General features: G+C 70.3%; 98 protein-coding genes and 2 pseudogenes (3 of these 100 cut by a window edge). 35 read left to right on the top strand and 65 right to left on the bottom strand.

Annotation, left to right across the window (positions count from 1 at the left end):
- From AB0I10_RS08210 to AB0I10_RS08190, 5 genes are all read left to right on the top strand, one after another.
- On the top strand, window positions 1–3,081 hold the 3' portion of the coding sequence (locus tag AB0I10_RS08210) for a toxin glutamine deamidase domain-containing protein (RefSeq protein ID WP_363151519.1). The gene continues 3,024 nt to the left of window position 1, outside the view; the window shows 3,081 of its 6,105 coding nt (coding positions 3,025–6,105); the start codon falls outside the window, past its left edge; its stop codon occupies window positions 3,079–3,081.
- Window positions 3,078–3,350 (top strand): DUF6406 domain-containing protein, encoded by a 273-nt coding sequence (locus tag AB0I10_RS08205; protein WP_363151518.1) that lies wholly within the window; start codon window positions 3,078–3,080, stop codon window positions 3,348–3,350. The genes AB0I10_RS08210 and AB0I10_RS08205 overlap by 4 nt, the downstream gene beginning before the upstream one ends.
- Window positions 3,351–3,473: 123 nt before the next feature.
- Window positions 3,474–5,666 (top strand): SUKH-4 family immunity protein, encoded by a 2,193-nt coding sequence (locus tag AB0I10_RS08200; protein WP_363151517.1) that lies wholly within the window; start codon window positions 3,474–3,476, stop codon window positions 5,664–5,666.
- 459 nt (window positions 5,667–6,125) lie between these two features.
- Window positions 6,126–6,380, top strand: a complete 255-nt coding sequence (locus AB0I10_RS08195) for a hypothetical protein (RefSeq protein ID WP_363151516.1) — start codon at window positions 6,126–6,128, stop codon at window positions 6,378–6,380.
- A gap of 230 nt (window positions 6,381–6,610) precedes the next feature.
- Window positions 6,611–7,207, top strand: coding sequence for a hypothetical protein (locus AB0I10_RS08190; protein ID WP_363151515.1), 597 nt, complete (start codon window positions 6,611–6,613; stop codon window positions 7,205–7,207).
- 45 nt (window positions 7,208–7,252) lie between these two features.
- Here the strand turns inward: AB0I10_RS08190 and AB0I10_RS08185 are convergent, their stop codons facing one another.
- Window positions 7,253–8,053: a hypothetical protein gene (locus tag AB0I10_RS08185; protein ID WP_363151514.1), complete on the bottom strand. Its 801-nt coding sequence runs from the start codon at window positions 8,051–8,053 to the stop codon at window positions 7,253–7,255.
- The gene (locus AB0I10_RS08180) at window positions 8,037–9,278 is read right to left on the bottom strand and encodes a hypothetical protein (protein ID WP_363151513.1); all 1,242 of its coding nucleotides are present in this window, start codon (window positions 9,276–9,278) and stop codon (window positions 8,037–8,039) included. Before AB0I10_RS08180 ends, AB0I10_RS08185 begins: the two co-directional genes overlap by 17 nt.
- 323 nt (window positions 9,279–9,601) lie before the next feature.
- On the opposite strand from AB0I10_RS08180, the gene AB0I10_RS08175 reads away from it, so the two are divergent.
- A complete protein-coding gene (locus AB0I10_RS08175) occupies window positions 9,602–9,874 on the top strand; it encodes a hypothetical protein (RefSeq protein ID WP_363151512.1) in 273 nt (90 codons plus the stop codon).
- A gap of 85 nt (window positions 9,875–9,959) precedes the next feature.
- On the opposite strand, the gene AB0I10_RS08170 is transcribed toward AB0I10_RS08175, so the two are convergent.
- The 3 genes from AB0I10_RS08170 to AB0I10_RS08160 form a co-directional block, all read right to left on the bottom strand.
- Window positions 9,960–12,116 (bottom strand): hypothetical protein, encoded by a 2,157-nt coding sequence (locus tag AB0I10_RS08170; protein ID WP_363151511.1) that lies wholly within the window; start codon window positions 12,114–12,116, stop codon window positions 9,960–9,962.
- 248 nt (window positions 12,117–12,364) lie between these two features.
- Window positions 12,365–13,684, bottom strand: a complete 1,320-nt coding sequence (locus tag AB0I10_RS08165; protein WP_363151510.1) for an SUKH-4 family immunity protein — start codon at window positions 13,682–13,684, stop codon at window positions 12,365–12,367.
- Between the two features lie 181 nt (window positions 13,685–13,865).
- On the bottom strand, window positions 13,866–15,995 hold the full coding sequence (locus tag AB0I10_RS08160) for an ATP-binding protein (protein ID WP_363151509.1): 2,130 nt from the start codon (window positions 15,993–15,995) through the stop codon (window positions 13,866–13,868).
- Between the two features lie 377 nt (window positions 15,996–16,372).
- Here AB0I10_RS08160 and AB0I10_RS08155 point away from each other — a divergent pair.
- A pseudogene (locus tag AB0I10_RS08155) lies at window positions 16,373–16,483 on the top strand (3-hydroxyacyl-CoA dehydrogenase family protein); the annotation flags it as partial.
- A gap of 368 nt (window positions 16,484–16,851) precedes the next feature.
- Window positions 16,852–17,109, top strand: coding sequence for a hypothetical protein (locus AB0I10_RS08150; protein WP_363151508.1), 258 nt, complete (start codon window positions 16,852–16,854; stop codon window positions 17,107–17,109).
- 30 nt (window positions 17,110–17,139) lie between these two features.
- Here the strand turns inward: AB0I10_RS08150 and AB0I10_RS08145 are convergent, their stop codons facing one another.
- From AB0I10_RS08145 to infC, 10 genes are all read right to left on the bottom strand, one after another.
- The gene (locus tag AB0I10_RS08145) at window positions 17,140–17,670 is read right to left on the bottom strand and encodes an NUDIX domain-containing protein (RefSeq protein WP_363151507.1); all 531 of its coding nucleotides are present in this window, start codon (window positions 17,668–17,670) and stop codon (window positions 17,140–17,142) included.
- A 67-nt stretch (window positions 17,671–17,737) separates the two neighbouring features.
- Window positions 17,738–19,075, bottom strand: coding sequence for a transcriptional regulator (locus tag AB0I10_RS08140; protein WP_363151506.1), 1,338 nt, complete (start codon window positions 19,073–19,075; stop codon window positions 17,738–17,740).
- Between the two features lie 201 nt (window positions 19,076–19,276).
- On the bottom strand, window positions 19,277–20,539 hold the full coding sequence (locus AB0I10_RS08135; RefSeq protein WP_363151505.1) for a PP2C family protein-serine/threonine phosphatase: 1,263 nt from the start codon (window positions 20,537–20,539) through the stop codon (window positions 19,277–19,279).
- Window positions 20,540–20,845: 306 nt separating this feature from the next.
- Window positions 20,846–23,371: a phenylalanine--tRNA ligase subunit beta gene (pheT, locus tag AB0I10_RS08130; RefSeq protein ID WP_363151504.1), complete on the bottom strand. Its 2,526-nt coding sequence runs from the start codon at window positions 23,369–23,371 to the stop codon at window positions 20,846–20,848.
- Window positions 23,371–24,495, bottom strand: a complete 1,125-nt coding sequence (gene pheS / locus AB0I10_RS08125; protein ID WP_363151503.1) for a phenylalanine--tRNA ligase subunit alpha — start codon at window positions 24,493–24,495, stop codon at window positions 23,371–23,373. Before pheS ends, pheT begins: the two co-directional genes overlap by 1 nt.
- A gap of 191 nt (window positions 24,496–24,686) precedes the next feature.
- Window positions 24,687–25,856, bottom strand: coding sequence for a PAS domain-containing sensor histidine kinase (locus AB0I10_RS08120; RefSeq protein ID WP_363151502.1), 1,170 nt, complete (start codon window positions 25,854–25,856; stop codon window positions 24,687–24,689).
- An 83-nt stretch (window positions 25,857–25,939) separates the two neighbouring features.
- Window positions 25,940–26,794 carry an RNA methyltransferase gene (locus tag AB0I10_RS08115; RefSeq protein ID WP_363151584.1) on the bottom strand — a complete coding sequence of 285 codons (855 nt, stop codon included), beginning with the start codon at window positions 26,792–26,794 and terminating at the stop codon, window positions 25,940–25,942.
- A 102-nt stretch (window positions 26,795–26,896) separates the two neighbouring features.
- Complete coding sequence (gene rplT / locus AB0I10_RS08110) at window positions 26,897–27,280, bottom strand: 50S ribosomal protein L20 (protein WP_363151501.1); 384 nt, start codon at window positions 27,278–27,280, stop codon at window positions 26,897–26,899.
- Window positions 27,281–27,383: 103 nt separating this feature from the next.
- Window positions 27,384–27,578: a 50S ribosomal protein L35 gene (gene rpmI / locus AB0I10_RS08105; protein ID WP_055574739.1), complete on the bottom strand. Its 195-nt coding sequence runs from the start codon at window positions 27,576–27,578 to the stop codon at window positions 27,384–27,386.
- 124 nt (window positions 27,579–27,702) lie between these two features.
- A complete protein-coding gene (gene infC, locus AB0I10_RS08100; protein ID WP_363151500.1) occupies window positions 27,703–28,416 on the bottom strand; it encodes a translation initiation factor IF-3 in 714 nt (237 codons plus the stop codon).
- A 321-nt stretch (window positions 28,417–28,737) separates the two neighbouring features.
- Here infC and AB0I10_RS08095 point away from each other — a divergent pair, with 321 nt between their 5' ends.
- Window positions 28,738–29,136: a DUF1844 domain-containing protein gene (locus AB0I10_RS08095; protein WP_363151499.1), complete on the top strand. Its 399-nt coding sequence runs from the start codon at window positions 28,738–28,740 to the stop codon at window positions 29,134–29,136.
- An 87-nt stretch (window positions 29,137–29,223) separates the two neighbouring features.
- On the opposite strand, the gene AB0I10_RS08090 is transcribed toward AB0I10_RS08095, so the two are convergent.
- The 4 genes from AB0I10_RS08090 to AB0I10_RS08075 form a co-directional block, all read right to left on the bottom strand.
- A complete protein-coding gene (locus AB0I10_RS08090; RefSeq protein WP_363151498.1) occupies window positions 29,224–29,982 on the bottom strand; it encodes an MIP family channel protein in 759 nt (252 codons plus the stop codon).
- 113 nt (window positions 29,983–30,095) lie between these two features.
- The gene (locus AB0I10_RS08085) at window positions 30,096–30,830 is read right to left on the bottom strand and encodes an SseB family protein (protein WP_363151497.1); all 735 of its coding nucleotides are present in this window, start codon (window positions 30,828–30,830) and stop codon (window positions 30,096–30,098) included.
- 34 nt (window positions 30,831–30,864) lie between these two features.
- Window positions 30,865–32,040 carry a type VII secretion-associated serine protease mycosin gene (mycP, locus tag AB0I10_RS08080; RefSeq protein ID WP_363151496.1) on the bottom strand — a complete coding sequence of 392 codons (1,176 nt, stop codon included), beginning with the start codon at window positions 32,038–32,040 and terminating at the stop codon, window positions 30,865–30,867.
- Window positions 32,037–33,263 (bottom strand): hypothetical protein, encoded by a 1,227-nt coding sequence (locus tag AB0I10_RS08075; protein WP_363151495.1) that lies wholly within the window; start codon window positions 33,261–33,263, stop codon window positions 32,037–32,039. The genes mycP and AB0I10_RS08075 overlap by 4 nt, the downstream gene beginning before the upstream one ends.
- Window positions 33,264–33,688: 425 nt before the next feature.
- Between AB0I10_RS08075 and AB0I10_RS08070 the strand changes: the two genes are divergently transcribed.
- A complete protein-coding gene (locus AB0I10_RS08070) occupies window positions 33,689–34,945 on the top strand; it encodes an amino acid deaminase/aldolase (protein WP_363151494.1) in 1,257 nt (418 codons plus the stop codon).
- A gap of 18 nt (window positions 34,946–34,963) precedes the next feature.
- Here AB0I10_RS08070 and AB0I10_RS08065 read toward each other — a convergent pair whose 3' ends face one another.
- The 4 genes from AB0I10_RS08065 to AB0I10_RS08050 all read right to left on the bottom strand — a co-directional run bounded on the left by AB0I10_RS08065 (window position 34,964) and on the right by AB0I10_RS08050 (window position 39,893).
- Entirely contained in the window at window positions 34,964–36,238 is a 1,275-nt protein-coding gene (locus AB0I10_RS08065) for a haloacid dehalogenase-like hydrolase (RefSeq protein WP_363151493.1), read from the bottom strand.
- Window positions 36,239–36,340: 102 nt separating this feature from the next.
- Entirely contained in the window at window positions 36,341–37,126 is a 786-nt protein-coding gene (locus tag AB0I10_RS08060) for a 3-oxoacyl-ACP reductase (protein WP_363151492.1), read from the bottom strand.
- Window positions 37,123–38,514 carry an aldehyde dehydrogenase family protein gene (locus tag AB0I10_RS08055; RefSeq protein ID WP_363151491.1) on the bottom strand — a complete coding sequence of 464 codons (1,392 nt, stop codon included), beginning with the start codon at window positions 38,512–38,514 and terminating at the stop codon, window positions 37,123–37,125. The genes AB0I10_RS08060 and AB0I10_RS08055 overlap by 4 nt, the downstream gene beginning before the upstream one ends.
- A gap of 11 nt (window positions 38,515–38,525) precedes the next feature.
- On the bottom strand, window positions 38,526–39,893 hold the full coding sequence (locus AB0I10_RS08050) for a glutamine synthetase family protein (protein ID WP_363151490.1): 1,368 nt from the start codon (window positions 39,891–39,893) through the stop codon (window positions 38,526–38,528).
- Window positions 39,894–39,966: 73 nt separating this feature from the next.
- Between AB0I10_RS08050 and AB0I10_RS08045 the strand changes: the two genes are divergently transcribed.
- From AB0I10_RS08045 to AB0I10_RS08035, 3 genes are all read left to right on the top strand, one after another.
- Window positions 39,967–40,698: an FCD domain-containing protein gene (locus tag AB0I10_RS08045; RefSeq protein WP_363151489.1), complete on the top strand. Its 732-nt coding sequence runs from the start codon at window positions 39,967–39,969 to the stop codon at window positions 40,696–40,698.
- A 139-nt stretch (window positions 40,699–40,837) separates the two neighbouring features.
- Window positions 40,838–42,325 (top strand): ethanolamine permease, encoded by a 1,488-nt coding sequence (gene eat / locus AB0I10_RS08040; protein WP_363151488.1) that lies wholly within the window; start codon window positions 40,838–40,840, stop codon window positions 42,323–42,325.
- 83 nt (window positions 42,326–42,408) lie between these two features.
- Entirely contained in the window at window positions 42,409–43,110 is a 702-nt protein-coding gene (locus tag AB0I10_RS08035) for a gamma-glutamyl-gamma-aminobutyrate hydrolase family protein (RefSeq protein WP_363151487.1), read from the top strand.
- Window positions 43,111–43,119: 9 nt separating this feature from the next.
- Here the strand turns inward: AB0I10_RS08035 and AB0I10_RS08030 are convergent, their stop codons facing one another.
- Window positions 43,120–43,479, bottom strand: a complete 360-nt coding sequence (locus tag AB0I10_RS08030) for an SH3 domain-containing protein (RefSeq protein ID WP_363151486.1) — start codon at window positions 43,477–43,479, stop codon at window positions 43,120–43,122.
- A gap of 197 nt (window positions 43,480–43,676) precedes the next feature.
- Here AB0I10_RS08030 and AB0I10_RS08025 point away from each other — a divergent pair, with 197 nt between their 5' ends.
- From AB0I10_RS08025 to AB0I10_RS08010, 4 genes are all read left to right on the top strand, one after another.
- Window positions 43,677–44,696: a methyltransferase gene (locus AB0I10_RS08025; protein ID WP_363151485.1), complete on the top strand. Its 1,020-nt coding sequence runs from the start codon at window positions 43,677–43,679 to the stop codon at window positions 44,694–44,696.
- Window positions 44,697–44,900: 204 nt separating this feature from the next.
- Entirely contained in the window at window positions 44,901–45,788 is an 888-nt protein-coding gene (locus tag AB0I10_RS08020; RefSeq protein ID WP_363151484.1) for a hypothetical protein, read from the top strand.
- 17 nt (window positions 45,789–45,805) lie between these two features.
- Entirely contained in the window at window positions 45,806–48,043 is a 2,238-nt protein-coding gene (locus AB0I10_RS08015; protein ID WP_363151483.1) for a PQQ-binding-like beta-propeller repeat protein, read from the top strand.
- Window positions 48,040–50,214 carry a PQQ-binding-like beta-propeller repeat protein gene (locus AB0I10_RS08010; protein ID WP_363151482.1) on the top strand — a complete coding sequence of 725 codons (2,175 nt, stop codon included), beginning with the start codon at window positions 48,040–48,042 and terminating at the stop codon, window positions 50,212–50,214. Before AB0I10_RS08015 ends, AB0I10_RS08010 begins: the two co-directional genes overlap by 4 nt.
- Before the next feature lie 29 nt (window positions 50,215–50,243).
- Here the strand turns inward: AB0I10_RS08010 and AB0I10_RS08005 are convergent, their stop codons facing one another.
- Window positions 50,244–51,188: a LysR family transcriptional regulator gene (locus AB0I10_RS08005; protein ID WP_363151481.1), complete on the bottom strand. Its 945-nt coding sequence runs from the start codon at window positions 51,186–51,188 to the stop codon at window positions 50,244–50,246.
- 161 nt (window positions 51,189–51,349) lie between these two features.
- On the opposite strand from AB0I10_RS08005, the gene AB0I10_RS08000 reads away from it, so the two are divergent.
- Window positions 51,350–52,501: a TDT family transporter gene (locus AB0I10_RS08000; protein ID WP_363151480.1), complete on the top strand. Its 1,152-nt coding sequence runs from the start codon at window positions 51,350–51,352 to the stop codon at window positions 52,499–52,501.
- 18 nt (window positions 52,502–52,519) lie between these two features.
- On the opposite strand, the gene AB0I10_RS07995 is transcribed toward AB0I10_RS08000, so the two are convergent.
- From AB0I10_RS07995 to AB0I10_RS07985, 3 genes and pseudogenes are all read right to left on the bottom strand, one after another.
- Window positions 52,520–53,245: a helical backbone metal receptor gene (locus AB0I10_RS07995; protein ID WP_363151479.1), complete on the bottom strand. Its 726-nt coding sequence runs from the start codon at window positions 53,243–53,245 to the stop codon at window positions 52,520–52,522.
- 63 nt (window positions 53,246–53,308) lie between these two features.
- Window positions 53,309–53,743, bottom strand: a complete 435-nt coding sequence (locus AB0I10_RS07990) for a hypothetical protein (RefSeq protein ID WP_363151478.1) — start codon at window positions 53,741–53,743, stop codon at window positions 53,309–53,311.
- Window positions 53,744–53,875: 132 nt separating this feature from the next.
- Window positions 53,876–54,310 (bottom strand): annotated as a pseudogene (locus tag AB0I10_RS07985) (glycine/betaine ABC transporter ATP-binding protein); the annotation flags it as partial.
- A gap of 73 nt (window positions 54,311–54,383) precedes the next feature.
- Here AB0I10_RS07985 and AB0I10_RS07980 point away from each other — a divergent pair.
- Both AB0I10_RS07980 and AB0I10_RS07975 read left to right on the top strand, forming a co-directional pair.
- Window positions 54,384–55,298 (top strand): 5'-3' exonuclease, encoded by a 915-nt coding sequence (locus AB0I10_RS07980; RefSeq protein WP_363151583.1) that lies wholly within the window; start codon window positions 54,384–54,386, stop codon window positions 55,296–55,298.
- 69 nt (window positions 55,299–55,367) lie between these two features.
- Window positions 55,368–56,225, top strand: coding sequence for a siderophore-interacting protein (locus tag AB0I10_RS07975; protein ID WP_363151477.1), 858 nt, complete (start codon window positions 55,368–55,370; stop codon window positions 56,223–56,225).
- Window positions 56,226–56,312: 87 nt separating this feature from the next.
- Here the strand turns inward: AB0I10_RS07975 and AB0I10_RS07970 are convergent, their stop codons facing one another.
- Entirely contained in the window at window positions 56,313–56,972 is a 660-nt protein-coding gene (locus AB0I10_RS07970; protein WP_363151476.1) for a MerR family transcriptional regulator, read from the bottom strand.
- Between the two features lie 226 nt (window positions 56,973–57,198).
- Here AB0I10_RS07970 and AB0I10_RS07965 point away from each other — a divergent pair, with 226 nt between their 5' ends.
- The 3 genes from AB0I10_RS07965 (at window position 57,199) to AB0I10_RS07955 (ending at window position 59,651) form a co-directional block, all read left to right on the top strand.
- Window positions 57,199–58,146, top strand: coding sequence for a hypothetical protein (locus AB0I10_RS07965; protein ID WP_363151582.1), 948 nt, complete (start codon window positions 57,199–57,201; stop codon window positions 58,144–58,146).
- Complete coding sequence (locus AB0I10_RS07960) at window positions 58,143–58,604, top strand: ABA4-like family protein (RefSeq protein ID WP_363151475.1); 462 nt, start codon at window positions 58,143–58,145, stop codon at window positions 58,602–58,604. The genes AB0I10_RS07965 and AB0I10_RS07960 overlap by 4 nt, the downstream gene beginning before the upstream one ends.
- Window positions 58,605–58,718: 114 nt before the next feature.
- The gene (locus AB0I10_RS07955) at window positions 58,719–59,651 is read left to right on the top strand and encodes an ADP-ribosylglycohydrolase family protein (protein ID WP_363151474.1); all 933 of its coding nucleotides are present in this window, start codon (window positions 58,719–58,721) and stop codon (window positions 59,649–59,651) included.
- A gap of 50 nt (window positions 59,652–59,701) precedes the next feature.
- On the opposite strand, the gene AB0I10_RS07950 is transcribed toward AB0I10_RS07955, so the two are convergent.
- Window positions 59,702–60,058 carry an L-rhamnose mutarotase gene (locus AB0I10_RS07950; RefSeq protein WP_363151473.1) on the bottom strand — a complete coding sequence of 119 codons (357 nt, stop codon included), beginning with the start codon at window positions 60,056–60,058 and terminating at the stop codon, window positions 59,702–59,704.
- A gap of 288 nt (window positions 60,059–60,346) precedes the next feature.
- Between AB0I10_RS07950 and AB0I10_RS07945 the strand changes: the two genes are divergently transcribed.
- Window positions 60,347–61,519, top strand: coding sequence for an LLM class flavin-dependent oxidoreductase (locus tag AB0I10_RS07945; protein ID WP_363151472.1), 1,173 nt, complete (start codon window positions 60,347–60,349; stop codon window positions 61,517–61,519).
- A gap of 114 nt (window positions 61,520–61,633) precedes the next feature.
- Here AB0I10_RS07945 and AB0I10_RS07940 read toward each other — a convergent pair whose 3' ends face one another.
- The 11 genes from AB0I10_RS07940 to AB0I10_RS07890 all read right to left on the bottom strand — a co-directional run bounded on the left by AB0I10_RS07940 (window position 61,634) and on the right by AB0I10_RS07890 (window position 73,096).
- Entirely contained in the window at window positions 61,634–64,450 is a 2,817-nt protein-coding gene (locus AB0I10_RS07940; protein WP_363151471.1) for a DEAD/DEAH box helicase, read from the bottom strand.
- A 194-nt stretch (window positions 64,451–64,644) separates the two neighbouring features.
- Window positions 64,645–65,607, bottom strand: coding sequence for a twin-arginine translocase subunit TatC (tatC, locus tag AB0I10_RS07935; RefSeq protein ID WP_363151470.1), 963 nt, complete (start codon window positions 65,605–65,607; stop codon window positions 64,645–64,647).
- A gap of 62 nt (window positions 65,608–65,669) precedes the next feature.
- Window positions 65,670–65,969 (bottom strand): Sec-independent protein translocase subunit TatA, encoded by a 300-nt coding sequence (gene tatA, locus AB0I10_RS07930; RefSeq protein WP_363151469.1) that lies wholly within the window; start codon window positions 65,967–65,969, stop codon window positions 65,670–65,672.
- Window positions 65,970–66,191: 222 nt separating this feature from the next.
- Window positions 66,192–66,395, bottom strand: coding sequence for a hypothetical protein (locus tag AB0I10_RS07925; protein ID WP_363151468.1), 204 nt, complete (start codon window positions 66,393–66,395; stop codon window positions 66,192–66,194).
- Between the two features lie 57 nt (window positions 66,396–66,452).
- Entirely contained in the window at window positions 66,453–66,698 is a 246-nt protein-coding gene (locus AB0I10_RS07920) for a hypothetical protein (RefSeq protein ID WP_363151467.1), read from the bottom strand.
- A gap of 56 nt (window positions 66,699–66,754) precedes the next feature.
- A complete protein-coding gene (locus AB0I10_RS07915; protein ID WP_363151466.1) occupies window positions 66,755–67,705 on the bottom strand; it encodes a WYL domain-containing protein in 951 nt (316 codons plus the stop codon).
- Window positions 67,706–67,726: 21 nt separating this feature from the next.
- Window positions 67,727–68,695 (bottom strand): WYL domain-containing protein, encoded by a 969-nt coding sequence (locus AB0I10_RS07910; protein WP_363151465.1) that lies wholly within the window; start codon window positions 68,693–68,695, stop codon window positions 67,727–67,729.
- A 159-nt stretch (window positions 68,696–68,854) separates the two neighbouring features.
- A complete protein-coding gene (locus AB0I10_RS07905; RefSeq protein WP_363151464.1) occupies window positions 68,855–69,229 on the bottom strand; it encodes an FKBP-type peptidyl-prolyl cis-trans isomerase in 375 nt (124 codons plus the stop codon).
- Window positions 69,230–69,287: 58 nt separating this feature from the next.
- Window positions 69,288–70,328, bottom strand: a complete 1,041-nt coding sequence (locus AB0I10_RS07900) for an FKBP-type peptidyl-prolyl cis-trans isomerase (protein ID WP_363151463.1) — start codon at window positions 70,326–70,328, stop codon at window positions 69,288–69,290.
- Between the two features lie 137 nt (window positions 70,329–70,465).
- Window positions 70,466–71,827, bottom strand: a complete 1,362-nt coding sequence (gene pafA, locus AB0I10_RS07895; protein ID WP_363151462.1) for a Pup--protein ligase — start codon at window positions 71,825–71,827, stop codon at window positions 70,466–70,468.
- 9 nt (window positions 71,828–71,836) lie between these two features.
- Window positions 71,837–73,096: an MFS transporter gene (locus AB0I10_RS07890; RefSeq protein ID WP_363151461.1), complete on the bottom strand. Its 1,260-nt coding sequence runs from the start codon at window positions 73,094–73,096 to the stop codon at window positions 71,837–71,839.
- 122 nt (window positions 73,097–73,218) lie between these two features.
- Between AB0I10_RS07890 and AB0I10_RS07885 the strand changes: the two genes are divergently transcribed.
- Window positions 73,219–74,295, top strand: a complete 1,077-nt coding sequence (locus AB0I10_RS07885) for a LacI family DNA-binding transcriptional regulator (protein WP_363151460.1) — start codon at window positions 73,219–73,221, stop codon at window positions 74,293–74,295.
- Between the two features lie 115 nt (window positions 74,296–74,410).
- On the opposite strand, the gene prcA is transcribed toward AB0I10_RS07885, so the two are convergent.
- The 6 genes from prcA to arc all read right to left on the bottom strand — a co-directional run bounded on the left by prcA (window position 74,411) and on the right by arc (window position 80,638).
- Complete coding sequence (gene prcA / locus AB0I10_RS07880) at window positions 74,411–75,343, bottom strand: proteasome subunit alpha (RefSeq protein ID WP_363151459.1); 933 nt, start codon at window positions 75,341–75,343, stop codon at window positions 74,411–74,413.
- 107 nt (window positions 75,344–75,450) lie between these two features.
- Window positions 75,451–76,296, bottom strand: a complete 846-nt coding sequence (gene prcB / locus AB0I10_RS07875; protein WP_363151458.1) for a proteasome subunit beta — start codon at window positions 76,294–76,296, stop codon at window positions 75,451–75,453.
- Window positions 76,248–76,736, bottom strand: coding sequence for an endonuclease VII domain-containing protein (locus AB0I10_RS07870; protein ID WP_363151581.1), 489 nt, complete (start codon window positions 76,734–76,736; stop codon window positions 76,248–76,250). The genes prcB and AB0I10_RS07870 overlap by 49 nt, the downstream gene beginning before the upstream one ends.
- Window positions 76,675–76,893 (bottom strand): ubiquitin-like protein Pup, encoded by a 219-nt coding sequence (locus tag AB0I10_RS07865; protein WP_363151457.1) that lies wholly within the window; start codon window positions 76,891–76,893, stop codon window positions 76,675–76,677. The genes AB0I10_RS07870 and AB0I10_RS07865 overlap by 62 nt, the downstream gene beginning before the upstream one ends.
- Window positions 76,894–77,083: 190 nt before the next feature.
- On the bottom strand, window positions 77,084–78,595 hold the full coding sequence (gene dop / locus AB0I10_RS07860; RefSeq protein ID WP_363151456.1) for a depupylase/deamidase Dop: 1,512 nt from the start codon (window positions 78,593–78,595) through the stop codon (window positions 77,084–77,086).
- A gap of 276 nt (window positions 78,596–78,871) precedes the next feature.
- Window positions 78,872–80,638: a proteasome ATPase gene (arc, locus tag AB0I10_RS07855; RefSeq protein WP_363151455.1), complete on the bottom strand. Its 1,767-nt coding sequence runs from the start codon at window positions 80,636–80,638 to the stop codon at window positions 78,872–78,874.
- 250 nt (window positions 80,639–80,888) lie between these two features.
- On the opposite strand from arc, the gene AB0I10_RS07850 reads away from it, so the two are divergent.
- Window positions 80,889–81,185 carry a ferredoxin gene (locus AB0I10_RS07850; protein ID WP_363151454.1) on the top strand — a complete coding sequence of 99 codons (297 nt, stop codon included), beginning with the start codon at window positions 80,889–80,891 and terminating at the stop codon, window positions 81,183–81,185.
- 79 nt (window positions 81,186–81,264) lie between these two features.
- On the opposite strand, the gene AB0I10_RS07845 is transcribed toward AB0I10_RS07850, so the two are convergent.
- The 3 genes from AB0I10_RS07845 to AB0I10_RS07835 form a co-directional block, all read right to left on the bottom strand.
- Window positions 81,265–81,879, bottom strand: a complete 615-nt coding sequence (locus AB0I10_RS07845) for a hypothetical protein (protein WP_363151453.1) — start codon at window positions 81,877–81,879, stop codon at window positions 81,265–81,267.
- 192 nt (window positions 81,880–82,071) lie between these two features.
- Entirely contained in the window at window positions 82,072–83,079 is a 1,008-nt protein-coding gene (locus AB0I10_RS07840) for a tRNA (adenine-N1)-methyltransferase (RefSeq protein ID WP_363151452.1), read from the bottom strand.
- A 92-nt stretch (window positions 83,080–83,171) separates the two neighbouring features.
- The gene (locus AB0I10_RS07835) at window positions 83,172–84,440 is read right to left on the bottom strand and encodes a site-2 protease family protein (RefSeq protein WP_363151451.1); all 1,269 of its coding nucleotides are present in this window, start codon (window positions 84,438–84,440) and stop codon (window positions 83,172–83,174) included.
- 322 nt (window positions 84,441–84,762) lie between these two features.
- Here AB0I10_RS07835 and AB0I10_RS07830 point away from each other — a divergent pair, with 322 nt between their 5' ends.
- Together AB0I10_RS07830 and AB0I10_RS07825 are read left to right on the top strand one after the other, a co-directional pair.
- A complete protein-coding gene (locus tag AB0I10_RS07830; protein WP_363151450.1) occupies window positions 84,763–85,812 on the top strand; it encodes a RecB family exonuclease in 1,050 nt (349 codons plus the stop codon).
- Window positions 85,813–85,830: 18 nt separating this feature from the next.
- Complete coding sequence (locus tag AB0I10_RS07825; protein ID WP_136743828.1) at window positions 85,831–86,502, top strand: response regulator transcription factor; 672 nt, start codon at window positions 85,831–85,833, stop codon at window positions 86,500–86,502.
- Between the two features lie 92 nt (window positions 86,503–86,594).
- Here the strand turns inward: AB0I10_RS07825 and AB0I10_RS07820 are convergent, their stop codons facing one another.
- The 4 genes from AB0I10_RS07820 to metH form a co-directional block, all read right to left on the bottom strand.
- On the bottom strand, window positions 86,595–88,190 hold the full coding sequence (locus AB0I10_RS07820; RefSeq protein WP_363151449.1) for an ABC transporter substrate-binding protein: 1,596 nt from the start codon (window positions 88,188–88,190) through the stop codon (window positions 86,595–86,597).
- Window positions 88,191–88,323: 133 nt separating this feature from the next.
- Window positions 88,324–89,931: an ABC transporter substrate-binding protein gene (locus AB0I10_RS07815; RefSeq protein ID WP_363151448.1), complete on the bottom strand. Its 1,608-nt coding sequence runs from the start codon at window positions 89,929–89,931 to the stop codon at window positions 88,324–88,326.
- Window positions 89,932–90,305: 374 nt separating this feature from the next.
- Window positions 90,306–91,007, bottom strand: a complete 702-nt coding sequence (locus tag AB0I10_RS07810; protein ID WP_363151447.1) for an HAD family phosphatase — start codon at window positions 91,005–91,007, stop codon at window positions 90,306–90,308.
- Window positions 91,008–91,234: 227 nt separating this feature from the next.
- On the bottom strand, window positions 91,235–94,774 hold the full coding sequence (gene metH / locus AB0I10_RS07805) for a methionine synthase (protein WP_363151446.1): 3,540 nt from the start codon (window positions 94,772–94,774) through the stop codon (window positions 91,235–91,237).
- A 242-nt stretch (window positions 94,775–95,016) separates the two neighbouring features.
- Between metH and AB0I10_RS07800 the strand changes: the two genes are divergently transcribed.
- The 6 genes from AB0I10_RS07800 (at window position 95,017) to AB0I10_RS07775 (ending at window position 102,090) form a co-directional block, all read left to right on the top strand.
- Window positions 95,017–95,781: an IclR family transcriptional regulator gene (locus tag AB0I10_RS07800; protein WP_363151445.1), complete on the top strand. Its 765-nt coding sequence runs from the start codon at window positions 95,017–95,019 to the stop codon at window positions 95,779–95,781.
- Between the two features lie 227 nt (window positions 95,782–96,008).
- Entirely contained in the window at window positions 96,009–96,797 is a 789-nt protein-coding gene (locus AB0I10_RS07795) for an MIP/aquaporin family protein (protein ID WP_363151444.1), read from the top strand.
- A gap of 49 nt (window positions 96,798–96,846) precedes the next feature.
- A complete protein-coding gene (gene glpK, locus AB0I10_RS07790) occupies window positions 96,847–98,391 on the top strand; it encodes a glycerol kinase GlpK (RefSeq protein ID WP_363151443.1) in 1,545 nt (514 codons plus the stop codon).
- A 3-nt stretch (window positions 98,392–98,394) separates the two neighbouring features.
- Entirely contained in the window at window positions 98,395–100,014 is a 1,620-nt protein-coding gene (locus AB0I10_RS07785; protein ID WP_363151442.1) for a glycerol-3-phosphate dehydrogenase/oxidase, read from the top strand.
- Window positions 100,015–100,276: 262 nt separating this feature from the next.
- Window positions 100,277–101,317, top strand: coding sequence for a hypothetical protein (locus AB0I10_RS07780; protein WP_363151441.1), 1,041 nt, complete (start codon window positions 100,277–100,279; stop codon window positions 101,315–101,317).
- A gap of 101 nt (window positions 101,318–101,418) precedes the next feature.
- Window positions 101,419–102,090, top strand: a complete 672-nt coding sequence (locus AB0I10_RS07775) for a FadR/GntR family transcriptional regulator (protein WP_363151440.1) — start codon at window positions 101,419–101,421, stop codon at window positions 102,088–102,090.
- 150 nt (window positions 102,091–102,240) lie between these two features.
- On the opposite strand, the gene AB0I10_RS07770 is transcribed toward AB0I10_RS07775, so the two are convergent.
- The 8 genes from AB0I10_RS07770 to AB0I10_RS07735 form a co-directional block, all read right to left on the bottom strand.
- The gene (locus AB0I10_RS07770; protein WP_363151580.1) at window positions 102,241–103,029 is read right to left on the bottom strand and encodes a 3-oxoacyl-ACP reductase family protein; all 789 of its coding nucleotides are present in this window, start codon (window positions 103,027–103,029) and stop codon (window positions 102,241–102,243) included.
- 215 nt (window positions 103,030–103,244) lie between these two features.
- Window positions 103,245–104,081, bottom strand: a complete 837-nt coding sequence (locus tag AB0I10_RS07765; RefSeq protein ID WP_363151439.1) for an amidohydrolase family protein — start codon at window positions 104,079–104,081, stop codon at window positions 103,245–103,247.
- Between the two features lie 82 nt (window positions 104,082–104,163).
- The gene (locus AB0I10_RS07760) at window positions 104,164–105,165 is read right to left on the bottom strand and encodes an aldo/keto reductase (RefSeq protein WP_363151438.1); all 1,002 of its coding nucleotides are present in this window, start codon (window positions 105,163–105,165) and stop codon (window positions 104,164–104,166) included.
- A gap of 14 nt (window positions 105,166–105,179) precedes the next feature.
- Entirely contained in the window at window positions 105,180–106,214 is a 1,035-nt protein-coding gene (locus tag AB0I10_RS07755) for an ABC transporter permease (RefSeq protein WP_363151437.1), read from the bottom strand.
- Window positions 106,211–107,812 (bottom strand): sugar ABC transporter ATP-binding protein, encoded by a 1,602-nt coding sequence (locus tag AB0I10_RS07750; RefSeq protein WP_363151436.1) that lies wholly within the window; start codon window positions 107,810–107,812, stop codon window positions 106,211–106,213. Before AB0I10_RS07750 ends, AB0I10_RS07755 begins: the two co-directional genes overlap by 4 nt.
- Window positions 107,809–108,843: a sugar ABC transporter substrate-binding protein gene (locus tag AB0I10_RS07745; protein WP_363151435.1), complete on the bottom strand. Its 1,035-nt coding sequence runs from the start codon at window positions 108,841–108,843 to the stop codon at window positions 107,809–107,811. The genes AB0I10_RS07750 and AB0I10_RS07745 overlap by 4 nt, the downstream gene beginning before the upstream one ends.
- Before the next feature lie 85 nt (window positions 108,844–108,928).
- Window positions 108,929–109,738: an SDR family oxidoreductase gene (locus AB0I10_RS07740; protein WP_363151434.1), complete on the bottom strand. Its 810-nt coding sequence runs from the start codon at window positions 109,736–109,738 to the stop codon at window positions 108,929–108,931.
- On the bottom strand, window positions 109,735–111,195 hold the full coding sequence (locus tag AB0I10_RS07735) for an enolase C-terminal domain-like protein (RefSeq protein WP_363151433.1): 1,461 nt from the start codon (window positions 111,193–111,195) through the stop codon (window positions 109,735–109,737). Before AB0I10_RS07735 ends, AB0I10_RS07740 begins: the two co-directional genes overlap by 4 nt.
- 263 nt (window positions 111,196–111,458) lie before the next feature.
- Here AB0I10_RS07735 and AB0I10_RS07730 point away from each other — a divergent pair, with 263 nt between their 5' ends.
- Window positions 111,459–112,568 (top strand): PAC2 family protein, encoded by a 1,110-nt coding sequence (locus AB0I10_RS07730; RefSeq protein ID WP_363151432.1) that lies wholly within the window; start codon window positions 111,459–111,461, stop codon window positions 112,566–112,568.
- A gap of 105 nt (window positions 112,569–112,673) precedes the next feature.
- Here the strand turns inward: AB0I10_RS07730 and mshC are convergent, their stop codons facing one another.
- The gene (gene mshC, locus AB0I10_RS07725) at window positions 112,674–113,903 is read right to left on the bottom strand and encodes a cysteine--1-D-myo-inosityl 2-amino-2-deoxy-alpha-D-glucopyranoside ligase (protein WP_363151431.1); all 1,230 of its coding nucleotides are present in this window, start codon (window positions 113,901–113,903) and stop codon (window positions 112,674–112,676) included.
- A 122-nt stretch (window positions 113,904–114,025) separates the two neighbouring features.
- Window positions 114,026–114,976: the 3' portion of an SCO1664 family protein gene (locus tag AB0I10_RS07720; RefSeq protein WP_363151430.1), read on the bottom strand. The gene runs 3 nt beyond the window's last position; 951 of the gene's 954 nt are visible here — the last part of the coding sequence; the start codon falls outside the window, past its right edge; it ends in the stop codon at window positions 114,026–114,028.
- A protein-coding gene (locus AB0I10_RS07715; RefSeq protein WP_363151429.1) for a DUF3090 domain-containing protein crosses the window boundary here: on the bottom strand, window positions 114,943–114,976 show its final stretch. Its footprint extends 557 nt past the window's final position; only the last 34 of its 591 coding nucleotides appear in the window; its start codon lies beyond the right edge, outside the window; it ends in the stop codon at window positions 114,943–114,945. Before AB0I10_RS07715 ends, AB0I10_RS07720 begins: the two co-directional genes overlap by 37 nt.

Below are 114,976 nucleotides of genomic sequence, written 5' to 3'. Positions count from 1 at the left end.
ACCACCCTCCTCAACGAAGGCCACGGCTCACAGGCCGTGATCATCACCCAGAACGCCGACGGTCGTGCCCACGCCTGGAACGTGGTCAACCACAACGGCCAGATCGTCTACGCCGACCCGCAGACGGGCCAGAGCAGCACCACCCCGCTCCACAACGGCAACAACGGCGTCTTCGCGATCCCGCTGGACGCCAACCGCCGGCCCATCCAGACCACCGGCCAACCCACCACACAGAACCAGAACCAGACCACACCTGCGCCCCACAGCCCGGCCGGTTCAGCCTCTCACTCCAACAACCCCAGCGCGGAAGCCACTCGCACACAGCGCAACCAGCGCCTTCCCGCCCCGGAAGCCGCGGACCAGAAGCATGCGAACCTCCCTCCGGACCAGGCGCAGCACGACCTTCGGGTCTCACACAACGTCCATCGCATCGGCCTGGACCCGGTCCAGGAACAGATGCGGCAGTGGGCCCAGCCCAAGGGCAAACCGCCCCGGTCGCCCTTGGCCAACGTACTTGGGGAGTCCATCGCTCGCCGCCAGGCGCACGCGCAGTCGGCACAGCAGGTACGTGCGGCCCGGCAGGACTACGACAGGGCTCTGAAGGAAGTCTCCGACGCCAAGGCAGAGCGGACCAGGGCGAAAAACGCCGAGAAGGGGGCAAAAACCGCCCAAGAGACGCAGGCAGCTCAGGACAGGCGGGCCGCGGCGGAGCAGCGGGTCGCCAATGCCGAGCAGGCTCTCCAGCCGGCCAAGGACGCCCACGCGGCCGCGATGGAGGCGCACCGGAACGTTCCGATGCCGTCGACGAACTTCACCGACAGTGATCTCCGGCACCATCTTGATCCCGCGTGGTCGCAGATGAACGACGGTCAGCGGTACGCCGCGATCGCCGCCATGGCGCGCATCAGCCAGTCCTTCCATGCCAACAACGCCGTCGGCGTGAACCCTGACCAGGCCGCGAACAACGACGCGTACGGCGACGGAAAGTTCCACGAATCAGCGGCTGCCTGGCGACGTGAACTCACATCACACCCGGACGGGACGAACCTTCGGGATGTCGAGGACCTCAAGCGGCTGGTCGAGGCGACGGAGGCCAATTCGCCCGACCTCTCCGGCAAGAACTACGCGGTCGTGGAAGTCTTCGACCCGGACACCAACGAAAGTCACTACATCGTCGATTCGTCGGTTCCCCCTGGTGTGGACGGCGCCAAATCGGCGCACTCCGAGTCCCACATTCTCAAGTGGATCGACCAACTCAACGAGAATCGGGCAGCTGGGCAGCAGTCCAAGGTCCAGATCAAGGGTCTCTTCACCGAACGTGAACCTTGTGGCCTGCCCACCACCAAAACCACTGATGCCGACGGCAACGTGTCCCATCACCCCACCGGCCACGCCAACTGCAGCAAGACAATCAAGAACTCCAAGGCGATGAACGGTGTTCCCGTCTACTACGGCACTACCTATCGAGCGGATCCGGACCTCAAGAAGCTGAAGGCGGCCGAGCCGGACAGGCCCCGCGATTTCCGCACGCCGAACCAGCAGATCCAGGACGCGGAGTTTCGCAAGCACCTGGCATTCGTCGATGAGTTGGCGCGAACCCTGGCCACCCAGAGGCAGACCCCGACTCCGCCTCAAGGCCCCGACCAGGACACACCGCCCACCCAGGCACCCCAGTCGGGCCCGTCCACCCCCACAGACCCCAGCCGTACACCCCCATCGGACCCGGCGGGTGCGGACCGACGTCCTCCGGCCGACCCGGCAGGCAAAAACCGCAGGCCCCCGACGGACTCCGCCGGCACACCCACCACCACCCCGACCGATAGCGAGCGCACACCTTCGGCAGACCCCGCGAACGTCAACTCCCCTGTGGAAAACGGGACTGCGGGCAACGGGACTGCGGACAACGGAACATCCGCGCCGGCGGACTCGCAGCGCTCAAACCGTGACGCTTCGCAGAAGGAGACCGAACTCGCGGACGCGGGAGAGACCCCGCGCCCCACCACCGCCGCCACGGGGGCGGGCGAGCAGGCCGGCGCCCCGAACCCATCCGCCGGCGAGCCTCGCGAGGGCTCACCCGCCTCGGACAACCAGCCGGAAAAGCGAGGCCGGTTCAAGCAGCTCTGGCAGTCCCTGACCCAGTCAGGCCCGGTCGAGCCCACCGAGATCACCACTGAGGTGGACCACCCGCAATTCGGCAACCACCAGAAGCTGCCGGAGCACCAGCCCGACCGTTACGGCACTCCGCTGGACCGACGCGACGGGACGCGCGTGCCACTGTTCGACGGGCCTCCATCGCGTGAGCAGACGCAGCAGGGTGAAATCGGTGACTGCGGCGTCATCGCCACCTTGGGCGCCATCGCGAGCAGGTACCCGGATCTCCTCCAGGACATGATCCGGGAGACGGAGGACGGCAACTACGAGGTCCGTTTCCATGAGGTGCGGCGCAACAAGTACGGCAACCAGGCTCCGACCGGGCGCATCCTGACCGTGCGGGTCACTCCCGACGTGCCCGTGTACAGCGACTTCCCGAGCATCACCGTCTACGCCGACGCCAACGACGTGGGGGTGGCCTGGCCGGCGATCATGGAGAAGGCCATCGCGGGCCTGGACCAGTTCTGGGACGACAAGGAGCGCGAGCACCTGTCGCAGTTCCCCCGCTACAAGGACTTCGACGGCAACCTGCTGACGGGCTACTCCCGTATCACCCAGGGCTCCACTTCGGGCGACCGTGCCGAGCTGCTCGCCCAGCTCACGGGACGTACGTCGGTGAACCACGATTTCCCGACGCAGTACGATATGCACGGCCGCAGCGCAGAAAAGCAACTCCTGGCCCACCTGCGGGAACTCACGGAAAGTGGCAGACCGGTCGTCATCGGCACCCGTTCCAGAGGCACGGGTGTGGAGAACAAGATAGAGAAGGGCCTCCTGAGTTCCCACGTTTACGAGATCGTCTCGATCGACGACAAGGGCCTGATTCAGTTGCGCAATCCGCATAACTGGAAGCATCCCCAGCCGCTGACCATCAAGGAATTCATGAAATACTGCAGCAACCAGTACACGTCTTTGGAGGATGAGAAGTGAGTAGTGCCGACACGATTCATCTATGGCACGGGATTCAGCGAAAGTCCAAGAACGCGAGGTTCGTAGTGATGGACATCTACAGGGAGTCCGACGCCTCGGTCAGGGTTCAGCTCGCGACCTTCGCCACCGAAGAGCAGGATCACACCCTCCGCGTTGGTGAGACCTTCCCCGTGGGCGACGAGACGTGGCAGCTCGCCGACTTGACGGGTTGGCCGAGCGAGGACGACTGGACCGTGGTGCTGCGCCGCGTCGCGTCTGCCCCAGCCTGAGAGCGCCACCGCCCACTTCTGCAGGCGACACCACCTGCCCGGGTCATGCGACAGCAATGGCCCAGGCCATTCGCGCGCGGCCACGCGTAGGGTCGAGGAGTCATCGCGCAACTGAGGAGGACCATGCCCGAGCCAACCACCGACACCTCCGGAATCCCCGAGGAAGAGGTCGCCGGTCGCGTCGGCGCATGGTGGCGTGAGGGTGGGCGCGGCGGTCAAGTGGCCTTCATTGCCCTTGCGGACAGCCACGACGCCTCGGCCGTCGTGCGGGAGATGCAAGAGCACGTGCCCGGCAGTGTTGTCGTCGACGCCATCGGTCTCACCGCCGAGCAGGTCATGCAGCAGGCCCTCACGGCGCTCGGAGTCGATCTGTCCGCGGACAAGCGGGACGACTGGCGTTTCGCGCTCGGCTCGTGGCCCGTGGAGCGGTTGCTGCTGGTCGTCAATGCCCACCGTGCCGGGCCGACACGGCGGTCGCACGAGGCCGAGCGGTTGGTGACCCGGACTCTCCGGGATTTGGCGCGTGGCAAGTTGGCCGTGATGGTCCATGTGGTTCCCCGGTTGCTGCCTACGAGGGCCGGCACCAAGGCGGTGTTCCGGGTTTCCGCGCCCGCCACCGAGCCGACGGTGGCGCCGGACTCGGCCGCCCTGCGGGCATTGGCCCTGGCCGAGCCCCGCCTCGTGCCTCTCCCCGTCTGGGCCCAACTTGTCACCGCGCTGACCGGTGAAGCGGCATCCGAAGACGAACTCACCGAATTCGCGAGGGCAGCGTCCGGAATTCTTCGTATCGGGCCACTCGGGGTTTCCTTCGTCGACGAGGGCCTGGCCGAGACCTTGCGCCGGGAGGCCGAACCCTCCGAACTCCTTCATGTCCATGGGCATTTGGTTGCTTGGCTGACGCGCTCGGCTCCAGACTTTCGCCACCCCGAGGGATGGGCCAAGCGTGGTGCTGTCGGCCTGTACGCGGCCACTGGGCTCGCCATGCATGCCGTACAGGCGCGAACGTACGACGAAGTTCTTCGGGACGGACGCGTCGTCGCCAATCTGCCGCAAACGGCACTCATGGACGCGGCACGCAGCATCACCTTCCTCATCCCCGGAAACACGGCCGCCGCCGACGCCATTCATCTGTGGAGCTGGGGTGTCACTCCGCGGCATCAGACGGAGTGGGCTTCGTGGCTGCACCTGATGGCGCTTTCACGCGACGATCTCGAGTTCGCGTCAGCGGTCGCCTCCTCTGGTGTGGCACTGCCCTGGCAGGCCAAGTGGGCGCATTGGCTGCCGCCGGGTGGCTATCACGCGCGCTTTCTGCAGGCGGGGAGATTCGCCGCCCTGTCGGAGGTGCGATGGCAGGGGCGACCCGCCATTGCCGCTTTGCAGCAGCGGACGGTGAACGAGGAAAAGCAGCCGTACGTCTCGATCTGGGACGTGGAGACGGGAGACCGGGTCGCAGGTTCTTGGGAGTACGACGAGATTCCGCAGGAGCATCGCACGGGTCTCACCTGGCCCGCGTCGTCCGGGAGCGGCTCCGCCGCGCCTGCTCGTGTTCGAGAGCTGTTCGCCGCGTCGTCCCCCCGACGGGACGACCGCGCTTTCATGCTGCCCTGCGCGCCGCTGGCCGTGGATGAAGTCGTAGTTTTCGCGGGCGACTTGGGACTGATCGCCATCAGGCCCGCGGACGGCGTGGACCTCTCCGGCTTCGGTGCCCGGCTGCTCCCCCTGAGCGGGGATTACACGGACGCGGGGCCGTGCAGTCCGATCGACGCGCCGGCACCGAGTCACGAGGAGCTCATCACAGTGTTCGGCGAGGACCTGCTCTATCCCATCGAGGTCGAGGACCTTCCCGACCGGCTCACCCATGCGGCGACGCGCGAACTCCTCCTTGATTTCGGTTTGCCCTACATGAACGAAGGGGCCATGGGGCTTTTCCCGTTCGGCAACTGGGAGATGGGAATTCTCGACGAACTGCCCTCCTGGCCCGAGGGAATCGAGCCCGTCCCCGAGAGCGGGCCCTTCTTCCAGATCGGCAAGTGGATGGGCGGCAAGCTCGTCGTCGACGGGCCCACCGGACACGTCCTGCGCGTTCCCACGGAGCCGGGTCAGGATCACCTCGCCGCCCTTCCCGTCGCGCATAGCCTTGACGTTTTCCTCACCATGGTCACGCTGTACGTCACCGGGTGGCGTACGCGGGACCTTGCGCCCCCGGCCAGTTCCGAGCGGGAGCAGGTCGCCTATTGGGTGCTGGGAGCGCTCGCTGAAGTCGACGAGGCGGGCGGTAAGCAGCCCGCCTGGTCGTACGTCCTCCACAACACGTGACGCCGACCACGTACATGCTGGACTTCCCAGGAAGCTCCGTTCGCCTCACCCGCGACATCGACGAGACCGACGACAGGCATATCGAACTGGCGGAGCTTGCACTCGGCGCACTGTTCACCCTGTCGCACGGACTCTGCATGCCCTGTCCCTGGAATTCGCGCGGCATCCTACTGGGACGACGAATTCGACATCCCGGTCAACGCGCCCTCCCCCGTGTCGGAATTCGCCATGCTTCGGCGTGGCTCCCTTCCTGATCAGGTGGAAGCGAAGCCGCATTGGCGCGGAGAGAGTGCCACTTCCGCGAAGCAGCTCGACCTCTCCACATCCCTTCGCTTCGTCAGGGACTTCCTCATCCCCACCCCGACGACGGAACGAACCTCTCACTTGGGTGGCGGTGGATCGAGATGAACGCAGCGATGGTGCGACTCCCCCCACGGCTTCCAGGAACGAGAGGGGAACATGGTGCCGGTCACGATCGGGAACGGCACCGTCAGCCATCCGACCGAGACGGCGAATGGTTTCGACTGGGTCTACGGCCCGAGAGGCCTCTCCGTGCTTCACGCCCCGTTCGAGTACCGACTTCACCGCGATCCGGGCCTGTTGAACTTCGACATCTCGATCTATTGGTCCATCTGGACCAAGGACGGCCCTGGTCGTGCTGACGTCACCGACGGAATCAATCTCCTGTTGGAGGACGGTTGGCAAGGCCAGTAGTCGGTGCGCCACGGACCACACCGCAATGTCAAGGATCACTCACGAAAAGGGAACTCGAAAAATTCATCAAGACCTATCTCGACCATGAACAGGCCTGCGATACCAGCGGAAAAGTACCTGTTTGAGAACGGCGAAGGGCAGCCGCTGCCACCCGAGTAGCAAACCTGGGGATGGCGGGCATGGATTTGCGAGGGCCAAGTGTCCAGCGAAAATGAGCGCTGCTACCTGGATTGGGGGGCTGCCCCGGGGAAGAGGTCGCCTTCGAGGAAGCCCTGGACGACGGTGACTACACGCGGGCCCAGTTCGACAAGTCCGGCACGCCCCTGTTCGCCGAATTCTACAATTCCGGCCACCTCTTCCACGTTGATTACTGGACGAACGACCCGGAGAGCGTCAGGAATGATCATCTGTTGCACCATCCTGGCATCCCCTTCGGGGTTCAGCTGATCGTCCAGCACATCGGAGATTACCGCTGGACCGTCTCGCACAGGTACGGGAGTTCAGGTGATCTTGTCGGATATCTGGTCCACTTGGAGCGAATCAACACCTACGATGCCGCACTGATGACGCTACAGATCGACCTTCAGCGGCAGCTGAGGGGAATCGAGAAGAATTGCTACGACAGCGACGGTCGACTGCGCTACATATTCGAGTACAACCCGGAGGGTGGCGTCGTGAGTATCCATGACTTGTCCGAGGGCAGCACTCTGCAACCGGCGCCGGCGCTTGACGCCGTTGACATGCCGGACTTCTACCGCGAGGGCTTCGCCCTGCCTGCGGGCCTCGACCGCTCATCGATCCCACTCCTCAGGAGCCCGAGTGACTGATCGGCCACGCCTTTCACTGGTTGGCAACTCGCTTGATGGACATCGTCACTGAAGGTTGTCCATTGCGCCTTCGGGTACATCGGGCGGCATCAGATCTCCTTCGCTGACGGTGTATGTCAGCGAGGGGTAGACGAAGTCCGTTTCTGTGTTCTCGCGGCGCCGCATTCGGAAGAAGTCGCGCCTCTGCTCTTCGTCGGCCGACGTGAGCCGCGTGCCCTGCGGCAGGTACGGGAGACCGCCGCTGAACCGGATAAAGGTCTTCGACGTACGAAACGTCACGCCCAGCCACTGGTTGTTCGCCGCCCGGTCGGGTGCGTCCAGCACGATCCTGTGCTTGAGCCGCCGGTTCGACGCTACGGAGAAGGCGACGATGCCGTGGTGGTCGAGAGGGATCTCGAGCTGCTCGCCACCGGGCTGCTTTGTTTCGAAGATCAGCTTCCTTGGCGGCCCGGACTCGGGGTACCGGTAGCAGGAGAAGACAGCGATGAATGAGTCTTCCGCCAGATCAAGGGCCTGGTCGGAGTGGCTGCCCATCCTCGTGTATGCGTTCGTGTACCGCTCGATGAGGGCGTTGTTGAAGCCGACCGGAAGTTCCGCACGTTCCTGGATCTGTTGCGCCAGCCGTTCGTGCACCGGCCTGAAACGCTGCGTCGCGCTGCCGTATTGAGCGGTGGTACGTACGAGAGGCACCCCACCGGATGTGTCGAGCTTCGTGAGTGCGGCGCCCTGCCGGCCTTTTCCTACATCTTCCCAGCGCACCGACGCGGACAGTTCCGCGAAGAGGTTCTCTTCAGTCGGCAGAGGACAGGAGAAGATTTCGTCTGAAATCCTAGGCTCGGGGGGCAATGTAGTCTCCCGTGTTCATGCTGAAGAGGAATGCGTCGCCGTAGTCGATGAAGGACGACGTCCTGTTCTCCTCGGCGTACAACCTGCGCAGCTCGTCCATGCCAGCCTCCGTGGGAGGCCCCAGCTGCGCCCGGCCGCCAGCTCCTCCCGCTGCCTTGAGGTAGGTGTGGCCGTCCTCATGCACGGCTTCGGCGCTTGAGCAGCGGACCACGTATCCCAGTCGGGTCGGGATCAGTTCGGCGTCCAACGCCGACGGCCGGATTTCGTGCGTATAGAGGCGGTTGGTGGACAGCGGCATGAAGAAGACGGAGCCGGGGTGGAGCGTCACGGTGAATTGCGCGGGGAACGAGACGTCGTCGCGTTCTTCGGCCGGGTCCTTGAGGCGGAAGTGGAGCCGGGTCAGACCGCTGACACTCTTCCTCCCGAAGTCGAAGGGGTCTTCGGCCAACGGCCGCAGGTGATCGAGCCGGTCGTAGAACGTGCAGAAGGCCATGATGCCGTTGACGGGCATGTCCTTGGTCTTGTCGGCATGCGCAGAGATCCGGGCCTTGGACTGCTTGCGCTCCGCCGTGGCAAGGGTGTTGTGGTAGATCTGGGCCAGGACGTGATTGAGCGGTGCCTGGTCCCGGAAGACAGTGGCAGCCTCGCGATTGAGATCCTCGACGATACGTGTGTCGGTGGGCCCGAAGTTCTCGGTGGGCCCCGAGAGATTCGTGGAGCACCGGAGCAGGCGGAAATGCAGCGCGTCTCCGTCTCGTGTGACGGGCGTCAGATAGATTCCGCTGCGCCGGGCCGTTCCCGGCTTGGTGGACTCTGTCAGGGACTGGAACGTATGCTCCGCACGGATACGGTCGAATTCGTCGAGGCCGGTTCCGAAGAAGCGTCGGTAATACACACCGACACCGTGTACGCGGAGGGGGACTCGGCCGAGGCCGAGAAGGGGCCACGGCGCGCCGACGCCCTCGTCGGAGTAGCCGTGTGCAAGCTCCCGGATGACGAACACCCGGGCGGCGGGCTGCAGTTGACGGTCGCTGATACCGGATATGTCGCCGCACAGGTAGACCGTCTTTTGTACGAGGTCGGGCGAAGCGGAGGCCAGGTCCTCGGGCGTGATGGTGGTCCCGAAGAAGTCCCTGACCCACTCCTGGTCTTGCACCGCAAACGGCGCGACCAAGATGTTGCTCGAATCATCAACGCGGGCTTCTGCGGCCTCTGTTGTGCCCATTCGACGCTACCTGCCATCCACGCTTGCGAGTAATCCTCCGGCGAGGAGAGCGAGGTGGCCAGTTCCTCCCCCGAAGAGCGAGAAGGTAGCCCGTTCATATCCTCGGCCCCCGGAACGCTAGCAGTCTGGCCGGGATCACGTCTCACGGATTCTCCGGCATGCAGTAGTTCCCCGGATGAGCCCCGATCCCCCTTCGACCGCATTGCCCCATTACCGTGATGGACTTCGGGAGCGGTGGGGACGAGGATGCGGCATGACGGTGGCATCGGTGAGCATTCCTGCGGAGGAAGTGCCCGGCCACGTGGGCGCATGGTGCCGTGGCGGTGGGCGGGGCGGCAGCGCCGCCTATATCGTCGCTCCGGTCGGCGGCAAGTGGATGGGGGGGCGAGATCGTCATCGACGGGCCCACCGGGCACATCCTGCGCGTTCCGACCGGCCCCGACGAGGAGCACCTGGCCGGGCTGCCCGCCGCACGCGACCTGGAGAGCTTCCTCACCAAGGTCGCGTTGTACGTCACCGGACTGCGTACGCGGAGCATGCTGCCCCGGTCAATTCCGAGCAATGGGAGATTCCCTACTGGGTCCTGGGAGCGCTGAGCGAAGGCGACGAGGCGGGCGGTGAGCAGCCCGCCTGGTCGTACGTACTCCAGAACTCGTGACGCCGATCAGCTCGTGACGCCGATCAGTCGGAGAGGCGTGCGACGACGCGTCTCAGCCCTTCCTGGCAGTTGACCCCCGTCTGGAGCGCCTTCCAGGCCTGGGCTACCTGTACCTCGGACAGGTCGGGAAGGGTCTCGTCGATCCGTGTACGCAGGTCAGGCATGGGCCTCGTGCCGATCAGGTCCTCGGGGCGCATCGTGGCCATCAGCCCTTCGACCGCCGGACGATCGGCCTGGATCGGAAGGTCGGCCAGGACCAGTGCGACCACGTCCACCGCCGCGAACTCCCGCGCCGCCGCCTCGTCCTTGAGCAGCTCGTCGACGGCCCCGCCGACGTGCACGAAGGGGGCGAGCACGCGCACGAGATCGTTCAGGTCGAGGCCTGCGCGCAGACGTGCGCGTTGGCGGTCCAGCCAGACGCGCAGCACCTCACGGCCCAGAGGCGTGCGGCAGATGCCGGGGGTGCTCTGCCAGCTGTCGAGTTCGGTGGCGTGATGCGGGCGGTAGTAACGGTGATACGAGATCCCTGCCTCCGGTAGCCCCTCCAGCTCGAGTTCGCTGTCGAGCCCGCCGCGCAGCTCGCGGGCGAAGCGCGGGTCTGCGAGCAGCCAGGTCAGGTGCGGGCGCCGGTGGACGAGCATGTGGGCGGCGCCCGGACTGCCCAGTTCCGGCGGGGGGTCCGCCAACGGGACCCCGTGCTCGAGGAGTTCGTCCGCCAGGTCGAGCGGGATGAGGGCCCGCCTGCGGTCGGACGCGGGATCGGGATAGGGCAGGCGCACCGGGACGGCGTCGGCCGCCAGGCGCGGGGCCAGGCGCACCGCCAGGTCGTACAGCTCGTCACTCCGCGCACGCCACGTCGGTTCGCTCGCCAGCCAGTCGTGCAGCAGGCGGGCGGCCTCACCGGCGGGGAGCCCCGGCCGCTCGCCGGTCAACAGGGCCAGGGCACCGCTGCGTCGGAGCAGCGACAGCCAGTCCTCCGCGCTGTTCACGTCGTCGGGGATCAGCCGCAGTACGTCGTGCACCGTGTCCGGGCGTCGCTCGACCAGCAGCTCCAGGGCCTTCCCCTTCAGGGCGTCGACCCAGAACTTGTTCACGTCGCCCGCGCACAGTCCGATCTTCGGCACGATGTCCCCGAGCAGTGCGGCCACTTCGGACTCGGGATTCGCTCCCGCCGCCCGAGCCACCTTGCGCAGATCCGCGGCCATGCCCGGATACAGGTCGTGGGGCGTGTGTACGCGCCGTACGAGTACGTCGCGGAATCGCCGGAGTTGGTCCGGCGAGACCACCGCGCCTCGGGGAGCCAGTTCCTTGGCACGCGCACGTACCGCCCCGCTGGCCAGCGCTCCATGGTCCGCGAAGGTGGCGTATCGGGCGTCGAGCCATCGCTCGTCGGGCTTGGTGTGGTGCTCACGTTCGGCGTTCCTGGCTCGCGTGAAGTACCCGGTGGCGTACTCCTTGCGCTTTCCGCCCTCCTTCAGGCACATGTCGGCGAGTTCGTCGAGGAAGGCGGGGAGGAACCTGGGTGCCGTCGCGGCCAGGTTCTCCAAGTCGTTGTCCAGGATGGACTTGTAGAGACTTGGGCTGCCCCAGAGGCTCCAGCCGAAGGCGTAGGCAGCCTCCAGGGCCTCCTGCTCCTGGCCGGGGTACGCCACCATCAGCCGCTCAGGGAAGGGGAGTTCACTGTCCCCGGTGTCCCCCGGAGCCCGAATGCCGGTCGCGAACGTGTCCGTCAGCTCCCATTCCTCCTGCGACGCCAGCAGCGCGTCCCAGTGGTATGCTAAGGGGGCGGCCTTCATGAGGAGCGTCATGGTGTGGCCGTCGGGGTGGACGTACGTCCGCGCGATCAGCGCCGCCTCGTCCTCGTCGGCATCCGATGCGGGCAGGTCTGCCGCCAGGTCGACGCCGGCGTCATCGAGTGTCTCGCGCCACACGGCGTCGGACTCGGCGAGGGCCAGGGGCACGCGCGTGCCCGCGGTAGCCCAGGCTTCGGCCTGCACGCGCGCGTCCCTCCGGTGTTTCGTGAGCGCCCGCCGCAGCCGGTACAGCCGGCGTACGCCTTCGGTGTCCGCAAGCCGGTCCGGTACCTGTTGAAGCTTCTTGCCTCGTGGATTGCGGTAGACGACCCGGAAGTCGTCGTCCAACTCGGCGGTGTAACCGTCCACTTCGTAGCGCCCGCTCATGTTCCGGTACTGCCTCCCCGTCCCGACTGTCACGGCCGTCCTCATCCGCGTACGCCTGTACCAACTTCCCGCACATGCTCTCAGGCTGGGCCAGTCGCGACGCGGCGCAGCATCACGATCCAGTCGTCCTCGCTCGGCCAACCCGTCAAGTCGGTGAGCTGCCGTGTCAACACGTGGACGTGTACGTACGCGAAGAGGCGCGGCGCGTTCTCAGCAACGCTCCGCGCCTCCTAGGCGAATGGGGCCGATCAGAACAACCCGTGCCACATCTGCTCGACGATCACCGACCACCAGTTCCTCGGGTCGTCCAGGGCCGACGCGTCGATGGCGACGAGCTGTTCCTGGAAGTCGGCGACGGCGCTGCCCGCCATGATCGGGTCGAGCGCGATCATCTCCTCGCGCGTGGTGTGCAGGAGCGCGAGGGAGCGGGCGAAGGCGGACACCGAGGCGTTGACGCGGCGGCCCGCGCCGCTTTCCGGAGTGACGGCCCAGAGCTGGCCGACCGGCTCACCCTCCAGATCGGACCCCGTGCACTGGACGGTGATCAGAGCGACCCCGTCGGTGCCGATCCTGACGTGCCCCTCCAGGAACGCGAGGGAGTCGGCGCTCGCCTGGGAGCCGACCTCGCGCAGATGCGCGGCGGCATTACCGAACAGGCCGCCCGGAAGCTCCGACTCCGGGCTGTCGGCCGTGAAGAAGAACGGGATGTCGGTCGGAAGCCCGGCCCATGTCAGTGTGGCCTTGGTGGCCTCGGGGAGCGGGGTGCCCGCCACGTCGTCGGCGTCGTAGCGACGTACGCCGTCAGCGCCGAAGGCCTCCGTCAGCTCGCGGCCCAGGGCAACATCGCGGAGCGGCTCGGCCGGCTCGACGTCGGTCGGCACCGGCGCGCGGTGAGGCCGTGGCGGCGGCTGCTGTCCCGCGATCTGGTGCATCATCTCGACGTGCTGGAGCAGCCCGGCGATCGCCTCGGCGCGCTCCTCGCCCCGCAGGCCGTACTCCTGCGTGCAGGAGAACCGGGCGTTGGGGTGGACACGGCCGATCAGCCGGCCCGGGTACCCGCCGGGGAGCAGGCTGGAGCTGAGGTCGGTGTGGATCGCGACCACGTTCTGCGCGGGGACGCCGAGGCTCTGGATCTCCGCCATGGCCTGGAACTCGGAGTGCGGCAGACCGGGGGCGGAGTTCTTGAAGAGGCACGTCTCCTCGCCGGTGCGCGGGTCGATGTAGGTGATGACCGTGGTGTTGCCGGGGCCGGTGACCGGCGGCTGCGCGGGCGGCGCGGCCTCCTGGCCGCCGCCGTGCTTTTGCTGATACATCCGCACGACCTCCTCGACCGGCACGGACGGCCAGGTGCTCAGCTCGCCGGTGCGGCGGTCGACCACACCGCAGGAGTGGCCGATCGTGGCCGGCGGCCGGCGCTTGCCCGTTACCGGGTCACGCTCGATCGGCGGAGCCGCGGCCCACACCACCCAGCCCAGATCGAACTCCTGCATCCGCACCTCACGGCGCTCCTGTCCCTCGGGGTTGAGCCACCCCTCGGCGGTCGCGAGCGCCTGCTCCTGGCTGATCACGGGATCTCCCTTCGGGTCTTCGGGCGGACGGGGCCGGTGCGGCCGGGGTCGGTGCGGCCGGGGTCGGTGCCGGGCGAGCTCCGCGGCCCTCGTCCGAGTGGGCCTGAGTGCAGGCGGTCTGATGCGGGCGCCTTCAAGAGGCTTCGGGCCCGTAAGGCTAACGGTCTGCGCCGGGTGGGTGTCAGGCGGCCGGGTGGGCATCGGGCCCGGGGGCCTGTGCGGGCTCCGGCTCGGCTGCCCGCGGGTCGGGTACGTCGGGTTCGGAGCGCCGATCAGTCGCCGTATGGGGCGTATCGGGCTGCGCCGGGCGGATCCGCAGCGCCTTCACACCGCTTTCCGTGGCAACAAGGAGGATGCCGTCGGAGGAGAGGTCGGTTCCCGTGAAGGGCGTGGCGGAGATCAGGGCCGTGACGATCTTCTCGTCGCCCTTATGCTCGCCGCGACGCCAGACGCGTACATAGTCGGCGCCGCGGCTGAACCCGAGCGGCCCCGTGGCACGCTCGTCTTCCGAGGGGCGCAGGATCTGGGTCGGGTCGGCAGCGATGACGGAGCCGGTGGCGAGGTCCTGCACCAGCACGGCAGGGGCCTTGGGATCGTCGGCCTTCAACGGGCTTGAACCCGGGGTGCCTTGAGGCACCACGCTTACGGCGACCGCGAGCGGGGCCGACTCCGGAGGCTCCTGCTTCGCAGGAGCCTCCGCGGCGCTGTCCGACGCGGCCGCGGACGGGGGCAGTTTGCCGACGGTCACGGCGTCGGCCCCGGCGACCGGGACGCTCCACAGGGTGTGCCAGGGAAGGTCGGGCACCATGCGGCGCAACACCGCCGCGTACTCCGGCAGTCCGTCTTCGACGAACGCGGTCTCCAGGAGCGCCGCTCGAAGGACGGCGGGTGCCTCGGTGCGGGTGAGCAGCGGGGCCGTACGCAGATATGTGCGCGCCGGTGCGTCCAACTGCTCCGGGGGTACGGCCTCCACCGCGGCGCGCAACCGCACCGGCTCGGCGTGGGCGAACAGGCCGGGGTCGGTGAGGAGCCGGGGAAGCAAGCCGGCCTCCAGGGTGTGTCCCGCGATGTGATCGCGAACGTACGCCCCTGCCTTCGCCCAGTCCTGATTGGGTACGGCATCCAGCAACTCCATGGCGATACGCGCCTGAGCGCCCGGAACATCCGGAATGCCTGCCCGAACGGCCTCGCCGATGCCCGGGTGCTGCAATCCAAGGAGCGTCCGCTCGTCCTCGGGGATGCCTTCGCCGGCCCTCTCGATGGGGCGGATGAAGGGGGCGACGAGCAGCATGCCCCGCGCCATGTCCTCGCTCATGTCCCGCTCGGCGACGGCGGAGGCGAGCGGGGTCAGCAGATGCACGGGCAGGCCGTCGCCCTCGGCAAGGGCGAGCGGCGCGAGGATCTGCCGCAGGGTGCGGGGGTGGGTGTCAAGTCGCTCGGCGTGCAGATCGAGCACTTCGCCGACGCTGCCGGGCAGTTGGCTCGCATCCGCCGGGTCGAACCCCTCCGGGTGCATCAGGATCGACTGCACGGCGAGGTGCACGGTCAGGCGGCTGCCCGCGCCGTCTCCCGCGTGCCGGGCGATCACCTCGGCGAGCGCGCGTCGAGCGTCAGGCTCGGTCGTGAAGGGCAGCTCCGGGGCGCCGAATTGGGGATTGAGCAGCGCGTCGGCCTGCAGCACAAGCCCTTCGGGGTCGGCCCACTCGGGTGCGTCGAGGTCGATGATCTGGGCCACGCCGGGCGGCAGGCCCTCGGCGAGCTCGACGGCGAACTCCTGGGGCACGTCGGCGAGAAGGCGTACGGAATCGACGGCGGCGAGGGGCTTCAGCACGTCCCGCACCACGCGCGCGGGCTCACCCGTCCCCCGCACCGGACCGGCCCGATCCACATCCGGCACCACGATCGTCACCGGCCGCCCGGACAACGGGAGTTGACCGAGTTCGGGGAAGATGTCGGCGGTGCGGGTCGCGGACAACTCGTAGTGATCTGCGAGCAGCCACAGGGTCTGCGCTGCCGTCAGCCCGGCGACGCTCGGCACCGCGGGTGCGGGCAAGTCCGGAGGCACGGTCGCCGGATCGAGCGCGTCCAGCTCAAGCCCCTGGCGATGCTCCGGGTCGCAGAGCATCAGGAACCCCGTGAGCAGCCGCGAACACCCGGTGCCCGGGCTTCCGGTCAGGATGACGACCCGAGGCGCGCCCGGCCGCTCCATCCGCCACGCGGTGAGCGCGCGCAGCGCGGCATTGCGCCCCCCGATGTAGGGGTGGGGCTCATGGGCCTTGGTCTGTTCTGGGGCCTGGGTCGGGCTGGTCATTGTCTCCCCGTTGTCCTGTCCGTCCGGCACCGTCAAGTCGTGTTGACCGTACGCCGTTCATCCTAGGGGCGTCGCACGAGGTGAATCGCACCCCGACCGCCGCTTGTTACCCGGCACGGGGTGCCTCCGATCACCCCGTGAAACTCTCGTACCCGCATCATGCCGCACCCCACTGACAACGCGCCTGACCTGCCCTGATTCGCCCAAGGACCTTCATGAGCAGCCCCATCGCGGCGAGTGAGAGCAGCCCTCGCGACGGGACGATCCCCCTCGCCCAGTACCCAGCCGAATGTCCCTGAGAAGTCCCTGGGCACCCGGAATGCCTCGGACGGACCATGAAACCGCAGGTCAGAGCGGTAGCCCCGCACACTGACGGCATGTACGAGGAGTACAAGGAGCCGCTCTACGCCGCTCCCCCGCTGCTGCAGCGGATGGTCGACGCGGGCCGGCTGGGCCGCAAGTCGGGCTCGGGCTTCTACTCGTACTGAGCATCCGCTGTGCCCTGAGCGTCTTCTTCGCCGGGGTAGTCCGCCCGCCGCTCGGGGGAATATCGGCGGGCGGACACCGGGCCGGCGGGCGCCCGTCCACCGGCATCGGCCCCCGTGGCACCTCACGAGTCAACTCCAGTGCGGGCGGCTGCGGCAGCGTGTGAACCGGCCCGGTCGGTGTGTCCGGTTCACACCCCGTGCGAACGGCCGCGCACCACACCCGTCCGGTCACTCGGCGTCACTTCACACGGGGTGTGTTCTGGTGACCCGCATATTCCTCCCGCACACCTCCCGCCTTTCGCCGCAGGGCAGTTGACTGATGCGGGTACGGACAACGAAGTCGTTCGCAAAGGAATGAGGAGCGGACCGTGACCGCCCACCCTGAAACCGAACCGGTGACCGCCGACTTAGCGGAGCTGAGGCGCTGCCTCGATGTACGCACCGCCCGGGTCGACGGACAGCTCGCGCTGCATGCCCAGCGCTCCGAACAGAACGCGCGTGACGCGGACGAACTGCAGGCCCGCGTCACGCGGTTGGAGAACGGCCGCTGGCCACTGCCCTCCGTTGCCGCGCTCACGGGGCTCGCGGCGTTGGTGGTAGCACTGTGGCAGGCCATGGGCCGATGACCACCGGCCGACCGGACCGGCGAACTCCCGTCAGCCCAGCCGGATGTGATGCAGCATCAGGAGTGCGGCGGCCATATTGGCGGCCGGTACCTCCCCTCTCGCCACCATGTCCGGCACCAGCTTGAGCGACACCCACTCCCGCCGGTCGGACTCGAAGTCGTCCTGCGGCCGGCCGACATAGTGGCCCTGGTCGGACCAGTAGATGTGATGCCGGGCATCGGTGAGGCCGTTGGACGGCTCCACCGACAGAAGATGCCGGAGGGGGCCGGGGCGCCACCCGGTCTCCTCCTCCATCTCCCGGGCGGCCGCGGCCGCGAGGTCCTCGCCGTCCTCGACGACCCCGGCCGCCAGCTCCCAGCCCCAGGCGTCCGTGATGAACCGGTGCCGCCACAGCAACAGCACCTCATTGGCCTCATTGACCACTGTGGCCACGGCGACCGGCCGCATACGGATCAGATAGTGATCCAGATGACGGCCATCGGGGAGTTCCACATCGGCGAGATTGACCCGGAACCAGGGATTCGCGTAGACGGGCTTTTCGCTGAGATTGTTCCAACGCACGTAACTGCCACCTTCCGCTGTTGAGCCGGCAAGGTGACACGAGCCCGGTCAGGGCGGGTCCTACGCCCTACAGCGGAACGCGCAACACCTCGTCGATGAGATCGGCAGCCTCGTCGGTCGCGGAGCTCCCGGTCTCCGCCAGATGCTCGCGCACCGCCCGCAGCCGGTCCCGCAGCCGTTGCGACTCCATGCCCCGAGCCTGCTCCGTCATCTGCGCGGCATTGGCCACCGCCCGGTCCGCATCACCTTGGCGCAGCTCGATATGGGTGAGCATGGCCAGCCGGTGGACCCGGCCGCGGTCGTGTGCGGGAGTGCCGACGGCGGCGTCCGCCTGCTCGCGCGCGGCCCGCAGGTCACCGAGACTGAGCAGCGCCTCCGCGACCTGTACGTTCACCAGGCCCGGCTGCACATAGCCCGTCTCATCGGGCTCCAGACCGGGCCGGATGCGCTCCGCGGCCGCCTCCGCGCGCCGGATGCAGGCCAGCGCGCCGGCGCCGTCACCGAGCCGGGCGTAGGACTTGGCCTGCATCGCGTAGAGGTCCGCGGAGAGCGCCGGGGTGATCTGCGGGCCCGCGGCCCGCAGCGCGGCCTCCGCGAAGGCGACCGCCTGGCGGTATTCCCGTACGAAGAGGGACTGATTGACCAGCAGCGCGATCACATAGGCGCCGAGGCCCCGGTCCCCGCTGGCCTTGGCCAGCCGCAGCGCCTGATGGAAGTAGCGCTGGGCCAGCCCGAGAGCGTCCGAGTCGTACGCGCAGATACCGGCGACGGCGACCAGTCCGCCGGTGGCCCGGTGGAGCTGACGTCCCGTCGCGTCGGTGTAGCTGCCCCGCAGCAGCGGCGCCGCCTCGGTGTTGAGGAAACCCACGATGCGTGCTCTGGTCGCGATACCACCCGCCTTCCGGTACATCTGCTCGTAGTGCGACCGTGCCGCGCGCAGCACCTCGATGTCGGCCATGCCGACCCGGGTCAGCCCGTCGCGCGAGACGTCGGAGTCCTCGGGAGGGTTCTCCCACTCCCATACGGGGATGACCGCCGAGGTGCCGGTGAGCGCGGGCGCGGACAGGACGTGCGGCCGCTGCTGCTCGTCGGACCGCCACAGGGCGGTGGCACGCTCGACGAAGCCGGACAGCGGGGTGTCGGAGGCGCGGCGCAGGCCCGGCCGGCTGAGCCCGATGTCGTCGAGCCCGACGGCGCGGTGCAGCCGCTGGCCGAGGATCTCGCAGATCAGGTCGGGCACCTGGCCGCGCGGTCGTTGCCCCTTCAGCCAGCGGGCCACCGCGGTGTGTTCGTACCGCAGGGCGAGGCCGCGGCGGCGGCCGAGCTGGTTGATGCGCGCGGCGAGCCCGGCGTGTGAGATGCCGGCTTCGTCGAGGATCGCGTCGAGCAGGGTGTTGGGCTCCATGCCGGCCTCCCGGTGAGCCGGGCCGGCCGCGGGCCGGCGACTCGTGGCCTTGTCGACTTACGGACTCCGTGAGATGTACTGACCCCGTGAGCTCAGCGTAATGAACCACGCTTCACACGGGGTGTGAAGGGAGCCCGCGAACAGGCGTATTCCGTAGGGTGGTTGAGGCCGCGGGCCGGTGCCGGGGGCCGAGCCTCCCCGCTATTCCGCCCGCCCCGCCTCCACACAGCCCGGTTCGGCCACACAGCCCGGTTCGGCGTGCCGGCCGGGCGCCGCCTGGGCGGGCACCCGCAGCCGGTCGTTGCACAGCATCAGCAGCGCGACATCGTCGGTCAGCCGCCCGCCGGCATGCCGCAGCAGCGCCTTCCGTACGTCCTCGACCACCCCGGACGGCGAGGGGCCCAGCCGCGCCGCGGGCGCCTCGACGCTGCTGCGCAGTTCCTGGGTCAGCGGGAAGAACTCGCCCGCGGCGTCCCGCGCGTCGGCCGCGCCGTCGGTGTGCAGAAACAGCCCCTCACCAGGCCCCAACTGCCCGCAGCAGACCGCGGTCAGCTCGTCGGGCAGCGGGAAGAGACCGAGCGGCGGCAGCGGCTCCGCGGGCGCGACCGGGTCCACCGCCCGACCGCCGATGCGGTACGGCCATGGGTGCCCGCAGTTCAGCGCCGTGACGGAGCCGTCCCGGGCGACCTCCAGCAGCAGCACCGTCACGAATTCCTCCGCGAGCGGGCTCATCGGGCCGGGCAGCTCCGCACCGCCGGCCACCGGATGCTCTGCCCGCGCCCGTTCCCGCAGATGCCGCTGGTGCGAGCGCTCCAACCGCCTTAGCACACCGCCCAGTTCGGGCTCGTCGTACACCACCTCGCGGAAGCTGCCGAGCATCGCCGCGACCGTTCCTATGGCCTCCAGGCCGTGGCCGCGCACATCGCCGATCACCGCCCGGACGCCGTGCGGGGTCCCGACGACCTCGTAGAGGTCACCGCCGACCGCGGCGCCCTCACTGGCGGAGAGATGGTCGGCGGCCAGCACCACCCCGTCGATACGGGGCGGCAGCGGCCGCAGCACCAGCCGTTGGGCGGCGTCGGCGATCTCGCGGGTACGCTCCAGCTCCCGTACCAGCCGCAGCCGCCGCCCGGCCGTCAGATAGCTGGCGCAGATCACCGTGAGGATCGCGCCGCAGGTCATCGCCCGGGTGGCGGGCCCGGCTTCCGGCGCCGGCCCGCCGAGCGGTACGAGCGCGAGCAGCGCGCACAGCCCGCCGAGCAGCACACACTGCCGGCGCCCGGTGCCCGCACAGGCGATGGCCGGGGCGGCGGCGAGGAGTTGCAGCAGCTGTCCGCTGGTCGGGCGGCTCAGCTCCCAGGCCGCCACGCCGAGCACCCAGAGGCCGGGCAGGACGAGGACAAAGATCCGCCGGGCGCGTGCCACACCCGCACGTGCTCCGCCCCTCGCCCAGGTTCGGATCATGCCGATGGTCCCCCTAGCCGGTGGTCCCCCCATGGGGCATTGGGCGGTCGGCCCGGCACTTCCCGCGGTCAACGGGGCCGCATCGACCGCAAACGATTCTTACGGTGTATGTGTCTTCACGTCGTGACGATGCGTGCCCGACCACACGATTGAGTGATGGTGTGCGGATGTCACCGGTCCCCTCGCAGGGGTACCGGGCGCCGCCAACGGCCTCCCCGGAGCGCCGAAAGGGGTGAGGGCGCGAACGGCTCCTGTGCCGTCCACGCCCTCACCCCTCAACGGGCCGTGCCTGCCATGCGGCGGTCGCTAGCCGCGCAGTGCCGCCCCCGTGCGCTCCACCGCCGCCGCGACCGCCGCGTCACGGGCGGCCGTGGCCTGCTCCGCGGTCAGCGTGCGGTCGGCGGCGCGGAAGCGCAGCGCGTACGCCAGGGACTTCTTGCCCGCGCCGACCTGCTCGCCGGTGAAGACGTCGAACAGCCGCAGCGACTCCAGGAGTTCACCCGCGCCGTCGCGCAGCGCGGCCTCGACATCGGCCGCCGGGACCGTGTCGTCGACGATCAGCGCGACGTCCTGGGTGGCGACCGGGAAGGTCGAGATCCGGGGCGCGAGCTGCGGTCCGGAGGACGCCCGCTCGATGCGGTCCAGGTCGATCTCCATCGCGCAGGTGCGCTCCGGCAGTCCCAGTGTCTTGATGACGCGCGGATGCAGCTCACCGGCGTTGCCGACGAGGATCTCCTCGCCGTCGGCAAGGGCGAGCAGCGCCGCGCACCGGCCCGGGTGGAACGGCGCGTGCTGGTCCTGACGGACAATCAGCTCCACGCCCGCCTCACGTGCCACCGTACGGCCCGCCTCGACGGCGTCCGCCCAGGTCGCGGGGCGTCCGTCGCCCCACCAGCCGGCCTGCTCGCGGGCCCCGGCGAGCACCACGGCGGCGCGCCGCGGCTGCTGCGGCAGCGAGGCGTCCAGCGAGGCGATCTCGTCGTCGGTCGGCCGGCGGTCGACGACCAGCCGGCTGGCCGGCTTCTCGTCGCCGGTCGCCCGGAACACCGGACCGGTCTCGAAGAGCGCCAGGTCGTGCGAGCCCCGGCCGTCGTTGCGGCGCAGCGCGTTCAGCAGCCCCGGGATCAGCGTCGTACGGAGGTCGGGCTCCTCGTCGGAGAGCGGGTTGACGAGGGTGACCGCCGCGCGGCGCGGGTCGTCCGGCTCGATGCCGAGCTGGTCGAGGATGTGCGAGCCGGTGAACGGGTAGTTCAGCGCCTCGACATAGCCCGCCCCGGCGAGCGCGCGGCCGACCCGGCGGTGCAGCCGCTGACGCTCGGTCAGCCCGCGGCCGGCCGGCGGCTTCGGGAGCGTGGCGGGGAGGTTCTCGTAGCCCTCCAGCCGGATGACCTCTTCGGCGAGGTCGTTCGGGTCGCTCAGGTCCGGCCGCCAGGACGGCACGCTGACGACCAGCTCGTCCTGCCCGTAGACATCGCAGCCGACCTGCTGGAGGCGGCGTACGACGGTCTCCCGGCCGTAGGCGACACCGGCGACCTTGTCCGGGTGGTCGGCGGCGATGGTGATCGTGCGGGGTCCACGGGGCGAGACGACCTCGGTGACGCCCTCCTCGGCGGTGCCGCCGCCGAGCAGTACCAGCAGGTCGACGGTCCGCTGTGCGGCGGCCGACGCGGCCTCCGGGTCCACCCCGCGCTCGAAGCGCTTGGCGGCCTCCGAGGACAGCTTGTGCCGACGGGCCGTACGGGCGATGACCAGCGCGTCGAAGTGCGCGGCCTCCACCACGATGTCGGTGGTGCCGCGGAGCCGGCCGGTCTCAGGGTCGGCGACCGCGGTCGCGATCTCGGTGTTGGCGCCGCCCATGACGCCCGCGAGGCCGATGGGGCCGCGGTTGTCGGTGATGACCAGGTCGGCGGGGTCCAGGACGCGCTTGGTGCCGTCCAGCGTGGTCAGCTTCTCGCCGGGTGTGGCGCGGCGGACGCCGATCGGACCGTCCACGCTGGCGCGGTCGTAGGCGTGCAGCGGCTGACCGAGCTCCAGCATCACGTAGTTGGTGATGTCGACGGGCAGCGAGACCGGACGCATACCGGCCTTCTGCAGTCGGCGCGTCAGCCAGATCGGGGAGCGCGCCTCGGGCTCCAGGCCGGTGACCGTACGGGCGGTGAAGCGGCTGCAGCCGATCGGGTCGGCGACCTTGACCGGGTAGCCGGTGGGGTTCGGCGGGGGCACGTCCAGCAGCGCCGGGTCGCGCAGCGGCAGGCCGTAGGCGGTGGCGGTCTCACGGGCGACGCCGCGGATCGACAGGCAGTAGCCGCGGTCCGGCGTGACGGCGATGTCCAGCACCTCGTCGACGAGCTGCAGCAGCTCGATGGCGTCGGTACCGACCTCGTACTCGGGCGGCAGCACGATGATGCCGTGCGAGCCGTCGTCGCCCATGCCCAGCTCGTCGCCGGAGCAGATCATGCCGTGCGAGGTCTTGCCGTAGGTCTTCCGCGCGGCGATCTTGAAGTCGCCGGGCAGCACGGCGCCGGGGAGGACGACCACGACCTTGTCGCCGACCGAGAAGTTACGGGCGCCGCAGACGATCTCCTGGGGCTCGCCCGTGCCGTTGGCCTGGCCGACGTCCACCGTGCAGAAGCGGATGGGCTTCTTGAAGCCCTCCAGCTCCTCGATGGTCAGCACCTGGCCGACGACGAGCGGGCCCTTGAGACCGTCGCCCACCCGCTCGACGGTCTCGACCTCAAGGCCGACGGCAATGAGCTTGGCCTGTACGTCACGGCCGGACTCGGTCACCGGCAGGTCGACGTACTCCCGCAGCCAAGAAAGCGGGACCCGCATCAGATCTCCATCCCGAACGGCCGGGTGAACCGGACGTCGCCCTCGAACATGTCACGCATGTCTTCCACGTTGTGCCGGAACATCAGCATCCGGTCGATGCCGAACCCGAAGGCGAACCCGCTGTACTTCTCGGGGTCCACACCACAGGCGATGAGCACCTTGGGGTTGACCATTCCGCAGCCGCCCAGCTCGATCCAGCCCTCGCTGGAGCAGGTGCGGCAGGGACGGTCGGGGTTGCCCACGGACTCGCCACGGCAGACGTAGCAGACCATGTCCATCTCGGCGGACGGCTCGGTGAACGGGAAGTAGTTCGGCCGCAGCCGGGTCTTCATGTCCGGGCCGAACAGCGCCTGGACCATGTGGTCCAGGGTGCCCTTGAGGTCGGCCATGGTCAGGCCCTCGTCGACGGCCAGCAGCTCGATCTGGTGGAAGACCGGGGAGTGCGTGGCGTCCAGCTCGTCGGTGCGGTAGACCCGCCCCGGGCAGACGACGTAGACCGGCGGCTCGCGGTCGACGAGCGTACGGGCCTGGACCGGCGAGGTGTGGGTGCGCAGCACGACGCCGGACTCATCGCCCTTGGTGCCGTTGCCCTGGACGAAGAAGGTGTCCTGCATCTGGCGCGCCGGGTGGTCGGGCACGAAGTTGAGGGCGTCGAAGTTGAACCACTCCGCCTCGACCTCGGGGCCCTCGGCGACCTCGTAGCCCATCGCGACGAAGACGTCCGCGACCCGCTCCATGAAGGTGGTCAGCGGGTGCCGGGCGCCGGCCGGGACGCGGTCGTACGGCAGCGTGACATCCACCGCCTCCTCGACCAGCACGCGGGCGTCGCGCTCCGCCTCCAGCTCCTCCTGGCGGGCCTTGAGCGCCTGGTTCACCCGGCCGCGGGCCTGGCCGACGCGCTTGCCGGCGTCCGCCTTGGCGTGCGGGGGCAGGGCGCCGATCTCCCGGTTGGCCAGCGCGAGCGGCGAGCGGTCGCCGGTGTGCGCGACCTTCACCTCGCGCAGCTCGTCCAGATCGGCCGCGGCGGCGACGGCGGCCAGCGCCTCGTCGGTCCGGCGGGCGATCTCTTCCGGTTTGAGGGCTTCGACCTCGACAGGGTCGTACGACTTATTGGGTGCGGACATCTCTTCCCGTGCTTCCGGTGGACTGGCTTGGCTTGGTTCGCTTCGCCTCGGCTCTTCGATCACAACTCCGGATCCCGAGCCCGCGCAGTGCCCGCGATGCTTGTGCGCCAAAGGTGCCAAAGGTCAAGTCTAAGGGGCGGGCCCGCCGCGGCAGGCCCTAGCCCCTGGCCGGGGCGCCCGCCGCTGCTCTCTCAGGCCATGAAGGCCGGGGCCGCGACGGGCAGGCTAAATCGGAATTCCGCGCCGCCGGCCGGGGCCCGGCCGACCGTGATCGTGCCGCCGTGCGCTTCGACGATGCCCTTGACGATGTAGAGGCCCAGACCGGTGCCGCCGCGCTTGCTGCCCCGCCAGAAGCGGGTGAAGACGCGGCTCATCGACTCCTCGGGAATGCCGGGGCCCTCGTCGCTCACGGTGACGGTCGTCCCTTCCGCGCTGGTCGCATCCGGTGCTGGTCCGACCTCAATGGTGACCGTTCCCTCGCCGTGGCGCACCGCATTTTCCAGCAGGTTGCCCAGCACCTGGTCGACCTTGTCCGGGTCCGCCCACAGATCGGGCAGCGGTTCCAGCATCCGGATCAGGAAGCGGTCCGGCCGCTGGCCCGCGGTGGTCTGCGCCTGCACGTGCCGGCGGACCGCGGCGGTCATGTCGACGCGCTGCCGGCGCACCTCCAGCCGTCCGGAGTCGATACGGGAGATGTCCAGCAGCTCGGCGATCAGGCGGGTGACGCGGTTGGCGTCGGCGTCGACCGTCTCCAGCATCAGGCGCTTCTGGTCGTCGGTGAAGCGCTCCCACTTCTGGAGGAGGGTGGCGGTGAAGCCCTTGACGGAGGTCAGCGGCGAGCGCAGTTCATGGGCGACGGTGGCGATCAGCTCGGCGTGGCTCAGTTCCGTACGGCGCCGGGCCTCGGTGCCGCGCAGCGCGATGACCAGCCGCTGTACGGGGCCGGTCGGCCGGCTGCGGATGTAGCGCGCGGAGACCAGCACCTCGCGGCCGCCCAGCAGCAGATTGCGTTCGGGCTGGCCACGGCGGATGGCGAGCCCGCCGTAGGGGTCGGTGAGCTGCCACCAGCGGCGGCCCTCGATGTCCTGCAACGGCAGGGCGTGTTCCAGGGGGCGGCCGAGGGCGTCCTGGGGGGCGATGTCGGTGATCCTGGCGGCCGCGGCGTTGAAGCAGATCACCCGGCCGGTCTCATCGGCGACGACCAGGCCGTCGGGCAGATCGTCGGGGTCGAGCCCCATGCCCGCCCCGGGCGCGGTGCCGGGCGCGGGCGGCTCCGCGGCAGCGGGCGACGACCCGCGCACGGGTTCGCCGGACGGGCAGCTGTCAGCAGCGACTGTGATGCCGGAAGTCCTCACACTCATCCCCGATACCCCCTACCGCGCCCCCGGGCACGCCACCCTACTAGCTCGGGTCGGGTGTGCCGCGGAGATCCGGGGGACGCCCCTCAGGCGGGTGACACGGAGCGGCATCCTCCGGTGGTGCGCTGGGCGCGGGCGGAGGCGTAGAGGCACACCGCGGCGGCCGTCGCGAGGTTGAGGCTCTCGGCCTTGCCGTGGATGGGGACCCGCACCACGGCGTCCGCCAGCGCACGGGTCTCCTCCGGCAGCCCCCAGGCCTCGTTGCCGAAGACCCAGGCGGTGGGCCCGCCCATGGAGCCCGCGTCCAGCTCGGCGTCCAGGTCGCGGTCGCCGGCGCCGTCGGCGGCGAGGATGCGCACCCCGGCGCCCTGGAGTCCGCCCACCACCCGCTCGACCGGTACGCCGACCGCGACCGGCAGATGGAACAGCGAACCGACCGAGGCCCGTACGGACTTGGGGTTGTAGAGGTCCACCGAGGCGTCGGTCAGCACCACGGCGTCCGCACCCGCGGCGTCCGCGCAGCGCAGGACCGTGCCGGCGTTCCCGGGGTCGCGGACGTTGGCGAGCACCGCGATCAGCTGCGGGCCGGCGGCGAGGATGTCCTCGAACGGCGAGTCCAGGAACCGGCAGACGCCGAGCAGGCCCTGCGGGGTGACGGTCTGCGAGATGTCGGCGACGGTCCGGTCGTCGGCGAAGTGCACCCGCACCCCGGCGGCACGGGCGGCCTCGACGATCTCCGCATGCCGCTCGGCGGCCTCGACGGTCGCGAACAGCTCGATGAGCGTGGGCTCGCCGTCGGCGCGGTGCGCGATGGCCTCCCGTACGGCCTGCGGGCCCTCGGCGATGAACCGGCGTTCCTTGACGCGGAAGGCGCGGCGGGCCAGCCGCCGGGCGGCGGAGACGCGCGGGGAACGCGGGGAGATCAGCTCGGGGGTGCCCATGGGCGGCGGCTCGCTTCTGTGTGTCTTCAACGGTGGTGCAAAAGACGCGGACCCGCAGGCCGGGGCCTGCGGGTCCGCGTCACAACGTCGTCAGGCTGAGGTTCAGGCAGCCTTCGGGGCGTTGACGTCGCTCGGAAGCGCCTTCTGGGCAACCTCGACGAGCGCGGCGAACGCGTTCATGTCGTTCACGGCGAGGTCGGCCAGGATCTTGCGGTCCACCTCGACGTTGGCGGCCTTCAGACCCTGGATGAAGCGGTTGTACGTCATGCCGTTGGCGCGGGCAGCGGCGTTGATGCGCTGGATCCACAGCTGACGGAAGTCGCCCTTGCGCTTCTTGCGGTCGTTGTAGTTGTAGACGAGGGAGTGGGTGACCTGCTCCTTCGCCTTGCGGTAGAGGCGGGAGCGCTGGCCACGGTAGCCGCTGGCCTGCTCGAGGATCGCCCGGCGCTTCTTGTGGGCGTTGACTGCCCGCTTGACGCGTGCCACTTGTTAACTCCTTGTAGCGGGGCCGCGGTTGTCGTCACGCGGCCCGGTTCGATTGGGTCCCGGTCTCGGTCCAGCGCCCCGGCCGTCGGCGGGGCGCCCGGACTCACTTGCCGAGAAGCTTCTTGATCTTCTTGGCGTCGCCCGGGGCCATCTCGGCGTTGCCGGTGAGGCGACGCGTCACGCGGGACGACTTGTGCTCGAGCAGGTGGCGCTTGCCTGCGCGCTCGCGCAGCACCTTGCCGGAGCCAGTGACCTTGAAGCGCTTGCTGGCACCGCTGTGCGTCTTGTTCTTCGGCATGCGCCGTTCTCTCCTCGTCAGTGGCGCTCCCACCGGCACGGACCGGCAAGCGGGAGCGTCAGATGTATCGATTGCTGTCCGGGGCGGGACCCCGGCGTGACGATCCGGGGCTCTCGCCCAGGGATCACGCCTCGGCGTGCTCCTCGGTGGGCTCCTCAGCGGACTGGTCCGCGGGAACTCCGCCCTGGCGCTCCGCCTTGCGGGCGGCCTGCGCCTCACGGGCCTCGGCCATCGCCTCGGTCTTCTTCTTGTGCGGACCGAGAACCATGATCATGTTTCGGCCGTCCTGCTTCGGATTCGACTCGATGAAGCCGAGGTCCTCCACGTCGGACGCCAGCCGCTGCAGCAGTCGGAAGCCCAGCTCGGGGCGGGACTGCTCGCGACCACGGAACATGATCGTGATCTTGACCTTGTCACCCTGCTTGAGGAACCGGACGACGTGACCCTTTTTGGTGTCGTAGTCGTGCGGGTCGATCTTCGGCCGGAGCTTCATCTCCTTGATGACCGTGTGCGCCTGGTTCTTGCGCGCCTCACGGGCCTTCATGGCCGACTCGTACTTGAACTTCCCGTAGTCCATAAGCTTGCAGACCGGCGGACGGGCGTTCGCCGCCACCTCGACCAGGTCGAGGTCGTACTCCTGCGCAAGCTCCAGGGCCTTGGCAAGCGGCACGATGCCGACCTGCTCGCCACTGGGACCGACGAGTCGCACCTCAGGGACGCGAATCCGGTCGTTGATGCGGGGCTCGGCGCTGATGGATCCTCCTCGGTAGCACCACGCGACGGCCTGGCGGACTGCCGCGTAACGTCTGTTTCGGTGTGACCAACCGCGCCGGTACATGAAAAACGCCCGGACGGGACACAGGCGGGGCTCCGTAAAAGGTTCAGGAGCACCGCCGCGAATGTCTCCGCGGGGCGCAGCCAGACCGTTGACCCGCCAACCCTGAGGTCGGTCGGGTGGGAGATCGGAGCCTCCACTTGTGGGCCGGTCACATGCGTGTCCGGCCGGTCGGAACACCAGAATACACGAGTCAAGGGGGAGTACCCACTCCTGTGCTGACGCCGGCTGCCGGTCCGCCCGCGCTCCGGGCCGCGCGTCCGCGCGGGGAACGGGGTCATAAGGTGGACACGATCCCCTCAGCAGGAAGTGAAGCCCCAAGACATGAGTGAGACCCCGCAGCAGCCGGAGCCGCAGTCCGACGCATCGGACCCGGCAGACCCGTCGAGCGCCGGCTTCGACGCCATGACCCGTGATATCGCGGAGGTGCCGGCGGTCGAGGTGATCACGACGGTCGCGGTGCATCTGATGAGCTCGGCGGCGGTCAACCTCGGGCTCGCCGAGGAGGGCGAGAAGCACAAGGACCTGGACGAGGCGCGCAAGCTCATCCAGGCGCTCGCCGGACTGGTCACGGCCAGCGCCACCGAGATCGGCTCGTACCACGCGGCGCCGCTGCGGGACGGTCTGAAGTCCCTGCAGCTGGCCTTCCGCGAGGCCTCCATCGTCCCGGACGAGCCGGGCCAGGGCCCCGGCGAGAAGTTCACCGGCCCGGTGTACGGCTGAACCGGCCGCACCCGCGCACAGCGACGAGCCCCGGCCGCCTTGGCCGGGGCTCGTCGCCATGTCAGGGCCGTCAGCCCTCTGATCCGCTCACGAGCGGTGCTCCACCGAGGACCGGGCCGCCCCGGGCGAGGCGTCGTCGGCGACGATGAGGCGCTCCTGCGGCGGGTGGGTGATCTGGTGGACCACGGCTGCCAGGGCGCCGCCGATCAGCGGCGCGATGATGAACAACCACAGCTGGGTGATGGCCGCTCCGCCCGCGAAAAGGGCCGGGCCGATGCTCCGCGCCGGGTTCACGGAGGTGCCGTCCAGCGGGATGCCGATGAGGTGGACGGTGGCCAGCGCCAAACCGATCGGCAGGCCGTCGAAGCCGATCACCGCGACCTTGTGGGTGACCGCGAGGACGACGAAGACGAACAGGAAGGTCATCAGCACCTCGGCGATGAAGGCGCCGCCGAGGTTGAGGTGCACCGCCGAGCGGTCGCCCCAGCCGTTCGAGCCGAACCCCTCGTGGGTCTCCAGGCCCGGCACCTGCTTGGCGAGCAGGAACAGCAGCGCGGCACCGACGATGGCGCCCAGCACCTGGCAGATCCAGTACTCGACGGCCGTACGGACGGTGATGCGCCGGGCCAGCAGCATGCCGAGCGTGACCGCCGGGTTGATGTGGCAGCCCGAGATCGGGCCGAGGGCGTAGGCAAGGGCCAGCATGGTGAAGCCGAAGGCCAGCGCGATGCCGAAGGTACCGATGTATTCGCCCGCCAGCACTGCCGCGCCGACGGCGAAGAACACCAGGAGCAGCGTGCCGAGGAATTCGGATACGACCGTGCGGGTCTCCGTGGTCTCCAACATGGGCTCTCCTCGCGTGGATCTTGAGCTCTCCTCGAAATTGTGAGCCCGCGGAGACGAACGCGCCCGTTGGCGAGGAGGGCCGGCGAGGAGGAACGCGGGCCGGCGCCCTGGTGTCAGCGGCGGAAGAGGGGCGCTCCGGCCGGCGTGCCGCCGGGCGGGAGAAGTGCCAGGTCCAGGCCGCGTACGAGCCGGCCGCGGAGCACCTCGTCGGCGGCCAGCGCCTGCGCCAGCCGCTGGGCGACCTCGGCGGCGGGGGCGCCGGGGGCGAGGCCGAGGGCGAGGGTGGCGTCGGTCTCGTCGGACGGTGCGAGATGGGCGATGCGGACGCCCGGCTCGGCGGCGAGCAGGGCGCGCAACGCGTCGGTGACGGCCGGGTCGGTGAGCGGGTCGGCGCTCTCCCGGCCCTCGGCGAGGGCGCGCAGCGCGGCGCCGGTGAGCTGGTACGTGACCGGTCCGGCCAGGTCGAGGACGAGGGTGTCGGCCTGCTCGTGGGACGCGGCGAGCAGCGCCTGGCGGAGGGGCACGGCCACCGGGCGGGCGTCCGGGCGCCAGCGCTGAAGGGTCTCCATGGACGTGAAGGCGGGCAGCGCGCGGCGGCCGTCCGGGGCCTGGAGGGTGGGCACGGCCATATCGCTGGTCTTCTCACGGCGCAGGCCGTCGGGGCCGGTCTCGGTCTCTCCGAGGAGGGCGACGACGGGTACGAGGAGGCGGGCGCCGGTCAGGGCCGACAGCAGCTGGGGCTCGGTGGTCCGGTCGGCGTCGTAGGCCGCCAGGGCCGCGACCAGTGCCGGGTCGGCGGAGCCGTCGTCGTCGGAGAAACCAGGGTCCGGAATGTTCTTCTGCGCCACGTCGTGAGCCTATCGGCTCGGGGTTCCGCGCCGGTCAGCGGTGGGCGGGGCGGCCGCGCCAGAGGAAGAAGGCCGTGGTGATGAGGGCCAGGCCGGCGGCGCCGGCGGTCCAGGGGAGCCAGCCGACGGAGTCCTCGTCAACGGATGCGGCGGTGGGACCGGGGCCGAAGTAGCGGTCGGCGTAGGCGACGGGGGCCGGCTTCTGGCGGGTGGGCTTGAGGTCCCCGGCGGCCTTGAGGGCGGCGGCCGCGTCGACGAGCCCGGCGCCGAAGCTGTCGTCCCGGCCGCCCTCGGGGCTGTCCTGTGCGGTGGCGGTGAGCAGCCGCTTGATCTGTGCCGGGCTCAGGTCGGGGTACGCGGAGCGGACCAGCGCGATGGTGGCGGAGACCAGGGCGGCGGCGGGGCTGGTGCCCCAGCCGTTGCTGTAGGTCCTGTAGTCGGGGCTGGACATCAAGATCTGGTCGCCGGGTGCGCAGACCGTGGCGTACCAGTGACGGGTGGAGAAGCGGGGGCGGGTCCCCAGATGATTGACGGCGGTGACCGCGATGACGCCCGGGTAGGCGGCCGGGTAGGAGACGTGGTCGCCCTGCTGGCCGCCGTTGCCGGCGGAGGCGACGACGGGGATGCCCTTGCCGAGGGCGTACTGGATGGCGGCGTCCTCGCGCGGCTCGGGGTGCGCGGACTCGCTGTCGTCACCCAGCGACATATTGATCACGTCGGCGCCGTGGTCGGCGGCCCAGCGGATGCCGTCGGCGAGGGCACCGGCCTTCTCGTTGCGGGCCCGTTGGCGCTGCGGGTCGAGGTCTTCGAGGATCACCCGGACGGGCAGGATCTTGGCCTCGGGGGCGACTCCGAGCACTCCGTCCTCGCCGTCCGCGCCATGGCCGTGACCTGCGATGATGCTGGACATTCCGGTGCCGTGCACGGCCCAGTGCTGATCGCCGGGCCCGGCGCCGAAGCCGATCAGGTCCTTCTGGGGCAGCAACTGGCCCTTGAGGTCGGGGTGGTCGGCGTCCGCGCCGGTGTCCAGGACGGCGACGGTGACGCCCTCACCCTTGGTCGTGTTCCAGGCCTGCCGGGCGTGGAGGGCCTCCAGGGCCCACTGCTGGGCGCGGAGGCCGTCGTCGGCCTGTGCGGGGACGGCGGGCAGCACGGCCAGCGCGGCGGAGACCAGCGCGACGGCGGTGCCGCGCAGCAGGGCCTTGGTCATGACGTCTCCGTTGTCTGCGTGGGGCTGCCGGCCGCCTTCCGGAAGATGGCCTGGACGAGGTCCGCGAGGTTCTTCGCGTCGTGGCCGAGGCCCGACTCACCGGGCGCGCTGGTGTCGCCGGGCCGGGCGGCGGCCTCGGCGGGCTGCGGGTCGGTGATGGTGCGGCCGTCGGCGAAGCCGGAGACGGCGAAGACGACGACGGGGATGTCGGTGAGCACCCGGACGGTCCAGCTCGCCCGCTGCGCGGGCCCGAAGTCCGCGGCCGGGGTGCCCTTGGCGGCGTACGGCAGCGGCATGAGGTCCTTGCGGGTGGCCAGGTTCTTGGTGCTGAAGCGGGTGTTGAGGGCCAGCATGGCGTTCGAGTCGCCCTTGGTGACCAGGGCGCCGACCGTGATGACGCCGGTGCGGGTGGCGTCGACGTAGGTGGCGCGCAGCAGACGGGCGCAGCCGGCCGCGGAGAGCGCCTTGGCCAGTTGCGGGCCGAGGGCCTCCGTGCAGCCGCCGTCGGGGGCGACGGCGATCCGGGTCCAGGTGCGGTCGGCGCCTCCGGGGCCGAGGCCGAGGCCGTTCAGCGTGCGCGGGAAGAGGGTGTCGACGGGCGTGCTGTGCCAGACGGTGCGGCCCTTGGCGAAGGCGGCCTGGGGGGTGGGGTGGGCGTCGGAGCCGCCGGTGAGCCAACTCCCGGCCGCCGCACCGCCGATGAGGCCGATGCCGAGGACCAGGCAGACCACGACGGCGATCATCCGTGCGCCGGGTCGGCGTACCGCGGACGGCCTGCGCGGAGGCGCGCCCTGCATGCCGGGCGGGTATCCAACTCCTTGCGGCGAGTGCGGAGTTCGACCCCATGAAGACTGGGGCGGGCGCTCCGCCGCGGGGATGGGCGGCGCGCTGCCGGGGACGGCGGACGGGGTCGCGGACGCGGGCTTGCGGACCGGCTGCTGGGCGCTCGTGCTGCCGCCGCCGCGGCCGGTGCCGTCGTTCCACAGCGCCTGGCTGTTGGCCAGGTGGAAGGCGGCGGTGTCGCGGAAAGAGGCGGGGCGCCCGGACCGGGGTGGGGTGGCGGGTGCGGCCGGCGCGGTCGGGTGGGCTGCCGGGGGCGGCGGAGCGACCGGTGGCTGCGCGGGCGCCTGGGCGCCGGGTGCGCGATCCGGGCGGGGCGGCGTCTGCGGGCCGGCGGCGTGCGGCGGCGTGCGGGGCCGGGGCGGCGCGGGCGGCGGGGCCATGGGGTGCGGCGGGGCGGCGGGGGCCGTGGGGCCGCTGGGCGGCATGGCCGGGGAAGCGCCGGGCTGGGGGTACCTCCCAGCAGTGGCTGGGGGAGGGATGGACGGGTCGGACGGTACCGGGCGCAGAACGGTGGTCTGCGGGTCCTCGGCGGGCCTCTGGGGCGGTTGCGGGGGTATCGGTGGAACACGATGCGCGTTGGTGTAATCGGCGTCGGTGCTCACCCGCGCTCCCCCTCGCGCCGCTGGTCCCCGGACCCGATCGGCAATCGGGGCAGGCTGGTTCGTATCCGGACATCGCGCCGTTGACCTGCTGGTTGCGGCGTCCAGCCACTCTACGGGCTGGCGCGGCCGCCGCTCCAACCTGTGTCCACGATGTCGCGATCCTTCCCCTACCCAGTGGTAGCCGCGTCTGGCAGGCTGCCGCCATGCACCGGTACCCCGCCGACACGGATGGCGACAAAGCCCTTCCCCAAGCTCTCAACTCTGTTCGAGCACGGGAGACCCCACTCGACCGGGCAACCGCACACCTCGACGCTCCGCTGGCCGTCGTCGACCTGCAGGCTTTCGACGCCAACGCCGCCGATCTGGTGCGCCGTGCGAAGGGGAAGCCGATCCGGGTGGCCAGCAAGTCGGTGCGCTGCCGGGCCCTGTTGGAGCGGGTGCTGGCGCGCGACGGCTTCGCGGGGATCATGAGTTTCACGCTCGACGAGTCGCTGTGGCTGGCGCGTTCGGGCTTCCCGGACGTCCTGCTGGCGTATCCGTCGGTGGACCGGGCCGGATTCGCCGAACTGACCGCCGATCCCAAGCCGGCGGCCGCGGTGACGGTGATGGTCGACGATCCCGCACAGCTGGATCTGATCGACGCCGCCCGGCCGGCCGGCGGTGGCGAGGAGGTGCGGGTATGCCTGGAACTGGACACCTCCTACCGCCTGTTGGGCGGGCAGGTCCGGATCGGCGCCCGCCGGTCGCCGCTGCGCGAGCCCGCCCAACTGGCCGCGCTGGCCCGGGTGGTGACGCGCCGCCCCGGATTCCGGCTGGTCGGGCTGATGGCGTACGAAGGGCATGTGGCGGGTGTCGGCGACGAGGTCGCCGGCAAGCCGGTGTTCTCGCGGGCCATCCGGATGATGCAGGCGGCGGCCCGCAAGGAGCTGGCGCAGCGGCGCTGGGAGGCCGTCCGTGCGGTGCGGGCGGTGGCGCCGCGGCTGGAGTTCGTCAACGGCGGCGGCACGGGCAGTGTGCAGCACACGGCGGCGGAGGCGGCGATCACCGAGATCGCGGCCGGGTCGGGGCTCTACGTCCCCCGGCTGTTCGACAACTTCCGTTCGTTCAGCGGGCGTCCGGCGGCGCTGTTCGCCCAGCCGGTGGTGCGCCGGCCGGGCCCGGGGGCGGTGACGGTGCTGGGCGGCGGCTACCCGGCGTCGGGTGCCGCGGGCAGCGACCGGCTGCCGGTGCCGTATCTGCCGGCCGGACTGCGCTACGACCCGCAGGAGGGGCCGGGCGAGGTGCAGACGCCGCTGCTCGGGCCGGCCGCGGACGGGCTGCGGATCGGCGACAAGGTGTGGTTCCGGCATGCGAAGGCCGGCGAGCTGTGTGAGCGGTTCGCGGAGCTGCGGCTGATCGACGGGGACCGGGTGGTGGAGACGGTGCCGACGTACCGGGGAGAGGGCCACACCTTCCTGTGAGGGCGTGGCCCCTTCCCGTCAGCCGTGGATGCGGTCCTGCTGGTCGGGCACGATGCTCCCGTCGGGACGGCGGAGCGGGGCGAGACCGCCGTCGGGGCGGGTGCGGCCCTCGGTGGCGCACGGGTATGCGCCGGTCTTGCGGGGCAGCGGGTCGATGAACATCGGGTTGACCACCCAGCGGCCGTCCGCGTTGTCGTAGCCGCGGCACATCAGCTCGGTCTTGTTGCGGTTGACGGCCAGATGCGCGCCGGTGGCGTCGTTCACGAACGTCACGTCGGTGTCGGCGTCACCGCCGCCGAGGGTGATGCGGTGGGCCGGGTCCTGCTTCCGCCAGGCGTCGGCGCCCTTGATCTTGAAGATCTCCTGGTTGATCCAGCAGCGCTTGCCGTCGATGTACGGGATGACCTCGCCATGGCCGTCCTTGACGTCGCCACAGCCACGGATGCCGGTGCTCAGCCGTCCGTCGCGGACGATGCTGCGTACGCCGATGGTGTGCCGGGCGTCCACGCCGACGCCGGAGGACCAGGCCTCGGCGACGGTCTCGGCGGACGCGGAGACGATGTAGACGTCGAAGCCGGCCGCCTTCAGCGTGCGGATCAGGTCCTTCTGCTGGGGGTAGTAGCGGATGTAGCCGGCCAGCTTGTGGGTACCGACGGTCTGCTCGGTGCCGATGGGCGCGGCGAGGTTCTCGGCGCGGGCCTGCCGGGCGTACGAGCTGAGCGTGCCGGGCTTCAGGCCCGCGAACAGCTGGGGCACCCAGGCGTATTCGGGCACCGTTCGGCGGTGGTTCCAGTCGCCTTCGAAGGCCTCCGCGCCGCTCATCGTCTTCGCCTCGCCGCGGATCTCCATGATCTCGTCGGTGCAGGCGGTGTTCCCGGCGGTGGGCAGCGGGTGGCCGGCGGGGACGGTGGTGCCGCAGGCCTTGGTCAGCGCGCGGTCGGCGGCCGTGGTCAGCCAGGGGCTGGTGTCGCGCCAGCTCTTGGGCTGCAGGATCTTGTCGTGCTGGAGCGCCCAGGCGAGCGTGGCATCGGAGATGTCGTTCTTGACGACGGTGTTGTCCCAGTCGAAGGCGGCGACCGGGCGCGGGCCGTCGTGGCCGGAGCAGCTGCCGCGTTCGTCGATCATTCGCTGGAGCTTGGCGCGGTTGTCGCCGTACCACTTCAGGGACGTGTCGAGCTGGGGGCAGGCGGCGCGCGGCGCGGCGGGGGCCTGCCCCGCGGCGGTGGCGGGGACGGTGGTGGCCAGCGCGGCGGCCGCCAGCAGGCCCGTGACGAGGGTGCGCGGGAGACGCATACGTCCTCCAATTGCTGGGGCAGGAAAGGCAGGAAACAGGGCGGGAACGGCAGGAAAAACCGGAACCGGCACGACGGCCGGTTCCGGTGTTGATCATGGAGATTACACGGGAGTGACGTAGGCGCCCGCGATCCCCCCGTCGACCAGGAATTCGGCGGCGTTGACGAAGGAGGAGTCGTCACTGGCGAGGAAGGCGACGGCGGAGGCGATCTCCTCGGGCTCGGCGAACCGGCCGACGGGGACATGCACGAGGCGCCGTGCGGCACGCTCCGGGTCCTTGGCGAACAGCTCCTTCAGGAGCGGGGTGTTGACCGGCCCGGGGCACAGGGCGTTGACCCGGATGCCCTCGCGGGCGAACTGCACGCCCAGCTCGCGGGACATGGACAGCACGCCGCCCTTGGAGGCGGTGTAGCTGATCTGGGAGGTGGCGGCGCCCATCACGGCGACGAAGGAAGCGGTGTTGATGATGGAGCCCCGGCCCTGGCGCTGCATGTAGGGCAGTGCGTGCTTGCAGCAGAGGTAGACCGAGGTGAGGTTGACCTCCTGGACCCGCCTCCAGGCGTCGAGGCCGGTGGTGAGGATCGAGTCGTCGTCGGGCGGCGAGATACCGGCGTTGTTGAAGGCGATGTCGACCGAGCCGTAGGTGTCGAAGGCGGTCTTGTAGAGCGCTTCGACCTGCTCCGAGTCGGTCACATCGACCTGGACGAAGGTGCCGCCGACCTCTGCGGCGGCGGCCTTGCCGGCCGACTCGTCGATGTCGGCGCAGACGACATTGGCCCCCTCGGAGGCCAGTCGGCGGGCGGTGGCCAGGCCGATCCCGCTGCCGGCTCCGGTGATGACGGCGGTGCGTCCGACGAGGCGGCGGCACACGGCGGTCTGGTCGGTCACTTGGACTCCTCTGTGCTGAGCTCGGTGCTGATGAAGATGTTCTTGGTCTCGGTGAAGGCGGACAGCGCGTCCGGGCCCAGCTCGCGGCCGAGTCCGGATTGCTTGAACCCGCCGAAGGGGGTCCAGTACCGCACGCTGCTATGGGAGTTGACGGAGAGGTTGCCGGCCGCGACGGCCCGCGAGACGCGGATCGCGCGGCCGACGTCGCGGGTCCACAGGGAGCCGGAGAGGCCGTAGTCGGTGGCGTTGGCGATCCGGACCGCGTCGGCCTCGTCGTCGAAGGGCACGACGACGGCGACCGGGCCGAAGATCTCCTCGGTGGCCGTACGGTCCTCGGGCCGCCCTTCCAGGACGGTGGCCGGGTACCAGAAGCCCTTGCCCGCGGGGGCCTCGCCGCGGATGGCGGCCGGGGCGTCCTCGGGGACGTAGGACCGTACGCGTTCGCGCTGGGCGGCGGAGATCAGCGGGCCCATCTGGGTGGCCGGGTCGGACGGGTCGCCGACCACGAACGCCTTGACGGCGGGCTCCAGCAGCTCCATGAAACGGTCGTACACCGAGCGCTGGACGAGGATGCGGCTGCGGGCGCAGCAGTCCTGGCCGGTGTTGTCGAGGAAGGAGCCGGGGGCGGCGGCCGCGGCGGCCTCGATGTCGGCGTCGGCGAAGACGATGTTGGGGCTCTTGCCGCCGAGTTCCAGGGTCAGCCGCTTGGTCTGTGCCGCGCAGCGGGCGGCGATCTGCCGTCCGGTGGCGGTGGAGCCGGTGAAGACGACCTTGGCGACGCCGGGGTGGTCGACGAGCGCGGAGCCGGTGACCGGTCCCTCGCCCGGCAGGACCTGGAAAAGGCCCTCCGGCAGTCCGGCGTCCAGGGCCAGCTGGGCGAGCCGGAGCGCGGTCAGCGGGGTGGTCTCGGCGGGCTTGAGGAGGACGGCGTTGCCGGCCGCGAGCGCGGGGGCGGTGCCCCAGGCGGCGATCGGCATCGGGAAGTTCCAGGGGGCGATCACGGCGACGACGCCGAGCGGCTCCTGGATGGTGATGTTCAGGCCGCCCGCCACCGGGATCTGGGTGCCGGTCAGGCGCTCCACTCCCCCGGCGGCGTAGTGCAGCAGATCGCGGACATTGCCTGCTTCCCACTCGGCGTTGCCCAGGGGGTGGCCGGCTTCGCTCAGCTCCAGTTCGGCGAGCTGCTTGATGTTGGCGTCGACGACGTCGGCGAACCGGCGCAGGACGCGGGCCCGGTCGCCGGGTGCCACGGCGGCCCAGGCTTCCTGGGCGGCGGCGGCCCGCCGGACCGCGGCGTCGACCTCGGCGGCGGAGGTGGTGGGGACGGTGGCCACCACTTCCTCCGTCGCCGGGTTGATGATGGTCAGCTCGTGCAGTACATCGGACACGAAGTCGTTCCTTACATGCGCTCGAAGGAGCGGAAACGCTCCCAGTCCGTGACGGCGGCGTCGTACGCGTCCTGCTCGACGCGCGCCATGTGGCGGTAGTGGTCGACGACCTCGTCGCCGAAGGCCGCGCGGGCTATCGGGCTGCTCTCCCACAGCTCGGCGGCCTCGCGCAGCGTGGTGGGGACGTGCGCGGCGCCGCCGGTGTAGGCGTTGCCGGTGGTCGCTTCGGGGAGTTCCAGCTCGTTCTCGATGCCGTACAGGCCGGCCGCGACCATGGCGGCGACCGCGAGGTAGGGGTTCACATCGCCGCCGGGCAGGCGGTTCTCCAGGCGGTGCGAGCGGCCGTGGCCGACCACCCGCAGCGCGCAGGTGCGGTTGTCCGGGCCCCAGGCGACGGCGGTGGGCGCGAAGGAGCCGGGGCGGAAGCGCTTGTAGGAGTTGATGTTGGGGGCGTAGAAGAGCGTGAAGTCGCGCATCGCGGCGATCTGGCCGGCGAGGAAGTGCCGCATGGTCTGCGACATGCCGTACGGGCCCTCGTCGTCGGCCATGACCGGCCGGCCGTCCTCATCCTGGAGCGAGAGGTGGATATGACAGGAGTTGCCCTCGCGCTCGTCGTACTTCGCCATGAAGGTGAGCGCCATGCCCTCCTGCGCGGCGATCTCCTTGGCGCCCGTCTTGTAGATGCTGTGCTGGTCGCAGGTGGTGAGCGCCTCGTCGTAGACGAAGACGATCTCGTGCTGGCCGAGATTGCACTCGCCCTTGGCGGACTCGACGGTCATGCCGGCCGCGCCCATCTCGTTGCGGATGCGGCGCAGCAGCGGTTCGACGCGGCCGGTGCCGAGGACGGAGTAGTCGGCGTTGTACTGGTTGGCGGGGTTCATCTGGCGGTAGCCGCGCGACCAGGCGTCTTCATAGGTGTCCTTGAAGACCATGAACTCCAGCTCGGTGCCGGCGTACGCGCTCCAGCCGTGCTCACCGAGCTTGTCCAGCTGGCGGCGCAGGATCTGCCGCGGGGAGGCGACGACCGGCGACCCGTCGTGCCAGGCCAGGTCGGCGGTGATCAGGGCGGTGCCGGGGTTCCAGGGGGTGCGGCGCAGCGTGCCGGGGTCACCGTGCATCGCGAAGTCGCCGTAGCCGCGTTCCCAGGAGGACATCTTGTAGCCGTCGACGGTGTTGAGGTCGACGTCGACGGCGAGGAGGTAGTTGCAGCCCTCCGTGCCGTGCTCCAGGACCGTGTCGAGGAAGTAGCGGGCGGCGAACCGCTTGCCCTGGAGCCTGCCTTGCATATCCGTGAAGGCGAGGACGACAGTGTCGATCTCCCCGGTGTCGACGAGGGCTCTGAGCTCCTCGACGGAGAGTGGGGGCGTGCGGTCTGCCACGGTGTTGCCTCCTGTCACTGCATCCGGAGTGCATAAGGTAGGCATACGAACCATTGATTGGGAAGGGGTTCAGATGGACGGTGCGGCGGATCGGCTGGCTCCAGTGCTGCGGCCGGTGCGGGCCGGCAACGGTTTCGAGGAGACGTTGGAGCAGATACTCCAGATCGTCCGGCTGGGCCTGGTGCCGCAGGGCGAACGGCTTCCCGCGGAGCGGGAGTTGGCCGAGCGGTTGCAGATCAGCCGGGTGACGCTGCGCGAGGTGCTGAAGGTCCTGCAGGACCAGGGCCTGGTGGAGTCCCGGCGCGGGCGCTACGGAGGCACGTTCGTACGGGTGCGTACCGAGAAGCCGGGCGAGGCCGAGCTGCGGCGCCGGATCGAGAAGATCGACGTCGAGGACACGCTGCGCTTCCGGGAGGTGCTGGAGGTGGGTGCGGCCGGGCTGTGCGCGGCGCACGGGCTGTCCGACGCGGAGGGCGACCGGCTGCGGTCGGCGCTCGCGGCGACCCATGACGCGCCGCTCGCGGACTACCGCAGGCGCGACACCATGCTGCATCTGACGCTCGCGGAGCTGTCCGGTTCGGCGTCGCTGGCGGCGCAGTACGCGGCGGTGCGGGCGACCGTGAACGAGCTGCTGGACTGCATTCCGCTCTTGGTGCGCAACCTGGAGCATTCCCAGACGCAGCACACCGCCCTGGTGGAGGCGGTACTGGAGGGCGACGCGGACGGCGCGCGCGAGGTGATGCGGGAGCACTGCTGCGGCACCGCCGCTCTGCTGCGCGGCTTCCTCGCCTCCCCCGCGACGTGACGAGACCTCCCCGTGACGAGGCTTCCCCCGTCTCGTAACCAGTCTTTTACGCACGGGTCTTGCGCCGACGCGCACGGACAGCAAAGGTATGCCCCCAAACCTTTACTCCGACACCCCTTCGGCGAGGCAGGAGCGGCTCATGGCCGACAGCACGGATTCGCAGACCGCACCGCCCATCGCGCCCTCGGGCGCCGCTGCCCCGGGCGGCACCGCAGCACCCGACGACGCCTACCTGGAGCGGCGGACCCTGCGCCGCGGCAGCGCGGGACCGCTGCTGCTGACCGGCCTGGGTGTCGCCTATGTCGTCTCCGGCGACTTCTCGGGCTGGAACAACGGACTGGCACAGGGTGGCTTCGGCGGCCTGGCCATCGCGTCCATCCTGATGGGCCTGATGTACACCTGTCTGGTCTTCGCGCTGGCGGAGCTGGCCTCGATCCTGCCGACCGCGGGCGGCGGCTACGGCTTCGCCCGGCGCGCGCTGGGCACCTGGGGCGGCTTTCTGACCGGCACCGCGATCCTGATCGAGTACGTCCTGGCGCCCGCCGCGATCTCCATCTTCATCGGTGACTACGTCGAGTCGCTCGGCCTCTTCGGCCTGCATTCCAGCTGGCCGGTCTACCTCGCCTGCTTCGTCATCTTCATCGGGATCCATCTGTGGGGCGTGGGCGAGGCGCTGCGCTTCAGCCTGATAGTCACCGCCATAGCGGTCGCCGCCCTCCTCGTCTTCGCGCTCGCCGCACTCACCGACTTCCACGTGGACGGGCTCAACGACATCCCGGTCAAGGAGGGCGCCTTCGGGGCCAACTCCTGGCTGCCGTTCGGCATTCTGGGCATCTGGGCGGCCTTCCCGTTCGGCATGTGGTTCTTCCTCGGTATCGAGGGCGTACCGCTGGCCGCCGAGGAGACCAAGGACCCGGTCCGTTCGCTGCCGAAGGCGATGGCCGCCGGGATGGGCATTCTGCTGCTGCTCGCGCTGATCACCTTTGTCGCCGCGACCGGAGCGCGCGGCAGCGCCGCGATCCAGTCCGTGGGTGATCCGCTGGTCCAGGCGCTCCAGCCGGACGGCAAGCCGACCACCGTCAGCCGGATCGTCAACTACGCGGGGCTCGCGGGCCTGGTGGCCTCCTTCTTCTCCCTGATCTTCGCCGGGTCGCGGCAGCTCTTCGCGCTCTCCCGGGCCGGCTACCTGCCCCGTTTCCTCTCCCTCACCAGCCGCCGCAAGGCCCCTTACCTCGGCCTGCTGGTCCCCGGCGCGCTGGGCTTCGCGCTCGCCGCGGCCACCGGCGACGGCGCCCGGATGCTGAACGTCGCGGTCTTCGGCGCGACCATCTCCTACGCGCTGATGGCCCTCTCGCACATCGTGCTGCGCCGCCGCGAGCCCGGCCTGGACCGTCCCTACCGCACCCCCGGCGGCATGCTGACCTCGTCCGTCGCGTTCGTCCTGGCCTGCTCGGCGCTGGTGGCGACGTTCCTGGTCGACAAGGAAGCCGCGTTCATCGCACTCGGCGTGTACGTCGTGGCGCTCGCCTACTTCGCCTTCTACTCGCGGCACCGGCTGGTGGCCGCGGCGCCCGAGGAGGAGTTCGCGGCGCTGGCGGCCGCGGAGGCCGAGCTGGAACGCGACTAGAACCCGCTATCCGTACGGCCGGCCGGGCACCGCCTGGCCGGCCCCCGCCTTTCCACCCTGGACCCCGACACATGGAGGACTTGATGTCCCAGCCGCCCCTCATCGGCATCAGCACCTACCAGCAGGAAGCCAGTTGGGGTGTCTGGAATCTGCCCGCCGCGCTGGTGCCCGCCGGATATCCGCGGCTGGTGCAGCGTTCGGGCGGGCTGGCCGCGCTGCTGCCGCCGGGCGATCCGGCGACCGCCGCCACGGTGGTGGGGCGCCTGGACGGGCTGGTGATCGCCGGTGGTGCGGATGTGGCGCCGGCGCGGTACGGCGCGCAGCCGCACCCGCGGACCGGCCCGCCCTCCCTGGACCGGGACGCCTGGGAACTGGCCCTGATCGAGGCCGCGTTGGCGGGCGGGGTACCGATGCTGGGCATCTGCCGGGGTCTTCAGCTGCTGAATGTGGCGCTGGGCGGCACCCTCGTCCAGCACCTCGACGGGCATGCCGGGCCGCCCGGGGTCTTCGAGCAGCACGACATCAAGCCCTGCCCCGGGACACTGCTGGCCGGCGCGCTGCCCGAGCCGGTCTCCGTACCGACGTACCACCATCAGTCGGTGGACCGGCTCGGCAGCGGGCTGCTGGCCTCGGCGTACGCGGAGGACGGCACGATCGAGGCGCTGGAGCTGCCGGACGCCCGCGGTTTCACGCTGGCGGTGCAGTGGCACCCGGAGGCCGGGGACGACACGCGTGTGATGGACGCGCTGGTGGCGGCGGCACGCGGGACGTCCCCGGGGGAGTGAGCGGCTACCTCAGAGTTCCCTGGACCCGCAGGCGGCGGGAATCCAGCCGGTGTTGCCCCGGTACGTGATCTTGTACCAGTCGTTGCCCGTGCGGTTGCAGAGGTTGTAGCTCTGCCCCGTGCCCCTGCCGCGGATGCAGGTGGTCGCACCCTTGGTGAAGAGCCCGACCGCAGTGCTGTTCAGCTTCCTCTCCTTGCGGATCTTCACGCTCTCCTGCGCCTCCGCATTGACGCAGTCGGCCGCCGCGGCCTTCGTGGCCGCGGCGGTGTGCGTCGTCCCGGGCGTGGCGGCCGTGGCGATCCCGCCGGTCATTGCGGTGCCGATCAAGGCCGCCGAGGCGATGGCGGGTGCCAGGAACTTCAGCCTCATCTGTACGTGTCCCCCTCATGATTACCGTTTGGGCGCCCTGTAGCGCGCCAACTATTCGCACACGTTATCGAGACACGAGTTCGGCATGCAACGGCTTGAATATCGCGAACCTCCACACAAGGCGGGACCATGACGGTGTGACAGCCGGGTGTGACAGCACCGCACCCGGCCCCGCCCCCCGGCCCGAGGAGACCCCGTTGACGAGCGACCGGTCACCCAAGCGTCTGATGGAGATCGTCACCGGGGTGTGGGCCGCCAAGGCGCTCGCCGAGGCGACCCGGATGGAGCTGTTCTCGCAGCTGTCGGCCGCGCCCGGCGCCACCGTCGCCGAGATCGCGGCCCGCAACGGCCTCGCGGAGCGGCCGGCCGAGCAGCTGCTCACCGTCTGCGCGGCGCTCGGCCTGCTGCGCCGCGAAGGCGCGGGATTCGCCAACACCCCGGAAGCCGAGGCGTACTTGGTGCGCGGCCGCCCGGACTATTTCGGGGACGCCGTACTGTCCCTGGACCGCCGCTACGCCGGCTGGATGCGGCTCGAAGAGGCGCTGCGTACCGACTCCCCCACCAATTTCGACCCCGAGGCGGCGGAGTCGATGTTCGATCCCGAGGACGCGGCGCTGAAGGCGGACTTCTGGAAGAGCATGTACGCGCTGTCCGCCACCAGCGCCCGCGCGCTCGCCGCCACCTACGACTTCGCCCCGGTGCGCCGGTTGCTCGACGTGGGCGGCGGCGGGGCCGCGTACGACATCGAACTGTGCCGCGCGTACGGCGATCTGCGCGCCACCGTCCTCGACCTGCCGTTCGTCTGCGAGCTGACCCGCGAGCGGGTGGCCGAGGCCGGCCTCGCGGACCGTATCGACTGTGTGCCGGGCGACTTCCTGCGCGACGCCGAGCTGCCGGGCGGGCACGATGCCGTACTGCTCTCGCAGATCCTGCACGACTGGGACGAGCCGACCAACCGGCTGATCCTGGGCAAGTGCCGGGCCGCGCTGCCGCCCGGCGGCCGCATCCTGATCAGTGAGCTGCTGGTCGACGACACCAAGGACGGGCCGCTGCTGCCCGCGCTGATGAGCCTGAACATGCTGGTGAGCACCTGGGGGCGGAACTACACGGCGGCGGAGTACGGGGCGTGGCTGACGGACGCCGGGTTCACGGACGTTCGGACGGTGCGCTTCGAGGGGCCGGGGGCGGACGGCGCGGTGGTCGCGGTCAGGCCGTGAGCGCCGGCCTCAGGGGACCGCCGGTCTGCGGGGGCGCTGCCGTGCCCCCCACTTCAGCAAGATTTCATCGGCATTGCAGCGCCTCGCGAAAGTATTCGGCACATCGCGCCGGGTCCCCGGTGCGCCATCGCCCCGGGCCCGGCCCACGGGACCGGCCTGTGCCGTTCCCGACGCCGAGAACCGGACGGAAAAGCGAGCTGCCCCGTGAGTGAGACCCCCCAGATGAACCCCCAGCAGGACCCCGGCCGGTCCGGCCCCACCCAGCCGCTCCCGCAGGGAACGCCGGGAACGCCGGGAGGGGCGCCCGCGGCGCAGGCCCCGGGCCAGGTGCCGCCCCCGATGCCGGCCCAGCCGCCGGGCGCGCCCTCGGCCTGGTCGCAGCAGCTCCCGGCGGGGCTGCCGCAGGCCGGTGGTCCGGCCGCGGGCCGGCCGCGGGCCGGTGCGCGGCCCTGGCTGATCGGCGGCGGCGCGGCGCTCGCCGTGGCCGCGATCGCCGGGGTGGTCATCGCGATGTCGGGGGGCGGCGGAAAGAGCACCGCGGCGGGGGCGTCCCCCGGCGCCCCGGGCGGCGCCGTCAAGCCGTCGGCGCCGGGGAAGGCGTACACCAAGGTGCCTGAAGGGTGCGAGCTGATCAAGGCGTCCACCATCGCGCGCATCGCGCCCGGAACCGAGTGCAAGCCGTCGCAGTTCGACAACGCCACCATGGCGTCGATGATCACCAGGATGCCGTCGTGGGACACGCCCTTCGGGTCCGGCGGCGAGTTCCTCTCGCTGGACGTGAGCCTCAATGTCAGCCCGGGGGCGAGCGGCATGTACGACATGAAGAAGAAGAGCGCTCTCACGGCCTTGGACAAGGTGCGCACGGTCACCGACCAACGGTCGCTCAGCGGGCTCGGCGAGGAGGCCTACGTCGTCCACGGCGCCGACAAGGCACCGATGGACCTGGCGGAGGCAACGGTGATCGTCCGTGCGGGCAACGCCGTGTTCACCGTGGGCTACACCTACAAGCCCGCGGACTCCGGAAAGACCGAGAAGCAGGCCGAGGACGACGCCATCGCCGCTGCCCGCGACGTACTCGGCTCGCTCGGCTGACCCGCCGCCGCAACGAGGTGAACGTACCGGCACACGGCGGCAGCGACCCCACGGTCCCGCAGCCGCACACCACAGTCCCCCAACCCGCCACGCTTCCCCAGCCCCACACCACAGCCCCGCAGCAGCGAACTCCGGGCCGGATCGGCCCCTACGAGGTCTTCCAGCTCCTGGGCGAGGGCGGCATGGGCAGGGTCTTCCTGGCCAGGTCACCCGGCTCGCGCCTGGTCGCACTGAAGGTCATCCGGCCCGAGTACACCGAGGCACCGAACTTCCGCGGGCGCTTCCGGCGCGAGGCCGACGCCGCCCGTAAAGTGAGCGGCTTCTTCACCCCGCCGGTGCTCGACGCGGACGCCGACGCCCAGCAGCCCTGGCTGGCCACCGCCTACATCCCCGCACCGTCCCTGCACGACGTGGTACGCCGCTTCGGTGTGCTGCCCGAGCCGGCCCTGCGGGCCCTGGGCACCGGCCTCGCGGAGGCGCTGCTTGCGATCCACGCCGCCGGCATCGTCCACCGCGACCTCAAGCCCGGGAACGTACTGGTGGCCGAAGACGGGCCGCGCGTCATCGACTTCGGTATCAGCCGGGCGGTGGACGCGACACAGGTGACCCGGACCAACGCCGTGATCGGCACGCCCGGGTTCATGGCCCCCGAACAGATCGTGTCGAGCCGCGAGGCCGGACCGGCGGCGGACGTCTTCTCCCTCGGCTGCGTCCTGGTCTACGCGGCCACCGGCCGGGGCCCCTTCGGCACCGGCAACACGGCCGAGATCCTCTACCGGGCCGTGCACGCCCCGCCGCGGCTGGACGGCGTACCCGACGCACTGCGCCCCCTGGTCGCGGCCTGCCTGGACAAGGATCCCGCCGGCAGGCCGCCCACCGCCTCGGTCCTTGCCACGCTGGCTCCCGCCGAACCGTCCGCGCTGCTCACGCCGGGCCTGCGGGAGGACCTCGCCACGCGGAAGGCGCACGCCGCCGTCCTGGTGTCCGCGCCCCCCATGCCCGTGACCCCGCTGGTCACGGCGGCCCCGGGCGGGCCGAGCCGCCGCCGCTTCCTGTGGATCGCCGCAGCCGGCGGCACCACCGCGGCGGCCGCGGGCGCCGCGGCCCTGGTCGGGTGGCCGTCGAAGCCCGACCGCGGATCGGGCAGCGGCGCCGGCGGGGGCAGCACCGGCCGCACCGCCCCCAAGGTGCCCGGGGGGCCGAAGCCGCAGTGGTCGAGCCCGCTGCGCCCTATGTCGGGCTATCAGTTGCGGCTCCTTGGCGACACCCTCGTGCAGTGGGACCAGAGCACCGCGATCGGCTATGACACCGCGAGCGGAAGGGAACGGTGGACGGCCAAGCCCCGCGTACCGTCCGACGTCAGCAGCGGGCCGCAGTGGCTCGGCGTCGAGGGATCGACGCTTTACGCCACGGCCTGGGGCGGCGGCCACGGCCATCTCCTCGGCCTGGACGGCGAGGGCAAGCTGAAGTTCAGCCACCCCGTCACCGAGTCGGATCCGGATGACGGGGCCTACGCCTCCGCCGACCACATCGAGCAGCTCTTCTGCGTCGCCGACTCGGTGGTCCTCCTCGGTACCGGCGGCAACAAGGGGTACGGCGTGTACGCCGTGGACATCGCCTCGGGAAAGGTGCTGTGGTCCCGCAAGGTGGCCGGCTCCGACTTCCGCGCCTACTCCGACGGGCACACCTGCTTCGTGCTCGACAACGGCAAGGTCCTCGGCCTCGGCCTACGCAGCGGCAAGGTGAACTGGACGGTCAAGAAGGCCTTCAGGCCCGGCGATTACCCGCGGCTGGCCACCGACGGGAACGCGGTGCTCGTCACCAGTACCAAGGTGCAGGCGTTCCGCGCCACCGACGGCCGCAAACTGTGGACCGCCGTCGACCAGCCGACCACCCTCAACCCCACCACGGTTCTCGGCAAGCGGGCCTATGTGGCGGACGAGCACAGGGTTTTCGCCCTGGACACGCACAGCGGCGAACAGCTGTGGCACACCGCGAGTCCGCTGACCCTCGACCCCGGCGGCGCCATCGATCCCGGCCCCGCCGTCACCTCGTCGTTCCTTGCGCTCCCCACGTTCAGCGCCGAAACCCCGGGCTTCCTCGTCCTGGGCGCCTCCGACGGCAAGGTCCTGTGGGCGCACCAGGGCCCCGAATCGAAGAACAAGAGCGAAGCGTGGCGGGTGCAGACGACCGGCACCACCATCTACGCCGCATCCGACACCACCCTCTACGCCTTCCGGAGCGACACCCGATGAGAACACCGCCAACGCCGACAACGCAGCCGGCGCCGCCAACCCAGCCGCCGACCACACAGGCCGACACCTCCGCCACGCACATCGGCCCGTACCGGGTGATCCGGGAACTCGGCGCGGGCGGCATGGGCCGGGTCCACCTCGCCGCGTCGCGCAGCGGCCGCGCCGTCGCCGTGAAGGTCGTACGCCCCGAGCTGAGCGCCGATCCCGACTTCCGGCGCCGCTTCAAGGCCGAGGTGGACGCGGCACGCGCGGTCAGCGGCGCCTTCACCGCGCCCGTCGTGGACGCCGACCCCGAGGGGCCGCAGCCCTGGCTGGCCACCGCGTACATCCCCGGCCCCTCGCTCACCGACGCCATCGCGGCTCACGGGCCGATGCCCGAGGCCACCCTGCGTGTGCTCGGCGCGGGCCTGGCCGAGGCGCTGGCCGCCATCCACCGCGCGGGGCTCATCCACCGCGATCTCAAGCCGTCCAACATCCTGCTGACCGCCGACGGGCCCCGCGTCATCGACTTCGGCATCAGCCGGGCCGTCGACGGAACCGTGCTCACCGCCGAGGGCCAGATCATCGGGTCGCCCGGCTTCATGTCGCCCGAGCAGTCGACCGGGGCCGAACTCGCCGCCCCGAGCGATGTGTTCGCCCTCGGCGCCGTGCTCGCGTACGCCGCCACCGGCACCCCGCCCTTCGGCACCGGCGCGGTCCATGCACTGCTCTACCGCGCCACCCATGAGGCGCCCGAGCTGGACGGCGTCCCGCACGCCCTGCTCGGCACCGTCGCCGCCTGCCTTGAGAAGGACCCGGCCCGGCGGCCGACCGTCGCGCAGCTGCAGGAGTGGCTGCGTCCGGCGACCACCGCGGGCTGGCTCGGCGCGGTCGAGCTGCAGGTGGCCGAGTCGGAGCGGAGCCTCCACGACGAGGTGCGGCCCGCCCTGTTCAGCCGGCGGCGGCTCCTGATCGGCGGCGCGGCGCTGGCGGTCACCGCGGCCGCGGGAGGCACCGCCGTCCTCCTCCGCTCGCGCGGCGGGGATGCGCCCCCCGTCCCCGAACTCTCCTGGTCCAAGGACCTCCCGCAGCCCGACCTGTCCCTGCTTGCGGTGACCCCGTCCACGCTGCTGTGCGCGGGGAGGACCTCGGGGGCCTGCTTCGACCGGTCCACCGGCAAGCTTCTCTGGAAGGACCTGAGCGGCCAGAACACCGCCGCCCGCGCCGACGACAAACGCGTCTACACGGTACGCACGGACGGAAGGCTCCACGCGTTCGACGGCCGGACCGGCAGCGAGCTGTGGGATGCCTCCCCGACCGAAAGCGGCGCGCCGCACCTGGAGTTCGCCAACGGGTCGCTGGTCATCACCATGGGCGACAACGGGCGCTTCCAGTGCCTGGACGCGTCGGGTGGCCAGGTGCGGTGGAGGTCGCCGGACATGGGCGCCGTCGCAGCCGTCGGCACCACCCCGGCGGGCCAGCCGGTCCTCTGGGGCAAGGAGTCGAAGACGTCCACGACCGCGACGCTCAACGGATACACCGTCGTCGCCCCGGACACCGGCGACCGCGTGTGGGCGAAGGACCTCGTCGCTCTCCACCCACCGTCCAAGGGCAAGGTGCTCTACGGCATCGACGGTGACATGAACCTGCTCGCTCTCAAGGCCGCCGACGGCGAGACGCTCTGGAGCAAGCCCACCGAACTGCCGCCGACGAACAGTCAGTTCCTGATGTACGAGGGGTCATTGAGCCTGGACGGCGGAACCCTGTTCTGCTACCCGGGCACCGGCGCCAGCGGCGCGACCAGCGGGCTGCTCACGGCCTTCGACCCGGCGACGGGAAAGACCCTGTGGAGCGTGCAGACCGCCGCCCGGGGAAACCGGGGCTACGGCCGGTCCGGCGCGACCGTCTGCTATCTCGACAAGGTCCTGCACGCCGTCGACGCCCGTACCGGGGCGGCCCGTTGGACGGCGGGCTCCGGCCTCGGCACGCTGCAGTTCCTGGGCGCCGTGCGCGGCCTCTTCCTCACCGCGGGGCCGAAAGGGCTGTACGGCTTCCACGCCGACACCGGCAAGCAGGTCTGGCAGCACCCGGTCAGCGGCGGCTCCGGGCCCTGGTCGGCGTTCCCCCTCGACGACCATCTGTTCGCCAGCTGGTCCGGCAAGCTCTTCTGCTTCTCGGTGCCCAAGGCGTAGCAGCCGGTGCGGCCCGGCGGGGCGTCACTTCACGACACCCCCCGTGTCAGCCCCAGCAGATCCCGGGCCGGGCCCGCGGGGCGCTGGCCGGCGGGCCAGACGGCGCGCAGATCGCGGCCGAGACGCAGCCCGTGCACCGGGATCTCCACCAGGCGGCGGGCGGTCAGCTCCTCCCCCACGGCGAGTTCACTGAGGACGGAGGGGGCCGCCTCGCTGACCGCGGCGGCCTTCACGGCGGTGGTGGAGGAGAGTTCGAGGAGCGGGTCGGCGAGGCCGCCGTGCCCGGCCAGCGCCGCGTCCAGCACCTGGCGGGTGCCGGAGCCGCGCTCGCGCAGGATCAGCGGGGTGGCGGCCAGTTCGCCGGCGGTCAGCCCGGTACGCCGCCGGGTCCAGGGGTGCGACGGGGCGGCGACGACGATCAGCCGGTCATGGCCGATGACCGTGCCGTCCAGCCCCGCGGGCACCTCCAGGCCCTCGACGAATCCGAGGTCCGCCTCGCCCGCGACCAGCCGTTCGGCGACCGCGCTGGAATTGCCCGCGAGCAGCGATACGGCGGTCCCGGGGCGCTGGGCGCGCAGCGCGATCAGCCAGCCGGGCAGCAGATACTCGGCGATGGTCATGCTGGCCGCCACCCGCAGCCGGGAGTCGCGGCGCCCGCGCAGCGCCTGCGCGCCCGCGTCGAACGCCTCGGCCGCCTCCACCACGCGCCGCGCCCAGTCCGTGACCAGCGCGCCGGCGTCCGTCAGCCGGGAGCCGCGCGGCGAGCGCTCGACCAGCGCCACACCCAACTGCCGCTCCATGGAACGGATGCGGCTGCTGGCGGCGGGCTGGGTGATACCGGTCGCACGCGCGGCCCGGCCCAGGCTGCCGAGCCGGGCCACAGCGAGCAGCAGCTCCAGCGCGCCGAGGTCCGGGACCCGGTGCGACAGCGGTACGCCGGGCTCGGTCGACCGGCCGTCCGGTGCGCCGTTCACGGCACGGCCCGCCACCGGCCGCCGCCGGTCAATGTGGCCCGCGGTCCCTCTGTGCGCACGTTCCTCACCACCCATAAATCCCCCTGCACATAAACCCAGCTTATGCCCTCATAGATACAACGTCCCTGGTGGAGCGCGGCCGGGGCGACGACGCTTCTCTCATGGCAACACTCACGCACGCACCTTCCCGGTCCAGGACCACCCCCGGCCACACCCCGCCCGGCCCGGTCCCCCCGCGCTCCTCGGTCCGTTACCTCGGGCCCAACTGGTACGCCGCCGTGATGGGCACGGCGATCGTCGCCAACGCCGGTGCGGCCCTGCCGCTCACCGCGCCCGGCCTGCGTCTCGGATGCGACATCGTCTGGGCGCTGTCGGCGCTGATGCTGGTCACGCTGCTGGCCGCGCGGACCGTGCACTGGGTCCGGCACCGCGACCAGGCGCGCCGGCATCTGCTGGATCCGGCGGTGGCCCCGTTCTACGGGTGCCTGTCGATGGCGCTGCTGGCGGTCGGCGGCGGCACCCTGGCCGTCGGCCAGGACGTGATCGGCGAGCGGGCGGCGCTCGCCGCCGACGCGGTGCTGTGGACCGTGGGCACCCTCGTCGGGCTGGCCGCCGCCGCGGCGATCCCGTATCTGATGGTGACCCGGCACCGTATCGAGGCGGGCAGCGCATCGCCGGTCTGGCTGCTGCCGCTGGTCGCCCCCATGGTGTCGGCCGCGCTCGGCCCGGCTCTGGTGCCGCATCTGCCGGGCGGGCAGTGGCAGGAGGCGATGCTGCTGGCCTGCTACGCGATGTTCGGGATGTCGCTGCTGGCGACGCTGCTGGTGCTGCCGCTCGTGGTGGCGCGGCTGCTCCACCACGGCCCGCTGCCGCTCGCGCTGACCCCGACCCTGTTCCTGGTGCTCGGCCCGCTGGGCCAGTCCACCACCGCGGTGAACAACCTCGCGGACGTCGCCCCGGGGGCCGTCGGCGCCTCGTACGCGCATGCCATGGGGGCGTTCGCGGTGGTGTACGGCGTACCCGTGATGGGCTTCGCGCTGCTGTGGCTGGCGATCGCGACGGCGATGGTGGTGCGGGCGTTCCGCGGCGGGATGACCTTCACGATGACCTGGTGGGGCTTCACCTTCCCCCTCGGCACCTGCGTCACCGGTGCGGCAGGCCTGGCCCGGCACACCGGGCTGAGCGCGTTCGGCTGGCTCGCGGTGGCCCTGTACGCGGTCCTGGTGACGGCCGTGGCGGTGGCCGCCACGCGTACCTGCTCCGGACTGGCGCGCGGCAAGCTCCTCGCGCCGCCGCGGCCGGCCGCCGGATAGCCGCGGGCCGGGTCCGGCTCACCGTGCCGCGGCGACGGCCGCCGCCAGGACGCCGGGGGCCTCCGCCAACGACGGCCCGTACCAGGTGAGATGGCGTCCGCTGACGAGCGCGGCGGGCAGGCCGGGGAACGCCTCGGGGCCGTCCTGCGCGGTGAAGCGGTACGGCTCGTCCGGGAGGACGACGAGGTCGGCGCCGCCGGCGTTCAGTTCCGCAACCGGGATGCGGGGGTAGCGGTCGGCGTGCCGGCCGTAGAGGTTCCGTACGCCGAGGCGGGCGAGGAGATCGCCGGCGAAGGTGTCCCGGCCCAGCACCATCCACGGCCGCCGCCAGATCGGGATCACGGCGGCGAGCTCGACCGGTGCGGCCGGCAGCTCCCGCCAGGCGGCCTCGGCGGCGTCCAGCCAGTCGGGCCTGGGCAGGCCGCAGCCGCGCACCAGGACGCGCGCCAGCTCGCGCAGTGCCTGGTCCAGGGTCCGGACCTCGGTGACGAGGACGTCCAGCCCCGCGGCCCGCAGCGCCGCGAGGTCCGCCGGGCGGTTCTCCTCCTCGTTGGCGATCACGAGGTCGGGGGCGAGGGCGGCGATCCGGGCGGTGTCGGGGTTCTTGGTCCCGCCGATACGGGTCACGTCGAGCCCGGCGGGATGGCTGCACCAGTCGGTGGCACCGATGAGCAGCTCGGGCGCGCAGGCGGCCACCGCTTCGGTGAGGGACGGCACGAGGGAGACCACGCGGCTAGGGGACATCACCCCACCGTACGCGGCGCCCCGCCCACGCCGGCTGTGCCGTTCGCCCAGTGAACTCCCTGCTCAGAACCGCGTGCTGACGGTGCGGCGGAGCAGATACGCCGCACCGCCGGCCAGCACCAGCAGGGCCAGCCCGCCGGCCGCCTGGGTCGTGTTCACCCCGTGCACGCCGGCACCGCGCACGGTGACGGTCTCGGTGAACCGCGCGCCGCCCGGCCCGCACTCGATGGTGACCTTGTAGCGGCCGGGCGTCGTGCCCTCGGCGACCGTCGCGTCGGCGACCATGCCGCGGGTACCCCGCTTGAGGACCACCGGACCGAAGAGCGCCGAGGCCGCACTGGCGCCCCGGGCCGCGTCGCAGTGCCTGCCGTCACTGATGTTCACCCGCTGGCCGGCCGTCACCGGATTCGGCGCGACCTGCGCGGAGGCGACGGGCGCGGCGAACGCCAGGGTGGCGGCGCCGATCAGGGCGACGGCGGATATACGCACAGCGTTCACGGTCGTCTCCTGCGCCGGCCGCGGCCGCGGCGGCCACGAGGGACAACCGGCGCACTCGCAGCGAATCACCGTTCCCGTGGCGTCGCGAGGCGGGCGCGTCCGGTCGGGGGGCAGGTACTCCATCAGAGGGGCCTACGCGGCTCCCGAGTCCTTGCCCTGGGTCGGCACGTCCGGGACCGGGTGCGCATCGTCCTGCTGAGCGGGCTCACCGAGGACGGCGAGCAGCCGGTCGGCCCGTACGGCGCCGATGAGCGTGCCCTGCTCGTCGGTGACGGCGACCGGGACGGTACTGGCCGAGCAGGGGGTGAACAGCTCGACGAGAGGGGTGCCGGCCTTGACGGTGGCGGGCGCGGCCGCGAGGAACTCTTCGGCGGTGCGGAGCGTCTTGCCCTCGGAGGCGGCGGTGCCCAGCACGGTGTCCGGGTCGGCCATGATCGCGCCCGCGGTCAGTACCCGGGTGCGGTCCACGTCCTGGATGAAGGACGCGACGTAGTCGTTGGCCGGCCGGACGAGGATGTCCTCGGCGCTGCCGACCTGCACGATGCGGCCGTCGCGCATGACGGCGATCAACGGTGGTTCAGCTCACATCTGTGTGACGTATGGGGCATACGGCATCATGCGGGATGTGACTCGACGCCTGATGCTCCTCGACACCGCCTCTCTCTACTTCCGCGCCTATTTCGGGGTACCGGATTCGGTCAAAGCCCCGGACGGCACACCCGTCAATGCGGTGCGCGGCCTGCTGGACTTCATCGCCCGGCTCGTCCAGGACCACCACCCCGATGACCTGGTCGCCTGCATGGACTTCGACTGGCGCCCCCAGTGGCGGGTCGATCTGATCCCCTCCTACAAGGCACACCGGGTCGCCGAGGAGGCCCCGGAGGGCTCCGCCGACCCCGATGTGGAGGAGATCCCGGACACCCTCTCCCCCCAGGTCCCGGTGATCGAGGACGTCCTCGACGCGCTCGGCATCGCCCGTATCGGGGCCGCGGACTACGAGGCCGACGACGTCATCGGCACCCTGACCGGCCGGGCGGCGGGCCCGGTGGACATCGTCACCGGCGACCGCGACCTCTTCCAGTTGATCGACGACCGGCGCGGCATCCGCATCCTCTATCCCCTCAAGGGCGTCGGCACGCTGCAGATCACCGACGAGGCGCTGCTGCGCGAGAAGTACGGCGTGGACGGGTCCGGCTACGCCGATCTGGCGCTGCTGCGCGGCGACCCCAGCGACGGCCTGCCGGGCGTGCCGGGCGTCGGCGAGAAGACCGCCGCGAAACTGCTGGACGCGTACGGCGACCTGGCGGGAATCATGGCCGCCGCCGCCGACCCCGCCTCGAAGCTGACCCCCACCCAACGCAAGCGGCTGACCGAGGCACGGCCGTACATCGAGGTCGCCCCCAAGGTCGTGCGGGTCGCCACCGACGTGCCGGTTCCGGACGTCGATCCCGCGCTGCCGACCGAGCCGGCCCATCCCGAGCAACTGGAGGCACTGGCCGTCCAGTGGGGCCTGGGCGGGTCCTTGCAGCGGTTGCTCACCACACTCCAGAGGTGAAGCTGTTAGGTTAGGTATACCTAACTCACAAGTTGGGTCCAACCCACGACCGCGTCAGGGGAGATTGCCGTGGCAGCAGAACGTCCGTCCCGCAAAAAGCCCGCAGTGCACCGCGCCCAGGTGGTGCGCACCGCGCGGCTCACCCCGCACATGGTCCGCGTCGTGCTGGGCGGTGCGGGACTGGCGGAGTTCACCGCCGGCGAGTACTCCGACCACTACGTCAAGCTGGTCTTCCCGCTGCCCGGCGTGAGCTACCCCGAGCCGTTCGACATCGCACAGATCCGCGCCGACTTCCCGCGCGCCCAGTGGCCCAGGACCCGTACGTACACCGTGCGCTCCTGGGACGCCGCGGCCCGCGAACTGACCGTCGACTTCGTGGTGCACGGCGACCAGGGCCTCGCCGGGCCGTGGGCGGCGGCCGCGAAGCCGGGCGACGAGGTGCTCTTCCTCGGCCCCGGCGGCGCGTACGTCCCGCAGGCCGACGCCGACTGGCATCTGCTGGCCGGCGATGAGAGCGCGCTCCCGGCGATCGCGGCCTCCCTGTCCCGGATGCCCGCGGGCTCACCGGTACGCGCCTTCATCGAGGTGGCGGGCCCGGAGGAGCGGCAGGAACTGGACGCACCGGCCGGCGCCGAGATCACCTGGTTGTACCGGGGCGGCGCGCCGGTCGGCCGCGAACTGGTCGCCGCCGTACGGGCATTGGAGTTTCCGGCCGGTCAGGTGCAGGCGTTCGTCCATGGCGAGGCGGGCTTCGTGAAGGAGCTCCGCCGGTTGCTGCGGATCGAGCACGAGGTCCCCCGCGAGGCCCTGTCGATCTCCGGCTACTGGCGCACCGGCCACGACGAGGACGGCTGGCAGGCGTCCAAGCGGGACTGGAACCAGCAGGTGGAGGCCGAGCAGGAGTCCGCACCGGCGGCGGCCGCCTGACGCCACCGCACCGTGCTTAGACGAGTAAGTCCTATGGCCTGATCCACCGGACAGGCCTGAACCGCATCACCCGAGGGCGCCCGCGATTCAGGGCGTGTCTGCTCCGCCGGACACGCCGCGGGCGCCCTCGTCGTATTGCCGGGCCGAGGCGTCCACATGCGCAAGCCGGCGCATCGCCGCGAGCACCGCATCCCCGAGCACGGTCCCCACCACCACGCTCTCCACGATCCCGTCGACCTCCGCATGACGCCCCACGTACGCCAGATCGGCGGCGGCAATCCGCTCGCACGCCTCGGCGTAGTCGTCCAGGACCTCCTCGAACGCGCCGTGCCCGACACGCCGGAAGGTGGCCAGCGCGACGGCCATCGCCTCGGCGGACGGATGATCCGGCTCGGCATGCCAGCCGCGGCGGCGCACCAGCTCCGCCACCGCGCGCCGCGCCTCCTCCAGGCCCTCGGGTTCACCGGTGGACGGCGGGGTGATCGCGAACTGCGCCGCGCCGAGCACCTTGTGCACGGACTCGTCGGATGAGTCGACGGCGGCCAACACCTCTCGAACGGCCGAGACCGAGAGTCCTCCGACGTCCATCAGCCCGCGGATCAGCCGCAGCCTGCGGACATGACTGTCGTCGTAGCCTGCCTGGTTCGGGCTGGTCAGCCGGCCCGCGGGCAACAGCCCCTCGCGGACGTAGTACTTGATCGTCGGGACCGCCACACCCGTCTCGCGACTCAATTCCCCGATGCGCATCTGCCGCCCTCCCCTGTCCCGGGCCTGCGTCCCGGCGTATCTCCGGGTCCCCCTGATCGCTTCCCCGGCCTTGCCAATCCACTCCTCATCATAGATAGTCCAGCTATCAGATAGTGGGAAGCGCTACTATCCGTCCTGCTGGGGGATCCGCATGCCCAAACACCCGTTGCTGTCCGAATTCCGCCCCATGTCCCGCTACCGTTCGCTGCTCGCCTTCTCCTGGGCGATGGCGGCGCTCGCCGTCGTCTCGGCGGTGGGTCTGATCGTCGATGACCGCGTCCTGGTGGGCGCGCCGATCTGGTTCAAGCCACTCAAGTTCTCGGTGTCGTTCGCCGCCTACGGGCTCACCCTCGCCTGGATGCTGTCGCGGCGCACCGCCCCGAGCCGGGTCGGCCAGTGGTCCGCACACACCGTCGTCGTGGCCGGTCTCATCGAGATGGCGGTCATCACCGGCCAGACGGTGCGCGGCCGGCGCAGCCACTTCAACATCGAAACCCCGCTGGACCGGGGCCTGTTCCTGGTCATGGGGATCACCATCGCCGCACTGTGGGCAGGCACCTTCGTCATCGCGCTGCTCCTCTTCCGGGCCCGCCTGGGCGACCGGGCCACGACCTGGGCGATCCGGCTCGGCCTGCTGCTCGCACTGGCCGGTCTGCTGCTGGGCGGCCTGATGGTGCTGCCCACCCCGGCCCAGCAGGCCGCGGGCGATCTGGCCACCACCATCGGCGCGCACAGCGTCGGCGTCCCCGACGGCGGCCCGTCCATGCCGCTCACCGGCTGGAACACCACCGGCGGCGATCTGCGCATCCCGCACTTCTTCGGGATGCACGCCCTCCAGGCACTCCCCCTCTTCCTCTACGGGATCGAGGCACTGGCCGGACGGTTCACCCGGCTCCGGGACGCCCGGGTACGACTGCGCCTGGTCCTGGTCGCGGCCGGCTGCTCCGCCGCGCTGCTCGCGCTGGTGACCTGGCAGGCGCTGCGCGGGCAGGCCCTGTTCCGCCCGGACACGGCGACCCTCGCCGCACTCGGCGCCATCGCGGTGGGCACGGCGGCGGGCACCTTCGCGGCCCTGCGCGGACGCCCCACACCGGACGACGAGTCGCCCCTCACCGGCGCGCCCGGCGGCGCCACCACCCAATCCCCCACCCCCGCCAAGGAGTTCACGGCATGACCCACAGCGCCCTCTTCGACCTGGCGTTCTACCTCGCGGCACCGTTCTGGGCGCTGCTGATCCTCGCCCCCGGGTGGCGGTGGACCGACCGGATCGCCGCCTCCCCGCTCCCGATGGTGCCGGTCATCGCCGTCTATCTCGCCCTGGCGCTACCGGTGTTCCCGCAGCTGTGGGCCGCGGTGAGCCGCCCCGACCTGGCCGGCTTCCAGGAGCTGCTGACCCTCGGCGGCGGCGCCGGTGCCATCTGGGCCCAGGTCATCGCCTGGGATCTGTTCCTGGGCCAGTGGATGTACCGCGAGGCCCGCGCCCTCGGCATCCACCCCCTGGTGATGGGACCGCTGCTGGTGCTGACCATCGTGCTCTCCCCCATCGGCGTCCTGCTCTTCATCGGTATCCGCGCGGGGGTCCGGTCCCGGGCGGGCCGGCACCCTTCGCCCGGCGAACGCTCCCTCACCTGACGGGATTGCCGTCCGAGCCGGTGAGGTGATCGCTGCGGCGGTCACCCCACCGGCGCGGCTACCACCGGGCGATAACCTGCGGCGAGCGAACACACCGGCACACCAGGGGGCACCGTGAACCGCGACGAACGGGCGATCGGCGCCGTCCTGGGCTCCGCCGTCGGCGACGCACTCGGCGCGCCCTTCGAGTTCGGCGAGCCCGGCGCGTACACCGCCCGATTCCCGGACGGCCTGGGAGAGATGCATGCGGGTGGCGGCTGGGACCTGGGCGAGGCCACCGACGACACACAGATGGCCGTGCTCACCGCCCAGTCGCTGCTGGCGCGCGGCGGCCTCGATCTCCCCGACGTCTTCCGCCGCTTCCAGCGCTGGGCCGCGGGCGGCCCGAAGGACATCGGGCTGCAGACCGAGGACGTACTCGGCAGCGGGCTGCCCTGGGACCGCGCGGCCGCAGCGCACTTCGAGATCAACGCGCGCGCCGCCGGCAACGGCTCCCTGATGCGCACCGCCCCGTCGGCCGTGTACTTCGCCGGGCGCGGCCGTACGACGACGATGGACGCCGCCCGGCGGCTGGCCGCACTCACCCACGGCGACCGCGCGGCCTGGGAGGGCACCGCCGTCTTCCACGAACTGGTCAGGACCGCCCTGGACGGAGCCGATCCGCTCGCCGCCGTGCCGGACGCCCTCGCGGCCGTGCACCCGGACCACCACGACCGCTGGGCCGTCGTCCTGGCCCCCGACTGGCACCCCGAGCTGGCTACCGAGTTCAACGGCGCGGTCTGGCCCTGCCTGGGCTCCGCGCTCTGGGCGCTGCGCACCACCGGCTCGTACGCCGACGCGCTGGGCGCCGCGATCGACCTCGGCGGGGACACCGACACCGTCGCGGCGGTCACCGGTGGGCTGGCCGGCGCGGTGTACGGCGCGTCCGCGATCCCGGACGGCTGGACGCGCCCACTGCACGTACCTCTGCCCGGCTTCGGCGACACGGTGCTGCGTAGCGCCGAACTGACCACGCTGGCCGAACGGTTGCTGCACGCCGGCGGGTGACACCAGGGCCGCCGGCAACCGGCGCTCGGGCCTGTCCGACGGGTCAGGGCCTAGCCGTGGTGGAAGACCTCCCGCATCGGCGTCCACCACTCTCCCGCTACGGCCCCCTCGGTCTGTTCCTGGCACGGATCCGTGAGCCGCCACCACGCCTGGGTCAAGGGATCGGCCGCCATCCGCGCCATATCGGCGGCGTAGTCGTCGCCGACGTACTCGAAGTAGGAGAAGAGCAGATCGCCCTCCAGGAAGATGGAATAGTTGCGGAGATTGCAGGCGGTGATCATCGCCAGCACGTCCGGCCAGGCCGCCTCGTGCAGCCGCAGATACTCCTCGCGGTGCTCGGGACGCAGCTTGATGAGCTTTCCGAAACGCCGCACGGGGACGGTCTCTTCGCCGCTGGTCGCACTCATGGCGGCATCCTGCACCACCCGCCCCACCGGCGACACCGGGCCGGCCGCCCCTGACGAACTCCGCCGCTCCCTCCAGCAATTGGTTGACGGCGCACGCATCTACCTGTTCCACTGATCGCATGCGTCCTCAGCAACGGCTGGTCACCCGCGACCACATCGACTTCGGTCGAGTGTGGTCCGCCTCTTGTTGCCGCTGACTTCTCCGTAGCGCACCACCCCTCCCCGTACGGCGATCCCGTACGCCCATGCCATGAAGCGCATGACCTACGAGAAGACGAGGCCACGCCCATGCCTGTCGAGTTTCTCGGCATTGCCGCAACCAACGACGGTTCCGAAGTCACCCCGCGCTCCGGCGTGTCCTTCGACAAGGACTACACGCTGAAGCTCGCCCGCGCCCACGAGGAGTACGGCTGGGACCGGGTGCTGTTCGCCTACGGCTCCGGCTCCCCCGACCCGTCCCCGGCCGCGGCCTACATCGCCGCGCGCACCGAAACCCTGCAACTCCTGGTGGCCCACCGCCCCAACGTCTCCTATCCGACATTCGCCGCAAAGACCTTCGCGACGCTGGACCGGATCAGCGACGGCCGGCTCGCGGTGCACTTCATCACCGGCGGCAACGATCACGAACAGCGCCGCGAGGGCGACACCCTCACCAAGGACGAGCGCTACGACCGCACCCGTGAATACATCCGCATCGTCAAGAAAGCGTGGACCAGCCACGAGCCCTTCGACCACGAGGGCACGCACTACCGCTTCCACGACTTCGTCTCGGACACCTTCCCCGTCCAACAGCCGCATCCGCAGGTGTCGTTCGGCGGCTCCTCGGCCGCGGCGTACGCGGCGGGCGGCGCCGAGGCGGACATCTACTGCCTGTGGGGCGAACCGCTGGCACAGACCGCGGAGCAGATCGCCTCGGTCAAGGCGGCGGCGCTGGCGGCGGGCCGTACCGATGTCCCCAGGATCCAGGTCGCCTTCCGGCCGGTCATCGCGCCCACGGAAGAGCTGGCCTGGGAAAAGGCACACCGCACCCTGGAGCGGATAAGGGCGCGTAAGGCGGGCGGCGCGCTCAGCCGCCGGCACCCGTTGACGAACCCGCAGAACACCGGCTCGCAGCGGCTGCTCGCGGTCGCCGCCGAGGGCGAGCGGCACGACCGGGCGCTGTGGACCCCGACCGCCGCGGAAACCGGCGGCGCGGGGAACTCCACGGCCCTGGTCGGCACACCGGAGACCGTCGCGCAGGCGCTGCTCGACTACTACGACCTGGGCGTGGACATCCTCTCCGCCCGCGGCTACGACCTGCTCGACGACGCGATCGACTTCGGGCGGCAGGTCATCCCGATCGTCCGCGAGGAGGTCGCCAAGCGGGACGCGGAGCGGGCGGCGGAACGCGCTTCGGAGCGGGCGGCAGAGCGGGCTTCGGAGCAAGCGGCGGTCCCGGCGGCGGACCGGCACGCGTCATAGCTCCGCGCCACCGCACCGCGTAGCACAGCGACGGCGCCCGCCCCCCTCAACGGGGTGGACGGGCGCCGTCCTCAGCCGAACCGGCCCGCTCGAACCGGCTCGTGCCAACCCTGCTCAGCCCACCGACGAATACGCCACCACGCCCCGCAGCACGCCGTCCACGGCCTTACGGGCCGTACGCGCCACCGAGCCGCCGGGCGGGGCCGCCGCCGCGATCTGGCCGAGGACATCGATCAGCTGCTTGCACCAGCGGACGAAGTCACCGGCCGGCATCTCCGCCTCCATCAGCACCTCGTCGAGGCCGAAACCGGAGGCCCAGCGGTACGCGGCCCATGCGAAGCCCAGGTCCGGCTCGCGCTGGCCGACGCCCTCCGCCTGGTTGATCTTGTGGTCCTCCTCCAGGGCATCCAGCCGGCCCCAGATACGCACCATCTCCGCCAGCGCGTCCCGAGCCCGGCCGGACGGCAGCTTGGGTGCCACCGCGTCGTCCGCCTGGCGCGCCTCGTACACCAGCGCCGACGCGCACGCCGCCAGCTCCGCCGGGCCGAGCCCCTCCCAGACGCCGTCCCGCAGGCATTCGCTCGCCAGCAGATCCAGCTCGCCGTAGAGCCGGGCCAGCCGCCGGCCCTCGTCGGTGACGGAGTCCCCTTCGAGGTAGTCCAGCTCGGTCAGCAGCGCGCAGATCCGGTCGAAGGTGCGCGCGATGGTGTTGGTCCGCCCCTCGATCCGGCGCTCCAACTGGCGGGTGTCGCGCAGCAGACGGTGATAGCGCTCGGCCCAGCGGGCGTGGTCCTCGCGCTCGTCGCAGCCGTGGCAGGGGTGCGCGCGGAGCGCCGTACGCAGCCGGGTGATGTCCCGGTCGTCGGCCGCCTCGGAGCGCGGCTTGCGGTGCCGCGAGGGCACCAGATGGCCGGCCTTGGTGCGCAGCGCGGACGCCAGATCGCGCCGCGACTGCGGGCTGCGGGCGTTGAACGACTTGGGGATGCGCATCCGGTCCAGCGCGCTGACCGGCACCGGGAAGTCGATCGACGCGAGCCGCTTGACCTGCCGCTCGGCGGTCAGCACCAGCGGCCGCGGGCCCTCCTGCGCATCGAAGCCGCGGTGGCCGTTCGTCCGCCCCGGGGACGTGCCCGGGTCGAGCACCAGCGCCAGACCCGCGTACTTGCCCGTCGGCACATGGATGACATCGCCCGGCTTGAGCTTCTCCAGCGCCGCGACGGCCGCCACCCGCCGCTGCGCCGCGCCCTGCTTGGCCAGCTCCGTCTCACGGTCCTTCAACTCCCGCCGCAGCCGGGAGTATTCCTCGAAGTCGCCGAGATGGCAGACCATCGAGCCGCGGTAGCCGGCCAGGCCCTCCTCGTTCTTCTGGACCTGCCGCGAGATCCCGACCACCGACTTGTCGGCCTGGAACTGCGCGAAGGACATCTCCAGCAGCTCCCGCGAACGGTGCCTGCCGAACTGCGAGACGAGGTTGACCGCCATGTTGTACGACGGCTTGAAGGAGGAGCGCAGCGGATACGTACGGGTCCCGGCGAGGCCGGCCAGCGCGCCCGGGTCCATGCCGCGCTGCCACAGCACCACGGCATGGCCCTCGATGTCGATGCCACGGCGCCCGGCGCGACCGGTGAGCTGGGTGTACTCGCCGGGGGTGATGTCGGCGTGCTGCTCGCCGTTCCACTTGACGAGCTTCTCCAACACCACGGACCGCGCAGGCATGTTGATGCCCAACGCGAGCGTCTCGGTGGCGAAGACGGCCTTGACGAGCCCCTGGACGAAGAGCTCCTCGACGACCTCCTTGAAGGTCGGCAGCATGCCGGCGTGGTGGGCGGCGATGCCCCGCTCCAGGCCCTCCAGCCACTCGAAGTAGCCCAGCACATGGAGGTCGTCGTCCGGGATTCCGGCCGTCCTCGCCTCCACTATGCGGCGGACCTTCTCGCGCCCCTCCTGGTCGTTGAGTCGCAGGCCCGACGCCAGGCACTGCTGGACGGCCGCCTCGCAGCCGGCGCGGCTGAAGATGAAGGTGATCGCGGGCAGCAGGCCCTCGTTGTCGAGGCGGTCGATCACCTCGGGGCGGCTGGGCGTCCAGATCCGGCTGCGCTGCCGCCGCTCGCGCTCGCGGTCCGCCTCCCGCATCGTGCGGCCGCGGCGCTTGTCCCGGCCGAACGTCGGCCGGCTGTTCTCCATCCGCGCCAGCCGCTCCAGGTCGGGGTTGACCTCACGGCGGCCGCCGCCCTGACCGTCCCGCTCCTCGAACAGGTCGTAGATCCGGCGGCCCGCGAGGACGTGCTGCCACAGCGGCACCGGCCGTTCCTCGGCGACGATCACCTCGGTGTCGCCACGGACCGTGTCCAGCCAGTCACCGAACTCCTCGGCGTTGGAGACCGTGGCCGACAGCGACACCAGCGTCACCGAAGCGGGCAGGTGGATGATCACCTCTTCCCAGACGGCGCCGCGGAAGCGGTCGGAGAGATAGTGCACCTCGTCCATGACCACATAGCCGAGGCCGACCAGCGACTGCGAGCCGGAATAGAGCATGTTCCGCAGCACCTCGGTGGTCATCACGACCACCGGCGCCTCGGAGTTGATGCTGTTGTCGCCGGTCAGCAGGCCGACCTTGTCGGCGCCGTAGCGCTTGACCAGGTCCGTGAACTTCTGGTTGGACAGAGCCTTGATCGGCGTGGTGTAGAAGCATTTCCGGCCCTGCTCCAGGGCCAGGTGGACGGCGAATTCGCCCACGATCGTCTTGCCGGATCCGGTGGGGGCCGCGACCAGCACTCCCTTGCCGGCCTCCAGGGCCTGGCACGCCTCGACCTGGAACGGATCCAGCCCGAAGTCGTACATCTCTCGGAAAGGGGCGAGTGCGGTGGCCTGCTCGGCCGCCCTGAGCTTGGCGGCGGCATAGCGCTCAGCAGGGGACATGTCCTCGGTCATCGTGCTTACGAGACTACCGGCCGCCTCTGACAACGACCGGATCTTTATGGCTGCCCTTTACCCACGGGCAGCCCTTCACCGACGGAGCCACGGCTGCCGTTCGGCGTCCGGACAGGCGAACGGCCCCGGCTCGCAGAGCACGGGGCCGCCGAAGACCGTCCGGTCACATCAGGTCACAGCCGTTGCACAAAAGGTCATGTCACGTCGTCATAGCCGCCGCGGCGGCTCACCTCGTCGCCCGGCTCACCGCTCGCCTGCTCCGGGAGCATCCGGCCGGAGGCGACCGGCTCGGTCCCGCCGATGCCCTCGGGCGTCAGATCGAGCTCGGACGCCTCGTCGTCATCGAGGTCCGCGTCCGGGTTGCTGCGCTTACGGCGGCGGTCGTTGAGCAGGCAGATGCCGACGGCGCCGAAGTACAGCACCACGATCGGGATAGCCAGCAGGCCCATCGTCAGCGGGTCACCGGTGGGTGTCGCGAGCGCCGAGAAAACCGTGATGCCCAGCACCATGAACCGCCACCAGCCCAGGATCCGGCGGCCGGTGAGTACCCCACCCATGTTCAGCAGCACCAGGAGGAGCGGCAGCTCGAAGGCCAGGCCGAAGACCACGACCATGCGCGTGACGATGTCGAGGAACTCGTCCGCCGGGAAGAGGTTGGCCCACTCGCTGGGGGTCAGTCCGACCAGCGCGCCCGCGGTGGTCGGCAGCACCGCGTAGGCGAGGTAGGCGCCGCCGAGGAAGAGCGGTACACCGGCGCCGACGAAGCTCAGCGCGTACTTCTTCTCGTGCTTGTGCAGGCCCGGCGCGAGGAAGGCCCAGAGATGATAGAGCCACACGGGGCTGGCGACGACGACGCCGGCGGTGAGGGACAGCTTGAGCAGGATGGTGAACGGTGCCAGCAGACCGTTCGCGGTGATCTCGGCGCAAGGGTGTGTCCGCGGCCCGGTGGTGGAGGTGCCCTTGGGGCAACCCACGGCGTCGATGACCGGGCCCGTGATGAAGTGGGCCAGCGGCTCGTACTGCCACATCGCGATGGCGGTGACCACCACGATCGCCAGCACCGACTTCAGCAGCCTGTTGCGCAGCTCACGCAGATGCGCCGCGAGCGGCATCCGCCCCTCGGGGTCCTTCTCCTGCTTGCGGGCGGACTTGAGCAACCCACTTCCTCGTCTCGTACATCAGCCGTTCCCGATCGGGCCGGCGACTGGATCGGCTCGGGTCAGCTCTTGTTGGTGGTGTTCGGCTCGGCCACCGGGCGCGAGCTGGTCACATCACCGGGAGCCGCCTGAATCGTACGAGGGGTCTGCTGCGCGGCGTCGGAGGGCGCCTCGGACGTGGTGCCCGTCGTGGCACCGCCGTCCGCCTCGCCTTCCTTCTTCATCGCCTTGGCCTCGCTCTTGAGGATGCGAGCGGATTTGCCGAGCGAACGCGCCATGTCCGGGAGCTTCTTCGCGCCGAACAGCAGCACAATGACGGCGAGGATCAGAACGATCTCGATGGGCCTCAGGTTGCTGAGCATGTGCGACTACCTTCTCGCCGGGGCGGCGTCTGCTGTGGTGCCTGCCGAATGGGGGTCGGACTGGCGTCCTGGTGCTACCTCGATCGTAACGTTCGGTGGTAAACGCTCGGCAATCCCCGTGCATACTCCGGATTGCCTCCCTGACACGCGGCCCGCCTGCCTCACAGACCACACGCTGATGCAGCGTACCTCCCGGATCTCCGAGGCAGCAGAGCGCCGCCGTCAGTCGGTACCGACTTCATGGGCGCGGGCGGCGAGCGGGGTCGCGGCCCGCTCCAGATCCTGTGCGGCCCGCTGGATCCGGTCCGACGCCGTGCCCACCTCACGGGCCAGCCGCCGTACTTCGACGAAGACGCGGACGGCGAGGACGCCGAGCACGGCGATGCCGAGGAAGCCGAGGGCGATAGCGATCATGGGCCAGAGCATGAGGCGAGCCTATCGGGCGTCACCGAGGGGAGCCCGCCCTGCGTCACACCGGGCCGGTCAGCCGGTGTGCAGCCGCAGCGTCCGGACCCCGCCGTCGGTCAGCAGCTCGATGATCCGCTCACCGGCCGGCTTGCGCACCGAACTGCCGCAGTCGGGGCAGGTGAAGGAGTAGAAGGTGGTGCGGCTGCTGGCGCCGATGGCCAGCCGGAAGGCGTCCGAGGCCAGTTCGAAGCGGCCCCGGCAGTCCGGGCAGGCCGCCTTGAAGAGCACCGGAGCGGTCATCGTCGCCATCGTGGTCGTCATCCTTCGCTGCCTCCTCCTTGCGGTGATCGGAGCTTACGGCCACCGGTGTGCCGCGGTCACTCGCCGTACGCCGCCAGCGCCTGGCTCGCCGCCTGCCGCGCGCTGTCGGCGAGGGCCCGCGGCGACACGATCCGGCCGTCCCTGCCCAGCCGCAGCGCGAGGCGCCGCAGCGAGGCCGGGTCGGGGGTGCGCAGGGTGATGCGCAGCCCGCCGTCGGGCAGCTCCTCGGCGCTGTCGTGCGGGTAGTACTCGGCGACCCAGCGGCCACCGGGCCCGACCTCGATGGACACCTCGGGGTCCTCGGCCGCGGGCTGCACCAGGCCCTCGGACAGATCACGCAGCTCGATCGGCGGCGGGTCGGCGGGCGCGTCCAGCAGCTTGATCTCGGCGACCCGGTCGAGCCGGAAGGTCCGCCGGGCCTCCGAGAGCCGGCACCAGGCCTCTACATACGTGTGGCCGACGGCGAAGAGCCGGATCGGGTCCACCTCGCGCTCGGTCAGCTCATCGCGGGCCGGGGAGTAGTAGCGCAGCCACAACCGGCGCCGTTCGGCGATGGCGCGGTCCACGTCGGCGAAGACCCCGCCCTCGGACTCGAAGGTCACCGAGAGCCGGGAGCTGGCGCCGGCCGCCTCACCGGCCGCCGCCTCCAGCTTCGCGGTGGCCCGCAGCAGCGCCTGCCGGTCGCCCTCGCGCAGACCGGGGAGGGTGGCCACGGCACGGGCCGCGACCAGCAGCGCGGTGGCCTCGTCGGCCGCCAGCCGAAGCGGTTCGGCGACATCGTCGGGGTTGTGCCACCAGATGCGGTCGCCGTCGGTGTCGATGTCCAGGAGGTCGCCGCCCCGGAAGCTCGTACCGCACATCGGCAGTATGTCGAGGTCGGTGATCAGCTCGTCCTCGGTGATGCCGAAGGCGCGGGCGACGTCACCGACGCGCGCGCCGGGGCGCTCGCGCAGATAGGTCACCAGCGACAGCATCCGCCGGGTCTGGTCGATCGCGTTCGTAGCCATGGAGTGTGCGTCCCGTCTCTCTCAGCCCTTGGCCACGGCACGCAGCCGGTCCACGACATCGGCCCGCAGTTCGGCGGGTTCCAGCACCACCACGTCCGGCCCGAACTCCACCAGCCAGGCGTCGAATCCGTGCCCGTTGGGGATCTCCAGCTCGTCCCAGCCGTCGCCCAACTCCCGTACGGAGAGCGCGCGGGCGCGCAGCGGGTAGCCGTGTTCGGCGCGGAGCTTGATCTTCGCGGTTCCGGTGGCGGTCTCGCCGGCCCAGCTCTCGACGGTCTCGCGGACGGTGACGTGATCGGGCACCGGTGCGGTGAACTTCCCTTGGCGGGAACGGACCTTGCCGGTGATCCGGGACAGCCGGAAGACCCGCTCGGCCTTGCGGTCACGGTCCCAGCCGGCCATGTACCAATGGCCGCGCCAGCACTCCAGGATCCACGGTTCGACCTGCCGCTGCTCGGGGCGGGCGGCATTCGACTTGCGGTAGTCGAAGACCACCGGGCGGCGGTCCCGGCAGGCCAGCATCAGCGGCTCGAAGGCCGCCTCATGGGCCGGGATGCGGGGTTCGAGCGCGCTGTGCGGCTGCCCGGCGTCGATGTCCTCACCGTCCGCGGCCAGCGGCATCCCGGCCGCCCGCAGCTTCTGCAGCGCGCCACTGGCGGCACCGGCGAGCCGGGCCTGCTGCCAGATCTTGGCGGCCAGCCCGAGGGCGGCGGCCTCCTCGGCGTCCAGAGTGATCGGGGGGAGGCGGTTGCTGTCGCGGCGGGCCACATACCCGACATCGCCGTCGATGCCGTCGACGGTCTCGATCACCAGGCCCAGCTCGCGCAGATCTTCCTTGTCCCGCTCGAACATGCGACTGAAGGATTCGTCGCTGTTCGCCTCGATATAGGCCTCGATGGACGACCTGAGCTCACGCTTGGTCAGCGGGCGTCGCGTCCCCAGCAGGCACAGCGCCAGGTTCATCAGCCGCTCGGCCTTGGCAATCGCCATCGACGCCCTTTCGCGATTTCCCGTTGTACTTCCCGACCGTTGACCGTACCGCTCAGGGTGCCTGTGGCAAAAGCCGGACGAGTAAGCCCCCACTCCCTTCGTCCGCCCGTAGGGCAGTCAGAAGGGAGCGGGGGCTTACTCAGCGGGTCAGCGTTGGTCTCAGACGGAGACCAGGTCGCAGACGAAGATCAGCGTCTCGCCCGGGGCGATCCGGCCGCCGCCGGCGCCACGGTCGCCGTACGCGAGGTGCGCGGGGATGGTCAGCTTGCGGCGGCCACCGACCTTCATGCCCTGCACGCCCTGGTCCCAGCCGGCGATGACCTGGCCGGCGCCCAGCTGGAACTCCAGCGGGTTGCCACGGTTCCAGCTCGCGTCGAACTCCTCGCCCGTGCTGAAGGCGACGCCGACATAGTGGACCTTCACGAAGTCCCCCGCCTTGGCGACCGCCCCGTCACCCTCCCACAGGTCCACGATCTCAAGATCGGTGGGAACCGGGCCATCAGGAAAGTCGATCTCGGGCTTGTCGATGCTCACGTATGTGCTCCTACTTACGAATCTTTACGATTTGCTGAGTCAGTCTCGCAGATGCAGGTCAGAAGGTGCCGACGATGTCGACCACAAAGACCAGCGCGTCTCCCTTGGCGAGACCGCTGCCCTGCGGGGGCTCGTCCCCGTAGGCGAGATCCGCGGGAATCGCGAGCAGCACCCGGTCACCGACGTGCTTGCCGACCAGACCCTTGTCCCAGCCCTTGACGACGCTCCCGGTGCCGATCTGGAAAGCGGTCGCACCGCCGTGGTCCCAGGAGGAGTCGAACTTCTTGCCGTCCCGCCACTTCACGCCGGTGTACTGCGCGACAAGCGCGTCACGGGCCTTCACCTCGGGCCCCTTGCCCTTGATGAGCACCTGCTCCTTGAGCTTGGTGGGCGCCTTCTCCCCCTCGGGAATGGTGATCACCGCGGCCTTCTGCCCCTCGGCCTTCACCTCCGGCATACCGTCCTCCGGCGCCGCCTGCTCGCCCTTGACCTGAGCCTTCTTGTCGACATGCGTGGCACCGGCGATGTCGAAGACGAACACCAGGCCGTCCCCGGGCTTGATGCCCGCCTGCGGGTTCACCTCGCCGATGAGCGCCTTGGCGGTCCCCTCCACCTCGACACGGCTGCCGATCTTCTTCCCCTCCAGCGCCTCCAGCGCCTTCACCGGGACCGGCAGGTTCTGCTGCATCTGCGGCAGCTGATCATTGAGCTCGAAGACGAGCTGGCGCTTGGGGGCGTTCTTGTCCGCGCCGGGCTGGACGTCCCAGCTGCTGCCGAAGCTCTGCCCCTTCATCAGCTGCCCCGCGTAGTCCACACGAACGTTGTCGCCCGCCTTCACGGCCGCACCCTTGCCCGCGACGACGGTCTTGGTGACCACCTGGTCGGGCGCCTTCGCGTTCTTCGCAACGGTGATCTTGGGCTTTTCCCCGACATCGCCCTTCACCGTGGCGACCGCCGCCGGGGACGTGCCCTTGTCGTCGTCCGAACCGCATGCGGCGGTGAACAGCAGAAGGGGCACGGCCAGCGCAGCGGCGGCGGCGCGGCGGGTGTTCTTCGTGAACGAGCGGTACGGGGCGCGTTCCCCGGGAGATTTCAGCATCTGTCCAACTCGGCTCGTGGGGGTGGATGGGCAATGCCCGCCACTCTACGACCTGTTCCCCCGAGCGTTTCCCGACGCAACACAGCAATGTGCCGGGAGCATTCGCGCTCCCGGCACACCACCGCATTCCCCGCGGGTCACATCCCGGCGATCAGCTTCTCCACTCTGTCGTCGACGGAACGGAACGGGTCCTTGCACAGGACCGTGCGCTGCGCCTGGTCATTGAGCTTGAGATGCACCCAGTCGACGGTGAAATCGCGGCGCTGCTCCTGAGCCCGCCGGATGAAGTCACCGCGCAGCCGGGCGCGAGTGGTCTGCGGCGGCACCGACTTGCCCTCGAAGATCTTCAAGTCGTTGCAGATCCGCGCCGCTTGACCCTTCCGCTCCAGGAGGTAGTAAAGCCCCCGGCGACGGTGGATGTCGTGATATGCGAGGTCTATCTGCGCCACTCGTGGGTGGGACATGGTGATGTTGTTCTTTGCGCGATACCGCTCGATGAGCTGATGTTTCATCACCCAGTCGATCTCTGTCGAGATACGGTCGAGCTCCTCGTCCCGGATCGCCTCCAGGGTGCGGCCCCACAACTCCAGGACCTGCTCGACGGTTCCCGTGCGGATTCCCCGACGGTCGCAGAAATCAACGGCCTTTTCGTAGTACTCCTGCTGCACTTCGAGAGCCGACGCCTCCCGCCCGCTTGCCAGCCGCACCTTGCGCTGACCGGTGATGTCGTGACTGACCTCACGAATTGCCCGGATCGGATTCTCCAGTGTGAGATCACGCATTACCGTGCCCGCCTCGATCATGCGCAGCACGAGATCGGTGGCCCCGACCTTGAGCAGCATGGTCGTCTCGGACATATTGGAGTCACCGACGATGACATGCAGCCGGCGGTAACGCTCGGCATCCGCATGCGGTTCATCGCGGGTATTGATGATCGGACGGGAACGGGTCGTGGCCGAGGAGACACCCTCCCAGATGTGCTCGGCACGCTGACTCACGCAGTACACGGCGCCCCGCGGCGTCTGCAGCACCTTGCCCGCGCCGCACAGCAGCTGACGCGTGACGAGGAACGGAATGAGGATGTCCGCGAGCCGGGAGAACTCACCATGGCGGGCGACGAGATAGTTCTCGTGGCAGCCGTAGGAGTTTCCCGCCGAATCGGTGTTGTTCTTGAAGAGATAGACGTCGCCCGCGATTCCCTCCTCGTGCAGGCGGCGTTCGGCGTCGACGAGCAGGCCTTCGAGAATGCGCTCGCCGGCCTTGTCGTGGGTGACCAGTTCGGTCACGTTGTCGCACTCGGGGGTTGCGTATTCCGGATGCGATCCCACGTCCAAGTACAGGCGGGCGCCGTTCCGCAGGAAGACATTGCTGCTGCGGCCCCATGACACAACACGGCGGAAGAGGTACCGCGCCACTTCGTCAGGCGACAGTCGGCGCTGTCCCCTGAACGTGCACGTGACGCCGTACTCGTTCTCCAGCCCGAAAATGCGGCGGTCCATGACTGAACATTACGCCTGATGGCCTGCTCTGAAACCGGGTTCGACGGCCCCGTTTCGATCATTTTCCGCCGGGCGGGCACCTTCCGTGCGCTGCACGGGATCCCCAAGAAATCGCTTCGTCGACAAAAGCACGAGCAGCGCCGCCACCCCGCCGGCACCGGCCACCGCGAAGCCCGCCGCCGAACCACCGCCCTCCACCGCCGGGCCCACCACCGAGGAGCCCGCCGCCGCTCCGACGCCGAACGTCGTCACCAGCCACGAAAACGCCTCCGTCACGGTGCCCTTGGGCGCATGCCGGTCCACCACCACGAACGCACAGGCCAGCGCCGGCGCCAGGAACACGCCGGCGACACCCGCCAGCACCGTCATCCCGAAGACACCTGGAGCCAGCATCAGCGGCAGATACCCCAGCGCCAGAAGGGCGATGAGCAATCGCAGCCGGTTCTCCGGGCGACCGGGCCACTCACGGGCACCGTAGACGAGGCCGCCGACCAGCGCGCCGACGCCGAGCGCGGAGAGCAGATAGCTGGAGATCATTCCGCCGCCGTACTCGTCGGAGTACGCCACCGCCGCGACCGCTATCGAGCCCAGCGCCAGCCCGACGAAGAAGAACGCCCCGATCAACACCAGCATCCCCGACGAACGCAGCGCGCCCAACCAGTGCGCATCACGCGGCCCGCTGCGCCACTGCCTGGACGGCTTCGAGACGACGACGGAGAGCGCGCCGAGCACCCCGAGAAGATTGACGACCAGCACCGCGACCCGCTCCGACCAGGCCGCCACGGACAGCGTGACCAGCAACGGCCCCACCGCGAACATGACTTCCTGTGCGACCGCGTCCAGCGCGTACGCGGCGTGCACCCGGTCCTCGCGCTTGAGGATCCCGGGCCACAACGCCCGCAGACCGCCCTCCAGGGGCGGGGTGAAGAAACCGGCGATCACCATGGCTACATACGCCAACCACGGCACATCCAGGCCGACGGCAGCCAGCAGCGCCATCCCGAGAGCGGAGAGCACCGCGGCGGGCAGCATCACCCGCGGCTGGCCGTAGAGGTCCACGGCGCGGCCCAGCAACGGCTGGCCGACGGCGGTGAAGACGCCGTAGACCGCGGAGAGGGCGCCGGCGATCGCGTAGCTGCCGCCCTCGGCGCGGATGAAGAGCACGATGGCCAACGACGCGGTGGCGTTCGGCAGCCTGCCGACCAAGGTGCCCAGCAGGAGCCGGGCCGCGTGCCGGGTCCTGAGCAGATCCGCATATCCCGCGGCCATTCCCGCCCCTCTCCGTCCGGCCCAGCCCGGACGTAATACGTATAACCTTCGGCGTTATACGTACCATGGCCGCAACCCGCGGGTCCACCCCGCAGCGGCCGAGCATGAGGAGTGACGCACCGGTGACCAGCAACCAGGCCAGCCCACCGGCCCGCCGCGAGCCGCCCCGCCCGACCGCCGCCACCCGCGTCACCAGCCGCGACGTCGCACGCGCCGCCGGAGTCTCACAGGCCGCCGTCTCCCTCGTCCTCGGCGACAAATGGCGCGGCCGGGTCTCGGAAACCAAGGCCGAGGCCGTACGGGCCGCCGCCCGCGAACTCGGCTACCGCCCCAACCTCGCCGCCCGCAACCTGCGCATGGGCCGCACCCGCACCGCCCTGCTCGTCGTCCCCGCCCTCACCACCGAATTCTTCGCCTGCGTCTACACCGGAGCGGCCCGTATCGCCGCCGATCACGGCTTCGGCGTAGTGCTCTACCCCTCCCCCGAGGGCATCGGACCCGCCCGCGACCCCTTCGACTCCGCATCCGCCACCCTCGACGGCGTCATCGCCTCCTCCATGGCCGCCGACGCCCTCACCGCACTACGGGACGCCGGCCTCCCCCTGGTGATGCTCGACAGCGACCCGGACGACGACCAGGCCACCGCCACCGTCAACCTCGATATCGCCGACGGCGTACGGCAGTTGGCCACCCACCTGCATTCCCTCGGCCACCGCCGGATCACCCACCTCACGGCCGGCGTGGACTCCTGGACCTTCCGGCTACGCGCCCGCACCCTGGCCGAAACACTGCACGGGACACCCGGCACACTGCTGCGCCACCACCCCGCCGCGCTCGGGGTCGACGGCGGACTGCACGCCGCGCACGCCGCACTGACCGGCCCCGGCCCCCGCCCCACCGCCCTGCTCTGCGACGACGACATCATCGCCGCGGGCGCCTGCAAGGCCGTACGCCGCCTAGGCCTGCGCATCCCCGAAGACATCTCCGTCACCGGATTCGACGACCTCGCCCTCGCCGTCGCCGTCGAACCGGAGCTGACCACCGTACGGCTGCCCGCCGAGGAATTCGGCGCGGCCGGCATGCGGGCCCTGATGGCCGTACTGGACGGCGACCGCCCCGAAGCCCCCACCCTGCCGGTCCAGCTCATCACCCGCGGCTCCACGGCCCCACCACCGACCGACACCGACCACACGACATGAGCCGTGCGCCCTCCCCCACCCCCAACGCCGCGCGCCCCGGCGGGCGATGACCCACCGGGGCGCGCGATCCGGGCACAGGCCCGGAAACAATGCTCAATACCTGCCCAGCACTTGCTCAGTCCTTCGACTCCGCCGACCCCTCAGAACCGTCCGGGGAATCACCGGAATCCGCGGAATCCGCATCCGAAGACCCGGAACCGCCCTTCCCCTTGGCACCCTTGGTGTCGGCGCCCTTACCGCTCCCGGCACCCTTGCCGTTTCCGGCGGACTCACCGGCACCCGAAGACTCCCCGGCCTCCCCGGCATCGCCTTCCGCGCCCTCCGCCGGCTTCTCGGCCTCGGAACCGCTGTGCTCATCCAGCAACCGCGACAGCTGACGCCCCAGAATCCGCTTGAACTTCCGCTGCTGCGGCCGCGTACGGTCCAGCGTCGCGACCTCAAGCTGCTCGGCGGTCAGCGTGCGCTCACTGCCGTTGGTGTCCCGCGACAGCGACTCGACGGCCAGCTTCAGCGCCTCGCCCAGCGTCATCCCATCACGGTGATGCTGGTCCAGATAGCTGCTGATCTGGTCGGCATTGCCACCCACCGCGACCGAACCGTGCTCGTCCACGATCGACCCGTCATGCGGCAGCCGGTAGATCTGATCATCCTCGGGCGCATTGCCGACCTCGGCGACGATCAACTCCACCTCGTACGGCTTCTCGGCGGCGCTGGAGAAAATCGTGCCGAGCGTCTGCGCATAGACATTCGCGAGACCGCGCGCGGTCACGTCCGCACGGTCGTAGGTATAACCCCGCAAATCGGCATACCGCACGCCACCGATCCGCAGATTCTCGAACTCGTTGTATTTGCCGACCGCCGCAAAGGCGATGCGGTCATAGATCTCGCTGACCTTGTGCAGGGCGCGGGAAGGATTCTCGGCGACGAAGACCACGCCGTCGGTGTACTGCAGCACCACGACACTGCGGCCACGCGCGATGCCCTTGCGGGCGTACTCGGCGCGATCGGCCATGGCCTGCTGGGGTGAGACATAGAACGGCGTCGACACCGGCTATCCGTCCCTTCCTGTCAATGGCTCCCTCACTGGAGCTCTATCACTGGCGTGGGGCTCCCCCAGCGTCGGCTGGGGGAGCTCATCCCGGAACATCCGTCCCGTCAGAGCAGCGCGGCACGCGGGCCGTCGGGCTGCTCGAAGCGGCGCTCATGCACGGCACGGGCGATCTCCGAGATCTCGGCCTCGGTGAGCTTCTTGAAGCCCTCCTCGGTGATCACCGTCACGATCGGATAGATCCGCCGGGCCAGATCCGGCCCACCGGTCGCCGAATCGTCATCCGCGGCGTCGTAGAGCGCCTGAACAACAGCGGTGGCGGCCTGATTCTCCGTGAAATCATCGCGGTAGAGCTTCTTGAGCGCCCCACGGGCGAAGACGGAACCGGACCCCGTCGACGCGAAGCCATGCTCCTCGGAGCGCCCGCCGGTCACGTCGTACGAGAAGATACGGCCCTTCTCGCGGTCGACATCCCACCCGGCGAACAGCGGCACCACGGCCAGGCCCTGCATGGCCATCCCGAGATTGCCACGGATCATCGTCGACAGCCGGTTCGCCTTGCCCTCCAAGGAGAGTTGAGCGCCCTCGACCTTCTCGAAGTGCTCCAGCTCCAGCTGGAACAGCTTGACCATCTCGACGGCGAGGCCGGCCGTACCCGCGATACCGACCGCCGAATACTCGTCGGCCGGGAACACCTTCTCGATATCGCGCTGCGCGATGACATTCCCCATCGTCGCCCGCCGGTCACCGGCGAGCACCACGCCGCCGGGGAACGACGCCGCCACAATGGTCGTGCCGTGCGGGGCCTCGATGGCTCCCTGGATGGGCGGCAACGGGCGGTTGCCCGGCAGCAGATCGGGAGAATGCTCGCCGAGGAAATCCATGAAGGACGAGGATCCAGGCGTCAGGAAGGCTGCTGGGAGTCGCCCGGTGCTACGAGTGTTGGCTTCCACGCGTTTCCTTCCAGGTAGTCGGCAGCTCGGTTCACAGCTGCGGGGTCATCCCTCAACAGGCCGAGGCCGGAATTGCAGTTGAAGCACAGTACGCCACGGACCCTACCCGTCTTGTGGCAGTGATCCACATGTACGGCCGGAGCCTTCAGGCAGATCGCACAGAGCGCCATCTGAGAGGCGATCATCTCGTCACGCTGGGCTTCGGTCATGCCGTACTTCCGGCGGCGGTGGTCCACACGCCCCGACGCCGCCCGGCATGGCTGGACCACCGGCTGCTGCGCACGGCAGTGATCGAGGTTTGACCGCTTGCGGGCGAAGGCTGCATGCGACGTGGTCTCGCCGCACCGCACGCAGCCCCCAGAGCCTTCGATTCGAAGGTCACTCGCCGCCTTTTTGAACGAAACTTCGAACGAAGTCCTCTGCGTTCTCCTCAAGCACATCATCGATCTCGTCCAGGACGGAGTCCACGTCGTCCGACAATTTCTCCTGGCGTTCCTTGAGGTCCTCCGAAGCCTGCGCGTCCTGCGTCTGCTCCTCGACCTCTTCGGTGGAACGCGTGGCCTTCTGCTGTCCGCCGCCGCTGTCCTTGGTCGCCATATCCCTCACCCCGCTCGGTTCGCCCCGCTCGATGTGACCTTCCAAGATCCGACCCTACAAGCAGGGTCCGACATCGGCCCCGCACTTGGTGCAACGTCCGGGAGTCCCTTCCATGATTCCCGCACCGCGGCCATTTCAGCCGTGGATCAGCCACTGATCGCCGCGGATCTGGCGCGAACCAGCCGCTCGGTCAGCGGCCGGAAAGCGTCCTCACCAGGTCCTCGGCCGTCCGGCAGCGGTCCAGAAGCTCCTTGACGTGCTTTCGGGTCCCGCGCAGCGGCTCCAGCGTGGGGACCCGTTGCAGGGAGTCACGGCCGGGCAGGTCGAAGATGACCGAATCCCATGAGGCGGCCGCGACGTCGTCCGCGTACTGCTCCAGGCAGCGGCCGCGGAAATAGGCCCTGGTGTCCTCAGGGGGTTTCAGCTCGGCCCGCTCGACGTCGGGTTCCTCCAGGAGCCGCTTCATCTTGCCGCGGGCCGCCAGACGGTTGTACAGGCCCTTGTCGGGGCGTACGTCGGCGTACTGGAGGTCGATGAGGTGCAGTCGGGCCGCGTCCCACCCCAGGCCGTCGCGGCGACGGTAGCCCTCCATGAGCTCCCGTTTGGCGACCCAGTCGAGCTCGCCGGACAGGCTCATCGGATCGTTCTCCAGCCGCCCGAGCACGTCCTCCCACCTGGTCAGGATGTCCTTGGTCTGGTCGTCCGCATCCGCTCCGTAGCGGTCCTCGACGTACTTGCGGGCCAGCTCGAAGTACTCCATCTGGAGTTGTACGGCGGTGAGCGTGCGGCCGCTGCGGAGGGTGATCAGGTGTTGCAGGGTGGGGTCGTGCGAGACGTGGTGGAGGGTGCGCACAGGCTGGTCGACGGCCAGGTCGACGGCGATGAACCCGTCCTCGATCATGGAGAGCACCAGGGAGGTGGTGCCCAGCTTCAGGTAGGTCGAGATCTCGGAGAGGTTCGCGTCGCCGATGATCACATGCAGTCGGCGGTATTTCTCCGCGTCCGCGTGCGGTTCGTCGCGGGTGTTGATGATGGGGCGCTTGAGGGTCGTCTCCAGGCCGACCTCCACCTCGAAGTAGTCGGCGCGCTGGCTGATCTGGAAGCCGTGCTCATGGCCGTCCTGGCCGATGCCGACCCGGCCGGCGCCGGTGACCACCTGACGGGAGACGAAGAACGGCGTGAGGTGCCGCACGATGTCCGAGAAGGGGGTCTCCCGCTTCATCAGGTAGTTCTCGTGCGTGCCGTAGGAGGCGCCCTTGTTGTCGGTGTTGTTCTTGTAGAGGTGGATGGGCTGGGCGCCCGGGACCTGGGCCGCCCGCTCGGCGGCCTCGGCCATGATCCGCTCGCCGGCCTTGTCCCAGAGGACGGCGTCGCGGGGGTTGGTGACCTCGGGGGCGCTGTATTCGGGGTGTGCGTGGTCGACGTAGAGCCGGGCCCCGTTGGTGAGGATCACGTTGGCCAGGCCGATGTCCTCGTCGGTGAGCTGACTGGAGTCGGCGGCCTCACGGGCGAGGTCGAAGCCGCGGGCGTCCCGCAGCGGGTTCTCCTCCTCGAAATCCCAGCGGGCACGTCGTGCCCGGTGCATCGCGGCCGCGTAGGCGTTGACGACCTGGGATGAGGTGAGCATGGCATTGGCGTTCGGGTGGCCGGGGACGGAGATCCCGTACTCCGTCTCGATTCCCATTACTCGCCGTACGGTCATGCGGCCCTCCTTGCCCGGCGGCGCCCCCGGATGGGGTCGGCGCTCAAGTACCGCTGCGCTTCCGGTCCGTGTGCGATCCCCGCTCCCGCACAGCGTGACGCGGCGGTACCGAAGAGCCTAGAACGCCTTTGCGGCGCTGGGGAGATCATTACAGTCATTGCTCCAGTCCGGTTTTCCCTGGTCGGTCGCGCTCTTTGCAGGGGCGGTCCTCTCGTCCCCGGAAATGCGTCCGGCTGCGGACGCCCCGTGCAGGACATCCGCAGCCGGAGAGCGGCGTTACAGGTATTGGCCGGTATTCGCCACCGTGTCGATGGAGCGACCGGTGTCCGCGCCCTGCTTTCCGGTGACCAGCGTGCGGATGTATACGATCCGCTCGCCCTTCTTGCCGGAGATACGGGCCCAGTCGTCCGGGTTGGTGGTGTTCGGCAGGTCCTCGTTCTCCTTGAACTCGTCCACACATGCCTGGAGGAGGTGGGAGACCCGCAGACCCTTCTGGTTGTGTTCGAGGAAGGCCTTGATGGCCATCTTCTTCGCGCGTCCGACGATATTCTCGATCATCGCACCGGAGTTGAAATCCTTGAAGTACAGGACTTCCTTGTCACCATTGGCGTAGGTGACCTCCAGGAAGCGATTCTCCTCCGATTCGGCGTACATCTGCTCGACGACCGACTGGATCATCCCGCTGACCGCTGCCTTGCGCGACTGACCGTGTTCGGCGAGGTCGTCTGCGTGCAGGGGGAGTCTTTCCGTGAGGTACTTCGAGAAGATGTCCTTGGCGGCCTCCGCGTCCGGGCGCTCGATCTTGATCTTCACATCGAGGCGGCCGGGGCGCAGGATCGCGGGGTCGATCATGTCCTCGCGGTTGGAGGCGCCGATCACGATGACGTTTTCCAGGCCCTCCACGCCGTCGATCTCGGAGAGCAGCTGCGGGACGATGGTGTTCTCCACGTCCGAGCTGACGCCGGATCCCCGGGTGCGGAAGAGGGAGTCCATCTCGTCGAAGAAGACGATGACGGGTGTGCCCTCGCTCGCCTTTTCCCTGGCCCGCTGGAAGACCAGCCGGATGTGCCGTTCCGTTTCGCCGACGTATTTGTTGAGCAGCTCGGGGCCCTTGATGTTGAGGAAGAAGCTCTTCCCCGCGGGCTGCCCGGTCACCTCGGCGACCTTTTTGGCAAGGGAGTTGGCGACGGCCTTGGCGATGAGTGTCTTGCCGCAGCCCGGCGGGCCGTAGAGCAAGACGCCCTTGGGCGGGCGGAGTTCGTGCTCCTTGAAGAGGTCGGGGTAGAGGTACGGAAGCTCGACCGCGTCCCGGATCAGTTCGATCTGGCCGCCCAGACCACCGATCTTGGTGTAGTCGATGTCCGGGACCTCTTCGAGGACGAGTTCCTCGACCTCGCTCTTCGGGATGACTTCGTAGACGTAGCCGGAGCGGGATTCGAGAAGCAGGGCGTCGCCGGGGCGGATGGTGGTGTCCAGCAGTGGCTCGGCGAGCCGTACCACCCGTTCCTCGTCGGTGTGCCCGACCACCAGGGCGCGCTCGCCGTCCTCAAGGATTTCCTTGAGGGTGACGATGTCGCCGGCGCTCTCGTACTCCATGGCCTCGACCACATTGAGCGCTTCATTGAGCATGACCTCTTGGCCGCGCCTGAGGTCCTCGGTCTCAACACTGGGGCTGACATTGACCCGGAGTTTTCTGCCTCCGGTGAAAATATCGACCGTGCCGTCCTCGTTCGCCTGCAGGAAGACACCGAAGCCGGCCGGGGGCTGTGCGAGCCGGTCGACTTCCTCCTTGAGTGCGACGATCTGGTCGCGAGCCTCGCGGAGAGTATTGGCGAGTCGCTCGTTCTGAGCCGAAACGCCGGCCAGGTTGGTCTGCAGCTCGACGATCCGCTCTTCGAGAATCCTCGTGTGACGCGGAGAGTCGGCGAGCTTGCGTCGCAGGACGGCGATCTCCTGCTCAAGATAGGCAACCTGGCCGGCGGGATCTTCAGACCCCCGCCCCGGCCGGATGCCGCGGTTGATGTCGTCGTCGTGGGCTGCCACGGTCCTCACCTCCTCCAAGGAGCTGGACGCTTCCTGACCCTACCTGGGCCGGTGCAGGTTGAAACCCCTAGATCGAAAAGACTGTCGGGGTGTGTCCGATCTTCACCCTTGCGCACGTCCTCACGCCAAGGGAATACCCACCCATCAACATCGGAAAGCGAGCGGTTGTATCGTCGAGTCGGTCAACACCCGTCAGGGCTGGCGCCACTTAGACAAAAACGGTTCACGTAGGCAGGGAACGGCAGGCGAGATGACCGCGCAGGATGAAGCCCGTCCAGAGCTTGAAGTCTGGATCGATCAGGACCTGTGCACCGGCGACGGCATCTGTGCGCAGTATGCGCCGGAGGTCTTCGAGCTCGACATCGACGGTCTGGCCTATGTGAAGAGCTCGGATGACGAGCTGCTGCAGGACAAGGGCGCCACAACGCCCGTCCCGTTGACGCTGCTCAATGACGTGCGGGACTCCGCGAAGGAGTGCCCCGGGGACTGTATCCACGTCCGCCGCGTCGCGGACCGGGTGGAGGTCTACGGCCCGGACGCTGAGTAGCCGGGTAGACACGGCACGGACAGCACGTAGGCGTGGTGTGGTCGACAGCGACTACACCACGCCTACTTCATGTGACGGATCACGCACGCTCGGTGCTCGCAGCATCGGGGAGTTCGCTCTGGACGAACTTCCCGTCCTGCCATTGCCACTTGACGCTGTTGCGTACGTCGGGGCAGCAGCGCGGAACGTCGAGCGAGGAGTAGCCCAGGAGCGTCGCAGAGACCTCGTCGCCCTTGAGGGCGAAGTCCTCGACGCTGAGCTTCTGAGAGGGCGCGAGAAGGGTCGCGACGATCCGCGGCGGGGCTTCCGGGTTGTCGGTGGTGGTGGTCGGCTGCGCGAGGACGTAGACGCCGCTGGGCGGGGTGCCGACGTCGCTGTGGCAACGGACCACGGCGACGGTCTCGGTCGTGCCGTCGAGATCGAGGTCGCCGGAGGCCTTCTTCACCACGTCGAGGCGATTGGGTCCGCAGTCGACCGGGAAGGTCACGCGGCGCGGATCGGGGGCGGCCACGGGGCTGTGGGCGGTCTTGGCCTCGTAGGCGGGCTTGGCGCCGTGCGAGGTGGTGGCGGTGGCATCGGGGGGCTGGACGAGGGACGCGGCCGCGACGACCGCCGAAATGGCGGTGGCGGTGGCGAGCCAGTGCATGGGGCGGGGCTGGGTGTGCGAAAGGTCCTGGCCGACCAAGGGCTGCACGCGGGGTAACTCCTGTGAAGAGCTGTGGCGGTGGGAGTGCCCAGCATCGTTCCACAGGAGGGGGCGGCGGGGAACCGTCGGGAGCGGAGTTTCGCGCGCGGAAGCCGATTGTTAACGCAACGGCGCCGCCGGCGGTTCCATGGGCGGAACTCGTCGGCGGCGCCTGGTGGTTCGGTGGCCGGATCGGGACGGTCAGCCGCGCTCGGCGGAGCCGTCCCCGCTGCCGGATGCCGCTGCCGGGTCTGCCTTGGCGGGCGCGGCGGTTTCCCGCCCACCCGACGCGGTGGTTTCCCGCCCACCCGACGCGGTGGTTTCCCGCCCACCCGGCCCTGTGTAGTCCTCGCCGTACGCGCCCTTCGCGGGCCGGCGGCGGCGCAGCGGGGGCTCGACGCCGTCGGCGAGCCGGCGGGCGGTCAGCAGGAAGCCGGTGTGGCCGATCATGCGGTGGTCCGGGCGGACGGCGAGACCCTCGACGTGCCAGGTGCGGACCATGGTTTCCCAGGCCGACGGCTCGTTGAAGGTGCCGTGTTCGCGGATCGACTCGACGGTGCGGGCCAGCTGCGTGGTCGTGGCGACGTAGGCGCAGAGGATGCCGCCGGGAACCAGGGCCTTGGAGACGGCCTCCAGGCACTCCCAGGGGGCGAGCATGTCGAGGATGACGCGGTCGACCTCGGTGTCGGACAGGTTGTCCTGGAGGTCACCGACGGTGAGCGTCCACGCGGGGTGCGGGCCCCCGAAGTAGCGCTCCACGTTCTGCGTGGCGATCTCGGCGAAGTCGGCGCGGCGCTCGTAGGAGTGCAGCATGCCGTGGTCGCCGATGGCGCGCAGCAGGAAGCTGCTGAGCGAGCCGGATCCCACCCCCGCCTCGACGACACGGGCGCCGGGGAAGATGTCGGCCATCGCCAGGATCTGCCCCGCGTCCTTGGGGTAGACCACGGCGGCGCCGCGGGGCATGGACAGGACGTAGTCGGGGAGCAGCGGGCGCAGCGCGAGATAGGCGACGTTCCCGGTGGTTCGGACAACACTGCCCTCGGGAGCACCGATCAGCTCGTCGTGGGGGAAAGCTCCCTTGTGGGTGTGGAAGCTTTTTCCCTCTTCGAGCGTGAAGGTGTAGTGGCGTCCCTTGGGGTCGGTGAGCTGGACCTGGTCCCCGACCTTGAAGGGCCCGCGACGGCGGGCGGCACCGGTCGGTTCGGACATGTGACCAGCCTACCGGCCCGTTGGGGCGGCCAGGACCAGTGGGCGCCGGCGGCCCGGTCGGCACCGGCACGCCCCGGAGGCGAACCGAGCCGTCAAGCGGCGGGCCGGGCCATGGCGGAGACGAAGGCGCGCTCGACGTCGGCGGTGGAGAGCACTCCGTAGATCTCGCCGGTTTCCTCGACGACGAGGTATTCGGTGGCGGGGGTGGCGCGCAGGTATTCCAGGAGGTCTTCGCCGGCGAGTTCGGCGGAGACCCGCATGCCGTCCTTGAGGTCCTGGGCGAGGGTGCCGACGGGGACCCAGGGGCGGCGGTGGTCGGGGATGCCGACGATGGCGGCCTCGCGGACGACGGCGGTGGGTTCGCCCTGCCGGTCGACGACGACGAGGGCGCGGGCGCCGGCGTCGTTGGCGCGGCGGAGCGCTTCGGAGAGCGGGGTGTCGGTCTCGACGGGGACGGCGCGCCGGGTGAGGTTGCGGGCCTGGAGGTCGGGGAGGCGTTCGCGCAGCCGGGCCATGCGCAGGCTGTTGCCGGCGCCGGTCCAGATGATGGCGGCGAGGATCGCGGCGAGCAGGGCGTCGGTGAGGGAGTCGGCGCCGCCGATTTCCGGGCGGGCGTTGCCGAGGGCGCCGGTGTGGGTGAGCAGCGGCAGGCCGATGAGGACGGCGACGGCGAGTGCGCGGCCGACCCAGGCGGCGGCGATGGTGCCGGTCATGGGCTTGCCGGTGATCTTCCAGACGACGGCGCGCAGCATCCGGCCGCCGTCCAGGGGGAGGCCGGGGAGCAGGTTGAAGGCCGCGACGATGAGGTTGGAGATCATCAGGCCGGCGAGCAGGACTCCGGGGACGGTGCCCGGTTCGACCATGTGCATGCCGACGTAGAAGACGCCGGCGAGGACGAGGGAGAGCAGCGGTCCGACGACGGCCAGGGTGAACTCCCGGCCGGGGGTCTCGGTCTCCTTCTCGATTTCCGAGACGCCGCCGAAGAACTGGAGCTGAATGCGGCGTACGGGGAGCTTGAAGCGCAGCGCGGCGACGGTGTGCGCGAGCTCGTGGACGAGCACCGAGGCGTAGAAGGCGACCGCGAAGAACAGCGAGACGAGGTAGCGGGCGACGCCGAGCTCGGGCAGGACGCGCTCCAGCTGGCCGCCGAAGACCCAGGTGATGAGGGCGGCGACGAGGAACCAGCTGGGGGCGACGTAGACGGGCACGCCGAAGGGGCGGCCCATGAGGATGCCGCCGCCGCTGCCGCTCTTCTGCGCGCCGGACTCGGACGCTTTCGTCTTCTTGGCGTCCTTGGGCGGCTCGGGCGGCTGGGGCTGCACGGACTCCTCGGGGTCCTGCGGCTTCCCGCTCTCGTCCACGGCGTCCCCTCGTCGAATACGGCCTTCGCACCTGCTCGGCGCGATCTCTCGATCATGCAGGGCAAAGGGGTCTGACGTCGATGGTATGCGGAGCGGTCGGCCGGGATCCGCCGCGGGGCCCTCACCGTGCGCGGTGTTGGCGCCTTGTTCCCGCCCGGCCCGCCCGGTTGTTCCCACCCGGCCCGCACTGCTTGCTCCCACCCGACCCGCACTGCTTTGTTCCCACCCGGCCCGCACTGCTTTGTTCCCACCCGACCCGCACTGCTTTGTTCCCACCCGACCCGCCCTGCGTTGTCAGTGGCGGGCCGTAGGCTCTGTTGGCATGGGAACGAGCACGGAGAAGGCCGAGGGGGCCGCGCAGAGTGAGCAGCGCGGGCCGGGTACGCAGCGGACCGTGAGCGGGCCGGGGGCGGACGGGCCGCAGGGGGGCGATGGTCCGGGTGTGGCCGGTGGCGGCGCCGGGCGTCCGGTCGCGCTGTCCCCGTCGCGGGCCGGCGACTTCATGCAGTGCCCGTTGCTGTACCGCTTCCGGGTGATCGACAAGCTGCCGGAGAAACCGAGCGCGGCAGCGACGCGGGGCACGGTCGTGCATGCGGTGCTGGAGCGGCTCTTCGATGCTCCGGCGGTGCAGCGTACGGCTCCCAGCGCGCGGGCCCTGGTGCCCGGCGAGTGGGAGAAGCTGCTGGCCAAGCGGCCGGAGCTGGCGGAGCTCTTCGAGGACGACGCGGACGGCGAGCGGCTGGGGAAGTGGCTGGCGGACGCCGAGGCGCTGGTGGAGCGGTGGTTCTCGCTGGAGGATCCGACGCGTCTGGAGCCGGCCGACCGCGAGCTGTATGTGGAGACGGTGCTGGATTCGGGGCTGCGGCTGCGGGGCTTCATCGATCGGGTCGACATCGCGCCGACGGGCGAGGTGCGGATCGTCGACTACAAGACCGGCAAGGCGCCGCGGCCGCAGTACGCGGAGGGCGCCCTGTTCCAGATGAAGTTCTACGCGCTGGTGATGTGGCGGCTGCGGGGTGCGGTGCCGAGGCGGTTGCAGCTGGTCTATCTGGGCAGCGGGGATCTGCTGACGTACGACCCGAGCGAGGCCGATCTGCGGGGCGTGGAGCGGAAGTTGCTGGCGCTGTGGGACGCGATCCAGCTGGCGACGGAGACCGGTGACTGGCGGCCCCGGCCGACCAAGCTGTGCGGCTGGTGCGACCACCAGGCGCACTGTCCGGAATTCGGCGGCACTCCCCCGGTGTACCCGCTGGCGGTGCGAGCGGCGGGAGGTGTTCCGGCCGGGGGTCCGGGGGTTGTCCCCCGGGAAACGCAGTCGCCGGCGATCCGCCCGGCCGACGGTGGCGACGGGCAGCAGGGCAGAATGGGGTGATCTATCGAAGGAGAGCTCGTGGCCATCCGCGTCCTGCTGGTCGACGACCAGCCCCTGCTGCGTACCGGATTCCGGATGATTCTGGAGGCCGAGCAGGATCTGGCGGTCGTCGGTGAGGCCGGTGACGGTCTCCAGGCACTGGACCAGGTGCGGGCGCTGCAGCCCGATGTGGTGTTGATGGACATCCGAATGCCCCGGATGGACGGTGTGGAGGCGACCCGGCAGATCACCGGCCCGGCGAAGGACGGTCCGGCGAAGGTGCTGGTGCTGACGACCTTCGATCTGGACGAGTATGTGGTGGAGGCGCTGCGGGCGGGGGCCAGCGGCTTTCTGCTCAAGGACGCGCCGGCCAATGAGCTGGTGCAGGCGATCCGGGTGGTGGCGGCGGGCGAGGCGATGCTCGCGCCGAGCATCACGCGGCGGCTGCTGGACAAGTACGCCGGGCATCTGCCGTCGGGCGAGGAGCCGGTGCCGGACACCCTGCACACCCTCACCGAGCGCGAGGTCGAGGTGCTGAAGCTGGTGGCGCGCGGGCTGTCGAACGCGGAGATCGCCGCGGATCTGTTCGTGAGCGAGACGACGGTCAAGACGCATGTGGGGCATGTGCTGACGAAGCTGGGGCTGCGCGACCGGGTGCAGGCGGCGGTGTACGCGTACGAGAGCGGGCTGGTGCGCCCCGGCGCGCAGTAGGCGCCACTGGGGCTCATACGACGGCTTCACGACGGCGGGGCCGGACCGGGAATATCCCGGTCCGGCCCCGCCGTCGTGTGTGTGACGCCCGGTCAGGCGTCGGCCGACTTGCCGATCTCCCAGAACCGGAAGACGGTCGACGAGTCCAGCGTCCACTCCAGGCCGGAGATCCCGTCGCGGGCGACGGCGTACTGCTTGGCCTGCCAGATCGGGATGACGGGCAGGTCCTGGGCGACGATGTCCTGCACCTCGCGGAAGGTGCTCTTGGTGGCGCCGCGGTCGGGCTGGCCGGCCGTCTTGGGCAGCAGCCGACCGGTGATCCGGGGCGAGTCGTAGTGGTTGGACAGGACGCTGTCCTTGCCGAAGAACGGCTGGGTGAAGTTGTCCGGGTCCGGGTAGTCGGGGATCCAGCCCTTCACGTAGACGCCGTAGCGGCCGTCCGCCATGCCCTGCTCGTACTCGTCGGTGGCGGCGGTGCGCACCTTGGCGTCGAACAGGCCGCTGTGGTTGAGCTGTTGGGCGATTTCGCGAACGGCGGGGACGGTGCCGGCGCCGTAGCGGTCGGGGGTGGCCCACAGGGTGAGCGCGACCTTGCCGTCCTGGCCGGCGTCGCGCAGTGCGGCGGCGGCCTTGTCGGGCTGCGGGCGGTCACCGTAGGTGTTGAAGAACGCGGTGTTGTGGCCCGTGATGCCCGCCGGGACGATCGAGTACAGCGGTACCGCGGTGTGCTTGTAGACGTCCCGGACAAGGGTGGAGCGGTCCAGGAGGTAGGCGATCGCCTTGCGGACGCCCGGCTTGCCGGCGACCGGGTCCTTCATGTTGAAGACCAGGTGCATGACCTCGGCGCTGTCGCCCTCGATCACCTCGGTGCCGTGCTTGTCGTCGAGCGAGGAGCTGAGCGCGGCGATGTCCTGCATGGCCAGTCCGCGGTAGGCGACATCGACGGTGCCGGTCTGGACGGCCTTCTTGAGCTTGTCGCGGGCGTCGAAGAACTTCAGGGTCATCCCGGAGTTCTTGGTCTTGGCGGGGCCCTTGTACGAGGGGTTGACGGCGAACCGGGCCTTCTGGGGGCCGTACTCCTCCAGGGTGTAGACGCCGGAGCCCACGGCCTTGCCGTCGGTGCGCAGCCGGTCGGCGGGGTAGACGGCGTGGTCGACGATGGAGCCGGCGCCCGAAGCGATCTTCATGGGGAAGGTGGCGTCGGGTGCCTTCAGGTGGAAGACGACGGTCTTGGCGTCCGGCGTCTCGACCTTGTCGAGGGCGGAGAACATCACGGCGGGGCCGTTCTTGTCCTTGATGCGCCGGGTGCGGTCGAAGGAGAACTTGACGTCCTTCGAGGTCAGCTCGTCACCGTTGCTGAATTTCAGGCCGTCCTTGAGCGTGCAGCGGTAGACGGTGCTCTTCGTGTCGGTGAAGGAGCAGCGCTCGGCGGCCTCCGGGACGGGCGTGGTGCCGCCCTTGGGGAAGCTCAGCAGCGACTGGAAAACGTTGTTGAACAGCAGCCACGACCCGGGGTCGTAGCCGGCGGCGGGGTCGGTGGCCTCGACCTTGTCCGTCATTCCCATGACCACGGGCTCGCCGCTGCCGGCGGCTCCCGAGTCCTGCGAGCCGCACCCGGCGACCGCGAGCAGGGCTATGGTCAGCCCCGCTCCGATCGGGGCGGCCAGCCACTGGTCACGCTTCCTCACTACGCGGTCCTCACGATCTGGGCAGTGCTACTGCATGGTCGGGCCGCGACGAGAGCGCCGCGGCGGTATCGGTATCCGTTGTGTGCCGCACCGCGTCCCCCGTGGGCGGCGATGCGGGTCCTGCGGCGCGTCCTCAGTCAGCGACGCCGCGGCTCAGCTCCCAGATCTGCAGCGACGAGGAGGAGTTGAGAGCCCACTCCACGCCGGTGACGTCATCGCGGGCGGCGACATACGTCCTGCCCTGCCAGAGCGGGAGGAGCGGGATGTCGTTGGCGATGATGTCCTGCGCCTGCTTGAAGCCGGCGGCGGCGGAGTTGCGATCGGTCTGCTGGCGGGTCGTCGGGATCAGCTGCGACTCGATCTTGGTGTTGCGGTAGGGGGAGTTGAGGAAGTTCCCCTTGCCGATGAACGGCGCGATGTAGTTGTCCGCGTCCGGGATGTCGGCGAACCAGCCCATGCCGTACGCGGCGTACTTTCCGCCCGTGGTCTCGGTCCGGTACTGCTGCCAGTTGTCGACACCCTTGATCTTGATGTCGAACAGCTTGGTCCTGTTGAGCTGGGTCTGCAGCGTACGGAATTCCTTGGCGGTGCTGGAGCCGTAGTGGTTCGTGGTGTACGCGAGGGTCAGCTTCACCGGGGTGGTGATGTTCGCCTGCTCCAGGGTCTTGCGGGCGGCGGCGGCGCTGGGGTTCCCGTACTTGGTGAAGAACGAGTTGATGTGGCCGGTGAGGCCGGTGGGGACCAGCGAGTAGAGCGGGTCGCCGGTGTAGGAGTAGACGTCACGCACCAGCTCGGAGCGGTTGACGATCTGGGCGATCGCCTGTCGTACGGCCTTGTCGGAGACGGCCGGGTCCTTGGTGTCGAAGGCGAGGTAGCGGATCTCGCCGCCGGGCATCTCCTGGAGGGAGATGTGCTGGTCGCGGGCGTTCTCCAGGCTCTTGATCTGCTCGGGCGACAGACCGCGGTACATCAGGTCGATGTCGCCCTTGCGCAGCGCCTTCTCCATCTCGGCGGAGTCGTCGAAGAACCGCATTTCCACGTTTTCGTTCTTCACCGTCACCCCGCCCTTGTAGTCGGGGTTCTTGGTGAAGACCGCCTTGGTGATGTGGCCGTTGGAAGCCTCGGCCTTGATCGTGTACGGGCCGGAGCCGACCACGTCGAAGCCCTTGTGGAGGCGGTTCTTCGCGTACACCTCACGGTCGACGATGCCCGCGGCGGGCGTGGCGAGCTTCTGCGGGAAGGTGGCGTCCGGCTTCTTCAGGTGGAAGACCACTTCGGTGTCGCTGGGCGCCTCGACCTTGTCGACGGCGCCGAGCAGCTCCACCGGGCCGTTCCGGTAGTTGACGGTCCGCATACGGTCGATCGAGTACTTGACGTCCTGCGCGGTCAGGGCGTTGCCGTTGGAGAACTTCAGGCCGGTGCGCAGGGTGCAGTGGTACTGCTCGTTCTGGGTGTCGCGGAAGCCGCAGGACTCGGCCGCCTCGGGCACCGGTGCGGTACCGGTCCTGGGCAGTCGCATCAGCGTCTGGAGGGTGCCGCGCAGCATGTTCCACGCGTCGACGTCGTAGGCCTGCGCCGGGTCGAGCGGGGCGGGCGCTTCCTTGGTGGCCTCAATCCGGGAGGCGACTCCGACGACGATGGGGTCGCCGCCTTCGCCCGCGCCGTTCGTGGTGCCGCAGGCAGCCAGAACGGGGGCAAGGAGACCGGCCAGTACCGGCAGCACCAAGGGCTTGCGATTCATCGTCGGCAGGTTCCTTCTCTGCGCAGAGGTGTTGCTCGCGATGACATTAGTAGGGACAGCCAGTCAGTCCGGGACACAACGGAGTTGAATCGATATGGGTACCGGATGGCGATGACGCGGTGACCGATATCCGGACGGTGGAACGATACGCGCGTTGTTCCACTAATCCGGACACTTACCCCCGTAGATACCGGGGGAAAGGCCCTTTGGAACACCCCTTGCGCCCGCTGTCGATACCCCTGCACGTGAGAAACCTCACGCATTCCATTCGGCGTGGTGATGCGCGAATTCGGCCAGCACATACGTTACGGAAAATAAGCGCACCGCTGCCCTGAGTTCTGTTGGCATTCCGTGGGCCACGCTCGGTGCACGGTCTAACGGCTTTCCGTGATCAGGGACCGGAGAAATGGCACGTCGACTTCTTCGAGCGAGCTGCGGACGGTACGGCCCGCGGCGGGCGGAATCGGTGTCACCGACGGCACCGCGACGACCCGGCAGCCCGCGGCCTCGCCGGACGTCACGCCAGTCATGGTGTCCTCGACGACGGCGCAGCACGCCGGGTCCACGCCCAGCCGCATGGCGGCCGTCAGGTACGGGTCCGGATGCGGCTTGGTGCGCTTCAGGTCGTCGCCCGCCAGGGTCAGCCGGAAGTGCTCCGGGCCCAGCGAGTGCAGCATCTCGTCGATGATGCTGCGGTGCGAGGCGGAGACCAGGGCGGTCGGCACTTCATGGGCGGCGAGTTCGGCCAGCAGTCTGCGGGCGCCCGGCATCAGGGGGACGCCGCGTCCGATCCGGGCCAGGAAGCGCGCGTTGAGCAGCGCGCTCAGCTCGGCCAGGCCGATGCCGGCGCCGGTGACCTCCAGGAGATAGCCGGCACTGCGGGTCATCGGCCCGCCGACGACCACCTCGCGGTGGCTGTCGTCCAGGATGTGGCCCAGTTCCGCGAAGACCTCCGCCTCCGCCTCCCACCAGAAGCCCTCGGTGTCGACGAGAGTGCCGTCCAGATCGAGGAAGACGGCCTGGAGGGTCGCGGCTTCGGCCGTACGGGTGCCGACTGCGGGGATGCTGCTGGTCATCCATCCACCTCCGTTGGGGCGTCCCCCAAGGGACGAAAAGGCCGGTCGCCACCCCGGGCTGGGGCGGCGACCGGCCGCTACCGGACCGACCATTGTACTTCGGTGCGCGACGGAGCGCCTGGTGAGAGGGCTCACCCACCGCTATGGTGCGTTCCTGGGCCAGGACACGTCACCGCGCGCTGCTGCGCTTCCCGGAGCCCAAGGACCCCGGACGGAGCCGCACCCCGCTACCGCGCGTTGAAGTACTTGGCCTCCGGGTGGTGGATGACGATCGCGTCGGTGGACTGCTCCGGGTGCAGCTGGAACTCCTCGGAGAGCTGGACGCCGATCCGCTCCGGCTCCAGGAGGGCGGCGATCTTGGCCCGGTCCTCCAGGTCGGGGCAGGCACCGTAGCCGAGCGAGAAGCGGGCGCCGCGGTACTTGAGGGCGAACATGTCCTCGACGTCGGCCGGGTCCTCGCCGGCGAAGCCCAGCTCCGCGCGGACCCGTGCGTGCCAGTACTCGGCCAGCGCCTCGGCCAACTGGACGGACAGGCCGTGCAGTTCGAGGTAGTCACGGTAGGAGTTGGACTCGAAGAGCTCGGCGGTGGCACCGCCGATCTTCGAGCCGACGGTGACGACCTGGAGGCCGACGACATCCGTCTCGCCGGACTCCTCCGGGCGGAAGTAGTCCGCCAGGCACAGCCGCCGGCCGCGGCGCTGGCGCGGGAAGGTGAAGCGGGTGAGCTCGGAGCCGTCGTCGTTGAGGAGGATCAGGTCCTCGCCCTTGGAGACGCAGGGGAAGTAGCCGTGCACGACGGCGGCTTCCAGGAGGTTCTCGGTCTGCAGCTTGTCGAGCCAGCCGCGCAGCCGCGGGCGGCCCTCGGTCTCCACGAGCTCCTCGTACGTCGGTCCGTCACCGGCGCGGGCCTGCTTGAGGCCCCACTGGCCCTTGAACAGCGCGCCCTCGTCCAGCCAGGAGGCGTAGTCGGCCAGCTGGATGCCCTTGACGACCCGGGTGCCCCAGAACGGCGGGGTGGGGACCGGGTTGTCGACGGCCACGTCGGAGCGCACCGAGCCCTCGGGCTCCTCGACCTCCAGGACCGGGGTGTCCCGCTTGGGCACCCGGCGCTGCTTCAGCTCGGGGAGGGTCGCGCCGGGGACACCGCGCTTGACGGCGATCAGGGCGTCCATCAGGCGCAGGCCCTCGAACGCGTCGCGGGCGTAGCGGACTTCGCCCTCGTAGATCTCGTGCAGGTCCTGCTCGACGTAGGCGCGGGTGAGGGCGGCGCCGCCCAGGATGACGGGGAAGTCCGCGGCCATCTTGCGCTGGTTGAGCTCCTCCAGGTTCTCCTTCATGATCACCGTGGATTTGACCAGGAGCCCGGACATTCCGATGACATCGGCCTTGTGTTCCTCGGCGGCGTCGAGGATCGCCGCGACGGGCTGCTTGATGCCGAGGTTGACGACGTTGTAGCCGTTGTTGGACAGGATGATGTCGACGAGGTTCTTGCCGATGTCGTGGACGTCGCCGCGGACGGTGGCGAGCACGATGGTGCCCTTGCCCTCGTCGTCGGTCTTCTCCATGTGCGGCTCCAGGTAGGCCACCGCGGTCTTCATGACCTCGGCGGACTGGAGCACGAACGGCAGCTGCATCTGGCCGGAGCCGAAGAGCTCGCCGACGACCTTCATGCCCTCCAGGAGGGTGTCGTTGACGATGTCGAGGGCCGGACGGGTGGTCAGCGCCTCGTCCAGGTCGGCCTCCAGGCCGTTCTTCTCGCCGTCGATGATGCGGCGCTGGAGTCGCTCCTCCAGGGGCAGCGCGAGGAGTTCCTCGGCGCGGCCGGCCTTCATCGACTTGGTGTTGACGCCCTCGAAGAGCTCCATCAGCTTCTGCAGCGGGTCGTAGGCCGGTTCGTCCCCCTGCTGGGGGCGTCGCCGGTCGTAGATCAGGTCGAGGGCGACCTTGACCTGCTCCTCTTCCAGCCGTGCGATCGGCAGGATCTTCGAGGCGTGCACGATGGCCGAGTCCAGGCCGGCCTTGACGCACTCGTCCAGGAAGACGGAGTTCAGCACGATCCGAGCGGCCGGGTTGAGGCCGAAGGAGATGTTCGACAGGCCCAGGGTGGTCTGCACTTCCGGGTGCCGCTTCTTCAGCTCCCGGATCGCCTCGATGGTGGCGATGCCGTCGCCCCGGGACTCCTCCTGGCCGGTGCAGATGGTGAAGGTCAGACAGTCGATGAGGATGTCCGATTCCCAGATGCCCCAGTTGCCGGTGAGGTCGGCGATGAGCCGCTCGGCGATGGCGACCTTGTTCTCGACGGTGCGGGCCTGGCCCTCCTCGTCGATGGTCAGCGCGATCAGCGCCGCGCCGTGCTCGGCGGCCAGCGCGGTGACCTTGGCGAACCGGGACTCGGGGCCGTCGCCGTCCTCGTAGTTGACGGAGTTGATGACCGCCCGGCCGCCCAGCTTCTCCAACCCGGCCTGGATCACGTTCAGTTCGGTGGAGTCCAGGACGATGGGGAGGGTGGACGCGGTGGCGAAGCGGCCGGCCAGCTCCTCCATGTCGGCGACGCCGTCCCGGCCGACGTAGTCGACGCACAGGTCGAGCATGTGGGCGCCCTCGCGGATCTGGTCGCGGGCCATCTCCACGCAGTCGTCCCAGCGCCCGTCCAGCATCGCCTCACGGAACTTCTTCGACCCGTTGGCGTTGGTCCGCTCACCGATCGCCAGATACGAGGTGTCCTGGCGGAACGGGACGGTCTGGTAGAGGGAGGCAGCGCCCGGCTCGGGGCGCGCCTGACGCGCGGGCGGGTTGACGCCGCGGACCCGCTCGACGACCTGCCGCAGATGCTCGGGGGTGGTGCCGCAGCAGCCGCCGACCAGGGACAGCCCGTATTCGGCGACGAACGTCTCCTGGGCGTCGGCCAGCTCGCCGGCGGTCAGCGGGTAGTGCGCGCCGTCCTTGCCCAGGACCGGCAGGCCCGCGTTGGGCATACAGGCGATCGGCACGCGGGAGTGACGGGCCAGGTAGCGCAGGTGCTCGCTCATCTCGGCGGGGCCGGTGGCGCAGTTCAGGCCGATCATGTCGATGCCCAGCGGCTCCAGCGCGGTCAGCGCGGCGCCGATCTCCGAGCCCAGCAGCATGGTGCCGGTGGTCTCGACGGTCACCGAGCAGATCACCGGGAGGTTGGTGCCGGTGGCCTTGAGGGCGCGGCGGGCACCGAGGATGGCGGCCTTGGTCTGCAGCAGGTCCTGGGTGGTCTCCACGAGCAGCGCGTCCGCGCCGCCGGCGATCATGCCCTCGGCGTTCTGCTGGTAGGCGTCGCGCAGGGTGACGTAGGGGGCGTGGCCGAGGGTGGGCAGCTTGGTGCCGGGGCCCATCGAACCCAGGACGTAGCGCTGCTGGCCGGTCGACGCGGTGAACTCGTCGGCGACCTCGCGGGCGATGCGCGCGCCGGACTCGGACAGCTCGAAGACGCGCTCGGGGATGTCGTACTCGGCGAGCGCGGCGAAGTTCGCGCCGAAGGTGTTGGTCTCCACGCAGTCGACGCCGACCGCGAAGTACTCCTCGTGCACCGAGCGGACGATGTCGGGCCGGGTGACGTTGAGGATCTCGTTGCAGCCCTCCAGCTGCTGGAAGTCCTCCATCGACGGATCCTGCGCCTGCAGCATCGTGCCCATCGCGCCGTCGGCGACCACCACCCGTGAGGCGAGAGCCTCCCGAAGGGAATCGACGCGGGATTCGACGCGGGATGTGCCGGTGGACGAAGGCGTGTACGAGGCCATGGAAGATGCTCCCTGGTTGCGACGGCTGTCGGCTTTGCGTCCTCCGGGAGAGGGCGCACCCGGCCAGCGTAGCTTCCGGTCCGGTCCAAGGGTTCCCTGTTTCACGGCGTGGACAGTCGGACGGTGTCAGGGGCCTATGCACTATCCATGATCGTTGCTCTCCTCACGTTCACTCCCCACGAGTCGGCATGGGCCGATATCGTTCAGCATTGTCGAACTCTTCACTTCTCGGAGGTTGCCCGATGGCACGCACGATCCAGTCGCTGGAGCGCGCCGCCGCAATGCTGCGGCTGCTCGCCGGAGGGGAACGGCGACTGGGACTCTCCGACATCTCGTCTTCGCTGGGGCTGGCGAAGGGCACCGCCCACGGAATCCTGCGCACGCTCCAGCAGGAGGGGTTCGTCGAGCAGGACGCGACATCCGGCCGCTACCAGCTGGGCGCGGAGCTGCTGCGCCTGGGCAACAGCTACCTGGACGTCCACGAGCTGCGCGCCCGCGCCCTCGTATGGACCGACGACCTGGCCCGTTCGAGTGGCGAGAGCGTCTATCTGGGTGTGCTGCACCAGCAGGGCGTGTTGATCGTGCACCACGTCTTCCGGCCGGACGACAGCCGGCAGGTGCTGGAGGTGGGGGCGATGCAGCCGCTGCACAGCACGGCGCTGGGCAAGGTGCTGTCGGCGTACGACCCGGTGGCGCACAGCGAGGTCACCGAGGTGGAGCGGGAGGCGTTCACGCCCCGCACAGTGACCGGCCTGGAGGACTTCGAGGGGCTGCTGGACCTGACCCGGGCGCGCGGCTGGGCCGCGGATGTCGAGGAGACCTGGGACGGCGTCGCCTCGGTGGCCGCGCCGATCCATGACCGGCGGCGGATGCCGGTGGGTGCGGTGGGCGTCACCGGAGCCGTGGAGCGGGTCTGCAAAGACGGTGAGCTGCGGCCGGAAATCATCGCTGCGGTGCGAGATTGCGCCCGTGCAGTGTCAAGGGATCTTGGTGCAGGGCGGTTCTGACCCGATTTGCACGCTCTGTTCACCTAAATTTTTCGCCACGGAACCCTTGACGGGGTTCAGGAGGTAAACGAAACTGCCGTTCGTCGGTCGGCATTGCCGAACACCTAACGACAATATTCGCTATGGTGGTGGCTGTCGCCGGCCGACCAACGCCCTCTCGGAGGGCGCGGACCGCCGGAGGGACCCGGGGTTCGCCTTCCCCTGGACGAAGGACAAAGGAGTCGCCGGTGTCCAGCTCCGACATCTTCATCAGCGAGACCATCGGTACCGCTGTACTGCTCTTGATGGGTGGTGGCGTCTGCGCCGCCGTCACGTTCAAACGCTCCAAGGCGTTCAACGCCGGATGGGTGGCCATCGCCTTCGGGTGGGGCTTCGCCGTCCTCACGGGCGCCTACATCGCCGTGAAGTCCGGCGCACACCTCAACCCCGCGGTCACCGTCGGTCTCGCCATCAAGGGCGGCATCGAATGGAACCAGGTGCCGGTCTACTTCGGCGGCGAAATGCTCGGCGCCATGATCGGCGCGGTACTGGTCTGGGTCGTGTACTACGGACAGTTCCAGGCCCATCTGACCGACCCCGAGGTGCTGGCCGATCACACCACCGAGGAGGGCCTGGTCGACCCGAAGGCCGCTCCCAAGGCCGGCCCGGTGCTCGGCATCTTCTCCACCGGCCCGGAGATCCGTAACGTCGTACAGAACCTGGCCACCGAGATCATCGCCACCATCGTGCTCGTGCTGGCGATCCTCACCCTCGGGCTCAGCGACAACGGCAAGGGCGTCGGCGTGATCGGCACGCTGCTGGTCGCGCTGATGGTCGTCGGCATCGGTCTGTCGCTGGGCGGCCCGACCGGATACGCCATCAACCCGGTCCGCGACCTCGGCCCGCGAATTGTGCACGCGCTGCTGCCGCTGCCGAACAAGGGCGGTTCAGACTGGGGTTACGCCTGGATCCCGGTCGTCGGCCCGCTGATCGGCGGAGCCATCGCCGGCGGCATCTACCAGGTGGCGTTCGCTTGAGCCGCCTGACCGCCCCGACTCCGCCCGTACAGATTTCTTGGAGCACACCATGAGCGAGACCCCCACCACCTCCCACGGCCACGGCCACGGCCCGTTCATCGCGGCCATCGACCAGGGCACGACCTCCAGCCGCTGCATCGTCTTCGACAAGGACGGCCGGATCGTTTCGGTCGACCAGAAGGAGCACGAGCAGATCTTCCCGAAGCCGGGCTGGGTCGAGCACGACGCGACCGAGATCTGGACCAACGTCCAGCAGGTCGTGGCCGGCGCCGTCGAGAAGGCCGGGATCACCTCGGCCGACGTCAAGGCCATCGGCATCACCAACCAGCGCGAGACCACCGTCCTCTGGGACAAGAACACCGGTGAGCCGGTCCACAACGCCATCGTCTGGCAGGACACCCGCACCGACGCGCTCTGCAAGGAGCTCGGCCGCAACGTCGGCCAGGACCGCTTCCGCCGGGAGACCGGTCTGCCGCTGGCCTCGTACTTCGCGGGCCCGAAGATCCGCTGGCTGCTCGACAACGTCGACGGCCTGCGCGAGCGCGCCGAGCGCGGCGAGATCCTCTTCGGCACCATGGACTCCTGGGTCATCTGGAACCTCACCGGCGGCGTCAACGGCGGCCACCACGTCACCGACGTCACCAACGCCTCGCGCACCATGCTGATGAATCTGCACACCCTGCAGTGGGACGAGAAGATCCTTCAGTCGATCGACATCCCGGCCGCGGTGCTGCCGGAGATCAAGTCGTCCGCCGAGGTCTACGGCACCACCGCCGCGGGCGTCCTCGCCGGTGTCCCGGTCGCCTCGGCGCTCGGCGACCAGCAGGCCGCGCTCTTCGGCCAGACCTGTTTCGAGCAGGGCGAGGCCAAGTCCACGTACGGCACCGGCACCTTCATGCTGATGAACACCGGTCACGAGCCGGTCAATTCGTACAACGGGCTGCTGACCACCGTCGGCTACCGCATCGGCGACCAGACGCCGGTCTACGCCCTGGAAGGCTCCATCGCCGTCACCGGCTCGCTCGTCCAGTGGATGCGCGACCAGATGGGGCTGATCAACTCCGCGGCCGAGATCGAGACGCTGGCCAGCACGGTCGACGACAACGGCGGCGCGTACTTCGTGCCGGCCTTCTCCGGCCTGTTCGCCCCCTACTGGCGCTCGGACGCGCGCGGCGTCATCGCGGGCCTGACCCGCTATGTCACCAAGGCGCACATCGCGCGCGCCGTTCTTGAGGCCACCGCCTGGCAGACCCGCGAGATCACCGACGCCATGACCAAGGACTCCGGCGTCGAACTGACCGCACTCAAGGTCGACGGCGGAATGACCTCCAACAACCTGCTGATGCAGACGATCTCGGACTTCCTGGACGCGCCCGTGGTGCGCCCGATGGTCGCCGAGACCACCTGCCTCGGCGCTGCCTACGCGGCCGGACTGGCCGTCGGCTTCTGGTCCAGCACCGACGAACTGCGCGCCAACTGGCGCCGGGCCGCCGAATGGACCCCCCGGATGGAAGCGGCCACCCGTGACCGCGAGTACAAGAGCTGGCTCAAGGCCGTCGAGCGGACCATGGGCTGGATCGAGGACGAGGAGTAAAACATGAGCACCCTGCAGAGCGTCCCGGCACTCGGGACGCACCCGGCCAACGGTTCACGTGCTTCTTATGGAGTGGCGAGCCGCGCCGAGACTCGGGAGCAGCTTTCCAAGGCGACGTACGACCTCCTGGTGATCGGCGGCGGAATTCTGGGCATCTCCACTGCCTGGCACGCCGCGCAGGCCGGACTGCGGGTGGCCCTGGTGGACGCCGGCGACTTCGCCGGCGCCACCTCCTCCGCCTCCTCCAAGCTGCTCCACGGCGGTCTGCGCTACCTGCAGACCGGCGCGGTCAAGCTGGTGGCGGAGAATCACTTCGAGCGGCGTGCGGTGTCCCGCCAGGTGGCACCGCACCTCGCCAACCCCCTGAAGTTCTACCTGCCCGTCTACAAGGGCGGCCCGCACGGCGCGGCCAAGCTCGGCGCGGGCGTCTTCGCCTACTCCGCACTGTCCGCGTTCGGTGACGGCGTCGGCCATGTCATAAGCCCGGCCAAGGCCGCGCGCGATGTGCCGGAGCTGCAGACGGACAACCTCAAGGCCGTGGCCGTGTACGGCGACGACCAGATGAACGACTCGCGGATGGCCCTGATGACCGTCCGCGCGGCGGTCGAGGCCGGCGCCACGGTCCTCAACCACGCCGAGGTCAGCGGCCTGCGCTTCACCCAGGGCCGGGTCACCGGCGCCGAGCTCAAGGACCGTATGGACGGCCAGGAGTTCGGCGTCAACGCCCGCCTGGTGCTCAACGCCACCGGCCCGTGGGTGGACCACCTGCGCAAGATGGAGGACCCGAACGCGGCCCCCTCCATCCGCCTGTCGAAGGGGGCGCACCTGGTCCTCAAGCGCACCGCCCCCTGGAAGGCCGCGCTGGCCACCCCGATCGACAAGTACCGCATCACCTTCGCCCTCCCCTGGGAGGACATGCTGCTGCTCGGCACCACGGACGAGGAGTACGAGGGCGACCCGGCGGATGTCGCGGTCAACGAGAAGGACACCGCCCAGATCCTGGACGAGGCCGCCTTCTCGATCCGCGACCAGCAGCTGTCCCGCGACCTGATCACCTACTCCTTCGCGGGTCTGCGGGTGCTGCCCGGCGGCCCCGGCGACACCTCCAAGGCCAAGCGCGAGACGGTCGTCACCGAGGGCAGCGGCGGCATGCTGTCGGTCGCCGGCGGCAAGTGGACGACCTTCCGGCACATCGGCCGTACGGTCATGAACAAGCTCGCCGCGCTCCCCAGCCACCCGCTGGCCGACGACATGGAGCCGATCTCGGAGCTCCCGAAGAAGCTCCCGCTGCCCGGTATCGCCAACCCCAACGCGGTCGCGCACCGGCTGCTGGTCGACGGCGGCACGCCCGGCCCGCGGATGGCCCCGGAGACCGCCCGGCACCTCGCCACCCACTACGGCTCGCTGTCCTTCGACATCGCACGCCTGGCGAACGACGACCCGGCGCTGGCCGAGCGCATCCACCCGGACGCGCCGGAGATCTGGGCGCAGGTCGCCTACGCCCGGGACCACGAGTGGGCCGAGACGGTCGACGATGTGCTGCGTCGCCGTACGACGCTGATGATCCGCGGTCTGGACACAGAGGACGTGCGGACCCGGGTCAAGGACATGCTGGAGGGCTGACGGCCCGTCCGGAAGGACACAGGAAACAGCTGACGGCGAGTCACGACGCCGCCGGATGAACGACGATGGGGCGGTCCACGGGGGCCGCCCCATCGTCGTGTCCACATACGGGGCAGTGGGTCGCGGGGTCCGCACCGGGTCCGGCGTCATCCCGGCACCGGGAGGCGCCCAGCACGCTGCGGGGTCCGCCGGGCGGTGACTGTCAGTGGCGGCTGCCATGATGTTCCCGGCAAGCAACAACGGGGGAACAACGGGGGCTGCGATGGTTCGGCGACGATTGCGGCGGGCGGGGAAGTGGACGGCCTGGATGGTCGTGGTGCTCGTCGTACTGCCGGTGACGCTGGCAGCGACGGCGCTGCGGGCCGGTTACGCCGGTGCGGCCGCGCCGGATGCCACCACGCGCGGGCGGGACGCGATCTGGCTCGGCCACGCCTGGGTGGACGGGCGGAAGGACGACTCCGATGTGGCGGCGCTGCGGCGTCGCGTCGAGGGCACCGGAATCCGTGATCTGTACGTCCACGCCGGGCCGTTGGAGCACGACGGCACGCTGCCGCCGGCCCGCAAGGCCTATCCGCGGGCGCGCTGGCTGATCGCCGCGGTGCGCAGGGAGCTGCCGTCGGTCCGGGTGCACGCCTGGCTTGGCGACCGGCTGGTGTACGAGGCGGGCAAGAGGGGCGGGCTGCGGCTGTCGGACGCCGCGGCCCGCCGGGCGATCGTGGGGAGCGCCCGTCAGGTGCTGGCGGCCGGCTTCGCCGGGGTCCATCTGGACCTGGAGCCGCTGCACTCCGGCAACGCCGACTATCTGCGGCTACTGGACCGGCTGGGCCCCGCGGTGCACGACCGGGGCGCGATACTCTCCGTCGCCGTGCACCAGATCGACCCGCTGCCCGGTCTGCACACGGTCACCGGCACCCTGACGGGACATCCGAAGTGGATATCCCAGCGGTTCTTCGGGCAGGTGGCGCGCCGTGTCGACCAGATCGCGCTGATGTCGTACGACACCGCGCTGCCGGTGGAGAGCCTGTACGGCGGCTATGTGGCGCAGCAGACCCGGCTGGCGCTGGAGGCGACGGATGGCCGTACCGATCTGCTGATGGGGCTGCCGTTCTTCCATACCGACGACGTCGGCCACCATGCCTCGGCGGAGACGGTGCGGGCCGCGGTGCGCGGCATACGGCTGGGGCTGACCCGCGAGGATCCGGGCCGTCAGCGGTTCGGAATGGCGCTGTATGTCGATTTCGCCGCCACGGAGGAGGACTGGTCCGCGTACGGGAGCGGCTGGGGGCGGCGCGACAGGTCATAATGGGCTCAGACATCGGATGTCTGAGCTGTCTGTGTGGATGTCCGGGCGATGACGAGATCCGGGCGCCGAGATCCGGGCGGGTCCGAGCGGGGAGGGCGGCCATGGCGGTCACCGACGAGGCCATCGAGAAGATCAAGGGGATGATCGTCTCCGGTGCGCTGCGGCCGGGCGACCGGCTGCCGAAGGAGAGCGAGTTGGCGGCCGACCTCGGTCTGTCCCGCAACTCGCTGCGCGAGGCGGTACGCGCGCTCTCCCTGATCCGCATCCTGGATGTGCGACAGGGCGACGGTACGTACGTCACCAGCCTCGACCCGCAACTCCTGCTGGAGGCCATGAGTTTCGTGGTGGACTTCCACCGCGACGACACGGTGCTGGAGTTCCTCGCCGTCCGCCGGATCCTGGAGCCGGCCGCGACCGCGATGGCGGCCGCCCGGATCGGTCCGGAAGAACTGGACGTCCTGGAAGCGCAGTTGGATGCCCTGGGTCCGGAGCCCTCCGTCGAGGATCTGGTCGCCTGCGATCTGGAGTTCCACCGTGGGATCGTCTCCGCGTCGGGCAACTCCGTGCTCTGCTCGCTGCTGGACGGCCTGTCCGGGCCGACCACCCGGGCCCGGATCTGGCGCGGCCTGACCCAGAAGGACGCGGTCACCCGTACCCTCACCGAACACCGCGCGATCATCGGCGCGCTGCGCGACCGGGACGCGGAGGCGGCGCGGGCGTGGGCGACGGTGCATATCGCGAGCGTGGAGCAGTGGCTGCGCTCGACGCTGTGACCCTGACCGGGCAGCCGGGCTGGGGGCGCCTCCCAGCGGTGGCTGGGGGAGGTCGGCGATCGCCCGGCTGCCCCGTCACGCACGGCCCGCGAGTGCGGCGCCGCCGAGGGCCGCCCCGCCCCATCCCCGCCCCGTCCCCGCCGGGTCCGCTCAGGCCGCGAAGCCGCCGTCCACCGCGATCGAGGCGCCGGTGATGTACCGGCCGCCCTCGCCCGCCAGATGGGCCACGGTCGCCGCGACGTCCCAGGCCTGTCCGTACGCGCCGAGCGCGGTCAGCCCGGCCTGCATCTCCGCGCTCTCGCCGTCGGCCGGGTTCATATCGGTGTCGATGGGCCCCGGGTGCACGAGGTTGGCGGTGATCCCGCGCGGCCCCAGCTCCCTGGCGAGGGTCTTGGTCAGACCGGTGAGCGCGGCCTTGGCGGTGGCGTAGAGGCTGCCGCCGGGGAAGGCGGCCCGCTCGGCCATGCAGCTGCCGATCGAGATGATCCGGCCACCCTCGGTCAGATGCCCGGCCGCGGCCTGGGCCGCCAGGAAGGGCGCCCGGACATTGGTCCGCAGCACCCGGTCCACGTCATCGAGGGTGATCCCCTCGAACGGGCCGAGCACCCCCACTCCCGCGTTGTTCACCAGGATGTCCAGCCGCCCGAACCGCTCGGCGGCGCCCGCCACGGAGGCCCACACCGCTTCGGGGTCCGCGCTGTCGGCCCGTACCGCCCAGGCCCGGCCGCCCGCCTCCTCGATCTCCTTGACGACCTGGCCGGCGCGGTCCTCCCGGCTCTGGTACGTCAGCGCGACCGCCGCGCCGTCGGCGGCGAGCCGCAGCGCTATCGCCTCGCCGATGCCCCGGCTCCCACCGGTCACCAGCGCCACCTTGTCCTCCAGCGGCCGGGCGCCATTCGCCACTGCTGCCGTCGCCACCGTCGTCGGCATGGTCGGCATGGTCCTCATGGGTCTCACCCTTACGTCTGCTGCGAGCGGATCGAGTCTGTGCTGCGTGTACCGCGTTCCTCTGCGGTACGGCTCGATCCTCGGGCGGCGCGGCGGACGAAGCTGGCGGAATCCGGACACGATGCCAACGGCGCGCCAAAGCCCCGGCCCGGAGCGCCCCGCATCGCCCCGACAACACGCCGCAGCGCCCCGCGCCGCGCTCTGCCCTACCCGGCCGCCCCGATCCCGTACACCCGGCCGGCCGTCCCCCCGAAGACCGCGGCCCGCTCCGCCTCGCCGAGCCGGCTGGTGGCCGACTCGGCGAGCGCGATGACGTCCTCGTAGTCGGCGGCCAGGGTGCAGACCGGCCAGTCGGAGCCGAACAGCACCCGCTCGGGCCCGAAGGCGTCCAGGACATGCCGGGCGTACGGCAGGATCTGCTGCGGCCGCCAGGCGGCCCAGTCGGCCTCGGTGACCAGGCCGGACAGTTTGCAGTTGACGTTCGGAAGCTGGGCGAGCGCGGCGATCCCGTCCGCCCACGGCTGCCAATCGCCCTTGGCCACGGCGGGTTTGGCCGCATGGTCCAGTACAAAGGCCAGCTCCGGCAGGGCGCGCACGGCGGCGTGGGCGGCGGGCAGTTCGCGCGGGGTGACCAGCAGGTCGTAGACGAGCCCCGCGTCGGCCAGGACGCCCAGGCCACGCAGCACTTCGGGGCGGATGAGCCAGTCGGGGTCCGGCTCGTCCTGCACCTGGTGCCGGAGGCCGACGAGGCCCGCGGGCAGCGCGTCCAAAACGTCGGCGAGCGCGGGATCGGTGAGATCGGCCCAGCCGACGACGCCCCGCACCGGCCCCTCACCGGCCGCGACTGCCAGCAGCTCTCTGGTCTCGTCGTACGAGGACGATGACTGGACCACGACGGTGCCGTCGACGCCGTGCTCGGCCAGATGCGGGGCGAGGTCGGGCAGCGCGTAACTGCGGCGTATCGGGTCGGCCCACGGCCCGTCCATCCACGGCTGGTCGCGCCTGCTCAGGTCCCACAGGTGGTGATGGGCGTCGATACGCATCAGGGGCGGACTCCCGGGTCGGCCAGAAGGGATGAGGGATGAAGGATCGAGGACGAGGGATGAAGGACGAGTGGTACCAGACTTACTCGTCGAGAGGCAGTGGCAGGTCGGGGTCGAGCAGATCACGGGCGACGAGGGTGTGCCAGAGCGCGTCGGGGATGTCCCGCGCGAAGAGTGCGGCGTTCTCCTCGGCCTCCTCGGGCGTGGCGGCGCCGACGACGGCCGAAGCGACAGCGGGGTGTCCGAACGGGAAGCGGAGCGCGGCGGCCTTCAACGGTACGTCGAACTCGGCGCACACGCCCGCGAGTTGGCGGGCGCGGTCGAGGAGATCGTCCGGCGCGGGCGCATAGTTGTAGGGCGCTCCGGGGGACGGATCGGCCAGCAGGCCGGAGTTGTAGACGCCGCCGACGACCACGGAGGTGCCACGGCGCTCGCACACCGGCAGCAGATCGTCGAAGGCGGTGCGCTCCAGCAGGGTCCAGCGGCCCGCGCACAGCACCACGTCCACATCGAGGTCCGCGACGAACCGGGCCAGCAGATCGCTGTGATTCATACCGAAACCGATGGCGCGCACCATCTTCTGGTCGCGCAGCTCGGCGAGGGCCGGGAAGCCGGTCTCGTACACCTCGCGGAGATGGTTCTCGGCATCGTGCAGATAGACGATGTCGACGGCGTCCACGCCGAGCCGCTCCAGGGACGCGTCGAGGGTGGCCCGGATGCCGTCGCGGGAGAAGTCCCGTACGCGGGCGCGCGCGGGGGTGTCCACGAAGCCCTCGCCGTCCGGCTCCTCGCCCGGCGCTAGCGGTCGCAGCCTGCGGCCGACCTTGGTGGAGAGGGTGTAGGTGGCACGGTCGCGGCCGCGCAGCGCCCGGCCGAGCCGCTCCTCCGAGAGGCCCAGACCGTAGTGCGGGGCGGTGTCGAAGTAGCGGGCGCCGGTGGCGAAGGCGGTGCGCAGCACGTCCTGCGCCTGCTCCTCGGGGAGGGCGCGGTAGAGGTTGCCGAGCGGTGCGCAGCCGAGGCCGAGGGGCGGGACGGTGACGCCGCTGCGCCCCAACTCCCGTGCGCCGTAGGGGAGATATACCATTCCGGGCCCGTCCCTCAGTCCTGTTTCTCGCCGCTGGTGAAGCGGGAGATGACCAGCGCGATGATGATGATCATGCCGTTGAGGAACTGCGTCCACAGTGGGGGCACGCCACCCAGTGTCATGACGTTGATGACCAGTTGGAGGGTCAGTACGCCGGTGAGCGCGCCGAAGAGGGTGCCGCGGCCGCCCTTGAGGCTGATCCCGCCGATCACCGCGGCGGCGAAGACCTGGAAGATCCAGCCGTTGCCCTGGCTCGCGGAGACCGCGCCGTAGTGGCCGGTGTAGAGGATCCCGGCGAACGCGGCGAGCACCCCGCCGATGGCCAGCACGATCCAGGTGATGCGGTCCACCCGTACGCCGGCCGCGCGGGCCGCCTCCGGGTTGCCGCCGATCGCGTACAGCGCGCGTCCGTGCCGCAGATAGCCGAGGGCCCCGCCGCCGAGGGCGAAGAGGGTCAGACAGATCCAGACGGCGGCCGGGACGCCCAGCCAGTCGGCCTTGCCCAGGTAGGCGAAGGATGCCGGGACATTGCCGATGGACTGGCCCTCGGAGATGCCGACCTGCAGGCCGCGCAGCATGGTGAGCATGCCGAGGGTGGCGATGAAGCCGTTGACCCGCAGCCTGAGGATGAGGAAGCCGTTGGCCGCGCCGACCGCCGCGCCGACGGCCAGGCAGAGCGGGATCGCCGTCCAGGGCGGGAAGAGCTCCAGGCCGGCGAAGCGGGCGCCGTGTGCGGGCATCACCAGCCACAGGGCGATCACCGGGGCCAGACCGATGGTCGACTCCAGCGACAGGTCCATCCGCCCGCTGATCAGGATGAGCGCCTCGCCGAGGACCAGCAGGCCGAGTTCCGTGGACTGCTGGATGACGCCGATCAGGTTGTCCTGGGTGAGGAAGGCGGGCGAGACGATGAAGCCGATGACGCCCAGGACGAAGATCACCGGTACCAGGGAGAAGTCCCGCCAGCGGGCGACGTCGAGGCGGCGGCTCTCCCGTACCGGCGCCTTCTCCACCGCGTCGGTGGCCGGCGGCGATGCGGTCTCGGTCATGGCGCGGTCCCTTCCGCTCCGTTGGTGTGGTGCGTGCTCTGGACGGTGTCCCCGGAGTCCCGGGAGTCCCCCGCACCCCCGAAGTCCCCCGCGTCCCCGCTTCCCATGCCCTCCATTGCCGCCACCAGCTCGCGATCGCTCCAGCCGCTGCCGAATTCGGCGACCACCCGACCGTGGAAGATGGCCAGCACCCGGTCGCAGACCCGTAGATCGTCCAGTTCGTCGGAGACGATGACCGCGCCGCTGCCGCCGTCCGCGACCTCCCGTAGGACGCCGAGCAGCGCGTCCTTGGACTTGACGTCCACGCCGTTGGTGGGCCGGATGGCGACCAGCACGCTCGGCTCGCGGGCCAGCGCGCGGGCGATGACGACCTTCTGCTGATTGCCGCCGGAGAGCCCGGACACCGGCTGCCCCGGCCCGGTCGTCTTGATGTCCAGCGAAGCGATCATGCGGGCGGCGAACTCCCGGGTCCTGGAGGGCAGTACGGTCCCCATCGGCCCGAGTTGGCCGGTGACGGTCAGGGTGGCGTTCTCGGCGACGCTGCGGCCCAGGATGAGGCCTTCGCGGTGCCGGTCCTCCGGTACGTAGCCGATGCCGGCGTCGACCGCGTGCGGCACGCTGCCGGTACGGACCGGCCGCCCCCGCACCGTGATCCGGCCGCCGCCCGGCGTCCGCAGCCCGGCCAGGGTCTCGCCGATCGCGGTGTTCCCGCTGGCCGTCGCCCCCGCCAGGCCCACCACCTCACCGGTCCGCACCGTCAGGTCCAGTGGCGCGAACTCGCCGTCCAGCACCAGCCCTTGGGTCCGCAGCACCGGCTCCCCCACGGGACCCCCCGACGTCCGCCACTGCCGCGCGGCGCCCGCCTCCTCCCCCGTCATCGCCGCGACGAGATCGTCCTTGGCCAGCCCGGAGACCGGGGCGGTCAGCACATGCCGGGCGTCACGGAAGACCGTAACGGTGTTACACAGCTCGTAGACCTCCTGCAGATGGTGCGAGATGAACAGGAAGGCCACGCCCTGGGCGCGCAGACCGCGCAGCTTGCCGAAGAGCCGGTCGATGCCGGCGGCGTCCAGCCGGGCGGTGGGCTCGTCGAGGATGATCAGCCGGGCGCCGAAGGAGAGCGCCCTGGCGATTTCCACGAACTGCCGCTGCTCGACGCCGAGATCCTTGATCCTGGCCGCCGGGTCGACCTCGACGCCGTATTCGCCGAGCAGCTCGCGCGCCCGCTCGCGCAGCGCCCGCCAGCGGATGGCGTGCTCGCCCTGGAAGCGGTTGAGGTAGAGGTTCTCGGCGACGGTCAGTTCCGGCACGGTCATCGACTTTTGGTAGACGCAGGCGACCTTGCGCTGCCAGGCGGCGGTGTCGCCCCAGCCGGGCGCTGGCCCGCCGCCGAAGGTGACCACGCCGGCGTCCGGCCGTTCCATCCCGGTCAGTACGGACACCAGGGTGGACTTGCCGGCGCCGTTGCGGCCGACGAGGGCGTGCGCCTCCCCGGGCCGTACGGTCAGGCGGGCGCCGTCGAGGGCGACGGTGGGCCCGTAGCGTTTGACGATGCCCTCGGCGCGTACGGCGGGGTGGTCGGCGGCCACCGTGGTCATGGCTTCTTCTTCTCAAGCTGGTTGGCCCACAGCTTCTTGTCGTCGACGTTGTCCTTGGTGACCAGGGGCGCGGGCAGTTGGTCCTCCAGGCCGTTCTCGATCTTCACGATCGTGGAGCCGTGGTCGGTGGGACCGGGCTCGAAGGTCTTCCCGTCCAGGCCCGCCTTGGCATAGAACAGCGCGTACTTGGCGTAGAGATCGGCGGGCTGGGAGAGCGTGGCGTCGATCTTGCCGGCGCGTATCGCGGTCAGCTCGTCCGGTATGCCGTCGTTGGAGATGATGGTGATGTGGCCGTCGGCCCCGGCCGGCTTGAGGAGCTTCTTCTGCTCCAGCAGGGCCAGCGTCGGCTGGAGGAACGCGCCGCCGGCCTGCATGTAGATGCCGTCGATGTCCTTGTGCTGGGCGAGCAGGCTCTGGAGCTTGGCGGAGGCGACCTCGCCCTTCCAGTCGGTGGCCAGCTCATGCACGGTGATCTTCGGGAACTTCTTCTTCATGCACGACGCGAACGCCTCGGAGCGGTCCCGCCCGTTGATCGAGCTGAGGTCGCCCTGGAGTTCGGCGACCCGGCCCTTGCCGCCCAGCCGCTTGCCGAGGTATTCGCAGGACTTCTCCCCGTAGGCCCGGTTGTCTGCACGTACCACCATGTAGACCTTGCCCTTGTCGGGGCGGGTATCCACGCTCACCACCGGGATCTTCTTCTCCGCCAGCCGTTCCAGCTCGGCGGCGATGGCACCGGTGTCCTGCGGGGCCATCACGATCGCCTTGGCACCCTGGTCGGTCAGCGCCTGCACATTGGAGACGACCTTGGAGATGTCGTTCTGCGAGTTGGACAGCGGCAGGGCGGACACCTCACCGTTGTCCAGCCCCTTCTCGACGTACTGCTGGTAGGAGTTCCAGAAGTCGGTGTCCGTACGGGGCATATCGATGCCGACCTGGCCGCCCGCGGTGTCGCTGCCGCGGTTGCAGCCGGCGAGCGCGGCAGCGGCGAGCAGTACGGCGCAGGCCGCCGCGCCGGTCGTACGCAGTCTCATGGGTGATCCCTCGGTCGTGGTGTGCGGGTGCTGGCTGGTTGGTTGGCTGGCTGGCTGGCTGGCTGGCTGGCTGAGGAGTTGCAGGTCAGGTGGCGGGGCGGAGGCGCAGCCCCTGCATGCCGCCGTCGACGGCGAGCGCGGATCCGGTGATGCCGGAGGCCGCCGGGGAGGCCAAGTACGCGATGGCTGCGGCCACTTCACCGGCAGTGACCATCCGGCCCATCGGCTGGCGGGCGTTGAGCGCGGCCCGTTCGGCGGCCGGGTCGTCCGCCTGGTCCAGCAGGCGGCCGACCCACGGGGAGTCGGCGGTGCCGGGGTTGACGCAGTTGACGCGGATGCCCTCGCGGACGTGGTCGGCGGCCATCGCCAGGGTCAGCGAGAGGACGGCACCCTTGCTGGCGCTGTACAGCGCGCGCTGCGGCAGGCCGGCGGTGGCGGCGATGGAGCAGGTGTGCGTGAGGGAAACCCGGCCGGGCGCCCGGTCCGCAGCTCGGCGCAGATGCGGCAGCGCGGCGCGGGCGGTGCGCACCAGCCCCAGCACGTTCACGTCCAGGACCCGGCCCCACTCGGTGTCGTCGTTGTCCTCGACGGTGCCGATGGCGCCGATCCCGGCGTTGCCGACCAGGGTGTGCAGGACACCCAGCTCCGCCACCGCTTCCTGGACGGCGGCCCGTACGGCGGCGTCGGAGGTGACATCGGCCTTCACCGGGATCGTGCCGGCAGGGGCGTCCGAGAGGTCACGGTCGAGGACGGCGACCCGGGCGCCGCGGGCCAGCAGCAGGGCGGCGGTGGCCGCACCGATTCCGGAGCCGCCGCCGGTGACGAGGGCACCCATCCCGTCGAAGTCGCGCAGCTGCTGCCCGGCCGACTTCCCGATCTGCGGTTCTGCGCTCATACGGAGACCTCCTGCTCACCGTGCCGGGTGGTGTTCCGGTTGTTCTCGCCGCTGTTCTCGCTGTTCTCGCTGTTGTCGTTGTTGTCGTTGCGGTTGTCGTTGTTGTCGTTGTCGTCGTTGTGCTGGTTCTTCCGGTGGTCCTGGCTGTCGGCGGCCTGCCGGTCGCGCCACACCGGGCCGTCGGGGAAACCGAAGGCGGCGATCGACTCCGGCTTCATCCGGGCGGAGAATCCCGGCGCGGCCGGGGCGCGGTAGCGGCCGTGCTCGACGACGACCGGGTCCGTGAAGTGTTCATGGAGGTGGTCGACGTATTCGATGACCCGGTCGTCCCAACTCCCGGACACCGCCACGTAGTCGAACATCGCAAGGTGCTGCACCAGCTCGCACAACCCCACCCCGCCGGCGTGCGGACAGACGGGCACGCCGTACTTCGCGGCCAGCAGCAGGATCGCGAGGTTCTCATTGACCCCGGCCACCCGCGCCGCGTCGATCTGCACGAAGTCCACTGCCCCCGCCTGCAGCAGCTGTTTGAAGACCACCCGGTTGGCGACATGCTCACCGGTGGCGACCTTCACGGGCTGCCCGGAGCGCACCGCCGCATGCCCCAGGACGTCGTCCGGGCTGGTCGGCTCCTCGATCCAGTGCGGGGTGTACGGCGCGAGCGCGGTCATCCAGCGGACCGCTTCGGCCACGTCCCAGCGCTGGTTGGCATCGACGGCGATGCGTACGCCGGGGCCGACCGCGTCCCGTGCCAGCCGCATCCGCCGGGTGTCGTCGGCGAGGTCGGCGCCCACCTTCAGCTTGATCTGCCCGAAACCGTCGGCCACCGCTTCCTTGGCGAGCCGCACCAGCTTGGTGTCGTCGTAGCCGAGCCAGCCGGGCGAGGTGGTGTACGCGGGGTAGCCCTCGGCTCTGAGACGGGCGGCGCGCTCGGCCCGGCCGGGCTCGGCGGCGCGCAGCATGGCCAGTGCCTCGTCGGGCGTCAGCGCGTCGGAGAGATAGCGGAAGTCGACGAGCGAGACCAGCTCTTCGGGGCTCATACGGCCCAGGAACTCCCAGACCGGCAGGCCCGCACGGGTGGCCGCCAGGTCCCAGGCGGCGTTGACCACCGCCCCCGCCGCCATGTGCATCAGGCCCTTCTCGGGGCCGAGCCAGCGCAGCTGGGAGTCGTGCGTGAGATCGCGGTGCAGTGCGGCGAGATCGGCGGCGGTGGCCGGCACCGGCCGCCCGACGACATACGGGGCGAGCGCCCGGATCGCGGCGGCCATGACATCGTTGCCGCGACCTATCGTGAAGCAGAGGCCGTGCCCGGCCGGGCCGCTGCCCGTGTGCAGCACGACATAGGCGGCGGAGTAGTCGGGGTCCGGGTTCATGGCGTCCGAGCCGTCGAGCTGCTCCGAGGTGGGGAAGCGGACGTCGTGGACGTCGAGCCCGGTGACGGTGTCGGTTACGGCCATGCGCACGCTCCCAGAGATGGCTCGGAAGAACATCGGACCTTTCCCGGTCATCCGATGTATAGACCCGCCCACAAGGCAGCGTCCAGACCCCGTACGCAACTTGATCAGACGACCATGGAAACAGGTCGGATGAATCGGGACTGGTTCGTTCCAAGGGGCTGCGGATCGGCACCGTGGACGCCGTAGTCTGGGGAACGCACGTAATGGAACTGCTGCCGGCCGGCCGCCCCAGGGAGGCCGGACCGGTTGGAAGGAGGCGCTGGGTGATCGAGCTTGAGGGGGTTCCCGAGCTGATCGACCCGGTCATGGTCGCCGCGTTCGAAGGCTGGAACGACGCCGGTGATGCCGCTTCCGCCGCGGTCGCACACCTGGACCGGGAATGGAAGGGCGAGGTCTTCGCCGCGCTCGACGCGGAGGACTACTACGACTTCCAGGTGAACCGGCCGACCGTCTTCCTGGACGGCGGGGTACGCAAGATCACCTGGCCGACGACCCGGCTCTCCGTCGTCCGCGTCGGCGACTCGGACGGCAAGGGTCGGCAGCGCGATCTCGTCCTGGTCCGCGGCATCGAGCCCAGCATGCGCTGGCGCTCGTTCTGCAATGAAATCCTGGGCTTCGCCCATGAGTTGGGCGTCGAAATGCTGGTGGTGCTGGGCTCGCTGCTCGGCGACACCCCGCACACCCGGCCGGTGCCGGTCAGCGGTGTCACCTCCGACGCGGATCTGGCCGGCCGGCTGGATCTTGAGGAGTCGCGCTACGAAGGCCCCACGGGCATCGTCGGCATCCTCCAGGAGGCGTGCACCCACGCGGGCGTTCCGGCGGTGAGCCTGTGGGCGGCCGTGCCGCACTACGTCTCCCAGCCGCCCAACCCGAAGGCCAGCCTCGCCCTGCTCAACCGCCTGGAGGACCTGCTCGACGTCCGTATCCCGCTCGGCGAGCTGAGCGAGGACGCGCGCGCCTGGCAGCTGGGCGTGGACCAACTGGCGGCCGAGGACAGCGAGGTCGCCGAGTACGTCCAGTCGCTGGAGGAGGCCCGGGACACCGCCGAGCTGCCGGAGGCGTCCGGCGAGGCGATTGCCCGCGAGTTCGAGCGCTATCTGCGCCGCCGTGACCCGCAGTCAGGACCGGGCGTGGCAGCGGAGGGCGGGCTCGCCGACGGCCGCGACGCCTCGTTCCTGCGCGACACGACCAGCGGCCGCACCCGGCCGCCGCGGCCCGCGCCCAAGGAGCCACGCGAGCCCAAGCCGCCCGAGGACACGGCGGAGCGGCGGGACACCACCAAGGAGTCCCCGGGTTCTTCGGACGTCCCGGACGACACCGGGCCGGGCAGCGCCGCCAAGCCCGAGGACGGCCCGGAGGACACCGAGCGCTGAGCGAGGCCGGGCACTGAGCGGAAGCCGGGCACTGAGCTAAGAGGGGCGCCCCCGCCACACGGCGGAGGCGCCCCCAGGCGTAAGGAGACGGTCAGCGGCCGACCGTCACAGGGCCACGCCCAGGAGGGCGTCGACGGTGCGGGACACCAGACCGGGGGCGGACTCGTCCGTTCCACCGTCGGCCTGTTGGGCGACGGCCCAGCGGTCGACGGCCGCGAGGGCGGCCGGCGAGTCCAGGTCGTCGGCGAGGGCCGTACGGATCTCCTCCAGCAGGGCGTCGGCGGACGGGCCGTCGGGGCGGGAGACGGCGGCACGCCAGCGCGCCAGCCGCTCCACGGCCTCGTCCAGCACCGCGTCGGTCCACTCCCAGTCGCTGCGGTAGTGGTGCGCGAGCAGCGCCAGCCGGATGGCGGCCGGGTCGGTGCCGTCCCGCCGCACCCTGGAGACAAAGACCAGATTGCCCTTGGACTTGGACATCTTCTCGCCGTTCAGAGCCACCATCCCGGCGTGCACATACGCCTTGGCGAACGGGTACTCGCCGGTGAGCGCCTGGGCGTGCGAGGCGCCCATCTCGTGGTGCGGGAAGGCGAGGTCGGAGCCGCCGCCCTGAACGTCGAAGCCCATGCCGAAGTGGTCCAGGGCGATGGCGACGCACTCGATGTGCCAGCCGGGCCGGCCGCGGCCCAGCGAGCCGCCGTCCCAGCTCGGCTCACCGTCGCGGGCGGCCATCCACAGCATCGGGTCGAGCGGGTTCTTCTTGCCCTCCCGCTCGGGGTCGCCGCCGCGCTCGGCGGACAGCAGCCGCATCGCCGCGGCGTCCAGTCCGGAGACCTCACCGAAGTGGGCGTCGGACTCCACGGAGAAGTAGATGTCACCGTCCAGTTCGTACGCGGCACCGGCGTCGCGCAGCCGCTCCACCAAGGGGACGATGCCGGGTATCGCCTCGACGGCGCCTATGTAGTGGCGGGGCGGCAGCATCCGCAGGGCCGTCATGTCCTCGCGGAACAGAGCGGTCTCGCGCTCGGCGAGCGCCGTCCAGTCGTCACCGGTCTTGGCAGCCCGCTCCAGCAGCGGATCGTCGACGTCGGTGACGTTCTGCACGTAGTGAACCTGGCGCTTCGTGTCGAGCCACACGCGCTGAACGAGGTCGAACGCGTTGTAGGTCGCCGCGTGCCCCATGTGGGTGGCGTCGTAAGGCGTGATGCCGCAGACGTAGATACGGGCGACGGGACCGGGATCGAGGGTTACCCGTCCGCCGGTCGCGGTGTCGTGGATCCTCAGGTCGCGGCCCTGACCAGGCAGGGCGGGGACCTCAGAAGCGGGCCATGCATGCATGCCTTGAGCGTAACCGGACGCATGTTCCGCATACGAACCGGACCAGGGGTGTTGGCCGGAAAGGCGGTCTTGTGATCGACGGGGAAACATGCAAGGGGTGCGCTGCGGAGGCTGCTCCCGGATCAGACCGGCGGCCAGGGGATCGCGGGCCACTGCCCGCTGGGCTCGGGGTGCCGGCCGGTCCGCAGCAGCCCGGCCACCCGCGCCCGCAGCGCCTCGATCTCGGCATCCGTGATCAGTTCGGCCAGTCGGGCGGCGAGCGGTGCGGCGGCCTCCAGCGCCTTCTGGAGATCCCGGAGCACCTTCAGCGCCTCATCGGTCAGCGGCTCCCCCGCCCACCCCCACAGGAGCGTGCGCAGCTTGTCCTCGGCGTTGAACGTCACACCGTGATCGATGGCGAAGAACCGTCCGCCGGCGGCGGGCAGCAGATGTCCGCCCTTGCGGTCGCCGTTGTTGATCACCGCGTCGAGCACCGCGAGCCGCCGCAGCCGCGGATCGTCGGCGTGCACCAGCAGCGCGGTGCGGCCCTGGCCGGTCTCCGCGAAGCCGACCGCCTTCCAGCCGGGCCCCGGCTCCTCGTCCTCCACCAGGGCCAGCAGCTCGGGGATCTCGTCCTCGGCGGTGTCGGCACCGTCGTCGCCGGGTGCCTCGATCCACTCCTGCACCATGCCGGTGCCGTACGGGCCGTCCCGCAGCACCGTCGTGGGAATCAGGTCCCAGCCGCAGGCCCGGGAGATCTCGTACGCGGCGACCTCGCGCTGGGCGAGCGTGCCGTCGGGGAAGTCCCACAGCGGGCGCTCGCCGGCGACCGGCTTGTAGACACAGGCGCCGGTGCGGCCACCGCGCTCGACCGTGCAGTAGAGCACGGCGTTGGACGCCCCCGTGATCTGTCCGCGTACGGTCAGCTCGCCGTCGGCGAGAAACGCGTCCGACAGCCCCGTGGCGCGCTCCGGACCGGGCCCCGGCGGCTCCTGCGCCGCCGCGGGTCCGGGCAGCGGCCCGGCGGGCTCGACCGGCTCCACAACGGGGTCCATGGCGCTCAGGCGTCCCGTCGGTATCCGTTCTGGCGCGGG

The organism is Streptomyces sp. NPDC050636, from assembly GCF_040654775.1.
Taxonomy (GTDB): Bacteria; Actinomycetota; Actinomycetes; order Streptomycetales; family Streptomycetaceae; genus Streptomyces.
Note: the sequence above shows the minus strand (reverse complement) of the source record. Positions and strands in the feature narration are given on the sequence as shown.

What these genes read in the sequence shown, in the direction of transcription:
- AB0I10_RS07800 (WP_363151445.1), top strand. Translation starts at nt 95,017, where the DNA reads ATGGCACGCACGATCCAGTCGCTGGAGCGCGCCGCCGCAATGCTGCGG.
- tatA (WP_363151469.1), bottom strand. Translation starts at nt 65,969, where the DNA reads ATGCTCAGCAACCTGAGGCCCATCGAGATCGTTCTGATCCTCGCCGTC.
- AB0I10_RS08070 (WP_363151494.1), top strand. Translation starts at nt 33,689, where the DNA reads ATGCACCGGTACCCCGCCGACACGGATGGCGACAAAGCCCTTCCCCAA.
- AB0I10_RS07940 (WP_363151471.1), bottom strand. Translation starts at nt 64,450, where the DNA reads ATGACCGAGGACATGTCCCCTGCTGAGCGCTATGCCGCCGCCAAGCTC.
- AB0I10_RS07780 (WP_363151441.1), top strand. Translation starts at nt 100,277, where the DNA reads ATGGTTCGGCGACGATTGCGGCGGGCGGGGAAGTGGACGGCCTGGATG.
- AB0I10_RS07965 (WP_363151582.1), top strand. Translation starts at nt 57,199, where the DNA reads ATGGCGGCGCTCGCCGTCGTCTCGGCGGTGGGTCTGATCGTCGATGAC.
- AB0I10_RS07775 (WP_363151440.1), top strand. Translation starts at nt 101,419, where the DNA reads ATGGCGGTCACCGACGAGGCCATCGAGAAGATCAAGGGGATGATCGTC.
- infC (WP_363151500.1), bottom strand. Translation starts at nt 28,416, where the DNA reads ATGTACCGGCGCGGTTGGTCACACCGAAACAGACGTTACGCGGCAGTC.
- AB0I10_RS07950 (WP_363151473.1), bottom strand. Translation starts at nt 60,058, where the DNA reads ATGAGTGCGACCAGCGGCGAAGAGACCGTCCCCGTGCGGCGTTTCGGA.
- pafA (WP_363151462.1), bottom strand. Translation starts at nt 71,827, where the DNA reads ATGGACCGCCGCATTTTCGGGCTGGAGAACGAGTACGGCGTCACGTGC.
- AB0I10_RS07920 (WP_363151467.1), bottom strand. Translation starts at nt 66,698, where the DNA reads ATGACGACCACGATGGCGACGATGACCGCTCCGGTGCTCTTCAAGGCG.
- AB0I10_RS08115 (WP_363151584.1), bottom strand. Translation starts at nt 26,794, where the DNA reads ATGGGCACCCCCGAGCTGATCTCCCCGCGTTCCCCGCGCGTCTCCGCC.
- mycP (WP_363151496.1), bottom strand. Translation starts at nt 32,040, where the DNA reads ATGACCAAGGCCCTGCTGCGCGGCACCGCCGTCGCGCTGGTCTCCGCC.
- AB0I10_RS08180 (WP_363151513.1), bottom strand. Translation starts at nt 9,278, where the DNA reads ATGGGCACAACAGAGGCCGCAGAAGCCCGCGTTGATGATTCGAGCAAC.
- AB0I10_RS07840 (WP_363151452.1), bottom strand. Translation starts at nt 83,079, where the DNA reads ATGTCCGAACCGACCGGTGCCGCCCGCCGTCGCGGGCCCTTCAAGGTC.
- AB0I10_RS08065 (WP_363151493.1), bottom strand. Translation starts at nt 36,238, where the DNA reads ATGCGTCTCCCGCGCACCCTCGTCACGGGCCTGCTGGCGGCCGCCGCG.
- AB0I10_RS07770 (WP_363151580.1), bottom strand. Translation starts at nt 103,029, where the DNA reads ATGCCGACCATGCCGACGACGGTGGCGACGGCAGCAGTGGCGAATGGC.
- AB0I10_RS07890 (WP_363151461.1), bottom strand. Translation starts at nt 73,096, where the DNA reads ATGGCCGCGGGATATGCGGATCTGCTCAGGACCCGGCACGCGGCCCGG.
- AB0I10_RS08010 (WP_363151482.1), top strand. Translation starts at nt 48,040, where the DNA reads ATGAGAACACCGCCAACGCCGACAACGCAGCCGGCGCCGCCAACCCAG.
- AB0I10_RS07755 (WP_363151437.1), bottom strand. Translation starts at nt 106,214, where the DNA reads ATGACCGAGACCGCATCGCCGCCGGCCACCGACGCGGTGGAGAAGGCG.
- AB0I10_RS08090 (WP_363151498.1), bottom strand. Translation starts at nt 29,982, where the DNA reads ATGTTGGAGACCACGGAGACCCGCACGGTCGTATCCGAATTCCTCGGC.
- AB0I10_RS07830 (WP_363151450.1), top strand. Translation starts at nt 84,763, where the DNA reads ATGGGAACGAGCACGGAGAAGGCCGAGGGGGCCGCGCAGAGTGAGCAG.
- AB0I10_RS07900 (WP_363151463.1), bottom strand. Translation starts at nt 70,328, where the DNA reads ATGCTGAAATCTCCCGGGGAACGCGCCCCGTACCGCTCGTTCACGAAG.
- AB0I10_RS07740 (WP_363151434.1), bottom strand. Translation starts at nt 109,738, where the DNA reads ATGAGCGCAGAACCGCAGATCGGGAAGTCGGCCGGGCAGCAGCTGCGC.
- metH (WP_363151446.1), bottom strand. Translation starts at nt 94,774, where the DNA reads ATGGCCTCGTACACGCCTTCGTCCACCGGCACATCCCGCGTCGAATCC.
- eat (WP_363151488.1), top strand. Translation starts at nt 40,838, where the DNA reads ATGGCCGACAGCACGGATTCGCAGACCGCACCGCCCATCGCGCCCTCG.
- AB0I10_RS07810 (WP_363151447.1), bottom strand. Translation starts at nt 91,007, where the DNA reads ATGACCAGCAGCATCCCCGCAGTCGGCACCCGTACGGCCGAAGCCGCG.
- AB0I10_RS07765 (WP_363151439.1), bottom strand. Translation starts at nt 104,081, where the DNA reads ATGCGTATCGACGCCCATCACCACCTGTGGGACCTGAGCAGGCGCGAC.
- AB0I10_RS08140 (WP_363151506.1), bottom strand. Translation starts at nt 19,075, where the DNA reads ATGGAGCCCAACACCCTGCTCGACGCGATCCTCGACGAAGCCGGCATC.
- AB0I10_RS08000 (WP_363151480.1), top strand. Translation starts at nt 51,350, where the DNA reads ATGGCAACACTCACGCACGCACCTTCCCGGTCCAGGACCACCCCCGGC.
- dop (WP_363151456.1), bottom strand. Translation starts at nt 78,595, where the DNA reads ATGACCGTACGGCGAGTAATGGGAATCGAGACGGAGTACGGGATCTCC.
- AB0I10_RS08035 (WP_363151487.1), top strand. Translation starts at nt 42,409, where the DNA reads ATGTCCCAGCCGCCCCTCATCGGCATCAGCACCTACCAGCAGGAAGCC.
- AB0I10_RS08200 (WP_363151517.1), top strand. Translation starts at nt 3,474, where the DNA reads ATGCCCGAGCCAACCACCGACACCTCCGGAATCCCCGAGGAAGAGGTC.
- AB0I10_RS08170 (WP_363151511.1), bottom strand. Translation starts at nt 12,116, where the DNA reads ATGAGCGGGCGCTACGAAGTGGACGGTTACACCGCCGAGTTGGACGAC.
- AB0I10_RS07785 (WP_363151442.1), top strand. Translation starts at nt 98,395, where the DNA reads ATGAGCACCCTGCAGAGCGTCCCGGCACTCGGGACGCACCCGGCCAAC.
- AB0I10_RS08160 (WP_363151509.1), bottom strand. Translation starts at nt 15,995, where the DNA reads ATGACCAGCCCGACCCAGGCCCCAGAACAGACCAAGGCCCATGAGCCC.
- AB0I10_RS07735 (WP_363151433.1), bottom strand. Translation starts at nt 111,195, where the DNA reads ATGGCCGTAACCGACACCGTCACCGGGCTCGACGTCCACGACGTCCGC.
- AB0I10_RS08045 (WP_363151489.1), top strand. Translation starts at nt 39,967, where the DNA reads ATGGACGGTGCGGCGGATCGGCTGGCTCCAGTGCTGCGGCCGGTGCGG.
- AB0I10_RS07995 (WP_363151479.1), bottom strand. Translation starts at nt 53,245, where the DNA reads ATGTCCCCTAGCCGCGTGGTCTCCCTCGTGCCGTCCCTCACCGAAGCG.
- AB0I10_RS07850 (WP_363151454.1), top strand. Translation starts at nt 80,889, where the DNA reads ATGACCGCGCAGGATGAAGCCCGTCCAGAGCTTGAAGTCTGGATCGAT.
- AB0I10_RS07970 (WP_363151476.1), bottom strand. Translation starts at nt 56,972, where the DNA reads ATGCGCATCGGGGAATTGAGTCGCGAGACGGGTGTGGCGGTCCCGACG.
- AB0I10_RS08095 (WP_363151499.1), top strand. Translation starts at nt 28,738, where the DNA reads ATGAGTGAGACCCCGCAGCAGCCGGAGCCGCAGTCCGACGCATCGGAC.
- AB0I10_RS07915 (WP_363151466.1), bottom strand. Translation starts at nt 67,705, where the DNA reads ATGGCTACGAACGCGATCGACCAGACCCGGCGGATGCTGTCGCTGGTG.
- pheT (WP_363151504.1), bottom strand. Translation starts at nt 23,371, where the DNA reads ATGCGGGTCCCGCTTTCTTGGCTGCGGGAGTACGTCGACCTGCCGGTG.
- AB0I10_RS08195 (WP_363151516.1), top strand. Translation starts at nt 6,126, where the DNA reads ATGGTGCCGGTCACGATCGGGAACGGCACCGTCAGCCATCCGACCGAG.
- AB0I10_RS08030 (WP_363151486.1), bottom strand. Translation starts at nt 43,479, where the DNA reads ATGAGGCTGAAGTTCCTGGCACCCGCCATCGCCTCGGCGGCCTTGATC.
- mshC (WP_363151431.1), bottom strand. Translation starts at nt 113,903, where the DNA reads ATGCATGCATGGCCCGCTTCTGAGGTCCCCGCCCTGCCTGGTCAGGGC.
- AB0I10_RS08075 (WP_363151495.1), bottom strand. Translation starts at nt 33,263, where the DNA reads ATGGCCCCGCCGCCCGCGCCGCCCCGGCCCCGCACGCCGCCGCACGCC.
- glpK (WP_363151443.1), top strand. Translation starts at nt 96,847, where the DNA reads ATGAGCGAGACCCCCACCACCTCCCACGGCCACGGCCACGGCCCGTTC.
- AB0I10_RS08135 (WP_363151505.1), bottom strand. Translation starts at nt 20,539, where the DNA reads ATGATCCGAACCTGGGCGAGGGGCGGAGCACGTGCGGGTGTGGCACGC.
- AB0I10_RS08120 (WP_363151502.1), bottom strand. Translation starts at nt 25,856, where the DNA reads ATGAGTGTGAGGACTTCCGGCATCACAGTCGCTGCTGACAGCTGCCCG.
- AB0I10_RS07960 (WP_363151475.1), top strand. Translation starts at nt 58,143, where the DNA reads ATGACCCACAGCGCCCTCTTCGACCTGGCGTTCTACCTCGCGGCACCG.
- AB0I10_RS07865 (WP_363151457.1), bottom strand. Translation starts at nt 76,893, where the DNA reads ATGGCGACCAAGGACAGCGGCGGCGGACAGCAGAAGGCCACGCGTTCC.
- AB0I10_RS07760 (WP_363151438.1), bottom strand. Translation starts at nt 105,165, where the DNA reads ATGGTATATCTCCCCTACGGCGCACGGGAGTTGGGGCGCAGCGGCGTC.
- AB0I10_RS07945 (WP_363151472.1), top strand. Translation starts at nt 60,347, where the DNA reads ATGCCTGTCGAGTTTCTCGGCATTGCCGCAACCAACGACGGTTCCGAA.
- AB0I10_RS07980 (WP_363151583.1), top strand. Translation starts at nt 54,384, where the DNA reads ATGCTCCTCGACACCGCCTCTCTCTACTTCCGCGCCTATTTCGGGGTA.
- AB0I10_RS07870 (WP_363151581.1), bottom strand. Translation starts at nt 76,736, where the DNA reads ATGTGCTTGAGGAGAACGCAGAGGACTTCGTTCGAAGTTTCGTTCAAA.
- AB0I10_RS07745 (WP_363151435.1), bottom strand. Translation starts at nt 108,843, where the DNA reads ATGAGACTGCGTACGACCGGCGCGGCGGCCTGCGCCGTACTGCTCGCC.
- AB0I10_RS07910 (WP_363151465.1), bottom strand. Translation starts at nt 68,695, where the DNA reads ATGGCGATTGCCAAGGCCGAGCGGCTGATGAACCTGGCGCTGTGCCTG.
- pheS (WP_363151503.1), bottom strand. Translation starts at nt 24,495, where the DNA reads ATGTCCGCACCCAATAAGTCGTACGACCCTGTCGAGGTCGAAGCCCTC.
- AB0I10_RS07815 (WP_363151448.1), bottom strand. Translation starts at nt 89,931, where the DNA reads ATGAATCGCAAGCCCTTGGTGCTGCCGGTACTGGCCGGTCTCCTTGCC.
- AB0I10_RS07750 (WP_363151436.1), bottom strand. Translation starts at nt 107,812, where the DNA reads ATGACCACGGTGGCCGCCGACCACCCCGCCGTACGCGCCGAGGGCATC.
- AB0I10_RS07925 (WP_363151468.1), bottom strand. Translation starts at nt 66,395, where the DNA reads ATGCTCTGGCCCATGATCGCTATCGCCCTCGGCTTCCTCGGCATCGCC.
- rpmI (WP_055574739.1), bottom strand. Translation starts at nt 27,578, where the DNA reads ATGCCGAAGAACAAGACGCACAGCGGTGCCAGCAAGCGCTTCAAGGTC.